A 115,343-nucleotide genomic window follows, 5' to 3' on the forward strand; every position below is an offset into this window, starting at 1 on the left:
GCTGATCGGGCGTTACGACAGCCAGGTGGCCTTCGGGCAGCGGCGCGTGCTGTTGGTGTGGACGCGGCTGATCCTGCCGGACACCTCGTCGGTGGCGTTGGACCGGTTGCCGGGGATCGATCCGGCCGGCTATGCGGGGCTGGAGGACGGCGTCGACTGGCACTGGGACCGCATCCTGGCCGGCGCGGCGCTGTCGACGCTGCTTGGCGTGGGGGCCGAACTGGCGGCACCGCGGAATCAGACGGATCAGGACGGCAATCGCGTCGTGATCGCCGTGCGCGAAGGGGCGCAGGATACAGTGAACCAGGTCGGGCAGGAGATCACCAAGCGCAATGCGAGCATCCAGCCGACGCTGACGATCCGGCCGGGGTTTCCGATGCGGGTGATGGTCAGCAAGGACCTCATTCTGCGGCCGTACCAGCCGCTGTTCTTGGTGCGAGGTGGAAACCGATGAGTACGACGCGCAAGCTACGGTTGGGCCCGTTGCCCAGGACAGAGAGTGTCAAGCTGACCTTCACTTGTCCGGCCAGCCTCAGGACGGAACTGGATCGCTATGCGGCGCTGCATGCACAGACCTATGGGGAACCGGTGGATGCACTGACGCTGATCCCGTACATGCTAGAGGCATTTATGGGAAGGGATCGAGGATTTCGACGTGGAAGGCAGAAGAACTAGAGGCCGTGCAGATCGTTTGGCCTGAACCGCCGCGTACGACGACGTCGTGCACGAGGGCCATCCTCGTCCGCCTTCTCCTGACGACTACAAGGTTCCACTGGGCGAGCGCTGGACGGTGGAAGCGCTGAAGACCGGCGGAGGTCGTGTACGCCGTCCGGGCCGCTCGAGGTTCCGCTCTTATCTAGCTGATGCAAAAATCCTTTAAATTCAATAGTTATCGCGCGACAAGTCAGTTTCCAGGCCCTGACCATAAGGCCGCCCTAGGCGGCTTTTGTTTTTGTGGAGCCAGTACGTGCCGTTGGGCCTGCAGTGCCTGATTCCGAGCCGAAAGAGGCCGAGTTGGATCTCGACGCGTCCGCGGACTTCGCGCAGACTCGCGCCCCCTGCACGCTCGAGCTGCCGGGGTCCCGCGCACAGCCCGCGCGCACAAGTTCTTTCTCCGACGCAATCCTTCTTTAGCGCATCCCATGACCGATTTGAACGACAGCGTTTTCGAGTTTGAGCCTAGCAAGACCCCGGTCGATTTCTCTGGGCAAAAGCTCTTTGTCCAGGGTTGCGTATTCCGATGGTCCCTGAGCACCCATTCCGGTTTGACCTGAGCACCCATTCCGGTTTGACCTGAGCACCCATTTCGGTTTGACCTGAGCACCCATTTCGGTTTGACCTGAGCACCCATTCCGGTTTGACCTGAGCACCCGTTCCGGTTTGACCTGAGCACCCGTTCCGGTTTGACCCGAGCACTCGTTCTGGTTTGACCTGAGCACCCATTCCGGTTTGACCTGAGCACCCGTTCCGGTTTGACCCGAGCACCCGTTCTGGTTTGACCTGAGCACTCATTCCAGTTCAACCCAAGAACCCGTTCCGATGGACATCGGCACCCGTCGATGTGCGGCGCGGCGGAGCCCTCACCCTCGCGGCGTTAGCTTTCAGGCCTCCTCAAGCCGCTTACGGCCTTGCAACTTCCGCATCGACTCGCCCTTCAGCTGAATGCGATGTGCCTGATGGACGACACGATCAAGCACGGCGTCGGCAATGGTTGGGTCTGGAAAAAAGGAATGCCATTTCTCAGTTGGATACTGCGAGGTAATGAGCAGCGATCCCGTCCGCATACGGCGATCAACAACGTCCAGCAGGACCTGCGCGGCGGACGCCGACATCTCGCCGATCCCAAAATCGTCAAGGATGAGAAGGCTCGGCTTGCTGAGCGCGAGCTTCAGCTTCGGCAGCGAGCCGTCATGCACGGCCTCTCCGATGTCACCGTAGAGATCACTGGTCCGATAGAACGTGACTGGGATCTTCAGGCGACATGCTTGGTGCCCGAAGGCACAGGCGAGCCATGTTTTTCCGACTCCTGTGGGACCGACAACGATGAGATTTTGCTGTCGTCTGATCCACCCGCATGTGGACAAAGTAGATAGCAGTGATTTATCCAATCCCCTGGATGGCCGATTGTCGATTTCTTCGAATGCGGCCTTGTCCGGAAGTGCTGCGACCTGTACAAGTCGGGACAGCTTGCGATTTTCTCTGCCGGATACTTCCGCTTCGACCAGCAGCGCCAGCCGTTCGTCGAAGGAGTGTTCTTGGAGCTTTGGTTGTTCGGTCTGTAGTTCATACGCCTGTGCCATGGTCGTCAATCTGAGTTCGCGCAAACGGGCGCAAGTCTGTTCGATCGTGCTCATGATTCATCTCCGTAGTATTCGGGCCCGCGCACGTTGTCATGCGTAGGACGAGGCTTTGCTTCGGGTTCCTGCTGGGCACGCAGATCTGCCTCCTTCGTCAAGATGGAGGAAATGCTGCGCAATGATGTGATGTTGAGAGGAAGCGCATAGGCGCAGACCGCCTCGAACCGCGCTTCCCCATGTTCCGACGCAAGAGTACGCATACGCCGCGCGGCCTTGATGCCGTTGGCCAGATCGCTGCGCTCTTGGACATGATGAATGATCATGTGCATGGCATGAGGACCGACGCCTTCCGCCCACTTCATCAGCGCGCGAGGCTCACCGTCAAGAACGCGCTGGTGGGCAATGGGCCGATGTTCCTGAACGGTGCTCGCATCGCCCGCATTCTTGAGAAGCGCGTGCAGTGCAACGCGGCGTGCTTTGAAGAAGATCTCGATCATCGAAGTCGTGATGCGCAAATCAACACGTTCGCGGGTGAGCGCGAACGGCACCGAATAAAAGCACTTCCGGTGCTCGACATGGTAGTCATCGCCCACCCGTACTTCATAGCGCCACTCGCAGAGTTCATACGGTCGGATTGGTAAGGGCTGTAGTGCGGCCTTGTCCGCCGCCTCAAAGCGCTCTCGCCGACAGCCTGCTATCTTCTTGAAGGGGTGCTCGTTCAACGCAACCGTCAACCGACGAAGCTCCGCATTGAGCTCCTCGAGGCCGAAGAACACACGATTGCGAAGCTTGAAGAGCATCCAGCGCTGCGCAATCTGAACGCCCACCTCCGCCTTTGCCTTTTGCTTTGGCCTTAGCGGCTGGGCAGGGACAGCGGCTGTGTTGTAGTGACGAAGCATCTCGTCGTAGTCGGGGTTGATCAAGACTTGATCTCGCCCATGGCGCAAAACCCCCGCCTTGAGGTTGTCGCTGACAACCCATTTTGGGGTGCCGCCCAGCGCCTCAAAGCAATTGCAATGGCAGATCAACCAATCGGCAACAGTTTGACTGGCGACGGCCTGAACATAGGTGAAATTGGAGTGCCCCATGACAGCAATGAAGATCTGTGCGAACGTCGACTCACCACCTTTGGCGTCCCGGATTTCTACAGTCTGTCCCGCGAAGTCGACGAAGAGCTTCTCGCCAGGCACATGCGTGCGCCGCATCACCACGTGCTGTTCTTTTAGCCAATGCCGGTAAAGTGCGGTGAACTGTGAGTACGCGATTCCGTTTGGAGTTACTTCACGCCACTCTTGCCAGAGCTGCTCGAGGGTGGCGCTCGGACGCTGCATCTCGGCATGAATCCATTGCCAATCGGGCGCGGGCCTATGCGGCAGCTTGGATTTATCCTCCGTTCCAAGGGTCCTGCACCATTGATCGTCGTCCAACTCCTTCAGCATCTGCCAGTCGGGGGATCGCGCGATCAGGAGGCCTCTGAGGGTCTTGACGGTTTCTGCAGAGACCCCAGTGCTCCTGGCGATGAAACGGTTTGATTTTGAGGGTGAGTGAAAGTGCAGGCGCACAATCTCTCGCTGCTTGCGGACAGGGAGCTTCATAGGCTACCTCCGGGCCATGTGGCCACCGGAGGTAAGTGGCCAGGATGAGTTCTGCCCCAGCATCCACCGTACTTGACGCGCGGAATTCGCCGACCGATACTCCCGCCATACATATTCAAACTTGTCTGGCGCGGCCGGACGCTTGAGCCCGTGGTTGCAGCCTCGGGCTTTTGCGTTTTTAGGGCACTGTTTCCTAGTGAGTCTCTATAGGCTGGCCTTTCTTGGATTCGGCGGCGCCCGAGAGGCGAGCTCTCGCGAGCCATGCAGCTACATCGCTCGTCAGAGCGAAATACCCCCTTCGATGGGGTAAGTTGAACAAGGAAACAGGCACCTGCCCGCGTTTCTGGGCCTGTCGCAGGCTTGCCGATGTGTTGTGCCCCAAGGCCGCCACCAATGTCCGCCCTCCCAGCAGAGGACCATGTTTGGCCTCGAGCGCTTCCCGTAGCTCCGCGTGAAGCTGCTCGAATGAAGACGGGACCAACTCGGGCAGTGGCATGAAACCCTTTTCCGGTACAGCGATGTCTCGTAGTGTTCGCTGGAGTTCGCTTCGGGTCCACCTCGCACGAAACTCGGAATTTCTGTACGCTTTCGAGATGGCCTTCCCTCTCAAACGGTCACGCGTTGGGCGTCCTTGCCGCGATCCGGTGGATCAACTACGAACGCAGATGTGGTTCTGGGCAACCCTCTTCAGGAGCGGCCTGCCTTCCGCCGACGCCCTTGAACGCCTGTTGCAGCCAGAACTCGTCCGTCCGTGCGCGGACGGAGTACTGCGTTCCGGCAAATATTTCCGATACAAGGATGGCTCGAGAGTCCCCAGCAGAATTGCCGGCAGGAAGTACCCCGTCGACCTTGCAGAGAAAGCCTTTCCTGGGACCGGGATCTATTTCAACTCCGTCATGTGGGATCTAGTCAGAGGTCGGCGCCTCACAGTCGAGGAGGCCGACGATCTGCTTTGGGCCATGTCTGACGAAGTGCGTTACGTGATCTTCGATTCGAGGCGCGCATTGATCGAACCGCGAAGAAGGCTGAAGAAGCAGCTCTATTACCTCAACGACGAGGTATCGCAAGCGCTCGCCCAACTCGGAACGTTCGAGGCTTTAACGGCGGTGGTGGTGCTCATGGCCAAAGCTGAAGCGATCCCTCCGTCGATGGGGCTTAGGCAAGCGGCGCAACTCTGCTATCTGCGTATGCAGAAAAATTTGCTGAAAAACCCTGAGATTGCTCCCGCGATTGAGGCCGTGTTTGTACGGATCGACGAGTGTTTTCTCGAGTGGGTCGGCATTCACGATCAGATGCAACTGGCATTGCCCATGCAATCCAAACTTCAGCGCGAGCGGAAGCTCCAGTAGCTTGCGACTTCCAGAAGTTGAGCGCTTCAAGCCCAGCTCGTCGCAGAGCGAACGATCTTTCCCTTCGACTTTCTGAGCTGAGCCGACAGCGCTACACTCCGCGCACATATGCTCCGCCGCCACTTGTTCCATCGCTGCATGACCGCGCTTTTCGTGGTCCTGTCGCTGCTGTTCTCTCAGCTGGCGCTGGCAAGCTATGTCTGCCCGGGAGTGCCCGACACGAATTCGATGGCTGAGATGATGGCGACAGGTGCCCCATGCGAAGGCATGGACATGGCCCAACCAGTGCTCTGCTTCCAGCACGCCGCCGACCTGTCGCTGTCCTTCGAACCGGTGAAGCTGACCACGCCCTCGCTGCCCGCCATCGTGCAGGTCGTGGTCATGCCCCTGGTGCTGGTGTCCGAAGGCCACGCCTTTCCGCAGCAGGCCTTACCGGAGCGGCAGCATCCGCCGCCCGATCCCGTTTTTCTCGCTACACGCAGACTTCGCGTCTGAAATCTCCGTCGACTGACCGGTGCTGGTGCGGCTCGTCCGCTCGCCAGCGATTGCCTCGTTCGTCTGCGGAGTTTTCATGTTCATCCTTTTCCCACGCGCGGCCGTATTGGCCGTCGCGTTGCTGCCGTACCTTGCGACGGCCGCCCCCTTGTCTCTCGAGGCGGCGCTTCAGCTTGCAGTTCAGCGCTCCGAAACTACCCGCGCCGCCCGTGCCGGCGCATCGAGTGCCACGGAGGCGGCGCATGCCGCCGCCCAGCTTCCCGATCCCACGCTGCGCATTGGCGTCGACAACCTGCCCGCGACGGGCCCGGACCGTTTTCACACGACCCGCGATTCGATGACGATGAAGCGCATCGGCATCAGCCAGGAATGGCTGTCCGCCGACAAGCGCGCCGCGCGGCAGGCCGCTGCCGATGCGTCGGTCGGGCGGGAGACGGTGCAGGTGCAGGCCGCAGCCGCCGACACCCGCCGACAGACCGCGCTCGCGTACGTGGATGCGTTCTACGTCGGCGAGAGCCTGAAGCTCGCGAGGCTCATGGCGCACCATGCGCACGAAGAACTGGAGGCCTCGCGCGCACGCCTGTCTTCGGCCGCGGGGAACAGCCAGGACGTGCTGGCACTGGCTGGCGCAAAAGGCATCTCGGAAGACGAGACGGCAGACATCCTGCAGCAGAAAGATGCCGCAGGCGTCGCCTTCCAGCGATGGACCGGCGTGCCGCCCGACGAGCTGCTGCCCCCTGGCTCCATCGCCGTGCCGCTCGAAGCCGCCTACGTGGCCGCGCACCCCACGGTCGCGGCCATGCGGCGTGATGTCGACGTGGCAAGGCAGACGGCAGCCGTGACCGCGTCCAACCGCAAGCCCAACTGGACCTGGGAGCTCGCCTATGGCCAGCGCACCGGCTATTCGGACATGGTGTCGGTGGGCGTGAGCATTCCTCTGCCCGTCGCCCCCGGCGAAAGGCAGGACCGGGACATCGCTGCCAAGCTGGCGCTCGTCGAGAAGGCCGAAGCCGACCTCGCGGAAGCGATCCGGGTCGCGACCGCCGAGTACCGATCGCTGCGCAGCGATGCGCAACGCCTGGCACAGCGCATCGATCGCTACCGCAGCGGCGTGGTCGCTCCGGCCAGCCAAAGAACGGCTGCCGCGATCGCGGCCTATCGCTCCAACCAGGGCAGCCTCGTCACCCTGTTCGAGGCGCGGCACGCCGAAGTCGAAGCGCAGCGCAAGCTGTTGACGCTGCAGCGCGACCTGGCCAAAACCCAATTCCAATTGGCCTTCCGGCCGCTCACTGCCGAGGTGGCGCAATGAACCGCACACGCATGATCGGCGCCTCGCTGCTGGCCGCCCTGTTGCTCGCAGCGAGCGCCTTCTACCTGGGCCGCAAGACAGCACAACCCGCGGACACGTCGATGGCCGCGCCGGCCAACGCACCCACTGCCGACGGCCGCAAGGTTCTCTACTGGCACGACCCCATGGTTCCGGGCCCGCGCTTCGACAAGCCCGGCAAGTCTCCCTTCATGGACATGCAACTGGTGCCCATGTATGCAGACAGCGCAACGGGCACGGCCAATGAGGGCGGCGTACAGGTGAGCCCCACGGTCCAGCAGAACCTCGGCATCCGGTATGCCAACGTGCGGCGCGCAGAAACCTCCGCGTCCTTCGACGCGGTCGGCGCCGTGCAATTCGACGAGCGGCTCAATGTCGTCGTGCAGACGCGTGTCGCAGGCTACATCGAACGCCTGTCGGTTCGTGCGCCCATGGAGCGCGTGCGCAAGGGCCAGGCGCTGGCGACAGTCTTCGCGCCGGAGTGGCTCGGACCGCAGAACGAGCTGCTCGCCCTGAAGCGAGCTGGCGTTGCCCCCGATCTCGTCGCAGCTGCGCGCGAGCGCATGCGGGCCATGTCCATCCCCGCCGAGCTCATCCGACGCAGCGAAGAAACCGGCACGGCACAGGCGCGCTACGTGCTCACCGCACCGTCCGACGGCGTGGTGGCTGAGTTGGGCGTGCGCGAAGGCGTCGCGGTCACGCCCGGCATGACGCTGTTTCGCATCGCAGGCCTGGAGAAGGTCTGGGCGGTGGCCGAGATTCCGGAAGTGCAGGCAGTGCGTCTAGCGCGCGGCCAGAAGGTCAAGGCGATCCTTCAGGCCGATGCGGCCCAGTCTTTCGATGGAACGCTCGACGAGATACTTCCAGAGATCAACACCTCGACCCGCACCCTGAAGGCCCGCTTCGAGGTCGACAACAGGAACGGCAAGCTCACGCCCGGCATGCTGCTGCGCCTGCAGGTGGCCGGCCCCGCCAGCACCCGGTTGGTCGTGCCGTCCGAAGCCGTCATCCGCACCGGCAAGCGCGCCGTCGTCATCGTGCGCAAGACCGACAGCGCCTTCGAGCCGCGCGACGTGTCGCTGGGCGCGGACCAGGGCGACGACACCGAAGTCGTCTCGGGCTTGAACGAAGGCGATCAGGTGGTCGCCAGCGGTCAGTTCCTGATCGACTCGGAGGCCCGGCTGCGTTCCGTGCTGGGCAACATGGCCGCACCTGCAGCCGCACCGACCGCAGGAGCCTCCGCGCCGGGCGTGGCGACGATTCACAAGGCCGAGGGCAAGGTCGAAAGCGTGGCGCCCGACGGCATCACCATCTCGCACGGCCCTGTCGCCACGCTCAAGTGGCCATCCATGACGATGGGCTTCGCCAAGACGTCGCCAGACGCCTTCGCCGAGATCAAGCCCGGTGACCAGATCCGCTTCGAGTTCAAGGAAGGCGGCCCCACGGGCTACGAACTGGTCTCCGTGCAGCGCATGCCACAGGGTGCGAAGCAATGATCGCCGCCCTCATCCGCTGGTCGGTCGGCAACCGCTTCCTGGTGCTGATCGCGACCCTGTTCCTGGTGGCTGCCGGCTGGTGGTCGGCCGCCCGCACGCCGCTCGATGCGCTGCCCGACCTGTCGGACACGCAGGTCATCATCCGCACGCCTTTCCCTGGCAAGGCGCCCCAGGTGGTCGAAGACCTCGTCACCTACCCGCTGACCACCACGATGCTCAGCGTGCCCGGCGCCAAGACCGTGCGCGGCTACTCGTTCTTCGGCGACTCGTTCGTCTACGTGCTGTTCGACGACAAGACCGACCCGTACTGGGCGCGCTCGCGCGTGGTCGAGTACCTGAACCAGGTGCAGGGCAGGTTGCCGGCCGGCGCCAACGCCTCGCTGGGCCCCGATGCCACGGGCGTGGGCTGGGTCTACGAGTACGCGCTGGTCGACCGCACGGGCACACGCGACATCGGGCAACTGCGCGCGCTGAACGACTGGTTCCTCAAGTTCGAACTCAAGACCGTGCCCGACGTGGCCGAGGTCGCCAGCATCGGCGGCATGGTGCGCCAGTACCAGGTGGTGCTCGACCCCGACCGCATGCGCGCGCTCGGCATCACGCAGTCGACGGTCGTGGCGGCCTTGCAAAAGGCCAACCAGGCCTCGGGCGGCTCGGTCGTCGAATTCGCCGAGGCCGAGTACATGGTGCGTTCGCGCGGCTACCTGCGTTCGCTGGACGACTTTCGCAGCATTCCGCTTTCGGTGACGGGCGCCACACCCGTGCTGCTGCGTGACGTGGCGACCGTTCAGATCGGCCCCGAGATGCGCCGCGGCATCGCCGAGCTGGACGGCGAAGGCGAAGTGGCCGGCGGCGTGATCGTCATGCGCTCGGGCAAGAACGCGCGCTCGACCATCGAGGCTGTCAAGGCGAAGTTGGAGACGCTCAAGCCCGGCCTGCCGCCGGGCGTCGAGATCGTGCCCACCTACGACCGCTCGCTGCTGATCGACCGCGCGGTGGACAACTTGCGCGGCAAGCTGATCGAAGAGTTCATCGTGGTGGCGCTGGTCTGCGCGGTCTTCCTGTTCCACCTGCGCTCGGCGCTGGTAGCGGTGGTCGCGTTGCCGATCGGCGTGCTGGCGGCGTTCATCGTCATGCACTGGCAGGGCGTCAACGCCAACATCATGTCGCTGGGCGGCATCGCGATCGCCATCGGTGCGATGGTGGACGGCGCGATCGTGATGGTCGAGAACGCGCACAAGCACATCGAGGCTTTCGAGACACAACACGACCGACAGCCCACGGTGGGGGAACGGTGGCAGCTCGTCGCCGATGCGTCCGTGGAGGTTGGGCCAGCGCTGTTCTTCTCGCTGCTGGTGATCACGCTGTCTTTCGTGCCCGTGTTCTCGCTCGAGGCGCAGGAGGGGCGGCTGTTCTCGCCGCTGGCTTTCACCAAGACCTACGCGATGGCGGCTGCAGCGGGCCTGTCGGTGACGCTGATCCCGGTGCTCATGGGTTACCTGGTGCGCGGACGCATTCCGCACGAAGCGTCCAACCCCGTGAATCGCTTCCTGATGGCGGTGTACCGGCCCGCGCTGGAGCTGGTGCTGCGCTTTCCCAAGGGAACGCTCGCCGTTGCCGCGGTGCTGCTGGCGCTCACCGCCGTTCCGCTGATGCGGCTGGGCGGTGAGTTCATGCCGCCGCTGGACGAAGGCGACCTGCTCTACATGCCTTCCGCGCTGCCGGGGCTGTCTGTGTCGAAGGCCGCCGAGCTGCTGCAGCAGACCGACCGCCTGATCAAGACCGTGCCCGAGGTCGCGCGCGTGTTCGGCAAGGCCGGCCGCGCAGACACCGCGACCGACCCCGCGCCGCTCGAGATGTTCGAGACCACCATCCAGTTCAAGCCGAAGGACCAATGGCGCGCCGGCATGACGCCCGACAGGCTGGTCGAGGAGCTGGACCGCGCCGTCAAGGTGCCGGGTCTGACCAACGTGTGGGTGCCGCCCATCCGCAACCGCATCGACATGCTGGCCACGGGCATCAAGAGCCCGGTCGGCATCAAGGTGGCGGGGTCGGACCTGGCCACCATCGATTCGCTCACCACGCAGATCGAGGTGGCGGTCAAGAACGTTCCCGGTGTGTCGTCGGCGCTGGCCGAGCGGCTCACCGGCGGGCGCTACATCGACGTCGATGTCGACCGGCTCGCCGCGGCGCGCTACGGGCTCTCGGTGGCGGACGTGCAGGCCGTGGTGTCCACGGCCATTGGCGGCGAGAACGTCGGCGAAGTCATCCAGGGCCGCGAGCGCTATCCCATCAACGTGCGCTACCCGCGCGAGATCCGCGATTCGCTGGAGCGGCTGCGGCAGTTGCCCTTCGTGACCGACAAGGGCGCGCAGCTGCTGTTGGGTGACGTCGCGCGCATCGCCATCGAAGACGGCCCGCCGATGCTGCGCAGCGAGAACGCGCGGCTCTCGGGCTGGGTCTACGTCGATGTGCGCGGGCGCGACCTGCGCTCCGCCGTCAACGACATGCAGGCCGCCGTCGACAAGGCCGTGAAGATGCCCGCCGGCTATGCGGTGTCGTGGTCCGGCCAGTTTGAATACCTGGAGCGCGCGACCGAGCGGCTGAAGCTGGTCGTCCCGGCCACGCTGGCGGTCATCTTCGTGCTGCTGTATCTGCTGTTCAGGTCGTTCGGCGATGCGGCCCTTGTGATGGCGGCCGTGCCGTTCTCGCTCGTCGGCGGCTTCTGGCTCATCTGGGCGCTGGGCCACTCGATCTCGGTTGCGACGGCGGTGGGCTTCATCGCGCTGGCGGGCGTGGCGGCCGAGTTCGGCGTGGTGATGCTGATCTACCTGAAGAACGCGCTGGCACGGCGCCTCGAGGCCGGAGAGCCGATGAACGACGACACCCTGCTCGCCGCGATCCGCGAAGGCGCGGTGCTGCGCGTGCGGCCCAAGGCGATGACCGTGGCCGTTGTGATGGCTGGACTGCTGCCCATCCTGTGGGGCAGCGGCACCGGCTCGGAGGTGATGACCCGCATTGCCGCGCCCATGGTGGGCGGCATGGTCACCGCGCCGCTGCTGAGCATGCTCGTCGTGCCCGCGGCCTGGTATCTGCTGCGCCGGCGTGGCCAGGTTGCGCACGCCCCTTTGTCTGCTGTCTCCACTCAACCCACCGAAGGAGTTACTCCATGAAAGTTTTGCACACCCTCGCATTCGCACTGCTCGTCGCATCGGCCGCCGCGGCTCAGGCCCAGATGTCGAAAGACGACATGTCGTCCATGAAGATGTCGGCGCCCGGCCAGCAATCGGCCGGCATGCTGACCGACGCTGTCGTCCAGAAGATCGATCAGGCCGGCGGCGTGATCGTGCTGAAGCACGGCGATATTCCCAACCTCGCCATGCCGGCCATGACCATGGGCTTCGATGTGGCCGACAGGAAGATGCTCACCCAGGTCAAGCCGGGCGACAAGGTGAGATTTCATGTGGAGGTCGTGAAAGGCAAGCCGACCGTGACGCACCTTGAGGCTGCGCGCTGACCCTCGCCCTTGGGCCGGCCGTCTTCGGCAGTCAATGCTTGATGGTCCACCTTTGAACAGGTGCGGGATCAAGCAAAGCTGCAGAAGCCTGTCCAACCGTCGGTGCCGGCCGGCCGGCGCTGCCGTTGCACCTATGTCGAAAGCATTTCGAGGCGAATGGATTGGCCTCAAGCAAAAGCGCAGACCAATGAACGAAAATGCTTGTCGTTCTTATTTCGGATTGAAGAATGAAGCGCTTGCTGTTGATTCTGTGGGTTGGACTGTGTTTCATGGGCTCTGCCACCGCGCAGACCCCTGCTGCTGGAGCCGACGAAGGGCCGCGTCAGCTATGGCAGTTGCTGGACTATGTCGCCGTGGACTACGGTGGTGCAGTCGACAAAGGCGCCATCGTCAGCGAGTCGGAATATGCGGAAATGCGCGATTTCACCGCCAATGCGGTGACCCAGGCGCGCAGCCTTCCTGCGCATGCCTCCAAGGACGCGGTAGTCACTGCTGCCACCAAACTGCAGGCGGCCGTTTCCGGCAAGGCAGATAGCGCAGAGGTCGCGCGCCTGGCGCATGAGGCGGAAGCGCTGCTGGTGGCCGCCTATCCCATTCCCGTGGCACCGAAGGCCCTGCCTGACCTCAAGCGAGGCGCGGCTCTGTTCCAGGCGCAATGCGCCTCTTGTCACGGCGCTACAGGCGGTGGCGACGGACCACTTGCAGCCAAAATGGACCCTCCACCCATCGCCTTCACTGACCGGGAGCGTGCTCGATCCCGAAGCATCATGGCGCTGTATCAAGTCGTCTCTCAAGGCGTCGCGGGCACGGCGATGCCGAGTTTTGCGGGGCTGTCCGATGAGGACCGGTGGGCGCTGGCGTTCTTTGCGGGCACGCTTTCTCACGACGTCGGCATGCGCGAACGAGGCGAGCAGTTGTGGAAACGAGATGCCGCAACTCGCAAGGAGTTCGCCGACTTGGCCGCGGTGACCACGGTCACCGAAGTTGCAGCCGCCGCCCGGATCGGGCCTGAGGCAGCCCGAGATGTGACCGCCTTCCTGCGAAGCCAGCCGGCGGCGGCGTCTGCGGCGGGGAATGCCAGCGGGCTGACCCTTTCCCGAACGCGCCTTGACGAGAGCTTGGCTGCAATTCGCAAGGGCGACAAGCCAGCGGCCACGCGGCTGGCGCTCTCCGCCTACCTTGACGGCTTCGAGCCGCTGGAGCCGTCCCTAGGCGCGCGCAACAAGGCGCTTCTGACGGAGGTGGAAAACGGCATGCTGGCCTATCGCTCGGCCATTGCCAATGGCACGCTGGCTCAAGCCGAGGCTGCAGCTCAAAAGCTGGACTACCTCTTTGCCGAGGTGGAAAAGGAACTGGGTGGCGAATCGGCGGCACCGCTCACCACCTTCCTGGGCTCGCTGACGATCTTGCTCAGAGAAGGGCTTGAGGCCCTGCTGATCGTGGTCGGCATGGTGGCCTTCCTGAAGAAGGCCAATCGTCCGGACGTCCTGCGCTACGTGCACGGCGGCTGGATCGTGGCGTTGGCCGCCGGCGGTCTGACTTGGGCGGTGGCAACCTACTTCGTGAACATCAGCGGGGCAAGCCGAGAGGTGACCGAAGGGCTCTCGTCGCTTTTTGCCGCGCTCGTGTTGCTGAGCGTGGGCTTGTGGATGCACCAGAAGAGCGCTGCGGGCCGTTGGCAGGCCTACCTCAAGGAAAAACTGTCCTCGGCCATGTCGAAGCGCTCTGCGTGGGCCTTGTTCGGTCTTTCGTTCATCGCGGTCTACCGCGAGGTCTTCGAAACCGTGCTTTTCTACTCGGCCCTGTCGGCCGATGGGAACCGCGATGCGCTGTTGGGTGGCCTTGGTTTGGGCGTCGCCCTGTTGGCCGTCCTGGCCTGGGTGATGCTCAGGACCAGCGCGCGGATGCCGATCGGGAAGTTTTTCAGCATCAGCTCGATCTTGGTCGCCGTGCTCGCCGTTGTCCTGGCCGGCAAGGGCGTCGCGGGGCTACAGGAAGCTGGCTGGCTGGGTGCCACTCCGATCATGGCGCCCCGGATCGACTTGCTGGGCATGTACCCCTCGGCCGAAACCGTGGTGGCTCAGGTCATCGTTCTGCTGATTGCGGTCTCGGGCTTTGCGATGAACGCATACCGGGGCCGTCGGTTGCAGGCTGCATGACCTTGGGGGCTGGGCGACGGCTGATCTCATGTGCTGGCTTCGCGTCGAGCCGTTTCCGACGCTTCGCGCAAGATTTCACGGCCACCGTTTGCCGCGATGCCAGCCACGAGGACGCCTAGCACCAGGTCCGGGACATTCGATCCGAGCCACATCACCAGCGCTCCGGACAACACGATCGCGCCGTTGACGATGGAGTCGTTGCTCGTGAAGATCGCCGACGCCTTGAAGTTCACGTCTTCCCCGCGATGGCGGCGCAGTAGTCTGAGGCACACCAGGTTCAGCGCTGCGTTGACCGCGGCCATGGCCATCATGGCTGGGCCGACGGGCGCTTCCCCTCCGACGAAGCGGCGCAGGACTTCCAACAGCAGCAGCGCGGCAAGGCCAATGAGCAGGAAGCCCGACAGCCGCGCCGCGCGCACCTTGACCATGGCCGCCCGGCCGACGGCGTACAGGCTGACCGCATAGACCGACGCGTCGGCGAGGTTGTCCAGCCCGGCGCCCATCAGCGCGGTCGAGGCTGCCCACAGGCCAAGGCCGACGCCCGCGGCGGACTGGCCCAGATTGATCAGCAACACGGTCCGCAGAATCTTGCGGTCCACCTCGTTGCGTGCGTCCAAGCCGCCCAGATCATCGTCTTCGTCGCTGCTAGCCATGAGTTATTCCTTCCATGCCACGGGATGCTGAAGCCTATAGCGGCTGGAGAGTCAAGCACCGAGCGGCGAATTTGCGCGGCGCGATCGTTGGGAGTGACCTCTCCAAAGACGTCCAGGATGCATCCGTGCGCGGATTGTCGGCAGGCTTGTGCGACCGAAGTGTTTGACCCACTTGACTCTATTGCTACTAGAGGGTTTTCAATCGCTGTCAAACCCCTTGTAAGGACAATGATGAGCACAAGAGAACTCTCCTTCGTCGAGAATTTCATTCGTTATGGCAGCTATCCACTGATCGTTGGCGCAACGGCTGCGTTGCTCTTCGGCGGGCTTACTGCCGGTTGGCCGTACTTCCCTACGGTGCCGTTCACCGTGGCCGCCGCACTCACTTCCGTGGCCTTGTTGGAGCGGCGGCTGCCCTTTCATGCGGACTGGGGGCAGGATCATCGTGACAGCACGTGCGACGCGATCCATGCGGGTGTCAACCTCGCCGTGCTCCTGGCGGTGCATGGCGTTGTAGCGGCGTTGGCGCCGCTTTGGTCGGCCGGGACATGGTGGCCCGATCAGTGGCCACTCTGGGCACAAGCCGTTGCCGTCGGTGCGGTGCTCGATTTCAGTCTCTACAGCGTCCATTGGCTGAGTCACCGTGCGGCTTGGCTCTGGCGGTTCCACGCGATCCACCACAGCTCGGAACGCCTCTATTGGCTCAACGGGGAGCGCCGGCATCCCTTGCATGCAGCGATGATGGCCGCGCCTGGCTTGATCGCCGTCGTGCTCATGGGCGCGCCGGCATTGGCCACCGGCGCGTGGCTTGGCCTGCTCGCCGTGCACCTGGCCTTCCAGCATTCCAACCTGGATTACCGCGTGGGACCGCTACGGTTCATCGTTGGAGCGGCTGAAGTCCATCGATGGCACCACAAGCGTGAGTACGAAGACGCCCAAGTCAACTACGGTGAGTTCTGGATGGTCTGGGACCACCTGTTCGGCACTTTCCGATTGCCAAAGCACCAACTGGGCGCCAACGAAGTGGGACTCAGGGAGACGGACTTTCCGATGGACTACGGGCAGCAGCTGGTCTATCCCTTCGGTCGCCGCGCAGGGACGGCAGACGCTTCGGCCGGGGACTACGGGCTTGCGCGCGCCGCCTTCCTGCGCGAGACGCGCCTTGCTGCTTCTTGCGAGGCCGCCAACGATCTGAGCGCCGCATGGCGTGCTCACGAGTTGGGCCATATCGTGGCACAGTCCTACCTTGGCCTGCACCTGCGCAGCCACGCCGCGATGCTCGGGCTGGCCTGGAGGACGCGCAACGTTGCGGAGGTCGCGGCACAGGTCGTGCGTCTCGCGCTGGCTCCTGTGGGCCACGCCCTTGGGAGTACCCCGCCTCAGAACGTCGGCACCGGACGCTTTGGCGTGATGGAACACGGCGCATGGCCGCCGGAACTGGACCCGATCACTTTTCAGCGCCGATGACGCCCTCGGGCTTCAGGCAGGCTCGGCCAGGCTGTTGAGAATGCCGCACTCGCGCGAGGTTCGGGCACTGTCGCAGGAGCGCCGCAAATCCATCAGCTCGCGCTCGAGCTCGCGCAACTCCTTCATCTTGGCCCGGACCTGGGCGATGTGGGAATCGACCAGCGCATTCACCTCACCGCAGTCCAGCTCCGGCCGATCCCGGAAGTTCAGCAGCTGACGGATTTCCTCCAGCGTCATGTCCTTGGCCCGGCAACGGCGGATGAACAGCAGGCGTTCAAGGTGCGAGTCGTCGTACAGCCTGAAGTTGCCCTCGCTGCGCGCAGGCTCGGGAAGCAAGCCTTCGGACTCGTAGAAGCGCACGGTCTGTACCAAACAGTCCGCCTTCTTGCCCAATTCACCGATCCGCATCATGGTTGCTCCTCCGGAAAAGCTTGACTCTATACCTACTAGAGGTTGTCCAATGATGGCATTCGGGAAAAAGCCCTGTCAATGAAGCGCGATCTATGAACAAAGAACTTTCCAACTCATGCGGCTGCTCCGGCGGCAATGGTCAACAGACGAGCTGCGCCAGTGAGCAGGTCAGTATCGAAACCACCGTTTTCCACGTGAGCAATATGGATTGCCGCAATGAGGAAGCACTGGTGCGGCGAACGCTGGAGGGCATGCCCGGTGTCGAGCGGCTCCTATTCGATCTTCCGCAGCGTTTGTTGACCATTTCGCACCGCGAGGTCTCAGCCGGTGCCTTGGAGCAAGCGCTGAACTCAGTGGGCATGAAAGCTCAGGCTTTCCGTGATGCCGCCGTGTTGACGACCTACCGCATCGAGAACATGGACTGCCCGAGCGAGGAAAAACTGATTCGCTCGCACCTCGGGGCGGTCGAGGGAATCCAGGACCTGGACTTCGACCTCGCCGAACGCACCCTGTCAGTGAAGCACCTCGCGCAGGCACGCGCGCAGATGGAGCAGGTCCTGGCCTCGATCGGCATGCGCGCCAAGGAGCAGGCCGCCAGCCGCACGGCGCCGACCGAAGCTGCGGTCGCGATCCCATCCCCGGCCTTGCAGCGCCAGCCCTCCGTTCAGACTTCCGCGCCGCCGATGGGCGAGCGCGTGACGTACCGCATCGAGAACATGGATTGCCCGACGGAAGAAGCGCTGATCCGCGACCGGCTGGGCAAGGTGTCGGGCGTGACCGCGCTCGACTTCAACCTGATGCATCGTGTGCTGGGAGTCCAGCACACCCTGACTACCACGGCGCCGATCGAGAAGGCCCTTGCTTCCATCGGCATGCAGGCTGCGCGGCAAGACATGCAGACAGCCACCACGGTACTTCGCATCGCGAAGATGGACTGTCCCACCGAGGAAAGCCTGATCCGCGGCAAGTTAGAAGGCATGTCGGGCGTGCAGGGACTGGAGTTCAACCTGATGCAGCGCACGCTCACGGTTCGGCACACGCCTGACGCGATCAAGCCGGCGGTCCAAGCCATCGAATCGCTGGGCATGGACGCCGAGGTCCAGACGACGGACGAGCCGCGCGATGTCCCAGCGGCCGCGCACAAGACCAATTGGTGGCCGATGGCGGTCTCCGGCGTCACTGCGGTGCTCGCCGAAGGCGTGTACTGGGTCAACGATGGCAACCATTGGGCCGTGATCGCATTGGCACTGGTCTCGATCTTCACTGGCGGCCTCAGCACCTACAAGAAGGGCTGGATCGCGCTGAAGAACCTCAACCTGAACATGAACGCCCTGATGGCCATTGCGGTCACGGGCGGCATGGCCATCGGCCATTGGCCGGAGGCCGCCATGGTCATGTTCCTGTTCGCATTGGCGGAGGTGATCGAGGCGAAGTCGCTGGACCGCGCCCGCAACGCCATCCGTGGGCTGATGGATCTGGCGCCCGAAACCGCGACGGTGCGGCAGGACGATGGTTCATGGACAGAGCTGCCGGCCAAGGAGGTCGCGAAGGGCGCGGTGGTCCGCGTGCGTCCTGGCGAGCGCATCGCACTGGACGGCCTGATCACCTCGGGTCGATCCGCCATCAACCAGGCGCCCATCACCGGCGAGAGCCTGCCGGTCGAGAAGGCCGAAGGTGACCAGGTCTTCGCCGGAACCATCAATGAGACCGGCTCTTTCGAGTACAGAGTGACCGCGGGCGCCAGCGACTCGACGCTCGCGCGCATCATCCATGCCGTGGAGTCCGCGCAAGGCAGTCGCGCGCCCACGCAGCGCTTCGTCGACCAGTTTGCCCGCGTCTACACGCCGGCCGTGTTCGCGGTGTCCGTGCTGGTCGCCGTCGTTCCGCCGCTCGCCTTCGGCGGTGCCTGGTTCGACTGGGTCTACAAGGCGCTGGTACTGCTGGTGATCGCCTGCCCCTGCGCTCTGGTCATCTCCACGCCAGTCACCATCGTCAGCGGCTTGGCCGCTGCCGCCAGGCGCGGCATCCTGATCAAGGGCGGCGTCTACCTGGAGGGCGGGCGCAAGCTCAAGGCACTTGCATTGGACAAGACCGGGACGCTCACCCACGGCAAGCCCGAGCAGACGGATTTCGTGCCGCTGATCGGCGACGCGCAGGAAGTTGCCGCATGGGCGGCAAGCCTCGCGGCGCGCTCGGACCATCCCGTATCTCAGGCCGTTGCCCGCAAGGCGAGCCGGGACGGCATCACGCTGCACGAGGTCGACGACTTCGCGGCGTTGCCAGGGCGCGGCGTGCGCGGCCGTGTCGCCGGGCGTATGTTGCACATGGGCAACCACAGGCTCGCCCAGGAACTGGGCCTGAGCGAAGCGGCGCTCCAAGCTCGGCTGGAGACCCTGGAGCGCCAAGGCAAGACAGCGATCCTGCTGATGGACGATACGACCGTGCTCGGCATTTTCGCAGTGGCCGACACCGTGAAGGAAACCAGCCGTGAGGCGGTGGCCGACCTGCAGGCGCTGGGCGTGCGCACGCTGATGCTGACGGGGGACAACCAGCACACGGCCGCGGCCATCGCCGCCCAGGTCGGAATCTCTGAAGCCCGGGGTGACCAGTTGCCCGAGGACAAGCTCAAGACCATCGAGAGCTTGGCCGGCGGTCAAGGCCAAGTCGGCATGGTGGGAGACGGCATCAATGATTCGCCGGCACTCGCCCGCGCAGACATCGGCTTCGCCATGGGCGCGGCCGGCACCGACACGGCCATCGAAACAGCTGACGTTGCCCTGATGGACGATGATCTGCGCAAGATCCCTGCCTTCATCCGACTGTCGCGCAGCACCGCGGCGATCCTCACACAGAACATCGTTCTGGCGCTGGGCATCAAGGCGGTGTTCGTTGCGTTGACGTTCACAGGGCATGCCACCATGTGGATGGCTGTGTTCGCCGACATGGGGGCGAGTCTTTTGGTTGTCTTCAATGGCTTGCGCCTCCTGAAGCTCAAGGCGTCATGAGCAATGGATGAACCATCTCTTCGCAAGACACAGTGGTACTCACTCGCGATCGTTGTACTTGCCGGCGATCAGGCAGCCAAGAGCTACATTGACGCGACAACTTCCTTGGGCTGGTCGCACGAGGTGGCGTCCTTCTTCAACCTGGTTCATGTTCTCAATCCCGGCGCGGCGTTCAGCTTCCTTGCTGGCGCGGGTGGCTGGCAGCGATGGTTTTTCCTGGCGATCGCGTTTGCAATATCGGCGTGGCTTGCATGGCTGCTCTCCCGGCCGCTGCGCAAATCGGAAGGCCTTTCGTACAGCCTCATCCTGGGCGGCGCCTTGGGCAACGCGTTCGACCGCGCCGTGCGCGGGCACGTTATCGACTACATCGACTTCCACCTGCGCGGCTGGCACTGGCCCGCCTTCAACCTCGCTGACGTGGCCATCATGGGCGGAGTGATCGTGCTGGTGGCACGGTCGCTCATGAGCGTCGAGAATCGCGCCACCGCAAAAGAGTCCCGGTGAACGGTGGCGTACGCAATGGACAAGGTCCGGGACATTGGTCTGAAGAGAGGGCCACGGCATCCGCGCTGTCGCAGCGGGGGCCTCGATGCCTTTGGGCCGCCTGCTTCCCCGCCACCTGCGCATCAGGACTGATCTCGTGCATCGATGTGCCTGCCCGAGTTCAACCCGGGCACCGGCCGCGTCGGCGCTCTCGCGCCCTCGGAATAGCCCGCAGAGCTGGACCGGGTGTTGCTCGCGAGCCGCGAAGCTTGACCGGCAAGCTTTCGATCACGCACGAGACGGCCGTGCTCAAGCGGCTGAAGTTCGCCGCCAAGTCCGAAGCCTTCAGCGCCGAACAGAAGAGCCTGGTGCACTCGGCGCATCTGAACGGCCACGAGCCGCAGGCATATCTGAAGGACGTGCTCGAGCGACTACCGACTCAGCCGGCAAGCCGCATCAGGAGCTGCTGCCGCACCGCTGGCAGGCATCAGACCCCGCAGCTTGAGCAGCCCCGCTGCATCTGCACCGGCGGGCACTTGACCGAGCCATACGAACAGAACACGCAGCAGTCCCCGGCCTTCGGGCGCAGCATCGTCTTGCACTGCTCGCACTCGTAGAAGAACTGGCAGGCATCGGTGGGCATGTGCTCACGCTTGGCGTGCCCGCACTGGGGGCAGGTCAGGACGGAGTCCAGCACAGGAGCGATCGCGTCTGTCACTTGCGCACCGTCGAGGGGAAGCCCGCATCGGTCGTAGCCTTGACCAGTGCCGCGGCGGTGGTCTTGTCGGCGTCGAACGTGACCGTGGCCGTCTTCTTCTCGAAGTCGATCCGCGCATGGCTCACACCGGACACGTGCTCCAGCGACTTCTTGACGGTGACGGGGCACAGGTTGCAGGTCATGTTCTGCACGTCAAGCACAGTGGTCTGCGGCGCGGCCGCCAGCGCGGCGAACGGCATCAAGGCGACCAACAGGGTGGCAAACGAGTTGCGCATGGGGGGTCCTTCAGAGAAAGTACGGCGCCAGCCAGGGCACCGACAACAAGGCCAGAAGCGCGAGCGCCACGATCCAGAAAGTCCATCGCTGACGCCTGAGCACGATCGGCTTGGCACACGTCGCGCCCGGCTCACAGACCTGCGGCTGCAAGTACAGGCGACGGAACGCCAAGCTGAGGAACAGCAGCGTCGCGCCGATGAGCCAGGGCCGCAGAGGCTCCAGCGCCGTGAGATTGGCGACCCAGGCGCCGCCGATGCCGAGCATCAGCAGCACGAGCGGACCGACGCAGCAGACCGAAGCGCCGATGGCAGCCAGCACACCGGCGAAGAGGGAGCCCTTGACGTTGAACGTTGCCATCAGTGGGTGAACTTGTTTATTGGCAGGTAGTCTAGAGTCCGTACCATGGTACGGAGTCAAGAGGAATTGCGATGGCTGAATTGACCATAGGGCGTCTGGCTGCCGAGGCTGGAGTGAACGTCGAGACGATCCGCTACTACCAGCGACGCGGATTGATGACGGAGCCGGACAAGCCGACCAACGGGCAGCGGCGTTACGCTGGCGACGCGGTCAGGCGTGTGCGCTTCATCAAGCGGGCGCAGGTGCTGGGCTTCACGCTGGAAGAGATCGGCGGCCTGCTGGAACTCGATGAAGCGCACGCCTGTGCCGAGACTCGCGAACTCGCCGCGCACAAGTTGGAGGTCATCGAAAGCAAGCTGGCCGACCTGAAGGCGATGCGCAAGGCATTGGCTGCTCTGCTGCGTGAGTGCGATACGGGCGCAGCAACGGGCGCCTGCCCGATCATCCACGCGTTGGCAGCGGATTGACGCCACATCAAGGCGTGATCACCGGACATGTATGTCCAACAGGTACAAATCGGCACTAGGCGCGATGTGTCTGCCTTTTTAAGTCCCCGCAGTGGAGCCGTTGCTGACCTCCGAGGAGGTGGTCGGTTCTTCTACTGTGGCCTCCGTAAGAACTGCCATCAGGTCAGTCTGCTCCAACACGTGTGCGCGGAGTGCACCGCGCTTTGAAGCGGGTCGGTCGTAGCTGCAAATATCGACGACCAGCAGGTAGAGCGTCTTGCCTCCGAAATTGACGAACGGAACCATCACATCACTGCTTGCAAAGGGAAACTGCAGATCCTCAGGACAGGTGCGATAGATCACAAGATATCCGACCAACTGGTTGAAGTCTCGCGCATACGTCATGAGTTGATTGACGCCATGCTTGATGTACCGAGTGCCCCGCGAGGATGCGTCACCATCGAATATCTTCGCGTCAAGAACCAGATCGGGGGAAACAAGATCGGCCTCGCCGGAGGCCGACTGGGGTTCGATGTGGAAGTCCAGACCTTGATCGAACAGGTAGGCGTAGAGGTGCTTGGCCAGTGCGCGTTCGCCTTCGGCAGCGAGCGCGCAGGCAGTCTCCCGCTCAAACCATTCCACCTTGCGTTTGTATTTGATCAGCAAGGAAAGAACGGCAGCTTGCTGATCGAGCGATTCATCCAGATGTTCGTAGAACGGCTCAAGGAAGTACTCGCGGAAACCGTCCAACATCTCATCCGTCTTCCCGGAGCGTGCTAGAACGCGCCCAATCATGATCTCCGGTCCAATGCCTCCCCCAAGGGGCTGCTGAGTGCAATGCTCGATCACGCGATAGACAAAAGCCGATGCCTCGCCTTCGTGAGAAAAGATCGGAATGCTTCCGTGCGTCAAAGCTTCCAAGTCCTCAACGTGGGCTGGAGCTTCGGCCTTTTGCCGCGCGAGAACCCCCGCAAGGAGCGGTTGCGCATGAAGGTAGTTCCAGAACTGGACGAGCGAGCTGTGAAAAACTTTCGCGTCGCAAGAGTTCAGCCGACGGATTCGCTTCTGGAGTTGGAACCGTTGCTGCTGAAGGTACTGGGAATCCATAGTCAGAGTGTGATCCTGATGGTTTTATTGAGCGTTGCGACCGTCCGTTCCAGATCGGCGATCGCTGATGCCACCTGCTTGCGCACTTTCCGGCACTCGTTCATATGATTGTCTAGCTGAATGTTCGCCTTACAGCCGCGGCAAATCAAGACATCTCGAAGCCGGGCATCGCGGTAGAAGATCTTGGCCGCGAAACTGCATCGAGGACATTCGACGTCGAATGACGCGCGGTCAATATCGATCATGGCTACTCCGGTGCATAGGTAGATATCTTCAGTCTTCGACGTTTGCTGTCATTCTCGAACTCTGCAATCTGCCTAGCTGCTCCCCCGGGTCTGGACAGCAAGGCAACGCGACTTGGGCTAAATATTTAGCCGAGGGTGCCGTGCTTGACTTCAGACAAGCATAGTAGCGTTCACTGCAAACTGCGTTTCAGCGCAGGCCAGTGGTACGTTTGACCAACTCCTGGGAGAAAGCTTGTTGATTGCCGCCGAAAATTGACCCTGCTAACGCAGTAATTTCCGTCTAAGACTGACCCACGTAAAACCCTACCCTGCTCATTTTTAAAGCAGGGGATCCTAGGAGTGATAGACGTGGCGACATTGAGTGTCATCAGACGCTGGGCCCTGCGCGAGCAGATGTCCATTCGCGAGATAGCTAGGCGTACGGGCCTGTCTCGCAACACCGTAAAGAAGTACCTGCGAGCCGGCGATGAAGAGCCGCGCTACGCCAAGCGGACGAGTTCAAGCAAGCTCGATCCCTATGCCGAGAAGCTCGCGACCTGGCTCGCGATCGAGGCAACCAAATCGCGCAAACAGCGGCGCAATCTGCGGCAGATCCACACACCCAACCTAAAAAGGAGAACACCAAGCACTTATCCACACCGTGAAGCCTTCAGGCTCACAAAGCGGGTGGGTCAGTATTCAGTGGAAATCCGGGGTCAGAGGTCGGCGGAATTCAACAGAGCACCACTTGGCCGTCCACCCGGATTTCGGGAACTTCGCCAATGTCGATGAACCTTCCGCCAAGCCAGATGTGGGTGGGCGGGAAGAACGAGAGCTGGCGGGTATGTTTGTAGGCCTCCTCAAGGGAGGTGGGAGCGACTGTGCCCAAGTAGCGGAAGAGCCTGTAGTTCTGCAGGTCATCCAGCGCCGTGCTGGCCAAGTCCTCGGGTGACTGTGTCTCGAAGAGCGTGGTGCCCGTCTCGTCGTCACGGTAGTGGACCAACCCCCGCCATAGGTCTCTGGCAGCGAGATACCAGCCATCGTCGCATTCAGCGTACTCGGAGGTCAGGGAAAGCTCTTCCGCGTCCTTGACGTCCATTGCGAACACAAAGCCTTGGGCGAAGGCCTTCTGTGATTCGGCCGATGCGGGCTTGCGCATGGCGGCCCGATCCAGAAGATCCTTCAGCGAGTCGGGAAGCGGTCTGCTGCGACTGACGTTGGCTGTCTGCTCGATGCACACGGTCACATGCTTCCAGTGCTCGTAGCCGTGCTGCCTGGCGATAGCATCCAGCGCGACGGCAAGCGATGTGCCCGTGGCTTTACGAAGCGTCTTGGCCAGACGCTTGAGTTTTTCGGCGGCAGTCGCCGTGGTGGAGATGAATTCCATCGTGCGTTCCTTCATGTTGCCGCGGATGTACCCGGTGCTCACTGCCGCGCTCCGCGAAACATGGGAAGCTCAGAAGAAGGTCTTCACGTCGTCCCGGCGAACCGGGTGGGCCATGGTGAGCAGCTGGCGTCGACGAACGCACGGAGAAATTCTATCGCACTGGGCGCGGCCAAATGCGGAAAGTGGTTGCGATCAAGCAGGGTCGGGCGAGGAAATCGGCTCGGACTTGCCATCGACCCACCCCGATGGGTGCGCCTCGGGTAGAACGTGTTCGCCAGAAAGCGGGGGATTCATCAATACATCGATCAATGTGAACCAGCTGAACTAGCCGGACTAAGACGGCGACCGCGTCTTGATCGCCGTGCGAGGGGCCCCGCGGGATTTCGGCGCAAAGCGTGGTGGGGGTACAAAAGGGGGTACAAAAGTTTTTTTGAATTGGCAGAAACCAGTATTCATGCGGGGCACAGCCCATCTTTCGATCGGTTTCACACGACCATAGATAGTTCCGGCAACGGCCAGCGTTGTCCAAGAAGCCCTAAGTGAATCAATCACTTAGGGCTTTTTTGTTTCCGCTTGCGTCCAGGGTTGTATGCTTAAAGCCAGCGGGTTTTGCTGGTATGAGCGCTGGTATCGGCCGATCGAGCTGATGGTATCTACCGTGCGGGCCCGTCATGAAGGCGCTCAATGGCACTCTCCGACACCGCCGTTCGCAAGGCGAAGCCCGAGGCAAAACCCTACAACCTCGCCGACGCGGCTGGCCTCTATCTCCAGGTCACTCCCGCCGGCGGCAAGCTCTGGCGCTGGAACTACCGGCATGAGGGCAAGCAGAAGACCATGGCATTCGGCAGCTACCCCGACGTGCCACTCGCTGACGCACGAGAAGCACACCAGACGGCCCGCAAGCTGAAGGCGACAGGTGTTGACCCGATGGCGCAGCGAAAGACTGAGAAGGTGGCCAGTCGCATTGCCGCGGAGAACTCGTTCAAGTCGGTTGCCGAGCAGTGGCAGGCCCAGTGGAAGCCCACAAAGAGCGAGCGGCATGCGCTCAGCGTCTGGCGCCGGCTGGAGATCGACGTGTTCCCGGCCATCGGCAGCCGGCCTGTGTCTGAGGTCAAGCCGGCCGAACTGGTTGCGATGCTCAAGAAGATCGCCGAGCGCGGCGCGCTCGACATCGCAAAGCGCTGCCTCCAGATGTCCGGCCAGGTATTCCGCTACGCCGTGGCGCACGGGCTCGCGGAACGTAACCCCGTCGCTGACATCAAGCCCAGCGACGTGCTGCCGTCGCGAAAGACGAAGAACTTCGCGCGCGTGGGCGCCGACGAACTGCCCGACCTGCTGCGCAAGATCGAGGGCTACGGCGGAGCCGCCATCACACGCCTGGCCGTGAAGCTGCTGGCGTATACCTTCGTGCGCACCGGTGAGCTGATCGGCGCGAGCTGGGATGAGTTCGATCTCGACGGCGCCGTGTGGCGCATTCCGAAAGAGCGGATGAAGATGGAGACGCCCCACATCGTGCCGCTGTCGAAGCAAGCGGTGGAGGTGCTGCGCACCTTGCACCTCATCACTGGCCACGGCGTTCTGCTGTTCCCAGGTGAGCGCGATCACGAGAAGCCGATGAGCAACAACACGATCCTGGGTGCGTTGAAGCGCATGGGCTACGCCGGGCAGATGACCGGGCACGGGTTCCGCGGCGTGGCGTCGACCGAGTTGCACGAGATGGGTTTCGAGGATGCGCACATCGAGGTGCAGCTCTCGCATCTGAAGCGTAATCGCGTTGCTGGCGCCTACGACCACTCGAAGTACCTCAAGCCGCGCGCCGCGATGATGCAGGCGTGGGCCGATCACCTCGACCAGCTTCGTCAAGGGGCAAAGATTCTGGCGTTCAAGGCCGCGTAGTTGGCGTCATGGTGTGCCCGCAGACATAGAGGGATGCGGATCGCACTGCGCCGGAAGTGTGAACAAAACGTCACATGTCGGTCATGCGCGGCGGCTAGTCTCGCCAGCACGCTCACCGTGGCCGCGCGGCGGACGGCCGCTTCCCAAACTCTTCCTGTTGTTGATCCTCCGTCACATGACACGTACTCCCGCATCGGGCGGTGCCCTGACACTGTCCTGGTGCCTTGTCATGGCGCTGGTGATGTGCGCCGCCCACGCGGCAGCAGCCGACGACATGGCGACCGACGCGGTGCCTTTGCATTTCGATCTGCCGGCGCAGCCGCTGGCGCGCTCCCTTGCCGTCTTCGGCCACCTCACAGGCCACTCGGTGCTCGTCACCAGCCGCCTCACCGATGGGCGCGAGGCGTCGCCTGTGCAAGGCGACTTCGCGCCGCATGAAGCACTGCAGCGCATGCTTGTCGGCACCGGGCTGGTGGCCCGCTACACCGGCGCCAGCGCGTTCACGCTCATGCCGGTACAGGCGACAACCGCGGTTCAGGACGAACGCGCGCCGGCGGGCGCCCCCACGGCAGGCAGTGCCGGTGCCTTGCAGGCCTACGCGGCCGTCCTGCAGGGTGCAGTCACCCGTGTGCTGTGCGTTGCGCAACCCGACGCCTTCGGCCGCTACCGGCTCGCGATCCAGTTGTGGATCGACGCGGCGGGTGTCGTCACCGAGGTCCGCCTGCTCGAGGGCAGTGGCGTGCCGGCGCGCGACGCCGCGGTGCTCGCCAGCCTGCGCACGCTCGGCCTGGACACGCCGCTGCCGGCCGCGCTGACGCAGCCCGTCACCCTCCTGCTGACCCCGCGTCCCGACCCGGCGCGCGACTGCCGCCCGTACCTGCGTGCGCGCGCGGCCGGTGCCGTGGGCTGAGGCGCATGTCCGAATCAATCAAGGCGTCGCTGCGCGCGTTGTTTCTCGCGCGCTATGCGCAGTTCCGCAAGCACCTGCACCACCGCCTCGGCTCGGAAGACCTCGCCAACGATGCGCTGCAGGAGGCTTACCTGCGCGTGGAGAGCTCGACCGTGCGCAGCGCCGTGCGCTATCCCTCGGCCTACCTGTTCCGCATTGCGCTGAACGTGGCGGAAGACCAGCGCAAGAGCAACGCGCGGCTGCTGAGCGTGGGTGAGATCGAAGCGCTGTACGACATGGCTGACGAGGCCGCCGACCCCGCGCGCGGCGCCGAGGCGCGCAACGAACTCGAGGCGCTCGAGCGCGCGCTGGCTGAGCTGCCGCGCCGCCGCCGCGCCATCGTGCTGGCCGCGCGAATCGACGAGATGCCGCACAAGGACATCGCGGCGCGTTACGGCGTGTCGGCGCGCACCGTCGAAAAAGAACTGCGCGCCGGTCTCGAGCATTGCTGCGAGCGGCTCGGCAGGGATTTCATCCAGCGCTTCGGTCCCGGCGCCGGAAAACAGTCTTCCCATGATGACCGCTGAAGAACCCGAAGCGACCGAGGCCATGAAGACCCTGCAACGCGAAGCGCAAGCCTGGGTGGTGCGGCTCGGCTCGCAACAGGCGACGGAGGCCGACGGTCAGGCCTTCCGGCGCTGGTGCGCGCGCAGCCGCGACCATGCGCAGGCCTTCGTGCAGGCGCGCGAGGTGTGGCAGGCCATGGCGCCGGCCGCGCAGCGCGTGCGCCAGCAGGAGGGGCGCGAGGCGGCCCGCCGCCTTCCGGTGCCCGGCCGCCGCGCCTTCCTGGGCGGTGCGGTCGCGGCATCGGTCGCCTACCTCACTGTGTCGCCGCCGCTGGCGCTGTGGCCCTCGCTCGCCGAGTGGGGCGACGACTACCGCACTGTCACCGGTGAACAGCGCGAGGTCGCCATGGGCGACGGCGTGGTGCTGCAGATGAACACGCAAACGCGTATCAACCTGCGGCGCGGCGCGGCGCCAGAGCCCGCAGGCGAGGCCATCGAGCTGGTGTCCGGCGAGGCCGAGGTGCTGGCCGGCGGTTCGACCTCGGCGCGCATCACGGTCGCGGCGGGCGCAGGCACGGTGTCGGCGACGCGCGCGCGCTTCAACATCCGCCATTTCGACGGCGAGGTCTGCGTGACCTGCCTTGCGGGACAGGTCGACGTGGCGCAAGGCACGCAGCAGGTGCGGCTCGACGAGGGCCGGCAGCTGCGCTACGGCGCTGCCGGGCTCGGCGTTGCCACGGCCGTGGACACCGCCGCTGTCATCGCATGGCGCCGCCGCCAGCTCGTGTTCGACCAGGTGCCGCTGTCACAGGTGGTGGCTGAGGTCAACCGCTACCGCCATGGCCGGCTCATCCTCACGAGCGAGGCGCTGGGCCGCAGCCGCGTGCAGGCCAGCTTTTCCATCGACCGGCTGGACGACGTGGCCCTCCTCGTGCGCGATGTGTATGGCGCCGAACTCACGCAGTTGCCCGGCGGCATCGTGCTGCTGGGCGCCGCGAACGCCTGAGGCGTGCCGAACCGCGCGTTCGTGAAGATTTCGTGACATGGTGCAGTCGCACCCGACCTTCGCTGTCATAGCTCGGTAGTCCACGAGCCGTTTCGGTTCGTGGCCCCAATCGAGCAACGAAACACGAACTCATGGAAGTCCGCATGCAACGCAGCAGCAGCCGCACGGTGTCCCGGCGTAGTCAGCCGAACGCGTCCTCTTCCTCGTCCACGGCAGTCGTGCAGGCACGGCTCACGCCACTGGTGCGCGCCATCGCGCTGCTGCTAGCCGGCGGTGCAGCGTTCGACGGCGTGCAGGCGCAGCAGGCTTTCAGCGGCGCCTGGATGGCGCAGAAGAACATGGCGCAGAGCACCGCGCTGGCCACCGGCCGCCTGCCCAACGGCATGCCCGCCGCGATGCTCGCGGGACCGCAGGCACAGCAGCAACGCGCGAACGAACAGCTGCAGCAGTCCATCGGCAATTTGAATTTGGCGGCGCGTGCCATCGCGGCGCAACAATCGGCCCAGGCCGCAGCGCGCGCGGCTGCACAGAACGATCCGTCGGTGCCCGACGGCCTTGCCGAAGGCGGCCTGAAGGTCGACACGAATGCGCTCACCGCCGGCTGGCACAACGCGCGCCCGCTCACGGCCGATTCGCAGCGGCAGGCCGCGGGCCGCACGGTGGTCATGGTCGAGCAGACGGCAGACAAGGCGATCCTCAACTGGGAGACCTTCAACGTCGGCAGGAACACCACGGTGAAGTTCGACCAGAAGGTCAACTGGGCGGTGCTCAACCGGGTGAACGATCCGAAGGCTCGGCCAAGCCAGATACAAGGCCAGATCAAGGCCGATGGCACGGTGATGGTGGTCAACCGGAACGGCATCATCTTCAGCGGCAGCAGCCAGATCGACACGCGCAACTTGGCGGCATCGGCGTTGAACATCAGCGACGCACAGTTTGGCAAGGGGCTGTTCAGCGAGGCGCAGGGGTCGGCCCATATTCCCACCTTCGCCAACGACCTCGCCATCGGTGCCAGCAGCTTCGCTCACGGCGCGGCGACTGCCGGCGTCACCGTCGAAACCGGCGCGCGCATCGCCACGCGCGCGCCGCAGTCGGTGACGGAGGGCGGCGGATATGTGCTGCTGCTGGGCCGCGAAGTGCGCAATGCCGGCGAGATTGCCACGCCCTCCGGCCAGACCGTGCTCGGCGCTGGCGATGCCTTCGTGATCCGCAAGGGCCTGGCCACCGATTCGAATCAGGCCTCCACCACGCGCGGCAACGTCGTGAGCTCGTTGCGCAACAGCGGCAGCGGGGCCGGAGATGTCCTCAACAGCGGCTTGGTGCAGGCGACGACCGGCGACATCACCCTGGTCGGGAAGAACCTGCGCCAGGAAGGCGCGCTGGTCGCCACCACCTCGGTACACACGCGTGGCACGGTCCACCTGCTGGCGGACCGGGCCGATGCCGCGAGCCAGGTGACGATGGGCGAGGGCAGCCTGACGGCGGTGGTGCTCGATGCGTCCGCGACCACCGCGCTCGACGTGCAGCGCGAGACGCTGGTCCAGGCTTCCGAGAGACCCGGAGACGGCGTGTCTCACCGGCGCGACCAGTCGCTGGTCCGGATCGACAGCGGGAGCAGCGTCGACTTCAACGCCGGCTCGTTGACGCTTGCCACGGGCGGCCAGGTGCTGGTGGATGCCCCCCGCCGCAGCACCGTGCACGCGGGCGCCGCCATCGACGTTGCGGGCGCGGTCGGCGTCGTCGTCGCGATGGAGGCCAACAACGTGCAGGTCAATGTGCAGGGCAACGAGCAGCGCGATGCGCCCGGCAACCGCGACTCGAAGCGGCTGAACAACAGCAACCTCTGGCTAGACCGGCGCGACCTGGTCCGAGTGGCCGCCGGCACGAACGGCTACGAGACCGACCGCTGGTACACGGCGGGCGGCCTGCTCGAGGTGGGCGGCTACCTCGGCGTGACCGGACACGGCATCGCCGAATGGTCGGCGCTGGGGGGCACCGTGCAGTTCGGCGGCAGCGAGCTCGTCACACGGCCGGGCTCGTCCATCAATGTGTCCGGCGGAACGCTCGACGTGCAGACCGGTTATATCCACCAGTCGTGGCTCGTGGGAACCGACGGCCGGCTCTACAACGCCTCGCGTGCACCGGGCGACCTGCTCTACAGCGGCGTCTACAAGGGCTTCCGGACCGAGCATGTGCGCTGGGGCAACGCAGCTGAAGAATCGTTCTACAGCCCACTGATCGGGCCGATGCGGCGGCTGGAGAACGGCTACACCGTCGGCCGCGACGCGGGCAGGCTCGTGGTCGCCACGCAGGCGGCGGTGCTCGAGGGCGACGTCGAAGGCACGACCTTCCAGGGCGAGCGCCAGACGCGCGGCCGCGATGCGGACATGGACGGCTACCAGCAGGCGCAGACGGCGGTCGCCCGCGGCGCGCGGCTTGTGCTCGGCAGCCTCACGCCGATCTACGACAAGCAGACAGGCCGCCTGCGCGACAGCCCCGCTGCGATCGTGAACGAGGTCCTGATCGGCGACATGCCCGACGGCGCCATGCCCGACAGTGGGCGCATCGTGCTCGACGCCGGCTGGCTCAACGGGCTCGGGCTGGGTGCATTGGAGGTTTATGCGCGCGGTGCCGTGATGGTGCAAAAGGGCGTCGAGGTGGCCACGGGCGGCGACATCGCTCTGCATGCGACGCAGGTCCGCGTCGATGCCGATCTCACCGCACGCAGCGGCTCCATCGCCCTGGGCAACCTGTTCGTCCGCCGCTCCGAAGCGGCCGGCGGCGCGTGGCTCGAAGAGCCCGTCAGCCTCACGGTGCCGACCGGGCGAGCCCTGGAGACGGTGGTGGCTGACGGCGTGAGGCTGGACGTGCGGGGCGTGTGGAGCAACCTGCAGCAGGACCCCGCCGGCTCCGGCGGGCTGCCCTTCATCGACGGCGGCAAGGTGGCGATCCGCGGCAGCGGCAACGTGGCCATCGGAAAGGACAGCCTGATCGATGTGTCTTCCGGCGCGGCCTTGATGGCGGACGGCTCGCTGCGGGGCGGCCGCGGCGGGGACGTCGACCTGGCCGCCGGGCAACACAGCGGCACCGGCGTGCTTTCGCTGGACGGTGCGTTGCGCGGACATGGCGTCGAGGGTGGCGGTCAGCTCCATATCGCCCATGGCACGCTGGTCAGCATCGGCGGCAGGCTGCCGCAGGCCGTCGAGCAGTTGCAGGCCGGCCAGGCCACCACGCTGCCGCTGCGGCTGGCCAACGACTACGTCGTCGGCGCGGGCCAGGTCATCCCGATGAACTTCTCGGTCACGGTGTCGCGCCTGTTGCCGGGCCAGCCCTTGCTGACCGGCACGCAGCCCCTGGTCCAGTCCGGCAACCCCGTGACCCTGCAGGCGCCGTGGCTGGTGCCGGTGACCGTGGTCACTGCGGGCGGCCAGCAGGTCCACGCCGGCGCGACCCTTCCCGCCGGCACGGTGCTGACCACCATCGGCAGGCTCGATGCGGGCTACGTGCTGCCGGCCAGCGTCTTCCCCGACGGCCTCCCGATCACGCCCTCCACGCGCAGCTACCAGGCTGGCAGCATCGCGGCCGCGCCGGTGGTCGTGCCGGCGGGCATGCGCATTCCGGTCGGCACCTTCTGGCCCGAAGCGGTGGCGGTGCAGCCTTCGCTGGCGCTGGGCACTGGCCTGTTCCAGAGTGGCTTCCGCCACTACGCGGTCGAGGGCCAGGACGGACTGGTTGTCGTCGACGGCGCGCAGCTCTCGGTCGCCATGCCGGTGCTGCGCGCGGACCCTGCGCTGGCGCGCGGGCTTGCCAGCGGCGAAGACCCGTCGCTCGCGCTGCAGGCGTGGTTGCCGCCGCTGCTGCAGAACGATCCGGCAAAGGCGCGGATGCGCCTGCGCGAAGGCGCCAGCCTCTCGCTGGTGGCGGGCTCGCGGCTGTCCGAGGGCGACGCGCACGTCGGCGCGGGCGCGCGCATCACCGTTGATCCGGGCGAGGCCATCACGCTGACCGGCAATGCGCAGATCACCATCGAGGGCGAACTGCGGGCGCACGGCGGACGCATCTCCGTATTGCCGGGCACCTTCGGCACGGGCTCGTCGCAGGGCGCCCCCAGCGCGCGCTCGCTCTGGATCGGCGAGCAGGCGGTGCTCGACGTTTCCGGCCAGGCATACGTCGGTGTGGACGCGAAGGGTCGGCGCCATGGGCAGGTGCTCGATGGCGGCGTCATCGAAATCGGCGGCAGGCACGACCTGGCGGCGCAGATCTTCGATGCGATCGACAGCTTTGTCGTGGTGCGCAAGGGCGCGCGGCTGGATGCCTCCGGTGCGTCCGCCACGCTCGACCTGCCGGGCCTGGGCGAGGTCTTCCTGCCCAGCGACGGCGGCGCGATCTCGCTGAGTTCGGGCAACGGACTCTACATCGACGGCGCGCTGCGCGCCGCAGCGGGCGGGGCAGGCGCATCCGGCGGCAGCCTGGCGCTCAACTTGGAGACGCCGGTCTATCTCGGCGTCGAACGCAACAGCCTTCTGGGCGATGCCGTCAGCGACGAGGTGCGCGTGCCGCGCGAGCTGGTGCTGGGGCAGACCCATGCGGGCAGCGGCCTGCGCGCCGACCTGAAAGCGGGTGCTGCCGATGCGGGCCTGGCCTACGGCAAGGCGCGCTACGGCGTGGATGCGGTGCATGCCGGCGGCTTCGACACGCTGTCGCTGTTCGCCAACGGACTGCTTGGCTTCGATGGCAACGTCGAGCTGCAGATGGGCAACGCGCTGTACCTCACCGCGAGTGCGCTCGGGCTGAGCCAGTCGGCGCCCCGCGACAGCCGGGTGCACCTGTCGGCACCGTACCTGCGGCTGGCTGGCAGCACGGCCCGCCAAGGGGACGGCACCCTGATGCCCAATCCGGTGTTCGGCTCAAGGAACGTCAGCGCGGGCAGCGGCACGCTGGGGGTGCCGCTGGTCGCCGAGGGCGCGGGGCTGCTGCTCGAGGGCGGCCTGATCGATGTGGTGGGCGAGTTCGGCATGGGTGCGCGCGGCGAGATCGTGCACAACAGCGGCACGCCCCTGAAGGTCGAGCGCGATGCCTTCGGCGACGTGCAACTGCGCAGCCGCGGCGACCTGCGCCTGCGCGGCGCGGCCCTGTTCTCGCCGGGCGACATGGTGTTGGCGGCGCGCCAGATCCACGGCAGCGGCACGGTGGTGGTGGGCCAGCGAACCGCCTTCGACACCTGGGGCAACGCCAGCATCGCGCTCGACCCGGCACGCAGCCTGGACATCGAACGCGTCGGCGAGGTGCTGCCGCCGATGCCGTACAGCGTGTTCGGCGAGATGGCTTTCTTCGCCGCCACAGTCAACCAGGGCGGCGTGCTGCGCGCGCCCCTGGGCAGCATCACGCTGGGGCGGGCCGACGGCAGCGGCTACACCGGGCAGGTCAACCTGCTGCCGGGCAGTGTCACGTCGGTCAGTGCCAATGGCCTGACCATGCCCTACGGCGGCACAGTCGACGGGCTGAGCTACTACTACGACGGCGCGGATGTGGACTACCGCGGCGTCGGCCTCGAGCCGAAGGTCCTGTTCAACGCGCACGCCGTCGATGTGCGCGGCGGCGCGGTGATCGACCTGTCCGGCGGCGGCGAGCTGACCGGCGCGGCCTTCCTGAGCGGGCGCGGCGGCTCCACCGATGCACGCCTGCATCCGCTGATGCAGCGGTCGGGCGACGGCCGCGGCTTCGTGCTGCCGGGCCTGGCCACCAACCCGGTGTACGCCATCGTGCCCGGCGCGCAGGCGGGGCAGGCGCCCGTCGCCCCCGAGAAGGGCGCGGGCGATCCGGCGATCGGCCGGCAGATCACCATCGGCGCGGGTGTACCGGGCCTGCCCGCAGGCACCTACACGCTGCTGCCCTCGACCTATGCGCTGTTGCCGGGCGCCTTCCGCGTCGAGCTCAACGGCTTGGCCGCGAGTGTCAGCGCCTTCGGCACCGGCAGTGCAATGCGCAACGGCTCATGGAGCACGTCGGCGCGCCTGGGCATGGCCCAGTCGGGCGTGCAGGACGTGCTGCCCACGCAGGTGGTGCTCACGCCGGCCGGCACTCTGCGCAGCTACTCGCAGTACAACGAGACCAGCTACGCCGGCTTCGCGACCGCCGTGGCCGCGCGCGACGGGGTGCCGCGCCCGGTGCTGGAACGCGATGCAAAGGCCGTTCACTTCAATTTCCTGTCGCCCGACCAGGCTGGCGCGCTCGGCGCGGCGCCTGCGCTGCGCTTCGATGGCGCGCTGCGCGGCAACGCCGCAGGCGGCGGCCATGGGGCGACCGCGGTGGTCCGCAACGCATCGCGCTACGAGCTGCTCGCCGACGGGGCCGCGCCCACGAGCGGCTTCGATGGCGTGTCGGTGCATGCGAGCAGCCTGAATGCGCTCGGCGCTTCGCGGCTGGTCATCGGCGGTGAGCTCAGGTCCGTCTACACCGACTCGCAGACCGGATCGCACCAGTCGGCGAACATCATCAGCGTGGCTGGCGCGAACACCGGCGGCATCGTGCTGCGCGCGGGCGCAGAGCTGAAGGCGGCCGAGGTGTTCCTGCTGACCGGCCGCGTCGATGGCGGCATCGTGCTGGAGCAGGGCGCCGCCATCAACACGCTGGGCCGGGGTGCCGCGTCGTACGACGCCGGCCAGGGCTATGCCTACGACCCGGGGCGCAGTTCGATGCTCGCCGTCTCCAACGGCGTGCTCCACATGCTGGCGCCGTCGGCCGCAGATGCGCAGGGCAACGGCGCGGGTTCGATCGAGATCGGCAACTGCGCCGTGGCGGCGGGCTGCAGCGGCGTCACGCGGCTGTATTCCGAAGGCACGATCACGGCGGCAACGGACAACCGCTTCGTGCTCGGCGATGCGGTGCGCTACGGCACGCGCAACCTCGTGCTCGCCGTGGGCAGCATCAACGCTGGCACCGCGCCAGCGCTGAGCGACGCCGCCGCGCGCGGCGTGCTGAAGGCGGGCCTGACGCTCAACCAGGACGTGCTCGGCCGACTGCTGCTCGGTGACACCAGCGTGGGCGCGCCGGCCCTGGAGAACCTGGTGCTGACCGCGCGCGATTCGGTCAACTTCTTCGGCAACGTGACGCTGTCCACCATCGACCCCGCCACCGGCCGCTCCGCGCTGGAGCGCCTGGTGCTCGGCACGCCGGCCATCTACGGCAGCGGCAGCGCGGGCGACACCGCGCGCATCCACACCGACACGCTGGTCTGGACCGGCACGATCAATCCGGCGGGCGCCGTCGTGGCGGGCGGCGCGGGCACCGGCAGCGGGCAGCTCACGGTCGATGCGCGCGAAATCGAGTTCGGCTTCGGCCCCGGCATCCGCGTGGATTCGGTGCGCTCGCACGACCGGCTGGCGTTGGGTTTCGCGTCGGTGAACTTGAACGCGGCCGAGCGCATCACGGCCAACCACAAGGGCACGCTGTCGGTCCATGCGGCGCAAGGTGCGTGGAACGACGCCACCAAGGCCTTCGACCGCAGCGGCGGCAACCTGAACATCAGCACGCCGCTGTTGACCGGCCGGGCAGGCTCCGTCAACAGGCTCTCGGCCGGCGGCGACATCCGCGTGGGCAGGCCTGCCGGTGCTGCGGCGCCGACCGAAAGCGCCACGCCGGCTGGCGCGCTGGGCGCCGAACTGGCGCTGGACAGCCTGGCCGGCCGCCTGGTGCTCGACACCGCCGTGCTGCTGCCCAGCGGCAAGCTGGGCCTCGGCGCGCAGGGCAACGTGCAGCTTGGCGACGGCGCGCAAATCGACCTGGCCGGCCGTCGCATCGGCTTCTTCGACACCGCCCGCTACAGCTGGGGCGGCGACGTCGCGATCGAGAGCCGGGGCGGCGACATCGCGCAGTCCGCGGGCTCCCGCATCGACCTGTCGGCACGGAACAACCGGGCCGGCAAGCTCACGGCCATCGCGCTCGGCCAGGGCGCGGGCACCGTGGCGCTGGCCGGCACGCTCGAAGGCGCGAGCAGCGGCCACTACGACGCCGGCGGCACCGAGGTGCCTTTCGCTGCCGGTGCCATCGAGGTGCGCGCGCAGCACATCGCCGATTTCTCCGGGCTCAACCGGCGCCTCACCGACGGCGGTGTCGTCGGGCGCCGCAGCTTCCAGCTGAAGCAAGGCGATTTGGCCATCGGAAGCGAGATCAAGGCGCGCGAAGTCAACGTATCGGTCGACAGGGGCCATCTCACGGTCCACGGCACCATCGACGCCAGCGGCGAACAGGTCGGCAGCATCCGCCTGGCGGGCCGGCAGGGTGTGACGTTCACGGGTTCGGCCGTGCTAGACGCCCATGCCAGCGTGCAGCGTGTCGACAGCTATGGCCAGACCATCGACGCACCGAACCGGGCGGTCATCGAGGTCGACTCGGGCGACGGGCGCCTCACGCTCGCAAGCGGTGTGCGCATGGACCTGCGCGTGGCCGGTGCCAGTCGCCACCAGGGAACGGTCGTGCTCAACGCACCGCGCCTGGGCGGCGCGCGCGGCAACGACGTCGACATCGACGCGGCCGGAACCATCGCCATCGACGGCGCCAAGGCCATCGTCGTCAATGCCTTCATCACTGACGACAGTGCCCCGGCCGGCACTGACGCCACGGCCGACGGCCGCACCTACCAGCGGATCGACCAGGCTTGGCTGGACGCTCGTCATGCCGACAGCGTGGCGTTCATCGGCAATGCGCTGGACAACGCCAGCCTGATGAACGGCAAGCTCGCGGGCCTGCGCGGCTACACGTCGCAGTTCCGCCTGCGTCCGGGGCTCGAGGTTGCCAGCCATGCGGCCAACACCGATGGCGATCTGCACATCGACGGCGACATCGACCTGTCGAGATACCGCTACGCCAGCGTGAACCCCGCCACGCAGATGACGGATGCGTACGGATCGGGCGAGGCCGGCGCGCTGGTGGTGCGCGCGGCGGGCAACCTCGAGGTGTTCGGCAGCATCAGCGACGGTTTCGACGGTTCGCGCCTGCACGCCACCGCCGACGACAACGGCTGGGTCCTGCTCAAGGGCCGACAGCCCTGGGGCGCCGATGTAGTCGTGCCGCACGGCGGGCTGGTCACGCTCGCGCGGGACACCTTCTTCCCGTCTGGCAAGGTCCTGAACTACGACCTGCCGATGCAGGCGATGAGCCTGGCCGCGAACACGCTGCTGCCGGTCGCCGCCACCTTGAGCGAGCCGCTGAGCCTGGCGGCTGGCACGGTGTTGTCGGGCCCGGTGTCCGATGCCGCGGGCAACCTGCTGCATGCGGCGGGCACGGTGCTGGCGCAAGGGACCACGCTGCCCGAGGGCGCCCGGCTGGGTGCGGGCGTGCGCCTGCCGGTGGGCGCGAAGGTCGCCGCCATGACCTGGCCGCGCGGCGTGGCGCTGCCGTTCCCGATCGGCGCGGTCAACGACACGACCGATGCATGGAGCACACCCAATGGCGTGCAGCTTGCGCAGGACCTGACGCTGCGCAAAGGCTCGCTCGTCCCCAGCGAGACGGTGGTCAGGCTGCCCGGCGGCGCCGAGATGGTGGACCTGCGCCCGCGCGAAGCCGACGGCATGCAGGGCCGCAACTGGGCGGTGGCCCCGATGCTGCCTTCGGGCTCGCAGTCGTGGGACATCACGCTGGTCGGCGGCGCCGAAACGGGGGCTGCCGACCGGTTGGCGACGGCCCGCGGTACGAAGGGCGGCGTGCGGGTGTCCGACCTGCACTACGGCATGGGCCAGGACGAGGTGCCCGTGCCGGGGACCGGCACGCCAGCCACGTACCGGTGGGCGGCCGATGCGGATGTTGCGATGTGGGAGACGTGGGGGCTGCCGCCGGGGACCCTGGTGCCGGGCGGCACGATTACGCCAGAGGCCCTGCAGACACTGTTCGATTTCGGCTTCATATCCGCGTCACCGCTGGAGCTGAACGACTGGGGTCTGGGCAACACGGTGGCCGTGGAGAGCCCCGGCACGCCGCCCGACACCACCCGGGTTTCGCGTCCCGTGCGCGAGGAGCTCTTCAGCGTGCTGCGCACCGGAACGGGCGACCTGCGTGTCGTCTCGGGCGCCGACATCCTCACCACCTCGCTCTACGGCGTCTACACCGCGGGCACGCCGTCGGCGTCCCTGGCGCCAGCGGGCCAGCCCGATCGCCATGACCTGGGCCGCAGCGTCGGCCACGACGGCACGCTGCTGGGTCCGAAGGGCAGGTCTTTCGCACCGCTGGTGGACGGCGGCGGTCAGAGCCTCTATGCGGCCTGGTACCCCGAAGCCGGGGGCAACCTGCTGCTGCGCGCGCAGGGCGAGGTGATGGGCGACAGCATCGGCCGGCGCGGGGAACGACAGCGCGAGGAAGGCTTCGGCTACCCGGTGGCGCCGCTCACCGGCAGCGCGTCGGTCGGCACCTGGCTGTGGCGCCAGGGCACCGGCCGCGTGGAGACCGGCCCCGAGGCCGTGCCCACCGCGTGGTGGATCAATTTCGGCACTTACGTGCCGTCGTTCGTGGAAGACGGCAACGCCTACAGTCCGATGCCGCGCCTCGTCGGCTTCACCGGCTTCGGAACGCTGGGCGGCGGCAACCTGGTGCTGGAAGCCGGCGGCGATGCGGGCATGCTCACCGGCCGCGGCGATTGGGGTGCGGTCTTCGTCAACCGCAGCCAGGGCCTGAACCTGGCGGTGGCCGGCACCGGGCGCATGGCGTCGGATGGCAGCTTGGTGCTCACGGGCGGCGGTGACCTCGACGTTCGCATCGGCGGTGGGCTCAATGCCGATCCAGCGCTGCGCAGTTTCAGCGGACGCAGTTCCGGCGAGAGTGCCAACACCGCCTATCTGCGCGACACGCACCGAGTCGACCTCAACGGCATGCTCGTCAACCTGCGCGGTGCGCTGCGGCTGGAGGCAGGCAGCGTCGGCGGCGTCGAGCTGCTCTATGGTCGGCAGGACAGCAAGGAGTCGCGCGCCTATGGCCTGGCCACGGCCAGCTCCGCCACCGCCAGCGGTGGGCCGGTGCTGGTGCCCGGCGATGCCGGGGTGCGGATCGATGCGCGCGGCGACCTGGTGATCGCCAACGTGGTCGATCCCGGCCGCGTGCCCCAGTTCAGCGGCGGCACGCCCTTCCATGCGGACGGTGCGCAGCACGACGGCGGCGGCTTCAGCTGGTTCTCGCTGTGGACGCCGTCCACGGCCGTGGACCTGCTGTCTGCGGGCGGCCATCTGGCGCCCACCCTGGCATGGCTGAGCAATGGGCAGGGCGATGCCACGGCGACCGACGGCGCGAACCTGTACCCGTCGATCTTCCGTGCGGCGGCCGCCAGCGGCAGCCTCTACTACGGCTACAAGCCCGCCAACGAGGACACCACCATCACGCGGCAGCACGTGGTGCTGGCGCCATCCCCGGTGGATCCGCACTTCAAGGCGACCGGCACCGGCCAGCTCGAGCTGCTGGCCGCCGGTTCCATCTATGCAGGCGGCTTCGGCTTCTCGATGTCGGGCGCGGACCCGACCGCGTTGCCCAGCCCGTTCAACCCCGGTTTCGTGGGGGACGCGGAAACCATCTGGTACGGCCCGCGCAAGGTGCACAACGTGAGCAGCGCCGCCCTCGCGCCGGCGGTGCTGCTGAACACGGGTCCCATGGGCGGCGGCGGCGGAGCGGGCACGTATCCGCTGTTCTCGTTCACACCGCCGACGGCTTCCGGCCATGTGCACGTGGGGCAGCCGCCGGCGCGCTACTACGCGGCGCAAGGCGACATCATCGGTCTTCGTACCGGATCGATCATCCACCGGGGCAACAACACCGGCCAGCTCGGCAGCTACGCGAGCTGGTACGACGGCGGCGGGCCGGTGGCGATCCGTGCGGGGCGCGACATCGTCAATGCCGGCACCACGCTGGGGAGCTACGACAACCTGGGCAGCGTCTATCGCTTCGAGCCGGGCGCGCTGGGCTGGCTCACGATGGAGAACCTAGGTGATCTCGGTGCCCCGCAGAAACCTGTAGCCGTGCCGGGCGGAACGGGCCGCGGCAACCTGATCGTGCACAACAGCCTGGACGACGTGTCGGTCGTCGAAGCGGGTCGCGACATTCTCACCAGTACCTTCTACGTCGCGGGCCCGGGCCTGCTGGACCTCAGTGCCGGGCGTAATGTCTACATGGCCGACAAGGCCGAGCTGCGCAGCATCGGCCCGGTGGCCAGCGCGGTGCCCGGCGACCGAGGCAGTGGCGCCGGCATCGCGGTCATGGCGGGCGTCGGATCGCACGGACCCGCTTGGCGCGCATTCGCCGAGCGCTACCTGGATCCGGCCAACCAGGCCGATCCGGCGGTGGCCTTCGCCGACCAGCCGGGCAAGGCGCTCGAGATCTACAGCGGCAGCCTGCACCTGGTCAAGTGGCTGAGCGAGCGCTTCGGCGGCGCCAACGGCTTGGGGCTGCATTTCGATGCCGCGACCATGGACGCGCGCGCCTTCTTCACCGCGCTGCCACCGGCGCAGCAGAACGTGTTCCTGCGCGACATCTACTACGCCGAACTCAAGGCCGCCGGCCGCGAGTACAACGACGCGGACGGCAAGCGCTCGGGCAGCTACCTGCGCGGGCGCGAAGCCATCGCCACGCTGTTCCCGGCGCAGGATGCCGAAGGCAGCGCCTTGCGCTACGAGGGCGACCTCACGATGTTCAGCAGCGCGCTGTACTACAGGCAGTACGTCGACAGCCCCGCCACCCGCCGGCCCGAGCGCGGCCTGACATACATCCGCGAGGACGAGTGGGTGGCGCGCGGCAGCCCGGGCTACGACGTGCCGTTCTACAAGGTGCTCGACGCCGGCATGCACACCGACTTCGGCGGCGACATCAGCCTGATGGTGCCGGGCGGCCGCGCGCTGGTTGGGGTGGACGGCGGCTTCACTCCGGGCGAAGGCTCGGGCCTGCTCACGCAGGGCGCGGGCGACATCCGGATCTACACGCAAGGTAGCCTGCTGCTGGGCCAGAGCCGCATCTTCACCACCTTCGGCGGGCACATCCTGGCGTGGTCGGCCGAAGGCGACATCAACGCCGGGCGGGGCAGCAAGACCACCGTCGTCTACACGCCGCAGCGGCGTGCCTACGACAGCATCGGCAACGTGTCCCTGTCGCCGACCACGCCGAACACCGGCGCCGGCATCGCCACGCTCAACCCGATCCCGGAAGTGCCGCCCGGTGACATCGACCTGATCGCGCCGTTGGGCACCATCGATGCAGGCGAGGCGGGCATCCGCGTCTCGGGCAATGTCAACTTGGCGGCGCTCCAGGTGGTCAACGCCGAGAACATCCAGGTGCAGGGCGAGTCGGTGGGCATCCCGGTGGTCGCCGCCGTCAATGTGGGAGCGTTGACCAATGCCAGCGCGGCGGCCTCGCAGGCTGCCACAGCGGCGCAGGACGCCGTGCAGCGCGACCGCGCGGCCCAGCGCCAAGCGCTGCCGTCGGTGTTCACCGTGCGCGTGCTCGGCTTCGGCAACGAACCCGCGGGCGGCGAGGCCGGTGGCGGCGGTGCCGGACCCGAGCGCAGCGGCGCGGCCTACGACCCCAAGGGTGTGGTGCAGGTGCTCGGCGCGGGCACGCTCACGACCGCGCAGATGCAGTCGCTCACGCCGGGCGAGCAGCGGGGGCTGAAACGCTGAGCCGCTGACTGTCGTGTGCATCGTGTGCATGCTCGCTGCGAAGGGGCCTTCGAATGCCGAGAGCCAAGGGCAACGAAATCGAGCTGTTCGCCGCAGCTCTGCTGCGCTCCGTTGAGGAGATGAAGCGTGGCGAGCATGCGGTGGTGCGTACGCCCGAGCAGATCGCACGTGGGAGGGCAGAAGCTCTCGAGACGAGTGAAACAGGCTACCGCTGGGTCAAGCGGAAGCAGCACTGCGAAACCACCGGCGATACGCCGGCATGCTGTGCATGCTAGGCGCCGGAAGCGCACGGCGATCTCCATCGGGATCAGATTCGGCGGAAATTACTGGGAATTAGGGGGGGCAATTTTCGGCGGCAACCAACAACCGGACGCCCTTTTTCATTGGGAAGCCTCACAGCCAGCGATGGCGGACCCTTATTTGTTGAGAAGTATTCGCATTTATAATGAGTGCGAAAGTTTTTCATCCGAAAAGAGGCATCGATGGCTGTCGGCGAGTCGACCCCGCACCAGCAGGCGCACGCCCTCTACCGCGCGCACCATGGCTGGCTTTTCAGCTGGCTGCGCGGCCGTCTGGGCAACAGCTTCGATGCGGCGGACATCGCCCACGACACCTTCCTGCGCATGTGGTCCGGCCTGCGGGCCGGCGCCATTCCCACGCTGCACGAACCGCGCGCCTACCTGACCACGGTGGCCAAGCGCCTCGTGATCAACCACCGCGAACGCCAGTCGCTGGAGCGCGCTTACCAAGCCTCGCTCGCGCAGTTGCCCGACGCGCTGGTGCCCTCGGTCGAGGAGCGCGCGATCCTGCTCGAGACCCTGCACGAACTCGACGCGCTGCTCGACGAACTGCCCGCCCGCGCGCGCACCGCGTTCCTGCTGTCGCAGCTCGAAGGCCTGGCCTATGAAGAGATCGCCGCGCGGCTCGGCGTCAGCGTGCGCACCGTGACGCGCTACATGGCGCGAGGCTTCGCGCAGTGCCTGCGGCTCATGCTGGCGACGCCGCTGTGAGCGCGACGCAGGCACACGGCGCTGTCGATCCGCGCCTGGTGGACGAGGCCGCGCAGTGGCTCGCGCGCATGCATGCGGGCCGGCTGTCCGAGGCCGACGCGCAGCGCTGGACGCAGTGGCGCGACCAGAGTCCCGCGCATCAACGGGTGTGGCACAGCGCCGAGCAACTGAGCCGCAAGTTCGGCGCGGTGCCGCCGGGCGTGGGCATGCCGGTGCTCGACCGGCGCCGCGGCGCGGCCAACCGGCGCGCGCTGCTGCGCACCGTGGCCGTGCTGCTGGCCGCACCGACCGCCGCCTGGGTCGGCTACCGCGCCGTGCCCTGGCCGTCGCTGGGCGCCGAATACCGCACCGCGACCGGCGAGCGCCGCACTGTCGAGTTGCCCGACCGCAGCCTCACCCTGCTCAACACCGCGACGGCCATCGACGTGGTGTTCGACGCCACGCAGCGGCTGGTGCGGCAGCGAAGCGGCGAAATCCTCGTCGAGACCGCACCCGATGCGAACCCGGGCTTCCAGCGCCCGTTCCTGGTCGAGACGCCGCAAGGCCGGTTGCGCGCGCTGGGCACGCGCTTCATCGTGCGCATCGACGAAGAAGGGCACAGCCGCCTCACCGTGCTGGCCGGTGCAGTGGAGGTGAGCCCGGCCCGCGCGGCCAGCACGCCGGTGATCGTTCCGGCTGGCCGGCAGATGCGCTTCACCGCCGATGCGACGGGCCCCGTGGCGCCGGCTGCGACGGGCGCCGAGGCCTGGACGCAGGGCGTGCTCTACGCCGAGGACATGCGCCTGGCCGATGTGCTGGCCGACATCGGCCGCTACCGCAGCGGCGTGCTGCGCTGCGACCCGGCCGTGGCTGACCTGCGCGTGTCGGGCGCGTTCCAGCTCGAAGACACCGACCGCGTGCTCGCCGTGCTCGCACAGACCTTGCCCGTGCGCGTCGACGCACGCACGCGCTACTGGGTGACGGTCACGTCCCGGTGATCGGCCGGCGCAGCGCGCGCCGCCCCCAAAAAAATCTTGCCGGTGCGTGTCCGGTTTTCGCGTCTCGCCTGTCATGTCGATTGAAAGCACACCGCCATCCACATCCCGACATGCGACATGCGACAAGGACACCCTTCATGACCGACCGGCCTTCCGTTCTCCCCACCTCCCGTGACGCCACGCACCGCCAGCGCCTCGCCGTGCAAGCCGTGCGGGGTGCGCTGTGCGCCCTCGGCCTGGCCACCGTCGGGCTGGCCATGGTGCCGGCCCATGCGGCCGACGCCGTGGCGGCCCCGGTGCGCAAGGCCTACCGCGTGCCGGCCGGTCCGCTCGGGCCGGCGTTGCTGAGCTTCGCGGGGCAGGGCGGCTTCAACCTCAGCTTCGACCTGGCCCGCACGCGCGGGCTGACCACGCCCGGCCTTGCCGGCGAGTTCTCGGCCGAAGAAGGACTCGGCCGGCTGCTGGAAGGCAGCGGCTTGCGCGCGCGTCGGCTGGCCGGCGGCGACTTCACGCTGGATGCGGCGCCGGCGCCCGCCGCCGCCGCGCCGGCGGTTGAATCCGCACCGGCGGACGACGCGCTGCCCGCCGTCACCGTCACCGGGCGCACGCAGAGCAACCTCATGGCGCCGACCCGGCAGGTCACCGTGCTCGAGCGTGAAGAGCTCGACACCCTGCGCCAGGGCTCCGACAGCGTCGCGACGCTGCTCAGCAAGGTCGTGCCCGGCATGGCCGATTCGAGCCACACCATCACCGACTTCGGCCAGACCCTGCGCGGGCGCAACATGCTCGTGCTGGTCGACGGCATTCCGCTCAACACCAACCGCGATTCGTCGCGCAACCTCGCCAACATCAACCCCGCCGACGTCGAACAGATTGAGGTGCTGCGCGGCAGCAGCGCCATCTACGGCAGCGGCGCGGCCGGCGGCATCGTGTCGATCCGCACGCGCCAGCCCAGCGGCGAGCCGCGCGCAGAGACCACCGTCACCGGCGTGCTGCCGCTGTCGCGTCCGGGCGGCGCCGGCCTCGGCGGCGAGGTGCAGCACTACATCTCGGGCGGCGGCGAGGTCTTCGACTACTCGGTGAGCCTGGGCGCGCGGCGCGTGGGCGGCTCGTACGACGCGCGCGGCGACCGCATTGCGCCCGAGCCCAGCCAGGGCGACCTGTTCGACTCGAACATCTACAACGCCTCCGCCAAGATCGGCTACCGCATCGACGCCAACCAGCGGCTGCAGCTGTCGGCCAGCCACTACGACGCGAAGCAGGACACCGACGACGCCTCCGACCCGTCCGTTGCCAAACTGCCCGCGGGCAGCGTCGCAGCGCGCCCGCTCAAGGGCCTGCAGCTCGACCAGCAGAACCGCGTGACCAACAGCCTGCTCGGCCTGGACTACACGAACCGCGACATCGCCGGCAGCACGCTGGCCGCGCAGCTGTACTACCGCGACTTCTTCACCCGCTTCGCGCCCTTCGACGCGCGCGGCGTCGTGGCGCGTGGCTCGAGCGTCGACCAGGTGATGCAGAACTCGCGCGTGTACGGCGGGCGGCTCACGGTCAAGACGCCGTTCGGCGCCGACAAGAAGACGCAGCTCACCTGGGGCGCCGACTTCAACCAGGAGCGCACCGACATGCCGCTGGACGTGTTCGACGCCAGGCTGTACGACAGCAGCCGCGGGCTGAGCTTCCAGCGCATGGGCACGCTGATCTTCATGCCGCCGATCACCACGCGCAGCCTGGGCGTCTTCGGCCAGCTGCAGCACCGCTTCAACGAACAGTGGTCGGTGGAGGGCGGCGCGCGCTACGACAAGGCCAGCGCGCGCTTCGACAGCTTCACGCCGCTGTCGCAGTTGCGCGCACGCCATCCCGCCCAGGTGGCGGGCGGTACCGTGGACTACAGCGGCTGGACCTACAACGCCGGCGTGGTGTTCAACCCGAGCAAGCGCCACGATATCTACGCCTCGTACAGCCAGGGCTTCGAGCTGCCCGACATCGGCCTGCAGGTGCGCAACGCAACGCCCAGCTTCAACATCCGCAGCTCCAACCTGCAGCCGGTGAAGACCGACACGGTGGAGCTGGGCTGGCGCGGCCGCTTCGACAACGCGGCGGCCAGCCTCAGCGTGTTTCATTCGCAATCGGCGCTGGGCGCAGTGCAGAGCTCGTTCAACGGCCTGGTCATGACGCGCACCCGGGAGCGCATCCACGGCATCGAAGGCGCCATCGACTACGCGGGCAGCAGCGACCGCTGGGCCGCGGGCGGTTCCTTCACCTGGATGAAGGGCCGCGAGCTGCCGCAGGGCGGCACGCGCTACCAGGACATGTGGGGCTACCGCATCCCGCCGCTCAAGCTGACCGCCTACGTCGAGTACAAACCTAGCGCCCGCTGGAGCCACCGGCTGCAGGCCGTGTCATACGGCTCGAAGGACTACCGGCTCGACGGCGTGAACAGCTTCGGGCGCCGCGAGGCCAGCGGCTACACCACGGTCGACCTCATCAGCCGCTTCAAGATCGACGAGAAGAACAACGTCGTCATCGGCGTGGAGAACCTGTTCAACCGCCGGTACTTCCCGCTGTACAGCCAGCTCCTGCGCAACAGCAACAACACGAGCCGGTTGCCGGCAGCGGGTGCGGTGTTGAAGGTGAGCTACTCGCATCGCTGGTAGGTCGCGCGGCCCTGCCGCGACGACGGTTCATGGCGCAGCCAGATGCGCTGAAGAAGCGGAACCAGCGGCGGCTCGACCGGCTGCTCAACAGCGAGAAGACGTGCGGCCCCGTGGCTTGGTCCTGGCACCGGGCGTCGCTCTTTCGGCCAAGGCCGCTTCGGCCTCGCGGTCGGCCATGCTGCGGATCACGTCCATGAACGCCAGCACGGGCGTGCTGGGGGGCTCGCCTTGCAGCGTGATCAGGCCGAAGTCGGGGATGCGGTTGGGGAGCTCGGCCGCGATGCGTGTCAGCAGGCCGCGCCGTACATATTTGTCCACCAGCGCGGCGGGCTGCAGCGACAGCATGGTCGTGCTTTGCATCAGTTCCAGCGCGAACAGAAACGACGGCGTCTCGACGATGCCCGAGGTGAGCGACAGGCCTGTGCTGCGGAAGATGTCATCCGACACCTTGCGCAGCGCCGTGGATGTCGGATAAAGAATCCACGGCCAGTTCGACAGTTCCCTCAGTCCAGGAGTCTTCGATCCGCGCAGCGGATGGTGCACGCCTGCAGTGATCTGCAACCCTTCACTGGTCAGGTTTTCGTAGTGGAACTGGTCGCGCTGAGACTCGTCGGTGAAGCGGCCGATCATCACGTCGATCTTGCGTTCGGCCAGCCACACGATCAGCTGATCGCTGCTCTGTTCCAGCACCTTCACCACCAGCAGCGGCCGCAGGCGCTGCAGCTCGGCCACCGCGGCAATCAGCAGATGCGCCGCCGCACCCGAGATGGCACCGATCGACAGATGGCCGTGCCCTCCGAGTTTCAGGTTGCTGAACTCGTCCACGAACTTGCGGTGGCCGTCCAGTGCCGAGTACGCATAGCGCAAGGTGAAGAGTCCCAGCTCGTTCGGTTGCATGTCGCGCGGCAGGCGATCGAACAGGCGCGCTTCCAGCATCTCCTCGATGTCCATCAGCACCTTGGTGGCCGCCGACTGCGTCATGTACATCTGCTCGGCCGTCAGGCGCAAATTGCGCGTCTTGCCCAGGATGTCGAGGAACTGCAGATGCCGGAAACGCAGACGCGAGACTTGCGCCAGCATCAGGGGTTTGTCAGAGGTCTTGCCTGAACTCATCAGCATTTGGAATGGATGCTAGCGAAAAAGTCAGTGGACCGGCAGAGGGCCGTCACCTAGCCTTCGGGTCCATCAAGCACGGCTTCGCAGAGAGCCGGCGACGCGCGGCAAGGCCGTTGCACCCCGCACATTCCATTCCGGAGACATCATGAAAATCACATCGTTGGGTCTGGCGACTGCACTGCCGGCCGCATGGGCCGGCCCCGCTTCGCGCAGCAGGCGGCGGGCTGCGCTGGCTGCACGCCGGTGACGTGATCCGCGTCGGTCGCAAGGCCGGTCGTCGCGACTTGCCCGCGCTGCAGATGCCGCCCAGCCCATCCCCTTGCGAGGCCATGTGCCGCCGCATCGCCGAACGCACGCCGCACCACAACCATTGATCAAGCCCCAAGGAAATCTGAATGACTGCAACAACGACGGCCATGCCGGTGCGCACCGATGGCCTGCACCAGGCGCTGCCGCAGGACGGCCTGGCCGGAACGCTCGTCGGTCGCGTCTGGCGTGCCGGCACGCCCGCGGGCCCGGCCGTGGTGGTGCTGCGCCCCGACGGCGTGTTCGATCTGAGCCGGCACTTCGCCACCATGAGTACGCTGCTGGAAACCGACCAGCCGGCGCAAGCCGTGCGTGCGGTGGCCGGCGAGTACCTGTGCAGCGTCGATGCGCTGCTCGACAACAGCAAGGCGGAAAGCCAGGACCCCGCCGTTCCCTGGCTGCTGGCGCCCTGCGACCTGCAGGTGGTCAAGGCCGCTGGCGTGACCTTTGCCGGCAGCATGATCGAACGCGTGATCGAGGAGCAGGCCGGCGGCGACGCCAGTCGTGCGCTCGCGCTGCGCAGCCAGATCACGGCGCTGATCGGCACCAGCCTGTCCGACATCCGTCCCGGCTCGGCCGAAGCGCTGGCGCTGAAGAGCCTGCTGCAGCAGCAGAAGCTGTGGTCGCAATACCTGGAGGTCGGCATCGGGCCCGATGCCGAGGTCTTCACCAAGGCGCCGGTGCTGGCATCGGTGGGGCATGGCCAGGACATCGGCATCCGCTCCGAATCGACCTGGAACAACCCCGAGCCCGAGGTGGTGCTGGCCGTCAGCAGCCGCGGTGACATCGTCGGCGCCGCGCTGGGCAACGACGTCAACCTGCGCGACATCGAAGGCCGCAGCGCGCTGCTGCTCGGCAAGGCCAAGGACAACAACGCGTCCTGCGCCATCGGCCCCTTCATCCGCCTGTTCGATGGCCACTTCGGCCTCGACCAGCTGCGCCGCGAGACCGTGCACCTGCACGTGACCGGCGACGACGGCTACACGCTGCGAGGCATCAACACCATGGCCAGCATCAGCCGCGACCCGCTCGACCTGATCGCGCAAACCCTGGCCTGCCACCAGTATCCCGACGGCTTCATGCTGTTCCTGGGCACGCTGTTCGCGCCCACCGAAGACCGCGACGAGCCCGGCGGCGGCTTCACCCACAAGCTGGGCGATGTGGTCAGCATCCACAGCCCCTGGCTGGGCTGCCTGAGAAACCGGGTCACGCATTGCGAGGCCGCACCGCCCTGGCGCTTCGGCCTGCGTGCCTTCATCGGCAACCTGGCCGAGCGCGGCCTGCTGCAGGGGGCGCGGCTGTGACAGCCGGGCGCCTCATGGGGACCCCGCACTCGCCGTGAGGGAGGTGCCGGTGTTCGGCGACGTCATTGAAGACCTGAGCGCGTTCCCGCCCGGGAGTGATTCCTTTCAACCCAAGGAGACAAGCATGCATCTGACCATCGAACGTCGATCTGCGATATGCGCAAAGGCGTCTGCCGCAGAGCCACCCAACGAGAACGCTCCGGTCGTCGGAATCATGAGGAGGATCGGGACCAGGTTCAGCAGACTCGACTTCCAGCGTCTTTTGATGGCGCTGCCCACCGGACTTGTGATCGCGAACGCCGCCCTGGCGGCCGAGCGGCCTGCGAACCCTGCCGACTGGCCGGCGCTGAAGGAGGTGTACAAGAACCACTTCCTGATCGGCAGCACCAATCTCGACGCGCGCAACTTCGGCTCCGACGTGGTGCCGGGTGAAGACTCGGTCGCCGCCATGACCCTGAAACACTTCAACGCGGTGACGCCCAGCAACGCGATGAAGCCCGATTTCTGGAACGGGGGGATGAGCAATCCAACCCCCAATTTCCTGACCAACCTGACCTCGGGCATCAACGCCGACATCAGCGCGGCCAATGCGCGCGGCGTCAAGGTCACCGGGCACGTGCTGCTCTGGCACAACCAGTCGGCCCAATGGCCCGCCCCCAACGTCCTGACGCCGAGTGGTGGATGGGAAACGCCGTGGGACTACGCAACGGCGAAGACGAGTCTGGAACATTACGTCCGGACCGTGGCCGGCCATTTCGATCGGGAACCCTTCAAGGCCTATGCCTGGGACGTCGTCAACGAAGCGTTCAAGGACAACCCCGACAACCCCGCCGACTGGAGGAACGCCCTGCGAACCGGCTACAGCCCCGAAGAGAGGCCGGCCCGATGGGCCCAGGCCTATGCCAAGGGAGGGAAAAGCTGGGACTACATGTACGACGCGTTCTATTACGCGCGCCAGAACACGACGGCCATCCTGAACTACAACGACTTCAACGACAACGAGCGCGCCTCGAAGGCCACGGCGATCGCCGCGATGGTCAAGGAATTCAATGAACGGTACGTGGCCGAATCGGCTGCGGGCAAAGGGCGGGTACTTCGGGACGCCAAGGGGAATCCCAGGCCGCTGGTCGACGTCATCGGCACGCAGGGTCACTGGGACATGAGGCTCAACCTGGACGCCTTCGAGAGGACCCTCAAGACCTATCTCGAAACCGGAGCGAATGTCGATCTGACCGAGCTGGATCTCGCGCCGACCTTGGGTCTGGACAAGGGCCAGCGGATCCAGAATGGCCCTGAAATGGAAGCCCTGTTCATGGAGCAGGGCATCCAGTACGCGAAACTCTTCAGCCTGCTCAAGGAGTACGCCGCCGGCCCGGGAGGTCGTCACCCCGAGTACAAGGGGGGCGTGCACCGGGTCACCTGGTGGGGGATGACGGACCCGGGTTATCACACTAATGGGTATCCATGGTCTGGCGTCGGCCGACCGAAGGAGGCGTACTGGGCCACGACGAACCCGGAGCAGTACCTCATCGATGCAGGCTTGCCGCCGAACGGCGTCACCGCGACTTTCAGCTATGGCGGCGAATCCTTCAAAGCCCGCACCTGGGGCGGCAAGAACGCCCAGGCAATGCTCGACATCAACGTGCCGGCCGACACGAAGAACGTCGTCTTCACCGCTGCCAACGTGTCCCTGCCTTCGGGGTTTGCCGTCGAGACCATGAAGTTCAATCCGCCCGACTGCGCGGTGGTTCCCGGCAAGCCCTGCCATGTCACGGTGACCGCCAGGGGGCCCGCACCGGCCACTGCGTCCGCGGAGAACACGGCGACGTTCGTCCTGTCCTTTGGAAAGATGACCGTCGGGTGGATGGATGCCGCCAACGCCCTGGAGGCACCCTTGTCCTATGCGGACGTTCGCTTCAGCGACGGCGTGACCCCCTTCAAACAGTACAAGACCACCTACGGGAGCGACGGCATGGCGAGAGCGTCCGGCGTCGTGGAAACGAAGGCAGTGCCGAAACATGGTCGCAACACGCTCGTCCTGTCACCGCAGGACCCGGTCGCCAACCCGTTCGGACTGCGGTTGCACAGGCATGCGGCGACGGAAAAAGCCTGGCGACTCGTCACGAGAATCGAACCCGGCAGGACCTACATGGTCGTGTCCGGCGAGTCGGAATTCAACGGACAGACACAGGCCGCTGCGTTGACCAACCGGACCAAGCCAGCGACGACGGCCTCGCCGGAATCGCTGTCGCGCACGCCCGTCATCGTCCGGGGCGACACCCTGCTGCCATTGCCCAATGTGAATGCGCCCGCGGGCGAGCCCGCCCTGGCGCAGGACAACCTCAAGTTCGTCTTCGAAGAAGCGAAGAGTCCTGCCGCAGGACCTTACGCCGCCCAGGAAGGGCACACGATGCAGAGCTTCATCCATGGCACCAATGCCTACCCGCATGTCATGTTCAGAGGCAACGGCGCGAGTGGCACCGTCGTGGCGGGTCGGCATTCGCTGATCACGCGACAGACGAACGGCCAGGAGGGTTCGCAGATCGCGGAGAGAGCGCTGGACCAGGCGGTCTGGTTCAACACGCCCATCGACCCGAAGACCGGCGAGATGAAGATGTTCCTGTACACCGAGAAGGACGGTGTCAAGCAACACCATGTGCTGAAGGAAGTGGTCGACGGCGAGACGCCGAACAGGGACGCCGGGAACGCCATCAGCCAGCGGCAGGGGTCCGTCGGCGGGTTCGTCGCCATGCAGGCGGAGAGTCCCAAGGAGGGGACGAGTGTCAAGCTCTATGCCTACGACATCGAGCCCTACGGGTCGAACAACGAGCCGCCGCCGACAACGCCGCCGACGACGGAGCCCCCGCCGCCGGTGATGCCGATCGCCTTCCCGTTCAGCAGACGCGGCGGATCGCTCGGCGCGGGCGACCTCGCCCTGGTGCTGGCCGGCCTCGCGGCGCTTGCGCTCGCCCGCCGCCGCCGGTCCTGACGCGGTGACGCCGGCGCCGAGGTCAGGCCTCGGTGCCGGCTCGGGCCCGCCGCAAGCGCGGCCACGCAGCCTGCCAGAGGCACAGCGCCAGTGCACACAGCGCGCCGTACAGGTGCGCCTCGACCATCACCTCGCCGCCGATCAGCGCACGCTGCGCATCCGAAGGCGGATGGAACATCTGCCAGCTGATGCGTGCGATGACGGCCACCAGGACGATCCAGGCCACGCGATCGCCGCGCCACGCACGTGGCGCCAGCACCCAGATGAACAGCCCGTAGAGCACGCCCGAGAGGCCCGCGTAGTTCGTGGCCTCGGGCGATGCCGCCACCAGCAGCATCCCCACGCCGAGGGCCAGCACGACGATCGCGGCGGCCCAGGCACGCCCGCTACGGCTGCCTGCCGCGAACGCGGCGCACAGCACCAGCCCGCCGGTGTTCATCAGGCAGTGCGCCCAGCCCAGATGCACCGCATGCGCCGAAAGCAGGCGCCAGTACTGTCCGCCGAGCACGGCCGCGCGTTCGTAGCGCAGCGCTTCGTACACCGGCTCACCGCCCGCCTGCAAGGCCAGCACGAGGCAGGCGAGCGCGACGGGAACGAGCCAGTTGGCGAAGGAGCGCAGTGGGAGAGGTTGCACGGGGCGCGGCCTATTCAGAGATAGGGGCAATTTGCCGCGAGGCAGGATGGAAGGTACTCGGTGAATGCCTTGTGATGGCGGAATTGTGCCGTTGGCTTGCGTCGGCTGCCAGCGCGCCAGTCGAGCGCTCGACAGGCGAGTTTTTCCTTGGCGCGACAACGGCGGCGAGCTGCGCTGCAACACGCCGGCCGAGTTCACAACGTGGATGCGTGCGTGAGGGTTGTCCCGCAATCCGAATCCAGTCCCGCAAAGTCCCCGTATTGACTCAAGCCGGTGCGCGTCGGGTCGGCAGCAACCCATTGGAATCTCACCCATGAACAGACGCCATTCACGCGGTCGACAAGCTTCTCCTTCCCAGGCAAGACCCAAGGCACAGCGCCCCGGCCGCCATCCCGTGGCGTCCCGGCCCGCCGCGGCTTCGTGAGTCGCGAGTTCCGGCCGGCAGTTTCTTCCTCATCTTCAGGAGCGGCAATGCCGAAGTTTTCGACGGGATTTCATCGCGTCTGGTTCGGCGTTTTCTTCGGCAGCGCCGCCGTCTGTGCGCAGCAAAGCCATCTTCCCGAGATCGAGGTGCGCGGTCCGCGGGATGCAGGCGTGGGTTCGGCTGACAGCGCGAGCGAAGGCGCGGCGCAGCGCGAGTCGTTTCAGACGCGGCCCAAGCTGCGGCCCGGCGACATCGTCGAGGCCGTACCCGGCGTGGTCGCCACGCAGCACTCGGGCGACGGCAAGGCCAACCAGTACTTCCTGCGCGGCTTCAACCTCGACCATGGCACCGATTTCTCGGTGACGGTCGATGGCATGCCCGTGAACATGCCCACGCATGGACACGGCCAGGGCTATGCCGACCTGAACTTCCTGATTCCCGAGCTCGTGTCGGGGGTGCGCTACCGCAAGGGGCCGTACTTCGCCGAGAGCGGCGACTTCTCTCTGGCGGGAAGTGCATCGCTCGACTACCTCAGCGTGCTGGACGCGCCCTTTGCCGAAGTCACGCTCGGCGCCAACAACTTCAAGCGCCTGCTGGCCGCGGGCTCGCGCAGCCGCGAGGACCAGACCTGGCTGGGCGCCATCGAGCTCGAGGGAAACGACGGGCCGTGGGACGTGCCGGAGAACCTGCGCAAGGTGAGCGCCGCGGTGCGCTACTCGCAAGGCTCGCCCACGCGCGGTGTCAGCCTGACCGGCATGGCCTACAAGAGCCGCTGGACCTCGACCGACCAGGTTCCGCAACGCCTGGTCGACAGCGGCCAGCTGTCGCGCTTCGGGTCACTCAATGCCACCGACGGCGGCAACACGCAGCGGGTGAGCCTGTCAGGCAAGTGGTTCGACAAGGGCGCGGCGGGTGACACGACGACGGTCAGCGCCTATGCGATCGACTACCGCTTCGACCTGTTTTCCGATTTCACCTATTTCCTGAACAACCCGGTCAACGGCGACCAGTTCGAGCAGACCGACCGCCGGCGCATCTTCGGCGCGCAGGCGGCGCGCACGATGCCGACCCGGTTCGGCGGGCTGGATGGCATCCTGAGCTTTGGCGCAAGCTGGCGCGGCGACAGGATCTCGGAAGTGGGCCTCTACGCCACGCAGGCCCGCGAGCGGCTCTCGACGGTGCGCAACGACAAGGTGTCGCAAGACCTGTTCTCCGTGTACGGCCAGCAGCTGGTTTATTTCACCGACCGACTGCGCGGCTACGCGGGCGTGCGCGGCGACATGCTGCGCTACCGGGTCGACGGGCGCGAGCCCGTGCATGGCGCGGCCAATAGCGGCAGCGGTCGCGATTCGATCGCCAGCCCCAAGGCCGGCCTCGCCTTCGCGCTGACGCCGCAGCACGAGATCTACCTGAACGCCGGCGTCGGCTTTCACAGCAACGACGTGCGCGGCGCAACCATCGCCATCGATCCCGCGAGCGGCAACGCCGCCGACCGCGTGCCGGCGCTGGCCAAGGGCCGGGGCGCGGAGGTGGGTTGGCGCTTCCAGCCCGACGAGAACTTCACGGCGACGGTGGCGCTGTGGCAGCTCAAGCTCGACTCCGAGCTGGTCTACGTCGGCGATGCCGGGTCGACCGAGCCGGGGCGCGCGAGCAGCCGCCGCGGTATCGAGGCGACGATGCGCTGGAAGCTCGACCGCGCCTGGCGCGTGGAGCTCGACGGCGCGGTGTCGCGTGCGCGCTTCAGGGGGCTCGCGCCCGAAGGCGAAGGCAACCACGTCGACAACGCCGTCGAGCGCGTCTTTGCCGCGGGCCTCACGTACATCGACGGCCCGCTGACGGCATCGCTGCGGCTGCGCTACCTGGGGCCGCGCGCGCTGGATACGACCAACAGCACGCGTTCGCGCTCGGCCACGCTGCTGAATTTCGGTGCGCGCTATGCCGTCCACAGGCATCTGACGCTGGGGCTCGACGTGTTCAACCTGGCCGGCAAGAAGGGCAACGACATCGAGTACGCCTATGCATCGTGCGCGGCGGGTGAAGTGGTGTCCGGCGCGTGCAACGGCGGCGTGAACGACCGGCATGTGCATCCGATGGAGCCGCGCAGCGCTCGTGTCAGCGCGCGCTGGACGTTCTGAGCAATGCCATCCGGCATCAGTTCAACGGCGTGAGGTGCGAATGCGGGGGGGCCGATGAATGCGTGTGGACGTGCGGTGCCGCATCGTCCGCCAGCGCCACCACGTTCGCCTGGCCATGGCGAACGCCGCGCAGCGACATCAGCTGATCCGCCACGTCGTGCACGGCGGCAATCGGGCCGCGCAGCACCACGCACTCCAGGCAGCTGCCATGGTCAAGCGGCGTCTGGTTGCAGGCGGTCACCATGCCGTGGTTCTCATGGCGCAGCGCCTGCAGCCGTGCCGCGAGGGCGACCTCGCGCGTGTCGTACACGTAGCTGACGCTGGCGATGCACGCCGACACCACGGCATCGAACTGCATGCCCCGGAGCCCGGCGCGACCCAGCCCGTAGCGAATCAGGTCGCGCACGGCCTCGGAGCGGCTCGTGTAGCGTTTCTGCGCGATGAGCATCTCGAACTGGCGCGCGAGCTGCTCGTCGAGTGAAATGGTGAAGCGGTTCATCGGGGTATGCAGCGGGTACGCGATCCGCCGCCGGTCGGATTCAGCGCGTGTGCCTTCCCTTGGCACCGTCTCCCATGTGCTCAGGAGAACGGCAGCACCTTGACGTCGAGCACGCGCTCGCACAGCCACACCGTGGCGACGACCACTGCCGCCATCGAGCCGCCGTGCAGCACCAGTGGCGGATAGCGCCGCCAGTTGCGCAGCGCCAGCAGCACCATGAGCGCGACGGCCACCACCGCCAGTTGTCCGGCCTCCACCCCCAGGTTGAATTGCAGCAGCGCAAGCACGAACTGGCGCGTCGGCAGCTCGATTTCACCGAGGGCGCCGGCGAAGCCGAAGCCGTGGATCAGCCCGAACAGGAAGCTGAAGAGCCTGCGGCGTCCGCGCAGCACGGGCCGGATGTTGTCCAGCGCCGCGACGATGATGGTGATGGCGATCGCCGGCTCGATGAGGTGCGGCGAGATCGTCACGATCTTCAGCCCCGCCAGCGCCAGCGTGATCGAGTGCGCGATGGTGAACATCGTCACGATGCCCAGCATCGGCCAGGCGGCGTCCTTCCAGGCGAGCACCGGTGTCCACACGCCGTGCTTGCGCTGGAGCACGGCAGGCAGCAGCAGGCAGATCAGAAAGAGGATGTGGTCGTAGCCGATCAGGATGTGGTGGATGCCGTCGGCGAAGAAGCGGGCAGGCGGCGATGCCTCCCGGGTGTCCGCCCATTCGATGGAGACGGGGCCGGCCGAGGGGTCCAGCGAGCGCAGCATCGGTGCGGCGGCGCTTTGGGTTTGCGCGCGCAGCAGGCCGCGGTGGGTCGGGTCCACGTCCTGGAAGAGCCGGTAGTCGATGGACAGCGCGGCCGCTGCACTGCAGGGCGCCTGCATCTGCAGCACGAGGTAGGCGCCATCGATGCGGTTGTCGATCGCAGGCGGTCGGGTGTCGGCAGGCACGCATTGGCCTCCCTGAAGCCGCAGCCGTCCCAGCGCATAGGCCTGGATGTCGCCCAGGCGTGTGCGCACCTCGCCCCAGGAGAGTTTCTGGTCGGCGTTGGCGTCGAGGTCGAGCACCGCATCGAGGTCGCGCAGCGCAATGTCCCAGCGCAGGTCGATGCGGTCGCCATCGCGCGAAAGCTGCAGGTAGGCGTCGCTGGCCTTGTGGGCATGCGCCGGAAGCACGGCGAAGGCGAGCATCCAGAAGAACAGCGCGGCCAGCAGCGAACGACAGGTGCGTGGGGTCATGGCATGGCGTTCAAAGCAGCGCATCGACGCGCGCATCTCGCAGGCCGATCTGCCGCACCAGCGCCCTGACTTCGGCACGCGCCGGCTCGTCCTTCGCCGCGACGGCCGCGCGTGCGAACAGCAGCAGGTCGATGGGCTCGCGCTGCAGTTGCACGTTGAGCCTGGCGAGGTCGAGTGCGCGCCTTGCGTCGCCCTCGACGTCGAGCGCGAACATCGCTTCTTCGCGCGCATGGACCGCGCCGGTGCCGGGCCGCTCGGCCGCCGCGTCGAAGCGGGCCTTGAGTTCGGCCGCGGCCGTGGCCGTGCGTGCACCCTCGAGGCCGCGCGCGGCGATGGCCATGCGCAGCAGCACCGCATCGCTGCGCGCCTCGGTGTCGAGCAGGGCGGGAATCTCCCGGGACCGGCCGGCGCGCTGCAGGTAGTCGCTGTAGGCAAGCAGCAGATAGCCCGAGCGCTCGGCTCGCAGGGCGAGGCGATACGCGACGCCGGCCTCGGCGGGGCGCCCGGCGAGCTCCTCGATTTCGGCCAGGCTGGTGAGCAGCCACTGGCGCGTGCCCGCCTGTTCGCGAGCCTGGAGGCTGGGCGCTTCCAGCAGCGTCTTCAATGCGTCGCGCGCTTCGCCGTGGTTGCCGCGCAGCCCCGCGTTCTCCGCCATGCAGGCCAGGCCGTAGAGCGCCGGGCCGACGCGACCGAGCGCGCGGCACGCCGCGTCCGAGTCGTCGTAGCGGCCGCGCACGCGGTAGATGGTGGCCAGCGTGATCAGCGCCTGGGCATTGGACGGCTGCCGCGCGAGCGCGGCCTTCAGCAGCATTTCCGCGCCGTCGAAGTCATGCAGGAACTGCGCGATGGTGGCGCGCATCACCAGCACGGCCGGCGGTGTCGCGGAGGGCGGGAGGGCAGCCCAGTGGGCGAGGGCGCCCATGGCATGGCCGGCGTAGCGTGCATCGCCCTGCGAGCGCGCCAGCTCGAGATAGCGGGCGGCCGCGGCAATGGCCACGGCCGCGTCCGTGGGCCGCTGCTGCAGTTCGCGGCGCATCGCGCGCGCCTCGCGCGACCATCCGGCGACCGTCGGCAGCGATTCGACCACCTCGTTGTCGTCGGCGGGCACGCGCGGGGCCGCGCCGGCAGACGCCATCGCGGCAGCCATGGCGAGGACGGCGGCACCTGCCCGCCATGCGGACGCGGGCAGCAGGTGTCGTCGCACGGTCATCACTCGGTGGAAACCGGGTCCTTCGTTTCGGAGGTCGGCGGCGGGTCGAACACCGCCACGTCGGCGGCTTCGGCCGTGTCGAGCCCGCCGCCGTTCACCAACGCCTTCACGTAGGCAATGAAGGTGTCGTACGCATCCGCCTGCGGCGGGGGCGTCGTGGGCGGCGGCTGTTGTCCCTGTGCGCCGGGCGGGAACGGATAGAAGCTGAAACCTCCGCCGCCCCACCGCCGCCGCCGCAGCCCGCGAGCGTGGCGACGACCAGGAGCGGGCCGGCGATGCGATAGAACGTGTGGTTCATGGCGTTGTCCTTACTGCGCGCCCGGCAGCGGCGTATTCAGGTAGGGGAAGGTCTCCGGGAACTGCGCCGCGCTCTGCATCGCGCCGTCGGTGATCGCCGCGGCACCTGCGGGCGCGTCGGACGGCTTGCAGCCGACCTTGAGCGTGTCGGTGGCGCCGGTGGCCACGCACAGCACGCCCATCGCGACACGCAACTCGGCATCGACCACGTCGTCGCCCGGACGGCGGCCGTTCGGAAACCCGGCCGTGTCGCCCCCGAGCACGCCCAGGTTGTTCTGGCCTGCCTTGGGTGTCGGCGCAATGCCGGTGTTCAGGCGCAGCATTTCCGAGGCGGTCACGTTGGCGGGCTTGTTGACGCCCTCGACGCCCGTCAGGAAGGCCGCCACGAGGTCGGTGCGCGGAAAGTTCGTCGGCGCCGGTGCCGAGGGGAACAGCGTCTGCACCAGCGCAGGCAGCGTCGGGTTGGTCACGTAGTCGGCGAACTGGCCGTCGTCCTTCGGCCTGGAGCTGTTGAAGCGGTCCTTGTCCTTCAGGCCGATGACGACCTCGTTGACCAGCGGCATGCCCAGGCGCGAGACCTGTGCCCAGGCGCCGCCGGCCAGCGTGGTGGTCCCGTGGCCGCGCTTGGGCGGGCTGGCGACGAGCTGCCCCTGGCGCACGCTCGCGGTGGTCCAGCCGCCGATGATCGGCTTGCCGGCGGTGGTGACGCAGGCAATGGGCACTTCGAGCGCCATGGTGGTGACGTTCTTGCCGGCCAGCGCGTCGGGGTTGCCGTTCGGCGCACCCAGCGGGTTCAGGTTGATCAGGTCGAAGACCTGGCCCAGTGCGACGCTGAACGGGTCCTTGCGCTGCCCGACGAACACGCGGCCTGGCGCCGCGCAGCCCGGGATGTTGACGTTGTACAGATGCTGCGCCGCATAGGCGGCATAACCCGAGGGGCCGCCGAAGGTCTTGTCGCCGATGTTGTCGGTGGGCTTGTCGAATTCCCGGGTGCCGCCGGCCGCGGTGACGGCCTCGCTGGCGCCGGTGCGGCGGTCGCCGCGCACGATGTTCAGCGTGAAGGTCTCGCGCAGGTTGCTGGTGGCCTGGTTCGGGCCCGTGATGCCGCCGGCCTGCACGAGCGGAATGGAGACCTGCTTGCCCGCGATCGGCAGCTGGATGTCGCGCAGCGTGTTCTTGAAGCGGAACTGGAAGGTGATGTTCTCGACCGCATCGCCGTCGGTGTCCAGGTGAATCTCGTACAGCGCGTTGGGGTCCATCGTGAAGTAGTTCGGGCCGCCGTACGGGCTCTGGTCGGGCTGGTAGTTGGCGATGAGCGTCACGTAGTCCTGGCGGCCCGTTTCGTAGCTGCGGAACATGTAGAAATCGGTGGCGTCCACCTTCGGCATGCCGGCAATCGAGGGCGCCTCGCGGTGGCTGGAGGCAAAAGCGCCGGATGCCGTCATCGCGCATGCCGCGAGAACGCAGGCATGCAGAGGAATTCGAACGAAGTTCATTGCTGTCACCCTCGGTAGGAGCTGGTTGTGGAAGAGGCCCAACTTGGATACGGAGGCTGCGGGCGACCGGTTTGTCGGACAGCGACCCGGGAATTTCATACGAAAGCGCCATCGATTCATACGCGGCGGCTGCTCTTCGGCCCGGCGCCCTGGACCCGCGGGCTCCTCGAGGCCGCATCCCGTGCGCGCGAAACGCGCTTATAAAAGGGCTTGCCCCATCACTGATTCTTGAGCGAGTTCGTATGAAGTCTGCAGGCTTGAAGGGAACCGTGTCCATTGAACTGGTGCACGAGGCGATCCATGCCGCGGCGCTGCGGAACATGGACATCCGCAGCGTCCTCGAAAGCGCCAAGATCGATCGCGAACTGTTGAACGCGCCGCGTGCGCGCGTCTCGGCGGCGGCGTACTCGCAGATGTGGGTGGCGCTGGCCGACCTGATGGACGACGAGTTCTTCGGCCTCGACAGCCACGGTCTTCGCCGCGGCGGCTATGCGCTCATGACGCGCGCGGCGGTCAACGCCGACAACCTGGCCCATGCCCTGCGCCGCATCCTGAGGTTTCTTCACGCCACGTTGGACGACTTTCGCGGCGAGCTGGTCTGCGAGGGCGACGAGGCGCGCGTCGTGCTGCATGACGGCGGCGTGCTGCGCCGGCTGTTCGGCTACGGCACCTGGTTCATCCTGGTCCACGGCCTGGCGTGCTGGCTCGTGCACCGGCGCATTCCCCTGCGCGAAATGCAGTTCCGGTGCCCGCCGCCCGCCGACGACAGCCACTACCGCACGCGCTTCTGCGAGAACGTGAAGTTCAACGGCCAGACCACGCACATCAGCTTCGCCAGCGACCTGCTGGACCTGAAGATCGCGGAGTCGCCGGCCACCGTCGACAACTTTCTGCGGAAAGCGCCGGCCAACCTGCTGGTCAAGTACCGCAACGACGCCAGCACCAGCGCCCAGGTGCGCCACCGGCTGCGCAGTCAGATGCCCGAGGCGTGGCCCGAACTCGAAAAGCTCGCGCAGGAACTCTGCGTTTCCGGCACCACGCTGCAACGCCGCCTGCAGCAGGAGGGCGTGAGCTACCAGCGCGTGAAAGACGACCTGCGGCGCGACATCGCCATCGACCTGCTGTCGAGCGCCTCGCTGACGGTGGCCGAAGTCGCGGCCCGCACCGGCTTCCAGGAAACCAGCGCCTTCCATCGCGCCTTCAAGAAATGGACGGGCGTGAGCCCCGGCGCCTATCGCTCGTCTGCGCCCACCTCGGGATAAGCCAAAGCTCCCGGCGTTTGCCGGGGGGCGGGCATGTCCGAACGCCCCATCCAGATCGGGACGCGCGGGCATGGAAGCGCGGCGCGTGCAGAACTAACCTTCCTTCGACACCGCATCTCGCGACAGTCAGAACGAAAGGAAACCGGAATGAACCGAACGATGGCATCGCCGCTGGAGGCACAGGCGCTGCGGGGCGCGGTCGACTGGGCCATTGCCACCCGGCGCAGCGTCAGGGCGTTCCTGCCCCGGGCGGTGCCCAGGGACGAGGTCGAGGCGATCCTTTCGACCGCGCGCTACAGCGCTTCCGGCATGAACATGCAGCCCTGGCATGTGCATGTGCTGACCGGGCCCGCCAAGGCCCGCCTGTCGGCTGCGATTGCCGCGCTCGACGACGATCCCGGCCGGTCGGGCGAGCTGCTCGAACCCTACGACTACTACCCGCGCGAATGGTTTTCGCCGTACCTGGAGCGGCGTCGCAAGGTCGGCTGGGACCTCTACGGATTGCTCGGCATCGCCAAGGGCGACAAGCAGCGCATGCACCTGCAGCACGGGCGCAACTACCGCTTCTTCGATGCGCCCGTGGGCCTGTTCTTCACGGTCGACCGCGAACTCCAGGAAGGCAGCCTGCTGGACTACGGCATGTTCCTGCAGAGCGTGATGGTGGCCGCGCGCGGCCGCAACCTCCACACCTGCCCGCAAGCCGCGTTCCTGAAATTCCATCGCCAGATCGCGGACCTGCTGGACATTCCCGGCGGCCAGATGCTGGTCTGCGGCATGAGCCTGGGCTATGCCGACCCAGCGTCGGTCGAGAACTCGCTCGTCACCGAGCGCGAGCCCGTGTCCGCCTTCACGACCTTCCACGACACCACCAAGGAGACCACCGCATGAGCGCGCCATCCTATGCACGGGGCCTCGAACGCTGCGCGGCGAATCATGTGCCGCTCACGCCGCTGGGCTTTCTCGACCGCGCGGCGCTCGCGCATCCGAACCGCGCGGCGGTGGTGCACGGCGATCTGACGCGAACCTGGGCGCAGACGCGCGAGCGCTGCCACCGCCTGGCGTCCGCGCTGGCGATGCGGGGCATCGCGCCGGGCGACACGGTGTCGGTGCTCGCGCCCAACACGCCGGCCATGCTCGAGGCCCACTTCGGCGTTCCGCTGGCCGGCGCGGTGCTCAACGCGATCAACCATCGCCTGGACGCCGAAGGCATCGCGTTCATCCTGCGCCACGGCGAGTGCAAGTTGCTGCTGGTCGATCGCGAGTTCGCCGCCACGGTGGCCGCTGCATTGAAGCTGCTCGACCGTGCGCCCGCGGTCATCGACATCAACGATCACCTCGCACCGCCCGGCGAACGTATCGGCGAGACCGACTACGAATCGCTGCTGGCGAGCGGAGACCCGGACTTTGCCGGCCGGTGGCCCGGCGACGAGTGGCAACCCATTGCGCTGAACTACACCTCCGGCACCACCGGAGACCCCAAGGGCGTGGTAGCAAGCCACCGCGGCACCTACCTCATGAGCCTGCTGCAGATCACGAACTGGGCGATGCCGCGCGCGCCGACGTATCTGTGGACCCTGCCCATGTTCCACGCGAACGGCTGGTGCTTCACCTGGGCCGTGACGGCCGCCGCAGGCACCCATGTCTGCCTGCGCCGGGTGTCCGCCGACGCGGTGCTGGAGGCCATCGAACGGCACCCGATCGATCACCTCTGCGCAGCGCCCGTCGTGATGGCGATGCTCGCGGACGCGGCGAAAGACATCCGGCTGCCGCGCCCCGTGCGCGTGCTCACGGCCGGCTCGCCGCCGCCCCTCGCCGTGCTGAATGCAGTGCTGGCGATGGGCTTCGACGTGGAGCACGTCTTCGGCATCACGGAAGTGTCGGGCACGCCGGTGAGTTGCGTGTGGCAGGACGGCTGGGACGATCTGGCGCCCGCCGAGCAGGGCGCGCTGCGCGTGCGCCAGGGCGTGCGCGCCGCCATGTTCGAAGGCCTCATGGTCGGCGACGCCGACACGCTCGCGCCCGTCGTGCCCGACGGCAAATCGACGGGCGAGCTCATGCTGCGCGGCAACACCGTGATGATGGGCTACTTCAAGAACGAGGCGGCCACGCGCAAGGCGCTCGCCGATGGCTGGTTCCGCACCGGCGACGTCGCCGTCCTGCATGCCAACGGGTATGCGCAGATCACCGACCGGTCGAAGGACGTGATCATCTCGGGCGGCGAGAACATCTCGTCGGTCGAAATCGAGGACGTGGTCCATGGACACCCGGCGGTGCTGCATGCCGCCGTGGTGGCGCAGCCCGACCCCAAGTGGGGCGAGGTGCCGTGCGTGTTCATCGAGCTCAAAACCGGTGTCGCCGCGCCCACCGAACAAGAGATCATTTCGTTCTGCCGCGAGCGGCTGGCGCACTTCAAGTGTCCGCGCCGCGTGATCTTCACGCCCTTGCCGAAGACGGCCACGGGAAAGATCCAGAAGTTCCGCCTGCGCCAGCAGGCCGGAAGCCAGGACGCCATCACGCGGCTCGCAAGCCATGGCTGAGTGCGAAGCCGCCGCAGCCCTGGCGCCGGTCGCGCCCGGCTACCGCTTCTCGCGACCCCACACCTTCGACGAAGCGCAGGTGCGTGCCTTCGCGCTGGCGGCGGGAGACGAGAACCCGCTGCACCACGATGCGGCGTTTGCACAGGGCACGCGCTTCGGCGGCCTGATCGCCAGCGCGACCCACACCACCTCGCTGCTCATGGGGCTGACCGCCAGCCACTTCGCCACGAAAGGGAAGGTGCTGGGCATGAACTTCTCGGTCGACCTGCTGCGTCCCGTGCGGGCGAGCGAGACCGTGCTCATCGAGTGGTGCGTGACGTCGATGGCCGCGCATGCGAAGGGCGGCTGCGTCCTCGAATTGCAAGGTGCGATCAAGAGCGCGGACGACCGGACCAGCGTGCTCGCGCAAGGGACGGTGCTTTTCACGCCCGCCGCCTGAGCGCGTTGCGCGCCAGCGCCTCGTGCGGCGGCAGCCCGGCCTCTGCGAAATGCGGCCGGGCCTCGCGCTGCTTCAGATCAACCCCAGCGCTCGCAGCTTCGCATCGGCCGCGGAGTAGGGCCGCTCGCACACGATCTTGTCGCTGCCCGGTGCGAACTCGAAGGTCGCGGCCATGCGGATGCGGAATTTCCGGCCGGTCGCGTCGAACACCTTGCCGTTGGCATGCAGCGGGCCGAGGTGCGTTCCGCTGAGCCAGAACTCGACCAGCACGGTGTGCTGGTCGGCGGCGATGGCGATGATCTCGTTGGCCAGGTCGGGAAACGGCGTGCGCGAGCTGCTGAAATAGCCGCGCACTTCCTCCTCGCCGTCGAACACCACGCCGCTTCCGTGCATCTCGTAGCGCGGATGCTGGAACGTGTCGATCACCGCATCCCACTCCTGCGTGCATTCGAGCGCCATGTGGTCGCGCACGGTCTGGATGCGTGCCGCCTGAAGCGTTGCTGTGTCCACGGGGTCTCCTGCTGTTTGTCGAATGGGTTGAACCGCGACCGTCATGGCGTGGGCGCGGCGGCGTTTGCGCCCATGCGGCGGATCGGGTCCTTGCCGTCCCATCCCTGGGCTGCGCGCCGGATCTCGCGGAAGTACTCACCCTTGCCGCCGGCCATCTCGGAGATTTCGAACATGCCGCCGGGCAGGTCGGGATGGACGAAGTAGGCGAAGCGCCCGCGCATCCCCATGCGGCCGCTGTGGCCCTCGACGTAGCCCATCGACAGCAGGTGCTGCACGGCCGGGTCGAAGCCGTCGTCGGTCCAGTAGGCCAGGTGCTGGGCGCCTTCGCCGCCGCGGCGCAGTGAATCGAGGTAGAGCGACGGCGCGTCGTCGCGCTGCTGGATCAGTTCGATCTGCAGGTCGCCGGAATTGGCCAGCGCAATGGACAGCCGTGGCAGGCGCGAGGGCTTGCCGTAGTAATTGAACTCGGTGGTGCCGACTTCTTCCTTGTAGAACCACGGCCCCACGCCCAGCGTGCGGGACCAGTGGGCCATGGCCTTCTCGATGTCGTGGACGACATAGCCGACCTGGCGTGCGCCGCCGAACAGCATGCTCATTGAATGGACTCCTTGGTGCCTTGGTGCCTTGGTGGTGCGCTCAGCGCATGTACGCGCCGCCGTTGACGTCGAGCGTGGCGCCCGTCATGAAGGACGACAGGTCGGACGCCAGGTAAAGGCATGCGCCCGCAATGTCTTCGGGCTGGCCGACCCGGGCCAGCGGGAATGTCTTGCCCAGCGCGTGCTTGTTGTCGTCGGAGTTCGCGCCGCGCGAGAAGTCCGTCATGATCAAGCCGGGCGTGACGGCGTTGGCGCGCACGCCCTGCGGGCCCAGCTCCTTGGCGATGGCGCGCATGAAGCCCAGCACGCCGGCCTTGGCGGCGCAGTAGTGGCTGCCGCCGAACACGCCGCCGCCTTGCTGCGCGGACATCGACGAGATGCAGATGATCGAGCCGCTGCGCTGCGCGACCATGGTGGGGATCACGCACTGCGCCATCTGCAGCGTGCCGCGCAGGGCGATCGACACGACCTGTTCGAAGTCCTCGGCGCTCACTTCGAGCACGCTGCGCTTTTGCGTGATGGCGGCGTTGTTCACCAGCACATCGATGCGGCCGGCCCATTGCAGGACGCGCGCCACCGCGGACGCGCAGGCGCCGGCATCGCGCACGTCGCAGCCGATCCCGATGTGTTCCGGCCCGATCGACCGGGCCGCTGCCTGTGCCTCTTCTTCGTCCAGGTCGAGCAGCGCCACCCGGGCACCGTGCCGGGCGAACAGCCGCGCCGTCGCCAGGCCGATGCCGCGCGGGCGCGAGGCGCCGGTGATCAGGGCGACGCGACCCTGCAGCAGCGTGAGGAGGGCGGCGTCACTCATTGCTGATGTTCGCGGCCTTGGCGATCTGCTTCCAGCCCTCGATGTCCGCGGCGGTCATGGTGCGCAGCTCGTCGCCGCCGACGAAGGCGGCGGTGATGCCCAGGTCGAGCAGGCGGGTCTTCACGTCGGGCATCTCGAGCACCTGCTTGAGCGCGGCGGACAGCTTGCTCACGATGGGCTTGGGCGTGCCCGCCGGTGCGTACAGCGCCCAGCGCAGTGCGCCCATGCGCTTGCCCGCGAAATCGATGCCCTCGTCGTCGTAGCTCGACACGTCGGGCAGGCTGGGCGAGCGCGAGGTGCAGGCGGTGATCGCCTTCACCTTGCCGGACTTCACCATCGGCGAGCCCGACGCCATGTCCACGTAGGCCAGCTTGACGTGGCCGCCCAGCATGTCGGTCTGGATCTGCACCACCGACTTGTAGGGGATGTGGCTCATCTGCGCCTGCGTGCGCAGGTTGAACAGCTCCCCACAGAAATGGCCGGTCGAGGCGATGCCCCAGCTGGCGTACTGCACGCTGCCCGGCGACTTTTTGGCCAGCGCGATGAGCTCCTTGGCGTTGTTCGCCGGAAAGTCGTTGGTCGCGATGAGCAGGATCGAGGCGGTGCCGACCTGTCCGATGGGCGCGAAGTCCTTGACCGAGTCGTACGAGAGCTTGGGGTTGCTCGCGGGCAGCAGCACGTGCGTGGTCGCGCCGCCGATGCCGATCGTGTAGCCGTCGGCAGGTGCCTTGGCGACGAAGTCGGTGGCGATGGCGCCGCTGGCGCCCGGCTTGTTGTCCATCACGAAGACGCCCTTGACGAGCGGCGCCATCTTGTCGGCCAGCAGCCGCCCGAGCGCGTCGCCGCCGCTGCCCGCCGCCGAGATCAGGACGAAGCGGATCGGCCGCGTCGGATAGTCCGCGGGCGTTTCGGCACGGGCGGCGAACGCGAGGCCCGCGAGCGCTGCAATCCACAGTTTGCGCATGGTGTTGTCTCCTTCTTTGGGATGGTTCGGATACCGACCTACAGGGACAGGCCGCCGTCGACCACCAGCTCCAGGCCCGTCACGTAGCTGGATTCATCGGAGGCGAGGAACAGCGCCGCATTCGCCACGTCCCACGCCGTGCCCTGGCGGCCCATGGGGCAGCGCGCGTTGCGCATCTCGCGGCCCGCCTGCGCCTCCTTCTCGTCCTTGAAGAGGGCGGCGGCATGCGGGGTGTCGATCAGGCCCGGCACGATCACGTTGCAGCGCACCTGGTGCTGCGCGTACTGGCGGGCCACGACGCGCGTCATGTGGTTCAGCGCCGCCTTGGAGGTGCTGTACGACAGGAACTGCATCGGGCTCCACTTGCGGCTGGCGATGGAGGAGATGTTGATGATGGAGCCGCCGCCCTGGCGGATCATGTGCGGCACCACCTCGCGCGCCGTGAGCATGGGGCCCTTGAGGTTGATGGCGTGCACGCGGTCCCAGGACTCTTCCGTGACCTCGATCAACTCGCCGAACTCCTCGATGCCGACGTTGTGGTGCAGCACGTCGATGCGGCCGAAGCGCGCGATGCAGTGCGCCACCATCTGCCGGATCTGCTCGCTGCTGCGCACATCGGCCTCGAAGGCTTCGGCGATGCCGCCGATGGCCTCGATGCGGCGCACTGACGCCGCCGCCGCTTCCGGCGAACGGTCCGCGCAGACCACCGTCGCGCCGTGGCGTGCGAACGTGACGGCGCAGGCGGCGCCGTTGCTGATGTCGCCGCCGATGGAGCCGGCGCCGACCACGAGGACCACCTTGTCCTTCAGGCGCTGCGTCATGGGGCGGTTCTCGTTGTCTTGCGGGCAGTGACGGCACCGGTGGCTGCCTTGGCGACCGGGCCGCAGGATTCGCGCAGCACCATCTGCGTGGTCAGAAGAATGCGTTCCTGCTCGAGCGGTGCCGTGCTGTCCAGTCGCCGCAGCAGCAGTTCGGCCACCGCGGTGCCGACCGCTTCCAGGTCCCAGGTCAGCGAGGTGATCGCCGGACTGAAAAGCTGCGACAGGTCGGTGTCGCCGATGCTGACGACGCTGACGTCATCGGGCGCCAGGCGGCCCGAGTGGCGCAGCGCCTGCAGCACGCCCGACAGGATGCGGGTGCCCAGGCAGAGGAAGGCCGTGGGCGCCGCGGGCGAACCCAGCAGCGAGAGGGCCTCGCTGAAGGCGAAGTCCATCGCCGATTTCTCCGCGCGGATCAGCTTCGGGTCTGGCTGCAGGCCGCGCTCCGCGAAGGCGTCCCGGTAGCCCACGATGCGCTCGCGGCCCGGGCGCAGCACGCTGCCGGGCGTGAGCAGCGCGATGCGCGTGTGGCCCAGGTTCAGCAGGTAGCGCGTGGCTTGAAGGGCGCCGTGGTAATGGTCGACGTGCACGCCCGCGTTGTCCCCCTGGAAGTCGCGGTCCAGCGCGATCACCGGGCCGTCCGCCGCCAACTGGTCGAGGTACGCCGGGGCTTCCTCTTGGCAGGGGCCGAGGATGAGTCCGTCGACGCGCCGGCGCCGGAACAGGTCGACCAGCGTCTTCTCCCGCTGGCCGTCGTTGTGGGTGCTGGCCACCAGCAGTGCATAGCCGGCCGTCAGCAGCCGCGATTCGACCGCCGTGATGATCCGCGCATACAGGGGGTTGGCCAGGTCCGACACCAGCAGCCCGACCACGCCTGTGGAGCGGGTTCGCATGCTCTGCGCCACCGCGTCGGGGGTGTAGCCGAGGTCGCGTGCCGCCTTGGTGACCGCGGCGATGGCCTGTTCGCTGACACGCCCCGTGCGGTTCAGCGCGCGCGACGCGGTGCCGATGGCCACGCCGGCGGCCTTGGCCACTTCGCGGATGGTCACCTTGGCCTTCATGCCGCCACCTTCGCTTGCGCAAGCGGGGCAGAAAAGCGCTCCGCGCCTGGCTCCAGCGGCACGGCGGCGCTGTTCAGAAAAAAGGCAGCCATGTGATAGAAGCTCGACGCGAAGATGAGCTCGATCACCTGCGCCTGCGGCCAGCCCGCGCAAAGGGACTGCCAGGTCTGATCGGACACCGTGGAATGGCGGTGCAGCTCGTCCACCATCCGGACGATCAGGCGTTCCTTGTCGGTCCATCGCGTCGGCGACAGCGCGTGCCAGTCGTCGCTTTCGGTGAGCTCGCGGACCTGCACGGCATCGAGCCCGCATTTCTCTGCGTAGATGCTGACATGCATCCCCCACTCGTACTCGGACCGCGTGAGCGCGCCGGTGCGGATGATCGCGATCTCGCGGTCGCGCTCGGGCAGCGCGCACTGGAACAGCACCACATGCGCCATGGCCTGGAAAGCCGGACCGAGCTTGCTGTGATTCGCGAGCGCCAGCCGGAGGTTCAACGGCGACAGGCCTTTGAACGCGGTGCTTTGTATCGCCGCCGCGACCTCGGGTTCGTAGGGCGGTGGCCGCAACGGCAGCCGTGCGGAAGGTGCAGGAGAGAGGAATGCGGCGCCGGTCATGGCCCAAGTTTGAAGCGGGCGTGGAAACGTTTCTACAGTGATAACCCTGAAGAGTTGCGGATACAGAGCGCGCTCAGGAATCGAATCAAAAACGAAAAAGAGAAAACGGTTCCACACCGGGCGATGGGCCGATGGCGTGACATTTGGGAACGTTCTTCACCGTGGCGATGTACGCGGCGCCGTGCAGCCGGGCGTTGGTGACGCATCGGGGCTATTTCTTGCCCCCAAGGAGTTGAAATGACTTTTCCCAGAGCCGCTCTCAAGTCGGCTGCCGCAGGTCTCGTGGCTGTCGGCGCCTTGTTGACCGTTGCATCCGCCAACGCGGGCACCAGCTGGTCCATCGGCGTGAACCTGCCCGGCGTGGTCGTGGGTGAGCCCGCACCGGTCTATTACGAGCCGGCGCCTGTCTACTCGCGGCCGGCCCCGACCTACTACCAGCCCGCACAGCCGGTCTACTCCGCCCCGGCACCGGTCTACTACGAGCCCAACGCTCGTTGGGAGGAGCGCCGCGCGCAACGGTGGGAAGAGCGCCGCGCGCAACGTTGGGAAGAGCGCCGTGAATGGCGTCGCCGGCAATGGGAGCGCGAGCAGCACCGCCGTTACGACGAGGATCGCGATTGACGTTGCTGACAGCGTCGGTCCGCGCGAGTCTGCCGCGAAGCCGCTGCAGCAAGCGCGGCTCGGGCTTCAGGACGTGAGGGTTTCCTTCGCCGCGGCGCGAATCCGGTCTGCCGATTGCCGCGCGCGCCCCATGATGCCGCGCGTGTCGTAGGCGAGCAGCCGCCCGTTGCGCTTCACGATGCGGCCGTCGACCATCACGGTGTCGACGTTGGCGGCGCTGCCGCTTTGCACGATCGCCGTCTCGACGTTGCCGACCGGGCCCATGTTCAGGTCCTGCGTGCGCACCAGGATGATGTCGGCGCGCTTGCCTTCGGTGATCGAGCCGGTGACGTCGCCCAGCCCCATGGCGATGGCGCCGTTGAGGGTCGCCATCTCGATCGCCTCGGGCACGCCGACCGCCTTCGCCTGCGCGCTCGGCGTGCCGGCCCATGGCACGCCCAGGTTCCAGGTGAAGCGCATGGCCTCGAACATGTCGGGTGGCGCGATGGAGGTTGCATCGCTCGACAGCGAGATGGTCAGGCCCGCGTTGCGCATCGCGAAGAGGGCGGCACGCGCGTCGCCGGTGCTGCTGAGCCGCAGCTCGGAATGCGTGGCAAAGGACAGCGGCGTTTTCGTGCGTGCCATGGCCGCGAGGTCGGCGGTGCTGGCGGGCACGTAGTGCGCGAGCATGAAATCCGGGCCGAGGTAGCCGCGCCGTTCGTAGTCGACCGCATCGACGTTGTTCGGTGCCTCCTGCGGCGCGTGGATCGCAACGGGCAATCCGCTGGCCTTGGCGGCCTTCATCTCTTCGTGGAACACGGCGTCGGTGCTCTGCTGGGGGCCGCGCAGGTTCAGCCCCAGGTGCACCAGCCCGTCGAAAGGCGAGCGCTCGCCGAACCATTCGCGCCGCACGCGCGCCAGGTCGTCGTAGCGGTTGATCTCGTCGGCGGGCATCTTGTCGACGTGGCCGTAGGCATAGCGGGCGCGCAGCAGCGAGTGCCGGTGCGCCCGCAGTTCGGCATCGGCATGGGCCGGCGAGCGCGTGTTGTGCGACCAGTTGTGCACGGTGGTCGTGCCGCCGTTCGCCAGCTCGGCGAAGCCCAGCATCACGCTGTTGTAGAAGTCGTCGGGCGTGTACAGGGTCGAGGTCGCGTTCTTGGCGGGGTAGTACGAGAACCCGCCGTCGCGCGCGGTGAAGCTGCGGCCGATGGCGCTCCACATGTGATAGTGCGAATTGACGAAGCCCGGCATGACGATCATGTCGGTCGCATCGATGACCTCCGTGCCGGCCGGTGCACTCAGGCCCCGCCCGATCTTCTCGATCACGCCGTTGCGGACCCACACGTCGGCACGCGGCAGCACACCCTTGGCGCGGTCGACCGTGATGACCGCGCCGTTGCGGATCAGGTAATTGCCGCGTCGAAGGCCGGGCGATGCGGGCGCGCGCGCCGTGCGGGCCGACACCGACGCCGAGCCGACGAGCGCCGGCGCACCGGTGGCGGCGACCATCAGCGCCCCTGCAAAACGGGTGAAGTCTCTTTTGGTTGTTTGCATGTCCAGACCCAGTGGTTGCCAGTGATTGAAGTGATGGAAAGAAGAGGAAGCGAAAGCCCGCTCAATACGCCTTGAGAAGAAACGCCGCGGTCATCGCCAGCCCCGTCAACACGACGAAGCCGCGCACCACCTCGGGCTTCAGTCGCCGTGCGAGCATGCCGCCGGCATAGCCACCCACCGTGGCGCCAAGGGCCATCCACAGCGCGTAGGTCCAGACGATCGCGCCGCTGGCCGCGTAGATCGCGACGGCGATCAGCGTCAGGATCGCGGAGACGAAGTTCTTGATGCCGTTCATGCGCCCCATGTCGGTGTGCCCCAGCGCGCCGAGCACGGCGAGCAGCAGAATGCCGAGGCCACCGTTGAAGTAGCCGCCATAGACCGCGACCGCGACGATGCCCAGGTCGGCGATCCAATGGCCTCGTGGCTTGTGGTTGTTGTCGGCGGTAGCGAGCCTGCGGCGCACCAGACCGGGTCCGATCGCGAAGAGCAGCGTCGCGGCCAGCAGCAGCCACGGCACGATGCGGGCAAAGGCATGGTTCGAGGTCGACAGCAGCAGCGCCGCACCGGCCGCGCCGCCGAGCACCGACAGCACGCCCAGCCGCAGGAGCGAAGGCGACATCGGGCCCGACAGTTCCTTGCGCAATGCCCAGGCACCGGCCAGGTAGCCCGGCAGCAGCGCGGCGGTTCCGGTGGCGTTGGCCGACACCAGCGGCACGCCGACCATCGCCAGTGCCGGCAGCGTCAGGAAGCTGCCGCCGCCCGCCACGGCATTGAGCGCACCGGCCAGGGCCGCGGCGCCGCCGAGCAGCGCCCCGTCGAGCAGCATCACGGCTTGCGCGCCGGCAGCGACATGCGGTCGGTGTGCAGCAGCAGCGTGAGCCCCACACCGACGGCAGCCAGCAGCGTGATCTGCACCAGCCCGGCCGTGCTCCAGCCAAAGCGCGAAGCGATGCCGCCGATGACGAAGCCCGCGACCGCACCCGCGCCGTACAGCGTGGTGACGAACACGCCCGTGGCGCGGCTCGTGAGCGAGGCATGCACCGCCTTGATGTGATACCCCGCCAGGTTCACGTACAGCACGCCGCTCACCACGAAGCCCCACGCGAAGGACAGCGCCGACTGCACCACCATGTCGGTCGGTCCCGAGAACATCAGGAAGCCCAGCAGGCCGGTGCCCACGAAGCTTGCCGAGAGCACGAGCTTGGGATGGAAGCGGTCGCCGAGCCAGCCGCCGAAGATCGATGCGAACACACCGAAACCGAAGGTGCTCATCACGCGGCCGGTGTCCGCCGGCGTGTAGTGCAGGTGCTCGCGCAGGAAGGTCGGGTACATGCCGAGGTAGCCGTAGATGCAGAGCCCGCCGATGACGCTCATGCCGGTCAGCAGGGCCGTGTTGCGGTTCCACAGCGTGGTGGCACCGCGCTGGTCGGTGCGCCCGCCGGTGGCCGCCACGTTCTCGGTCATGCGCTTGCTCACGGTGAGCGCGATGATCGCCATGGCCGCGAAGCCCGCCACGCCGAACACGATGAGCGGCAGGCGCCAGTCGCGCTCGACGCCGATCAGATGGCCGCCGAGCAGCGGTCCCAGGATCGCGCCAATGCCGAAAGAGAAGTTGATGGCGCCCACAGCGGTGGCCCGGTAGCGCGCGAAGTAGCTCGCCGCGATGGCGATCACCACCGTCAGTTGCATCGCCTCGCCAATGCCGGTGACGGCCCGGTAGACGATCATGTCGGCGAAGCCGTGCGAGTAAGCGGCCAGCAGCGTGCCCAGCGAGAAGATCGCAATGCCGATCTGCAATACCGTCTTGCGCGACAGCCGCGCCAGCAGGTAGCCCGTGGGAACGCCGGCCACGGCCATGCCCAGCGTGAAGATGGTCGACAGCAGGCCGGTGTCTGCCAGGCTGAAGCCGAACTCCTTGCGCACGTCGGCGGCGATGAGCGGAAAGATCTGCCGGTCCATCGCGTTGAGCGCGTACGAGGCGAGCAGCACCAGGAACATGCCGATCTCCAGCGCAGTGATGGGCGCCTCGCGGCGCGCGCCACCGGCGGCCGGGGAAATGACGGAGGTTGAGGAATGCACGTGTCGTCTCCTTCTCGTCGAGCGAGAAATCTGTTTGTTGTTCGTTCGTTGCACGGGGTCGCCGGCGCTGTGCCGGCGAAGGGTCACGCCGCGGTGCCTGCGGGGCTTGCGGCGCCGTACCAGTCGAGGATCTGCTCGCCGGTCATGAAGGCCACGTCGTCGTGTTGCTGGATGTGTGCCAGCGCCTCGCGGAAGTAGCGCAGGCGGTGCGGCGCGCCCATGATGTACGGATGCACCACCAGCGCCATGACGCGGGCCGAATCTTTCGCGTCTGCGTAGAGCTGTTCGAACTGGTCGATGGCGCGGTCGCGGTACTCGCTGGCCTTGTGGTGCTGGATGAGCATCATCGCCACGTCGTTGCATTCCTGCGTGTAGGGCACGTTCACGATCGAGCCGCCGTCGCGCGTCTTCAGCCGCACGGGTTGGTCGTCGAGCACCCAGTCGCACACGTACTCGTAGCCCTGCTCGGCCAGGATGTCCGGTGTGTGCCAGGTCTCGGTGAGCCCCGGGCCGAGCCAGCCGCGCGGGCGCTTGCCGGTGTAGGCGCGGATGGCTTCGGTGGTCTTGGCGATGTCCTCGACCTCGTCGGGCACCTTCTGCATGTTGCGCTGCCCGAAGCCGTGGCCGATGAACTCCCACTGGCGCTCTTTTGCCGCCTTGGCGATGGGCTCGTAGGCGCCGATGGCCGACCCGTTGATGGCGAGCGTGGCGTTGATGCCGAGCGCGTCGATCACTTCGAGCATGCGCCAGAAGCCGACGCGGTTGCCGTACTCGTGCCAGGCCCAGTTCGGAATGTCGGGCATCGGCGAGCCGCCCGCCGGTGGCGTCAGCACCGTGCGGGGCATGGTCTCGTCGATGTTCCATTCCTCGACGTTGACGATCACCCAGACGGCCAGCCGCTTGCCGCCGGGCAGCTTCAGTGCGGGGCGGTCCGCGATGGACGAGTACGAGATGCGTTCGAGTGGTTTCATGGGGTCTCCGTGTGCTGCTGTTGCGGGCTCAGACGATCTCGACCTGCAGGGGCGCGAGCCCGTCGATGCGGCCGGTGAGCTTGTCGCCGCGTTGCACCGGTCCGACCCCTTCGGGCGTGCCGGTGAAGATCAGGTCGCCGGGCAGCAGGCGGTATTGCTTCGAGAGCTCGCTGACGATTTCATGGACGTTCCAGATCATCTTTTCGAGCACCGAGTCTTGCCGCACCGCGCCGTTCACCGAGAGGTTGAGCGTTCCCGATCGGATGTGCCCGACCTTCGCCACCGGATGGATCGGGCCGCAGGGCGCCGAGTGGTCGAACGACTTGCCCTGTTCCCACGGCAGGCCGCGCTTGTTGCATTCGCGCTGGCGGTCACGCCGGGTCATGTCCAGGCCTGCGGCGTAGCCAAAGACGTGGTCCAGCGCGTCTTCGGGCGACACGTTCGATGCATCGCTGCCGATGGCCACGACGAGTTCGAACTCGAACTGGAAGTCGTCCGTCAGCGTGGGGTAGGGCACGCGCCCGTCGGTCACCACCGAGTCGGACGGCTTCTGGAAGAAGAACGGCGGATCGCGCTCGTCGCCTTCCTTCATCTCCCGGATGTGGGCCAGGTAGTTGCGGCCCACGCAGTAGACGCGGCGCACCGGAAAGCGCTGGTCGCTGCCCACGATGTCGATGGAGACGGGCTGGACTTGAAGGGCGTCGCTACGGGTATCGGTCGCGCGTTCGGCCGTCGGATGGAGGGGCATGGGTTTGTCTCTCTGGAAGGTTGGGTAAGGAGTGGCTAGAGTCTAGGAACGAGGCCTTCTCACCTCAACGCGCAGGCTTGCGCAAAGATATGCAATCCTTGCGATCCTGAGATCGACGCTTCATGCCACCCACGCCTTCCTCCGACGAATTCGTGCCGCCGCCCCGCGCCGGTGCCGCGCGTGCCGCCATCAGCAACTACACGATGGCGGCGCGGGCACAGCGCGCCTATTTCGGCATTCATGACCAGAGCAACTGCCTGCCGAATCCGGTGCCGCACCGGCACGAGTACTTCCAGATCTACGTCAACACGCGGGGCGAAACCACGCACTACATCGGCGGCAACCAGCGCGCCATCGGCGCGGGCACGGTGAGCTTCGTGCTGCCCTTCCTGGTGCACTACATCCCGAACGCGGCCGATGGCGTGTTCCACGTGATCAACATCAGCAAGGACTACCTGCTGCCGGCACTGGACCTCGATGTGTTCGAGCTGTCGGAGGTGCCGCTGTCCCGCGCGCCCGAGCTCGCGCCGTTCCGCTTCCAGCATTGCCTGGACTTTCGTTTCGACGAGAGCGAGACCCAGCAACTCCAGGACCTGTGCGAACGCATGGCGCAGGAGGCACAACGCGCACCGGGCGAAGACACCGCCAGCCACCTGCTGATTCGCAGCCATCTGCTGCACCTGATCGGCATGGTGTGGCGGCGCTACGGCGAGGCGTTTCGCAACTGCGAGGCGCAGGGGCTGGCCCTGCAGTCGTACCGGCCGGCGGTGCTGCGCTGCATCCGTTACATCAGCCGCAACCTCGCGCAGGAGCTGAACCTGGCGGATGCGGCGCATGCGAGCCATGTGTCGCCCACGCACCTGGCCCACCTGCTGAAGAGCGAAACGGGCAAGACCTTCCTGGAGCTGGTGACCGAACGCCGGATCGAGCGCGCCAAGACGCTGCTGGTGTTCACCGGCGCCTCCGCGGCGGAGATCGGCGAGAGCACCGGCTTCGGCGAGCCCACGCAGTTCGCGCGCCGTTTCGGACAGATCGTGGGGGCGACGCCTTCCGCGTACCGGCGGCAATTTCAGCGGGGCGGGAATCGGACGTGGGACTGACGGGCGTGGTGCTTTGGGGCATGCCCGATGACAGGCGGCCGCATCGCATCTCCGTTCGACAAGTCGACTTCGACGCATGAAATTCCTGCCGCATAGGACTTTGGTCCCATGCGCGCGGCAAGCAGCCCTTCTAGAGTCGCGCGGCCGATCCGGCTTCAAGGCGCTCTATGTCCACTGCTTTCATGCGAACGAAATTCCTGCCCGGCCTGCTGGCCGCATGTCTCCTGAGCGCCTGCGGCGGCTCCGACGGTGTCGGTGCGGCCGCACCGCTGTTTGTTTCGCCGGCCCCGAGCGATCCGGTCGTGCCTGTTGCGCCGCCCGTTGCGCCGCCCGTTGCACCGCCTGTGAAGCCCACCTTCGGCGCGCAGGTCTCGTTCGGCGACAGCCTGTCCGACGTCGGCACTTACGCGGTCGGCGCGGTCAAGACGCTGGGCGGCGGGACCTTCACCGTCAACGGCGACCACACCGCGATCGATGCGTCGCTGACCGGCAAGACCTGGACCGCGGTGCTGGCCGCGCGCCTGGGCCTGGCGGTGCCCTGTGCGGCGCAGACCGGACTGGACGGCGACGCCGCCTCAGGCTTTGCGGTGCCGGTGGAAAACCACGCGGGTTGCCTGGGGTACGCCCAGGGCGGTGCGCGCGTCACCCATCCAGTGGGGCCGGGCAACAAGCTCACCGGCAGCGCGCTGGGCGCGTTGACCGTGCCGGTCGTCACGCAGATCGCCAACCACCTGGCCCTCTCCGGCGGCCGATTCAAGGCAGACGACATGGTGCTGGTGATGGCGGGCGGCAACGACGTGCTGCTCGAACTGGCCGCGTTGAATGCTGCCGTTCAGGGCGCGGGAACGAGCGTTGGCAGCACGGTGTATGTCAGCACGCTGGTGGAGTTGTTGGCGGCCGGTGCCACCCATCCGACGGCGGCTGCGCAGGCGATCAGCGCGGCCGTCGCCACCGCGCAAGCCACGCCGGGCAGCACTGCCGCCAGCGTGCTCCAGGCCGCCGTTGGCGCGGCTGTCGTGCAACCTGGCAATTCGGCCGTGAGCGCGCCTGCCGTGTATGGGCCGATGGTGGAGAAGGCGCAGGACGATGCCGCGATTGCAGGCGTTGCCGCGGGCAACGCCTACTTCAATGCCCACGCGCCGGACCTCGTGGACCGCATGACCACGGCCGGCGCCGAACTGGCTGCGCTGGTAAAAGACCAGATCCTCGGAAAGGGCGCGCAGTTCGTCGTCGTCAACAACCTGCCGGATGTCGCCGGGACACCGGCCGGCCGCGAAGAATCGGCCGGAGGCCAGCGCTTGATCGCGGCGATGGTCCAGGCTTTCAATGCGCAGCTGGACACCGCCTTGTCGGGCGACGCCCGCGTGCTGCTCGTGGACGCCCATGCGCTGAGCCGGGAAACTGCTGCCAACCCGGCCGGCTACGGGCTCACCAACGTCACCGACACCGCCTGCGACCTGAACGCCGCGAGGAATCCGCTGCAGAGTTCGCTGGCCTGCAACGGATCCAACCTGAAGCCCGGCGACGTGAGCCACTACGCCTATGCCGACGAGATCCACCCGACGCCGTACTACCACGCGCTGCTGGCTGGGTACGTGGCGCAGAAGATGGCGCAGCGCGGGTGGTTGTAGTAAGACAGAGGGCCGGCGCCAGGAGGCCGGCTCGCGGCGGTGGACCGCCGCAGCGGGATCAGGGCGTGCCAGTCCTTGCGCGTGTCATGTGCGCCAGGGTCGCACTGGTCAGGGCTCTCACCCCGATGCGCATCGCGGATTCATCGATGGTGAACAACGGCGAATGATTGGTCGGGCCCGCCCGATCGGGGTATGGCGAGGCGTTCAGGATCCAGAACACCACCGGCACGCCCGTGCCGCCGAAGGCGCCAAAGTCTTCCGATCCCATCGACGGCAAGATCTCCGCGACCTTGTCTTTTCCTGCTGCAGCCTTCAATGCATCGACGAGCGCCATCGTGCTGGGCGCATCGTTGACAAGCACGCCGTAGCCCCCGCCGGTGTCGATGCGCACGTTGGCCTTGACGCCGTAGCTGGCCGCGATGTGCTCGGCCTTCATGCGAATCTGCTCGTGGGCGACCTTCTGGTTCTGCGTCGACAGCGCGCGTACCGTGCCCGAGAGTTCAGCGGTCTCGGGCAGGATGTTGAAACGGTTGCCGCTTTGCAGCATGCCCACCGTCACCACGGTGGCGCCGCCATCGATCGTCGGGTTGGTGCGGTGGCTGACGATGTTCTGCAAGCCCAGGGCAATTTCCGCCGCCGCCAACATGGGAGAGTTGGCCGCCCATGGCGCGGCGCCATGCCCGCCAGCGCCGTTGAGCTTGATGTTGAACACGTCGATGCTGGCCAGCATGGCGCCCGGTCGATACGAGATGGAGCCCTTGGGCGCCTGTGCGCCGATGTGCTGGCCCAAGACGACATCGACCTTCGGATTGTCCAGAACGCCCGCCTTGACCATCGCCAGCGCACCGCTGGGGTCTTCGGCGCCAGGGCCGATCTCTTCGGCCGGCTGGAACAGGAAGACCACCGTGCCGGGCAGATCCTCTCGCAGGGCCGACAGGGCTTGGGCCGCGCCCAGCAACATGGCCACATGGGTGTCGTGGCCGCAGGCATGCGACACCGGAACTTCCTGGCCGCGCCAGAGGGCCTTGGCCGTCGAACGGAACGGCAGGTTGTTGCGCTCCTCGACAGGCAGGGCGTCCATGTCGGCGCGCAACGCAACCACCGGGCCGGGCTTGCCGCCCCGCAAGACGGCCTTGATGCCGGTCCTGGCGATGCCGGTCTGGACTTCGATGCCTGGGATCTTGCCCAATGCGGCCGCAATGTACTTGGCCGTTTCGACTTCTGCATACGCAAGTTCGGGATGCTGATGGAGATGGCGACGCCACGCGATGACGTCGGACTCGGCCGCATCGGACAAGGCGAGCGCGCGCTCGAGCAAGGGCTGCGGTGTCGCCGCGGAAGCGGTGGCCATTTGCATGGCGATGGCCGCTGCACACAGGAGTGGTTTCAGGACGTTCACGGTGTCGCTTTTCCTTCTGATGGATGTGAGGGTGTGAAATCTTGCGAAGATGAAGCTGCGTTGCGTCCCCGTGCAGCGCCGGTGGCCAGCTGACATCCAGCTTCCGAGGGCGGTTCACTGTAGGTGGACACCTCCCGGACGTTCCTCCCGAAACTACAAAGCACCTTTTCATCCCTTGATGCATGCCGCCGAGCCCGCGCTCCTAAACTGGGGAAAGCCATCTCGGCACCCCATTCAGGAGACATCGCCATGCAATCCCGGAAGCGCCTCGGCGGCTTTCTGCTCGGCCTCGTCCTCGCCGTCGGCACGGCGCAGGCCCAGCAACCCCTTCGCATCGTCGTGCCCTTTGCGGCCGGCGGCGGCACCGACCAGTACGCGCGCCTCCTGGCCGCGGAGCTGACCAAGCGCGGTACCCAGACCATCGTCGACAACAAGCCCGGCGCCAGCGGCATCCTGGCCGCCGACAACGTCGCGCGTTCCAAGCCGGACGGCACCACGGTGCTCATGAGTTCGCTGAGCATCCTGGCCAGCAACACCGTGATGTATGACAAGCTGCCCTACGACCCGGTGAAGAGCTTCGCGCCGGTCACGCAGATCGCCTACCAGCCGACCATCGTCGTGGGGCGCTCGGACCTGCCCTACAAGAACATCAAGGAGATGGTGGCCTACGCCAAGGCCCATCCGGACAAGATCAACCGCGGCTCGCCGGGCGCCTCCATCCTGACCAACCTGGCGCCGCTGGCCTTCGAGGGCATGGCCGGCATCCGCACGACGCACATTCCGTTCAATGGCGATTCGCCCGGCCTGCAGGCGATGCTGGGCAGCCAGATCGACATCCAGGGGACCTCCATCACCGGCCCGCTGCAGCACGTCAAGGCGGGCAAGATGCGCGTGCTGGGCGTCATGGACACCAAGCGCCTGCCCCAGGTGCCCGATGCACCCACGTTCAAGGAGCAGGGCTACGACATCGAGGCGCTGCTGTGGTACGCGCTGTCCGCGCCGGCCGCCACGCCCAAGGACACCATCGACAAGCTCAATCGCGCGGTCAACCAGGTGCTGGTCGATCCCGACTTCATTGCACGTTCGCAGGCGATCGGCATGGAGCCGCGCGGCGGCACGCCGCAGGCGCTGGCGGCCTATGTGAAGGCCGAGACCGAGCGCTGGGTGCCGTTGCTCCAGCGCCTGGACCTGCCCAAGCAGGGGCATTGAATGCATCGGTTGTTCCATGACACGGTGGCTCTGGTCAGCGGGGCGAGCCAGGGCATCGGCTTCGCCATTGCGATCCGCCTGCTGGAGGCCGGCTGTCGCGTGGCATTGACGGACGTTGATGCCGACAAAACGCGCGAGGCCGCCGCGCGCACGGGCCATGCCGCCGACCGCGTGCGCCCGTACGCGCTGGACGTGCGCGACGCCGCGCAATGCGAGGCCGTGGTGGCCGACCTGCAGCAAGCCTGGGGCCCCGTGGGCGTGCTCGTGAACAACGCGGGCGTCGGTGGCCGCAGCGCGGCGTTCGAGGCGCAGTCGCTCTCGGATGACATCGACCACGTGATGGCGGTGAACGTCAAGGGCGTGCTCAACCTGACGGTGGCATGCACCGAAGGCCTGCGCAAGACGCGGGGTGCCATCGTCAATGTGGCGTCCATCACGTCGCTTGTCGCGACCTCGGCCCACATGGCCTATGGCGCGTCGAAGGGGGCGGTCGGCCAGCTCACGAAATTCCTGGCGCGTGACTTCGGACCGCATGGCGTGCGCGTCAATGCTGTTGCGCCGGGCCTGGTCATGACACCGATGACCGCCCACATCGCCGATGACGCCGAGCGTCACGAGCGGATGGTGCGCCGCACATTCCTGCGCCGCGTGGGCGATCCGCAGGACATCGCGGGCCCCGTGGTGTTCCTGGCGTCGGAGCATGCGCGCTACGTCACCGGAACCATCCTGCCGGTCGACGGCGGCTACACCGCCAACTGACGGATGTCGCGCGGCTGCGCCGTGCGCGATCGTCCGGCGATCGCCTGGGCAAATGGCGAACCGCATCGAAGACAAGACCCGAGAACCCAAATGAACCCAACTTTCATGCAACCCCTTGCCGGCGTGCGCGTGCTGGACCTGTCCCGCGTCATGGCCGGCCCTCTGTGTGGCATGGCGCTGGCCGACCTGGGCGCCGACGTGATCAAGGTCGAGCACCCCGAGCGCGGCGACGACACGCGCGACTGGGGCGTGCGCATCGGCAGCCACAACACGTCCTACTTCAACAGCTGCAACCGCAACAAGCGCTCCATCTGCGTGGACCTGCAGGACAAGGAGGGCCAGGACATCGTGCGCAAGCTCGCGGCGCAGTGCGACGTGGTCATCCAGAACTTCAAGTACGGCGGCGCGCAGAAGATGGGCCTGGGCTACGACGACCTGCGCAAGCTCAACCCGAAGCTCATCTACTGCTCGATCTCGGGCTACTCGGTGCTCAGCGAGGAAAAAGCGCGGCCAGGCTACGACCTCGTGATCCAGGGCGAAACCGGCTTGATGGCCATGAACGGCGAAGAAGGCCAGGGCCCGCTGAAGTTCGGCATTGCCGCGGTCGACATGTTCACCGGCATGTATTCGGCGCAGGCCATCCTGGCCGTGCTCTATGAGCGCACGCGCACCGGCGAGGGCCGCCACATCCAGATGTCGCTGTACGACAGCGGGATGATGATCACCTCGTACTACGGGCTCACGGCCTGGCTCAACAAAGGCGACCCCGCCAAGTTCGGCAACTCGCATCCGTCGATCGTGCCGTACGGCGTGTTCGAGGCCGCGGACGGCCCGGTGGTGATCGCGGTCGGCAACAACGGCCAGTTCAGGAAGTTCTGCGACGAAGTGATTTTTTGCCCCGAGCTGCCGGTCGATCCGAAGTTCGCCACCAACACCGAACGCTCGAAGCACCGGCACGAGTTGCTGCCGCTGCTGCTCGCGAAGATCGGGCAGTTCTCGCGCGCCGATCTCATCGCGCGCATGAACTCGGCGGGCATTCCCTGCGGCGAGGTGCTTGGCCTGTACGACGCGCTGCAGTCCGACCGCACGGCGCAGACGCAGGTCTGGCACCGCTTCGAAGACACGCAGGCGGGGCCGCAGGCCGTCCACGCGCCGCCCTACATCATCGACGGCGCACGCGCGGGCGTGCGCCACCATCCGCCGCACCTGGGGGAGCACACGGCCGAAGTGCTGCGTGAGCTGCTCGACATGGGCGACGGCCAACTTGATTCCCTGAGCCAAAGAAGCGTCATCAAATGAAATTGCATCGCATGCGCGAAACCGAACCCGCCGCCCCGCGCCGGCTCCTGCTGAAGTCGTGCCTCGCGGCCGGCGCGGCGCCCTGGTTGGCGTCGCTGTCCGGTGGCGCCAACGCGGCGAGCCGCTGGCCCGAGAAAACCGTTCGCATGGTCGTGGCCTTTCCGGCCGGCGGCCCGACCGATGCGACCGCGCGCCTGGTCGCGCAGAAGCTGACCGGCGCGCTCGGCCAGTCCGTCATCGTGGACAACCGCCCCGGCGCCTCGGGGTCCATCGGCACCGCGTCGCTGATCAAGTCGGCGCCCGACGGCTACACGGTGTCGATGTTCGGCATGCCCGCGTTGGTCGCACCGATCGTCTACAGGAACAACCAGTACGACGTGCGCAAGGACTTCACCTGCGTGGCGTCGGTCTACGACCTGCCGCTGGTCTTGATGATCAACCCGCTGGTGCTGCCGGGCGTGAACGATCTCAAGGGCTTCATTGCGGCCGCCAAGGCGCAGCCGGTCAACTACTCCACCGCGGGGTCGGGCAGCATCGGCCATCTGGCGATGGAGCAACTCAAGGACATGGGCGGCTTTCCGATGCAGCACGTGGGCTACAAGGGCAGCGCGCCGGCCATCACCGACCTGCTGGGCGGGCAGATCGGCGCCATGTTCGTCGACCTGGTCGCGGCCATGCCGCACATCCGCAGCGGTCGGCTCAAGGCACTGGCGCTCGGCTCTGCCGATGCACGGGCCTTCCTGCCCGAGGTGCCGTCCGTCGCGCAGCAAGGCTTCGCCGGTTTCAACGTGAGCAGCTGGAGCGGCCTGATCGTGCCCAACGGCACGCCGGCCGCCGTGGTGACCCGGCTCGATTCGGAACTGCGCCGCATCCTGGCCGAAGCGGACACGAAGCGCGGGCTCGAAAACATCGGCGCGCTCAGCGCCTACCAGCCGCCCGAAGTCATGAAGCGCCGGATGGCCAGCGAGTTCGAGCGCTGGAACAAGGTGGCGTCGGAGAAGGACATCTCGATCTGATTGGGGGTTGGCGCCCTCGGGTGCCGGCGCCATCGCAGTAACGCCCCGGAACCCGAAGCCCTTGGAGGCTCGGGTTGCGGGGCGTTGTGCATCGGGACCCGAGGATCAGTGCGATTGCTTGGGCAGGTTCAGGCTGCGCAGGATCGGCAGCCAGCGGTCCGCCTCGACCTTGATGAACCGGGCCAGTTCTTCGGGCGTGCCGCCGCGCGGCTCCATGCCGATGGCGCGGGCACGGGCGATGAACTCGGGGTCGGCGATCACCTGGTTCACGGCCTTGTTCAGCCGATCGATCACCGGCTTGGGCGTGCCGGTGGGAACCGAAAGCGAGTACCACAGCGTGGCTTCCATGTCGAAGCCCTGTTCCTTGAACGTGGGAGCGTCGGGCACCTGCGGCAGGCGTTGTGCGTCCATCACGCCGAGCACGCGCAACTTGCCCGACTTCACGTAGGGCAGCGACCCCGTGATCGACGTGCCGTGGATGTCGATCTGGTTGCCCAGCAGGGCCTGCAACGCGGGGGCGTCGCCGTTGAAAGGAATGTGCAAGGTGCTGATGCCTTGTTCCTTTTCGAAAGCGATGGGTGCCAGGTTGGTCAGGATGGCCGCGCCGGGCGAACCGCGGTTGATCTTGCCGGGGTGCTGCCTGGCGTAGGCCACCATTTCCTTGATGTTCTTGTAGGGCAGGTCGGTGCGACCCACGACGATGGCGGGCTGGTAGGCGATCTGCGTGACGGGCGCGAAGTCCTTCACCGGGTCGTACGGCAGCTTCTCGTAGAGCACGCTGTTGTTCGCGAGCGTGCCCAGCGACGACACGAGCACGGTTTGCCCGTCCGGCTTGGCGCGCGCCACGTAGTCGGCCGCCAGGATGCCGCTGGCGCCGGGCTTGTTCTCGATGATGACGTTCAGGCCCTGCTTGTTGAGCTCCTGGGCCAGGATGCGGCAGTACTGGTCGGTGCCGCCACCGGCCGCAAAGGGCACGACGAGACGGGTCACCTGCTGGGCAAGGGCGAGGGCCGGGGCGAGTGCGCAGGCCCCCAGCGCCAACCCCATGGCGAGTTTGCGATAGCTCATTCTTGTCTCCTGTTCTGGTTCGAATCGAACGCTGGATTCAGTCTAGAGCGCAGCCCCCGGTGGTGGTCTGCAAGGAATGAAAAGCAGCTTTGCGGGATGCGCCGGCAGGGGCGCCAGTGCGCCCGCACACTTGCCCGATGACCGTGAAGATCACCCGGGTCGGGACGACCCAAGACCAATTGGGCGAGAGCCCCTGCTGGGATGCCGATGCGCAGGCGCTGAACTGGATCGACGCGCTGGCCGGCACGCTGTGGCGGCTGAAGCCCGGGGCAGGGCTGCCCGAGCAGCACCCCTTGCCCGCGCCCGTGGGGTCGATCGCGCCGTGCCGCAGCGAGGCCGTCGTGGTGGCGCTGCGCCACAGCTTTGCGCGCTATGACTTCGCCACGCGCACGCTGGCGCACCTGGCCCGCATTCCCGTGGACCATCCGAACGTCCGCTTCAACGATGGAAAGTGCGATCCGGCGGGCAACTTCCTGGCGGGCACCATGCACGTCGATCGGCAGGCCGGCGAGGCGGTGAAGGGCGGGCTCTACAGGTTGCGCCCCGACCTGCGCGTGGAGCACCTGGCCGACGACATCGGCTTTGCCAACGGGCCTTGTTTCAGCCCCGACGGCCGCGTGCTGTACCTGGCCGACAGCCTGGAGCGAACCCTCTGGGCCTATGACTACGACCCGGACGGCCCCTTGCGCAACAAGCGCCTGTTCGCGAAGACGCACGCGTTCGACTCCGGGCCCGACGGGGCGACGGTCGATGCGCAAGGGTTCCTCTGGACGGTGCTGACGCGTGCCGCCAAGCTGGCGCGCTATGCGCCGGACGGCACGCTGGAGCGCCTCGTCGAGCTGCCGGTGAGCTACCCGACGAGCATCTGCTTCGGTGGGGCCCGCCTGGAGCACATGTACCTGACCAGCATTTCACGCAGCGCGCGGCTGGAGGGCAACCAGGCGCAGGATGGCGGGCTGTTCGTGATCACGGGCCTGCCCGCCACGGGGCGGCTGCCCGATCGCTTCGCAGACGTCTAGCGCGCTTCGCTTCTGAGTGCGTCCGCCACGTAGTCCACGAAGGCGCGCACCTTCAGCGGCAGCACGCGGCTCTGCCGGAAGACGGCGAAGACGCCGTTGGAAAACGCCCGCACGGCAAAGCGGTAGTCGGGCAGCAGCCGCACCAGCGTGCCGTCGCGCAGGTCGTCGCGCACGGTGGCCTCGGAGAGCAGCGCCACGCCCATGCCGCCGATGGCGGCCAGCCGCAGCAGCTCGCCGTTGTTGGCACTCAGCACGCCCTGGATGGCCAGTTCCTGCTGCTCACCCGCCGGGTCGATGTACTTCCAGGTGATGACCTCGCGCTCGCGCCGGTAGGTGAGGCAGCGCACCTGCGGCAGGTCGCTGGGGTGGCGGATGCGCGAGTAGGTCTTCACGAAGGCCGGGCTGGCGACCAGCACCTCGTCGCTGGACTGCAGCCGCTTGATGACGAAGCCCGAATCGTTGGACTCGCCCGTGCGGATGTCGACGTCGAAGTCGTGCTCCACCAGGTTGATCGGATGCTCGGAGAGCTCGAGCTCGACGCGGATGTCCGGATAGAGCTCCGCGAAGCGCGGCAGCAGCGGTGCGAGCACGCGCAGGCCGATGTGCGTTCGCGAATGCACGCGCAGCCGGCCTTCGGGCCGCTGGCGTGCGTTGTGCACCGCCTGCTCGGCCTCGCTCATGAGTTCCAGCATGGCCTCGGCCCGCTCCAGGAAGGCCTGGCCGGCTTCGGTCACCTTGAGGTTGCGGCTGGTGCGGTCCACCAGTTGCACGCCCAGTTCTTCTTCCAATGCGCTGATGCGCCGCGAGATGGTGGCGGGCGACAGGCTGAGGCTGCGGGCCGCGGCCGAGAGGCTGCCTTTGCGCTGGGTGGCCACAAAGATGCGCAGCGAGTCGAGGGCCTTCATTTCGAAAGACGCAAAGAAGCTGTGCGTTCGCTGGTGATCCACGCAGGCGTTGAGTTCCTACGATGGACCTCGATCAATACCAGCCAACCAGGAGCAACAGCGATGGATTTCGGAATCTTCATTTTGATGCAGCAGCGGAACAAGCATAAGACCTCCCACCAGATCCTGCGCGACGCCATCGAGCAGACGCGCCTGGCGGACGAACTGGGTTTCGGTGCCGCGTGGTACGCCGAGCACCACTTCAGCAACTACGGCATGTGCTCGTCGCCCCTGACCATGATCGCGCACTGCGCCGCGGTCACCCGCAACATCCGGCTGGGAACCGGCATTGTCGTCGCTCCGCTGTACACGCCGGCCCGCCTGATCGCGGACGTGGCGATGGTCGACCAGCTGTCGAACGGCCGCCTGAACCTGGGCATCGGCTCGGGCTACCAGCAGTTCGAGTTCGAGCGCTTCGGCGTGTCGCTCGAATCCGCCAAGGGCCGCACCTTCGAGATGCTCGACATGCTCGAGGCGGGCCTGCGGGAGCCCAAGTTCAGCTACGACGGCGCGTACTACCAGCAGCCGATGAGCGCCATCAGCCAGCGCGCGGTGCAGCGCCCCATGCCGCCGATGTGGATCACCAGCGTCGATCCGGCCTTCCTGTCGCGCGCCGTGAAGTCCGACCACCATGTGTTCGTCTCCGGCGGCGACGGCGGCCTGGAGAAGCTGGCGGGCACCCGCGCGCTCATCGACAAGGTGGCCAAGGCGGAGGGCAAGGACCCGGCCGGCGTGCAGGTCGGCCTGCTGCGCGCGGCCTATGCCAGCAACAACAAGGACGAGGTGGAGAGCTACCTCGAATGCGCCCGCTACCAGCGCCGCATCGCCGTGAGCCTGAAGCGCCGCACCGCGCAGATCGCCGACGACTACCAGGTCGAAGAGGGCATCGTCGAGGGCGAGCCCACGCTGGACGAGATGCGCGCGCTGCTGCCCGTGGGCGACATCGACACCGTGATCGAGCGCGTGGTCAACGAGATCCGCACGCTCAAGCCGGTGCACTACTGCTTCCAGACGCAGATGGGCGACTTCGACCACGCCACGATGCTGCGCCAGCTCGAGGTCTGGGGCAAGGTCATCATTCCGACGGTGCAGCAGGAGATCGCCAACGATCCGCCGCACCGGCCCGTGGCCCAGAGCGAACTCGCTGCGGCCTGAAGCCGAGCGCCAGGAGACGCCATGTCCGAAGTCGCTGAAGAAGAAAGCACCCGCGGCGCCATCGAGCCTGCCCAGTTCCGTCAGTTGCTCGGTTGCTTTCCGACCGGCGTGGCGGTCATCACCACTCGCACGCCGGACGGCCAGCCGGCCGGCCTGACCTGCAACTCCTTCAGTTCGGTCTCGCTGGACCCGCCGCTGGTGCTGTTCAGCCTGCGCAATGCGAGCCGATTGCTGGGCACGTTCCAGGCGGCGGACGGCTTCGTCATCAACATCCTCTCGGAGCAGCAGGATGCGCTGTCGGGCCGGTTCGCATCGAGCAAGATCGAAGACAAGTTCGAGAGCGTGCCGTGGCGCGCCGGCGCGCTGGGCATGCCGCTCATCGACGATTGCCTGGCGAGCTTCGAATGCCGTGTGCATGCGGCCCACGAAGCCGGCGACCACACCATCTTCATCGGCGAGGTCCGGCACCTGAGCGCCGGCGCCACCGACCAGGCGCTGGTGTTCTACAAGGGCGCCTACATGAAGCTGGCCGAGTCGCTGCGCAAGCTCGTCGTGGAAGGGCGGCTGGGCGACGCCGACATCGACGAGGCCTATCGCACGCTCTACGGCACCTTGCTGCGCCTGGCCAGCGAACGCGCCACCGAGGCCGAGCTGGACGCCGTGCACGAAGCCGCCGGTGCCATCGAGGCGCACCCCGACGACGCACCGCTCAAAGAGCGCATCGCCTCCGCCAGCGCGTTCTTCGCCTCGATTGCCGCGGCGGGCCACAACGAAGCGCTGACGCTGATGGCGCAGACCATGACCAGCGTGCTGCGCGAGCGCATGACGCATGTGCTGTCGGTGCGCCCGCGGCCCGACCTCTATCCGCTGCGCCGAAAGGTGGCGCACACCCTGCGCCGGCGCGACGCCGCCGGTGCCACCGCCGCCCTGGACGAGCTGATCGCACAGCTGCGCAAGGGTTGAGCCTTTCCGATATTCCACAGGAGACAAGATGTCCATCGACTACGCCGGCTTCCGGCGCGAACTCGAATCGTTCGTGCGCGGCGCCTGCCCGCCAGAGATCCGCGCCGTCGTCGCGGCCGGCCAGAAGATCACCAAGCGCGAGTACCAGGCCTGGCAGCAGATCCTCAACGCCCAGGGCTGGGGCGCGCCGAGCTGGCCGCGCGAAGCGGGCGGCACGGGCTGGGACATCCGCCAGCGCCTCATCTTCGAAGAGGTGATGGCCGAGAACGACTGCCCGCCCCTGTACCACCACGGGCTGGGCCACATCGGCCCGGTGATCATCCGTTTCGGCACGCCCGAGCAGAAGGCGCGTTTCCTGCCGCGCATCCTCGACGGCTCGGACTGGTGGTGCCAGGGCTATTCGGAACCCGGCTCGGGTTCCGACCTGGCCTCGCTGTCCACCAGCGCGCGCCTGGACGGCGACGCGTGGGTCGTCAACGGCCAGAAGATCTGGACTTCGCATGCCCACGAGGCCAGCATGATCTACATGCTGGTGCGCACGTCGAAGGAAGCGAAGAAGCAGGAGGGCATCTCGCTGCTGCTGGTGCCCATGGACACCCCGGGCATCACCGTGCGCCCTATCCAGACCATCGACGGCTGGCATCACCTGAACGAGGTGTTCTTCGACGAGGTGCGCGTGCGCGCCGACAACCTCGTCGGCGAGGTCGGCAAGGGCTGGACCTGCGCGAAGTTCCTGCTCGAGCGTGAACGCCTTCCGCCGGCCAACGTGGCGCGGCTGGAACTCATGCGCCGCCAGGTCACGCAATTGGTGGAAGAGGCGAGCCGTGCCGCCGCCGGGCTGCGCGACTTCAGCGGCTTGCACCACAAGCTGCTGCTGTGTGAGGCCGACGTGAAGGGTGCGCGCGTGATGATGGCGCAGGCCACCGACGACCTGATCCACCAGCGCCCGCTGGGCGTGCAGCCCTCGGTCATCAAGATGACCTGCGCCGACGTCGCGCAGCGCCTGACGACCATCGCGCTCGATGCGGTCGGTCCCGATGCCGCGCATCGTTTTCTTGCCGAGGCCGGGGACGACGTGCCCGATGCCACCTGGATCCAGAACTACATGTTCACGCGCGCCCGCACCATCGCCGGCGGCACCTCCGAGGTGCAGCGCAACGTGGTCGCCAACGAACTCCTGGGAGCCTGAGCCATGTCCACCTCTTTTCCGTCGCTCTTTCCCGGCATGCTGTTGGACGCGGCGAGCCGCTATGCCGAAGACCACATCGTCGTCGCGATCCAGGGCGACCCCGTGCGCGAACTGGGCTGGACGGCCACCCTCGTGCCCGAGGAGGCCGGCGGTGTCGGCGGCAGCCTGAGCGATCTCGCGTCGATCGTGGAGGGGCTCGCCACGCACGGCCTGCAGCTGCCCGTGGTCGAGACCTGCGCCGTGGTGCCACTGCTGTTGCAGGCCGCGGGCGCCGAAACGGCCCATCGCTGGCTGGAGGCCGTGGCCGAGGGCAGCGTGCAGATGGCACCGCTGACCGCCTTGTCCGCCACGCCCGACGTCAATGCCGTGACGGCTCGGCACCTCGACATCGGCTACGAGCTGAGCGGCACCGTGCAGGGCGTCGACGCGACGCTGCCTGCCACGCATTACCTCGTTCCTGCGCAGGTCGATGGCGAGGACGCCATCTTCCTGGTCGATGCCGAACGCATCGGCGCACCGAAGGCCCGCTACCGGACGATGGAGGGCCGCGTGGGCGCGGACTTCGTCCTGGCACAGCTGGCCGTGCCCGAGAGCGCGTGCATCGCGCGCGGTGCCGCCGCACGCGACGCGCGCGCCAAGGCCACCGATGCCGCCTTGCTGCTTACCGCCGCCGACACGGTGGCCGCGCTGGCCACGCTCATCCGCCAGACCGTCACCCACCTGAAGGAGCGGCGCCAGTTCGGCGTGGCGCTCTCGAGCTTCCAGGTGCTGCGCCATCGCGTCGCCGATATGTACGTGAAGTACCTGGGCGCCAAGGGCCTGGTGATCCATTGCTTCAACGACTACGAGCAGGACGCGCCCGATCTGCGCCGCACCTTGCGCCTGGCCAAGGTGTCGCTGGCCGAGTCGGCGCGCGCCTGTGCGGAAGCGGCCATCCAGATGCACGGCGGCATGGGCGTGAGCGAAGAGGTGCTGGCCACGCGCACGGCGCAGCGGCTCATTGCCTCCGAGTTCCGCTATGGCGACCGCCTCCTGCATGTCGCCTACCTGTTGGCGCTGGCGCCACAGGCGAGCGCACCACACGTTTCTTTTTCCAACCAAACCGGGAGTGTGCGATGAGCATCAATCTGGAAGTTTCCGAACACATCGCCGTCGTCCGGCTCGACAAGCCGCCGGTCAACGCACTGGACCGCGCCACGCGCCGCCGCCTGATCGAGATCTTCGACGAGGTCTCCGAGCGCTCCGACGTGCGCGTGGCGATCCTCACGGGAACCGGCAAGTTCTTCTGCTCCGGCGCGGACCTGAAGGACCGCCCCAATGCCGACAAGGCCGGCGACTTTCTCGACCACAACCGCTGGACGCGCGAGACGGGCAATGCCATTCGCGAATGCGCCAAGCCCGTGATCGCGGCCGTGAACGGCCCCGCACTGGGCGCGGGCTTCGGCCTCATGGCCTCGTGCGACATCTTCCTGGCGAGCGAGGACGCCACCTTCGCCATGCCCGAGATCAACGTGGGTCTCGCGGGCGGTGTCTCGATGCTGCGGACCATGGTCGGGCGTTCGTTCACGCGCCGCATGTTCTTCACCGGCATGAAGGTGCCGGCCGCCGAGCTGTACCGCCGCGGCGTGATCGACGAGGTGGTGCCTGCCGAGCAACTGATGCCGCTGGCGATGGAGATTGCGCAGGAGATCGCCTCCAAGGCGCCGCTGGCCATCGCCTATGCCAAGCAGGCCGCCAACATGATGGACCTGATGCCGCAGCGCGACGGCTACCGCTTCGAGCAGAACTTCACCATGGCGCTGGCCCGCACCGAAGACGCGCAGGAAGCCCGCACGGCCTTCCTCGAGAAGCGCAAACCTGTCTACAAGGGGCGCTGAGATGCTGGTCGTGGAAGTGGGGCGCGGCATGGACGCGCTGTTCGAGCCGCGCTCGATCGCCATCTTCGGTGCGTCGGACGACGTCACCAAGATCGGCGGCCGGCCGCTGCAGTTCCTGCAGAAGTACGGCTACGCGGGCGGCATCTATCCGATCAACCGCAAGGCGGGCCTCGTGCAGTCGCTGCCGGCCTATGCAACCCTGGACGACGTGCCCGAAGTGCCCGAGCTGGCCGTGATCGCCGTGCCGCCCGCGGGCGTGCTCGACGCGGTGAAAGACTGTGCCCGGCGCGGTGTGAAAGCCGCCGTCATCCTGTCGGCCGGGTTTTCCGAGATGGGCGAGGAGGGCAGCCGCCTGCAGGCCCAGATCGGCGACGTCGCGCGGGCCACCGGCCTGCGCGTGGTCGGCCCCAACTGCCTGGGCGCGATCGGCGTGCCCGACAAGAGCATCGCCACCTTCTCGGTGGCGCTGGAGTCGTCCTTTCCGGTGGCCGGCCCCGTGGGCATCGTCTCGCAGAGCGGCAACCTCGGCAGCTTCACCCTGCGCCTGGCCGGCGAGCGCGGCCTGGGCGTGAGTCGCATGCTGACGACGGGCAACGAATGCGACGTGGACATCGCCGATGCCATCGCTTCGCTGGCGGCCGACCCCGGCACGCGCGTGATCCTGTGCTGCATGGAAACCTGCCGCGACGGCGCCAAGCTGACGCAGGCCATGGCGATGGCCCGCGAGGCGGGCAAGCCGCTGGTGGTGTTGAAGGTCGGCGTCTCGGAGGCCGGCAGCGAGGCCGCGGCCTCGCACACCGGCGCGCTGGCCTGTTCCGACGCCGTGTTCGATGTGGTGCTGCGCAACGGCGGCGCGATCCGCGTGCCCAGCATCGAGCAACTGCTCGAAGTCGGCCATGCGCTGTCGGTCGTCGGTCCGGCGCATGTGCCCGGCGGCCACCGCGTGGCCGTGCTCACGGCTTCCGGTGGCTTCGGCGTGCTGCTGGCCGATGCGGCAAGCGCGCAAGGCCTGGCGCTGCCCAAGCTCGCCGCGCAGACGCAGGAACGCATCCTGGCGGTCGTGCCCTTCGCGTCGCCCTCCAATCCGGTGGACATGACGGCACAGGTGTCGAGCCGGCCCGAGGTGCTGGCGCGCATGCTCGATGCCGTGGCGCGCGACGACAGCTGCGATGCGCTGATCCTGCAGTCGGCCAATGCCTTCCATGTGCCCCGGCTGCGCGATGTCTTTCTTGCCGCGCTGGAACAGGTGCGCAAGGACCATCCGTCGCGCCTGATCCTGCTGTGTGCCCGCGCGCCGCAGGACGTGCGGGCCACGCTCAACGCCATGGGCTTTCCCGTGGTCGAAGGCATCGATGCGGCCTGCGCGACCCTGGCGGCACTGCTGCGCTTCGGTGCGCGCGACGCCGCACGGGCGGCAGCGCCAGTCATCGAGCGCGTGCCGCTGGCCGCGCAGGCCTTCGCCACCGAGGCGAGCGCCAAGGCCGTGCTGGCGGAAGCCGGCCTGCCCGTGCCGCGGGAAGCGATCGCCGCCAACCGCGACGAGGCGCTCGCCGCGGCGCGCGCGATGGGCTTTCCGCTGGTGCTCAAGATCGTCTCGCCCGACATCGCCCACAAGACCGAGGTCGGCGGCGTGTTCGTCGGCGTGCGCTCCGAAGCGCAGCTGCTCGAGGAGTACGACAACCTGCTCGCACGCGTGGAGCAGAAGGCGCCCGCGGCCCGCATCGCCGGCGTGCTCGTCGCGCAGATGGTGCAGGGCGGCGTCGAGCTGATCCTGGGCACCAAGAAGGACCCGATGTTCGGTCCGATGGTGATGGTCGGCCTGGGCGGCATCTTTGCCGAGATCTTCAAGGACGTGGCGCTGCAGCCCGCGCCGGTCGACGAGGCGCAGGCCACCGCCATGCTGCAGTCGCTCAAGGCCTTTGCGCTGCTCGACGGCGCGCGCGGCCGGCCCAAGGCCGATGTGACGGCGGCGGCGCAAGCCATCGTGGCGTTGTCGCGGTTTGCCGTGCGCCATGCCGACAGCGTGTCCGAGATCGATATCAATCCCTTGGTGGTGCTGGACCAGGGGCGCGGCGCGCATGCGCTGGACGCCCTGCTGGTGCCCGAGCCACCCCTCACGAAAGCCCACCCATGACGATGTCTCTTTCAGGCCGAGCGGCCTTCATCAGCGGCGCCGGCCACGGCATCGGTCGCGCCACCGCACGCGCCATGGCCCGCCTGGGCGCCACCGTCGGCATCAACGACCTGAAGCCCGAGTTCGTGGAGGAGGCCGTGGCCGAGATCCGCGCGCTGGGCGGCCAGGCCATCGGACTGCCTTGCGACGTGTCGACGCGCGAAGGCATGCGCGAGGCCGTGGCGCAGTTCACGCGCGACGCGGGACGGCTGGACATCATGGTCAACAACGCCGCCTGGGTGCGCTATCAGCCGCTTGCCGAGATCACGCCCGAGGTCATGGACCGCATGGTGGAGATCGGCTTCAAGTCGGTGATCTGGGGCATCCAGGCCGCGGCGGAGGCCATGGACCCGGAGCGCGGCGGCTCGATCATCAACGTGGCCTCCATCGCAGCCTTCAAGTCGCCCATGCGATCGGTGGTCTACAGCGGCATCAAGGCCGGCGTGCTGGGCATCACCCGCGCATCGGCGGCCGACCTGGGCGCGCGCAACATCCGCGTGAACGCGGTCGCGCCCGGTGCCGTGCCCACCGAGGGAACGGTCAAGAACCGCAACGCCGAACTCGATGCCCGGCGCATCGCACGCACACCGCTGGGCCGCCTGGGCACGGTGGAGGACATCGCCGATGCCATCTGCTTCCTGGCGGGCGACGGCTCGCGCTTCTTCAACGCGGACGTGCTGCGCCTGGACGGCGGCGCTTCGGAGACGTCGCTGTGAGCGGCGCCGTTGCATCGCCCAAGCGCGTGCAGAACGTGTTCGTCGTGGCGAAGGAGCCCGCCAGCCTGCATGCCTTCTACGAAGGTGCGCTCGGCCTGCCGATGAAGTTCCGCGACGGCGACCGCTGGATCCAGTACGGCGTGGGCCACACCAACGTCGCCCTGGCCTGCCTTGAAGAAGCGGCGCCCGCCACCAGCGGGCTGGTGATGGTGCTGGAGGTGGACGACTTCGAGGGCGCGCAGGAGCGCATCGTTGCCGCCGGCGGGCAGGTCCTGGGCCTGCGCGACATGGGCGACCACGGGGCCGTGCTGTCGCTGCGCGATCCCGAGGGCAACCTGGTGCAGCTGTTCCGGCGCGCCGCGCCCGCTGCTGCATGAGCGCGTCGGAGCCGATGCCGGCGGCCTTGCAGTCGCTGCTGGACCGCGAAGCGATCCGCGACTGCCTGTTGCGCTATTGCCGGGGCATCGACCGCTGCGACGAGGCCGCCTTGCGTTCGGCCTACTGGGAGGACGCCACGGACTGCCACGGCGCGTGGAACGGCAGCGCCGACGGCTTCATCGCGCAGGCGATGCCCAGGCTGCGGCAGGGCGGACGCCGCGTCCACCAGATCACCAATGTGCTGATCGAGCTGCATGGCGATGTGGCCGCGGTGGAAAGCAGCTTCTTCGCGCTGCAGGCCACGGCCACGCAGCCCGACCGCGAGACCTTTCTTTGCGGCCGTTATGTGGACCGTTTCGAACGTCGTAGCGGCGAGTGGCGCGTGGCCGCGCGGACCGTGGTTTACGACTGGATCGAGGAGCGCACGCGGCCCGAGCTGGCGCAGGACGACACCACGCTGTTCGGCGTGCGCCAGCCGGTCGGCACGGCAGCGCCGCACGACGCCGTGTACGCGTTGTTGCGCGACGTGCGCGGCACCTGATGCCCACCGTTCTGCTCACAGGCGCCGCTGCGGGCATCGGCCGCGCCACGGCGTTGGCCCTGGCGCGCGAAGGATGGCGCTGCGTGCTGGTCGACGCCGATGCGGACGCGTTGCAGCGCCTCGAAGCCGCCTGGCCGGCCGATGCCGAACCACCGATGCGCCTCGTGGCCGACCTGACGGATGGAGCCCGCATCGAGCGCCTGGGGCACGAGATTCCGCTGCTCGATGCATTGATCAACAACGCGGGCCTGTCGGCCGGTGGGGCCGAGGCCACGTCGGGCCACGACGACGGCTCGGCGGCTCGCCTTCTTGCGCTCAACCTGGCCGCGCCGGCGCGCATGGTGCAGGCCTGTGCGCCGCAGCTGCGACCCGGCGCGCGCATCGTCAACGTCGCTTCCGGCGCGGGCCTGCGCGCCATTCCGTGGCGCGGTCTCTACAGCCCCAGCAAGGCCGGACTGATCGCGCAGGGCCGCGCGTTGGCGCAAGCCCGGCCCGACTGGACGGTGACCACGCTGGCGCCGGGCTTCGTGCGAACCGAACTCGTGCAGCGCCTGATCGATGGCGGTCGACTGAACCCGGCGCAGGCGGTGTCGAAGATTCCCCTGGGCCGGATGGCCGAGCCCGAGGACATGGCGCACGCGTTGTGCTTCCTGGCCAGCCCCGGCGCGCGCGTGCTCACCGGACAGCTGCTGGTGCTCGACGGCGGCTCGTCCGTGTGCGGAGGAAGCCTGCCGCTGCCGGCCTGCGCGCATCCGCCCCTTCCGTTCGATGCACCCTTGCGTCCGCATGCCGAGTCCGTGCGCGAGCCGGCCTGGCATGCCGCGCTGGGCGTGTGGGTGCGTGCGCATGCAGGCCACCCCGACCGCGCGGGCTATTCGGCGGTCATCGATGCGCGCGCGCTGGATGCGCTGCCCGGCACGCGGCTCGATGCCGCGCTCGGTGCGGCGCGCTGCTTCCGTGCGGGCCACGCCGCGCGGGCCAGCCTCACGCTGCTGCTGCCCGCGCCCGAAGCGGGGCTCGATTGGCCGCTGGCCGGCGACGCCGATGCGGCGCGGATGCTGGTGGCCACGCTGGCCGCCGAATGGGGCGCGCACGGGCTGCGCATCAACGCGCTGGAGCTGTCGCACGGCTTGGCGCCGCAGGCCTGCCTGCCGCTGCTCGACTACGTGGCCGGCCCGCGCGCGCAGTTTCTGACTGGGCAGGTGCTGAGGCTCGGCGCCGGGCATTGAGTGGCTGCGGCGGCGCGTCGCCGTTCGCTGCCTGACTCGAAAGCTACTGCGGCTCGTCGTCCATGCGCGGCTGTGACTCTCTCGTGAGTGTCTTGGCCAGCAACCGCAAGGTGCTCGCAGAGGCTGCCGTGGCCTCGGACAGAACGGCCCCGCGCCGGTAGGCCAGTCCCAGGTCCATCGAGGGCACCGCGCTCGACACCACCGTCCGGCGAATGCGCCCGCCATCGTGCGACCACGGGCGAAACACCAGGTCCGACAAGATGGTCACGCCCACGTTCTGTGCAACGAGGCTGCGCACGGCCTCGATCGATTTGGTGCGGAACACGACCTTGGGCTTGAGCTTCATCGCGCTCCAGTAGCGGCTCACGGTGTCCACGTGCTCGTCCATGTCCAGCAGCACGAAGGGCATCTGCGCGATCTCGCGCAGCGACACCGACTTCTGCGTTACCAGCGGATGGTCGAACGACGTCCACAGGCGGCGCTCCGACTTCAGCAGGTTCTCGCGACGGATGTCCGGCGCGCGCGAGAGGTTCGACACCAGGACCACGGCCAGGTCGAATTCGCCGCTGCGCAGGCCGTTCTCGATCTCGAGCCGGTTGCGCTCCACGGGCTCGAACTCGACCAGCGGCAGTTGCCTGCGCATCGCACCGATGATCTTCGGCAGCATGTATTCGGACACGGTGTCGGTGATGGCGAGCTGCACCCGCCCCTCGACCGCAGACACCGAGTTGCGCGTTTCCTCCACCGCCGCCTCGAGCGTGTGCAGCATGTGCTCCGCGTGTCGAAGAAAGCCTTCGCCCTGCACCGTGAGCCGCAGCCCGTCGGAGTGCCGCGTAAAGAGCTGCACCTTCAACGTCGACTCCAGGTTCTTCAGCGACGTGGTCAGCGACGGCTGGCTCACATAGCAGCGCTGGGCCGCGCGGGACACCTGCCCCGTGTGCGCTGCAGCCACGAAGTGCTGCAGCTGCTTGATCGTTATCGACATAGATGCATCCTATATCGCTCTATTGAAAATAGAGATTATGAATTGTCGATGGCAATTCCTAACATCCGGGCAGCACGCCATGTCAGGCGTGTGACGAGGACGCCCACAGTTCCAGCAGCCGCAGTAGCAGGAGAAACCCATGCCATCGACATCACACACTTCCGCCGGCCCCGGCGCCCATCCTCCTGTACCCCACGAGGCCTCGGCTGATGCCGGGCTGTTGAGCCGGCTGGGCCTGCGCTTCACCGCCTGGGCCGAGCGCTGGTTTCCCGACGCCTTCGTGTTCGCGGCCATCGCGGTGGTGGTGGTCGCGGGCGCCGCGCTGCTGAACGGATCGAGCCCGCAGGCGGTGGCCAAGTCCTTCGGCGACGGCTTCTGGAGCCTGATTGTTTTCACGATGCAGATGGCGCTGGTGGCCATCGGCGGCTACGTGGTGGCGACCTCGCCGCCGGCCGCGCGACTCATCCGAAAGCTGGCCGCACTGCCCGTGTCGGGGCGCCAGGCCATCGCGTACGTGGCGGCGATCAGCATGATTTTGTCGCTCTTCAACTGGGGCATTTCGCTGATCTTCAGTGCGCTCTATGTGCGCGCACTGGCCGGCCGCCTCGACCTGCGCATGGACTATCGCGCCGGCGGTGCGGCGGCCTACCTGGGCATGGGCGCGACCTGGGCGTTGGGGCTCAGTTCGTCGGCGGCGCAGCTGCAGGCCAACGCCAGCAGCCTGCCCAAGAGCATCCTGGACATCACCGGCGTGATCCCGTTCAGCCAGACCATCTTCCTGTGGCAGTCGGTCGCCATGGCGCTGGTGTTGATGGTCGTGTCGGTGGCCATCGCGCTGTGGTCGGCGCCCGACGCGAAGCACGCGGTCACGGCGCAGGACCTGGGCGTGGATCTCACGGAAGCCAAGCCCGCTGCCGCCGAGTCCGCCGGGCGCCGCCCCGGCGAGTGGTTCGAGCGCAGCCCGCTGCTCACACTGCTCCTGTGCGCGCTGGGCTTCGGCTGGCTGGCGCAGGAGTTCATGGCCAAGAGCCCGCTGATCGCGATCTCGGGCCTCAACACTTACAACCTGCTGTTCCTCATGATCGGGCTGCTGCTGCACTGGCGCCCGCGCAGCTTTCTCGACGCGGTGTCGCGTGCGGTGCCGTCGACGGCGGGCGTGATCATCCAGTTCCCGCTGTACGGTGCCATCGCGGCCATGTTGACCGCGGCAAAAGGCGACGGAGGCATCACGCTGTCGGACCGCATCGCGCACCTGTTCGTGAGCATTTCCAGCGTCGACAGCTTCGCCGTGGTGATGGGCGCGTATTCCGCCGTGCTGGGCTTCTTCATTCCCTCGGGTGGGGGCAAGTGGATCATCGAGGCGCCCTACGTCATGCAGGCGGCCAACGACCTGAAGGTGCACCTGGGCTGGGCCGTGCAGGTCTACAACGCGGCCGAGGCGCTGCCCAACCTGATCAACCCGTTCTGGATGCTGCCGCTGCTGGGCGTGCTGTCGCTGAAGGCACGCGACATCGTGGGCTTCACCTTCCTGCAGTTGCTGGTGCATGCGCCGCTGGTGCTCTTCATGCTCTGGGCCTTCGGGCGCACGCTGAGCTATGTCGCGCCGGTGATGCCTTGAGCCGCCCAGATTCCGGATGCAAGTGATGACGACGACGGCGCCCACGCAAACCAGACAGGGCTACTGCACGCTCTGCCGTTCGCGCTGCGGCACGCTCAACGAGGTGCAGGGCGACATGCTGGTGTCGGTGCGGCCCGACGCCTCGCACCCCACCGGCCAGGCGATGTGCATGAAGGGGAAGGCCGCGCCCGAGCTTGTGCACAGCCCGCACCGGCTGCGCTACCCGATGCGCCGCACCCGGCCCAAGACCGACGCGGACCCGGGCTGGGTGCGCATTGGCTGGGACGAAGCACTGGCCGAGACCGCGCAGCGCCTGGGCGCCATCAAGGCCGAGAGCGGTGCCGAGTCGGTGGTGTTCGCCGTGACCACGCCCAGCGGCACGCCACTGACGGACAGCATCGACTGGATCGAGCGCTTCGTGCGCCTCTTCGGCAGCCCCAACATCTGCTACGCGACCGAGGTCTGCAACTGGCACAAGGACTTCGCGCACGCGTTCACCTTCGGCTGCGGCATGCCCGCGGCCGACTACGCGCAGGCCGACCTGATCGTGCTCTGGGGTCACAACCCCGCGAACACCTGGCTGGCACAGGCCAACGCCATCGGCCGGGGCCGCGCGAACGGCGCGAAGATGGTGGTGATCGATCCGCGCCCCACCGCGCTCGCGCGGCAGGCCGACACCTGGCTGCCCGTGCGGCCCGGCACTGATGCGGCACTGGCGCTGGGGCTGGTCCATCTGCTGATCGCGGACGCGCGCTTCGACGAAGGTTTCGTGCGCGCGTGGACCAATGCCCCGTTGCTGGTGCGCGGCGACAACGGACACTTCCTGCGCGAGCAGGACCTGTGGCCCGAAGCCCAGGGCAACCGCTTCATGGCGTGGAACGACGCGCGCGGCTGCGCGATGCCCTATGACACCGAGCAGGCGGCGCACGACCAGGATGCCGCCCACTTCCGCCTGCGCGGTGCGGTCGAGATCGACGTGGGCGCACATCGCCTGTCGTGCGCGCCAGCCTTCGAACTGCTGGCCCAGGGCTGCGCCGCCTACACGCCGCCGGATGTCGAACGCATCACCGGCGTTGCTGAAGCGTCTTTGCGCGCGGTCGCTGATCTTTTCGGCACGTGCCGCCGCGTGGCCTATCACGCCTGGACCGGCATCGGCCAGCACACCAACGCGACGCAAGCCGAGCGCGCGGTCGCCACGCTGTATGCGCTGTGCGGCAGTTTCGACCGCATCGGTGCAAACCGCGTTCGCGTCGGTCCGCGCGTCAATGCCGTCAACGCGCTCTCACTGCTGCCCGACGCGCAGCGCGCCAAGGCCCTCGGCCTGGCGCAGCGCCCGATCGGCCCTCCCGCACACGGGTGGGTGACGGCGCGCGACACCTACCGCGCGATGCTCGAAGGCGAGCCCTACAAGGTGCGCGCGATGATGGCCTTCGGCACCAACCTGCCCGTGTCGCAGGCCGACACCGCGCTCGCGCACCGGGCGCTGTCGCAGCTCGAATTCCACGTGCACTGCGATCTGTTCGAAACACCTGCCGCCCGGTATGCCGACATCCTGCTGCCGGTCAATACGCCCTGGGAGCGCGAAGGCCTGCGCGTCGGCTTCGAGATCGACGACCGCGCCGCCGGTTGGGTGCAGTTGCGCCAGCGCATGGTGACGCCGCGCGGCGAATCGCGATCCGACAACGACGTGCTGTTCGATCTGGCCGTTCGACTGGGCATGGGCGACGGCTTCTTCGGCGGCAGTCTCGACGCGGGCTGGAACCACATGCTCGAGCCGCTCGGCCTCACGGTCGACCAGTTGCGCGCCCGGCCCGAAGGCATGGCCTGCGCCATCGACGCGAGCGAGCAGAAGTACGCCCGCGCCACGCCCACCGGCGTGCGCGGCTTCGACACCCCGACGCGCCGCGTCGAGCTCTATTCCGAAACCCTGCTGCGCCACGGCCAGCCGCCGGTCGCCACCTTCGTCGAACCGGCCGACACGCCGCGCGATGCGAAGGCCACGCGGCAGGGCCGCTTTCCGTATGTGCTGAGTTCGGCCAAGAACGGCTTCTATTGCCACAGCCAGCACCGCAGTCTGCCCTCGCTGCGCAAGCGCGCGCCCGATCCGGTGGCCGAGTTGAGCCCGGCGCTGGCGGCCGCCAAGGGCATCGTGGACGGCGACTGGATGCGCATCCGCACGCGCGTGGGCGAGGCCCGCTTCGTCGCACGCGTCACGCCCCAGCTGGCGGACGACGTCATCGTGGCCGAGTTCGGCTGGTGGCAGGGCTGCCCCGAGCTCGACCGCGATGGCCTGCCGATCGAAGGCGCGTTGGGCAGCAACTTCAACGCGCTGATCTCCGCTGACAGCTGCGACCCGGTGAGCGGCTCGGTGCCGCATCGCTCGTTTCTCTGCGACATCGAACGCGACCCGGCCACAGAGATGCGGCAGCGCAAGTGGTCCGGCTACCGGCCCTTTCGCATCAGCGCACTGCGGCCCGAGGCCGACGGCGTGCTGGGCATCCACTTCGAGCCGGTCGACGGCGGCGAACTGCCCGACTACCGCCCCGGTCAGCACCTCGAGATGCAATTGCATCTGGACGACGGCACGCAGGTCACGCGCGCCTACTCGCTCACGGGCGCGGCCGAGGTGCCGGGCCGGCGCAGCTACAGCGTGGCCGTGCGCCACCAGCGCGGCCGCTCGGCCGACGGCACGCCGCACGAGGGGCGCGTGTCGAGCCATCTGCACCGCGCGTTGAAGGTCGGTGACACCCTTGCGCTGCGGGCGCCATCCGGCAGTTTCGTGCTGCCGCGCCACTCGCCGCAACCGCTGGTCTTCTTCGCGGGAGGCATCGGCATCACGCCCTTCATCAGCCTGCTCGAATCGCTGCCCGACGGCGCGCAGGGGCCGGCCATCTGGCTCTACTACGCCAACCAGAACGGCACGACCCACGCGTTTCGCGAGCGCATCGCGCAGCACCGCGCGCGGCTGCCGCAGTTGCAGGTCGTCGACCACTACAACGCACCACAGTTGCAGGAGCGGCAGGGCATCGATTACCAGTCGGACCGCTTCATCGACGCGCGCGTGGTGGACGACGCGTTGATCGCGCAGCGCGCCCGCTTCTACCTGTGCGGACCGCCGGCCATGATGGACGCGGTGACCGCCGGCCTCGTGGCGCGGGGCGTTCCGCGCTTCGACATCTTCAGCGAGGTATTCCGCTCGCCCACCACGCCGCCCACCGACGGCGGCCAGCAGTTCGCCGTCAGCTTTGCGCGCTCGGGCCGCGCTCCCGCGACGTGGACGCCCAAACAGGGCACGTTGCTGACCTTCGGCGAATCGCTCGGCGTGCAGATGGCCAGCGGCTGCCGCGTGGGCCAGTGCGAGAGCTGCGCCGTGCGCCTGCTGAGCGGCAAGGTGCGCCATCTGCACGGCAGCGAACCGGAAGACCCGGCCGTGTGCCTTGCCTGCCAGGCCGTCCCGCTCGAAGACGTGGTGCTCGAGGCTTGACGGCCGGCACCTTCATTCACCTGATTCCATCTGCGACCTCATGAAAATCATCGATACCGAAAGCACCCGCCGTGCGCTGCCCTTCGACCGCCTGATCCCGGCCCTTCGTGAGATGTTCATCGCCGGCTGCGAGGTGCCCTTGCGGCACACGCATTCGCTCCAGGCCGAAACGGACGCCTCGCCCCGCACCGTGCTGGTCATGCCGGCGTGGCAGCCCGACCGCTACCTGGGCATCAAGACGGTGACCATCTTCCCGGACAACGCGCGGCGCGGCCTGCCCGGACTGTTCTCGACCTATGTGCTGTACGACGCCAGCACGGGCGAGCCGTTGGCGCAGATCGACGGCAACGAGATCACGTCGCGCCGCACCGCTGCCGCATCGGCCCTGGCCGCGTCGTATCTCGCGCCTGCAGGGGCGAGGAGTCTGCTGGTCGTCGGCTGCGGGCGTGTCGGCAGTCTCATTCCCGAGGCCTACCGCGCCGTGCGTCCCATCGAACGCGTGGTGGTGTGGGACCGCGACGCATCTGCGGCGAAGGCACTCGCTGCGCGGCTGTGCGCGCAGAACATCGAGGCGGCCGTTGCGCCGGACCTCGCCCATGCGGTGAACGACGTCGACATCGTGAGCTGCGCCACGCTTGCCACGCAGCCGGTGGTGCAGGGCGCGTGGCTGCGGCCTCGCAGCCACCTCGACCTCATCGGCAGTTTCACGCCGCAGATGCGCGAAGCCGACGATGCCTGCTTTGCAGGCGCACGTCTGTTTGTCGATACGCAAGAAGCGTTGCAAAAGAGTGGCGAACTGCTCGGGCCCATGTCGCGCGGCGTGTTCGCTGCCGACGACGTGGCGGGGGAGTTGGCCGACCTGGCTGCGGGCCGGATCCAGGGTCGCGGCGATCGTGATGGACGAACCGTCTTCAAGGCCGTGGGCACCGCCCTGGAGGACCTGGCCGCGGCAGTGGTGGTCTACGAGGCTTTGGATTCGAACTGAGGCACTTGCCTTCGCCGGCCGCTAGGTGCCGGGCGCCTCCTGCCCCTGTGCCGCAGGCAAGCCCCGCGCATGCGCCTTCAGGCAGTCAATGAAGTCCATGAGCGTGGCTGAAACATGCTCGCGGTTCCACACCACGGTGATGGGGCCGAAGCGGATGTTCGAATCAATGGCGACCTTCTTGAACAGCCCCAGCGAGGTCATGTAGTCCGCCATGGATTCCGCGCACACGCCGACATAGTCGCCCTTGTGCAGCAGGGCCTGCATCATGGCCAGCGAGGCGGTTTCTGCCTTGGGCACCAGCCACGAGGCCTGTTGCTCGATGAGGTAGGCATCCATCTGGATGCGGGTGAGCGTGCCAAGGGGCGGCATCACCCATTGCTCGCGCAGCACGTCGGCAAAGCCCAGCGGCTGGTTGCTGTGCCAGTGCTTGCTGCCCTGGCCGATGACGATGCTCACCTGGTCGTCGAAAAGCACGTGGTGCGCCAGCTGCGGCTGGTGCGCCCGCGCATCCAGAACGCCGATGACGGCATCCATCGCACGCGTGTCCAGGCCCTTGAGGAGGTCGTCGAACAGACCGTCGTGAATGGACACGGCCACGTCGGCATGGCGCTGCTGGAACGCGGTCACGGCTTCGGGCAGGCCGCCGGCGATGCCGGCCCAGACGCTGCCTACGTTCAGACGCGGCACGCGTCCCGCGGCCACCGCATGCATCTCGCGGCCGGTGCGGGCGATGTCGCCCAGCACGGTGATGGCCAGCCGCTTGAGCAGATGCCCCGCAGGCGTCAGCTGCACCTTGCGCCCGCGCACCACCAGCGGCGTGCCCGCCACGCGCTCCAGTTCTGCCAGCCAGTGCGACATGGCCGATTGCGTCATGTGCAGCCGCGCCGCCGCCTCGGTCAGCGTGCCCGCCTCGTCCAGCACCAGGAAGGATTCCAGATGTCGGACCTTGATGCCGCGGGCCCAGGAGAGGCCTTCCGAGCGCTCGATCATGAGTAAACCTTCATGGTTCCATTTTGCATTTTCACTAGGTGGATGGCAGCGTTGTCATGAAAATTACTTCATCTTTTATGTCAGACCCTCAGAGGAATTCCTGTGCCTGAAGCAATCACGAACGTCTACAAGATCCTGATGGGTGTCGCGGTTGCGGCCGTCACGGTCACCACGGCCACCACCGTGTACGCGCAAGCCTCTTACCCCAGCCGGCCCGTGCGCCTGGTCGTATCGCAGGCGCCGGGCGGCAGCAGCGACACGATCGCGCGCCTGTGGGCCGAGCACGCAGGCAGGGCCATCGGCGCCACCATCGTGGTGGAGAACAAGCCCGGCGCGGGCGGCATCATTGCCGCACAGACCGCGCTGAATGCGCCCGCCGATGGCTACACGCTGCTGTTGGGCAGCGTGTCGCTGATGGTGCTCAACCCGTTCACCTACAAGCCGCTGCCCTACAACCCCGAGAAGGATTTTGTGGGCGTGACCATGCTGACCACGGTGCCGTTCGTGCTGTCGGCCAATCCGGCCACGGGCATCAAGACGCTCAAGGACCTGACGGAAAAAGCCAAGGCGGCGCCGGGCAAGCTGAACTTCGCGTCCGCCGGCCTGGGCAACTCCACGCATCTGGCGGTCGAACTGGTGAGCAATGCCCTGGGCATTTCGATGACCCACATTCCTTACAAGGGCGAGGCCGACGGCATCCTGGCCACCATCGGTGGGCAGACCGAAGTGATGGCGCCGGTGTATGGCACGGCGCTGCCCCACATCAAGAACCACAAGCTCAATCCACTGACCGTGTTGTCGCCGCAGCGCACCCCCGAGTTGCCCGACGTGCCCACGCTGGGCGAGCTGGGCGTGAAGGGCTTCGACAACATGGGCTGGAGTGCCGTGGTGGCACGCGCCGGCACGCCGCCCGACATCGTGGAAAAGCTCAACAAGGCGACGGCCGCCTTCCACAAGAGTCCCGACGTGCAGGCCAAGCTCAAGAGCATGGGCGTGATTGCCATGTCGGGCCCTTCCGCGCTGGTCATGGAAACGGCGGCGCGCGACACCAAGGCCTGGGGCCCCACGCTCGGGGCGCTGAACCTCAGCGCCAAGTAAGCCGGCGACCGCGCAACACAAGCCATGAAAAAAGAAGCAATGGTGGTCTGCCCACAGCCGGAGGCCGCCGAATCCGGCATCGACATCCTGCGCGCAGGCGGCAACGCGGTGGACGCCGCCGTGGCCACCGCGCTGGCGCAGACGGTGGTCGATCCGCTGATGTGCGGCATCGCAGGGTTTGGCACCGCTGCCGTGTACCTGCCCGGCGCGCAGGTGCACGAGTATTTCGACTTCCACTCGCCCGCGCCGTTGGCGGCCAGGGAAGACATGTGGGCGCACCTGCTGGAGGGCGAGACCAAGGACGGTTTCGGCTTCATCCTCAAGGGCCGCGTCAACGACATCGGCCCCCAGTCCATCGGCACGCCCGCCACGCTCAAGGGCCTGGAGGCCATGCACCAGGCGCACGGCCGACTGCCGTGGCGGCAGGTGGTGGAGCCCGCCATCCGCTGGGCCGCGGACGGCTACTTCGTGCGGCCCGGCATGCATGCCTTCTGGACCGACGAGCCCACCATGGGCCGCGTCGGCAACCTGGAGCGACTGCAGTACTGCGAAGACAGCCGCCAGCTGTATTGCCGCCCCGACGGCCGTCCCAAGCCCATCGGTGCGCCGCTGCGCAACGAAGGCATGGCCGCCGTGCTGCGCCAGATTGCCGAAGAAGGCGCGCGCCCGTTCTACGAGGGCGACCTGGCGCACAAGATGGTGACGCACCTGCAGTCGCTGGGCGCGCTGATCACGCTCGGCGACCTGGCCCGCTACCAGGTGCAGCGCAACGCGCCGCTGGTAGGCCGCTACCGCGACCGCACCATCACCACCAACCAGCCCCCGGGCGGCGGCGCCATGCTGCTGGAGATGCTCAACATCCTCGAGCACTTCGATCTGGCAGGCCTGGCGCACAACAGCCCCGCCTACCTGCAGGCGGTGTGCGAGGCCATGAAGAAGGCGACCATCGACAAGGACCAGAACATCGGCGACCCGAAGTTCTTCGACGTGCCGCTGGATCAGTTGCTGTCCAAGGACATGGCCCGCGACGTGGCCGGGCAGATTCGCACGGGCCATCGCTTCAACGTGGCGCGCGTGAACCCCGGCGCGCCCGTGCCGCGCGACACCACGCACCTGAGCGTGGTCGACGCCGACGGCAACGCCGTCTCGCTGACCCACTCGCTGGCCATGCCCTCGGGCATCATCACGCCGGGCATGGGCTTCCTTTACAACGGCTGCATGGGCGTGTTCGACCCGCGCCCCGGTCGCGCCGGCAGCATCCAGCCGGGCAAGAGCCGCTTCACCTCGTCATGCCCCACCATGACCTTCAAGGACGGCGAACTCGACGTGGTGCTCGGTGCTCCCGGCGGCACGCAGATCGCCATGGGCGTGCTGCAGGTGCTGCTCAACGTGATCGACCACGGCATGGAAATGCAGGCGGCGGTGTCGGCGCCGCGCTTTTCGTCCACGAGCAATTCCATCGACGTGTGCAACCGCATCCCGCGGTCCACCACGCGCGCGCTGGAAGCCCAGGGCTACGCGATTGGCCGCAACCCGTACAACTACACCATCGGCTGGGTGCACGGCGTGCAGGTGCAGGCCGATGGCCTGCACGGCGGCGCCGACCCCGGCCGCGATGGCGTGGCGTACCGGCTGCGGATGGACGCGGCGAACTGATCGGTCGCGAGGCCCGTCAACCCGCGGCAGGCACCGGCCAGTCGCGCAGCTTGCCCGGGTTGAGCAGACCCATCGGATCGAAGCGCTTCTTCACCTCGATCACTTCGGGTGGCAGCGGCCCGCCGGCCTTGCCGTCTTCCACGATGTTCACGTGCGGGTTGTTGATGTGCACCTGGTGGGCGCGGTGGATGTCGATGATCTCGTTGAGCCGCTCCTCGGTGCTGAAGCGCACGAGCTGCAGCCCGCTGCAGGTCAGGAGGCCGGCCACGTTGCGCAGGAACTCGACGTGCATCAGGACCTCGCCGCCCAGCAGCTTTTCCATCTCGATGATCTGCGCGACGTGCTGGCCGGGAATGAACCCGCTCTGCAGGTAGGTCAATGTCGGATCGATCTTCAGCGCGTGCAGCGTCGTGTGGTTCCAGGTGAACTCCATCAGCGTGCGGTTGCTCTTCTGCACCTCGGCCGCGGTCTTGCGGTAGCCGACGGTACCGCCGTGCGCTTCCACCAGCAGCATCATCGCGGGCTCGTTCGACTCGGCCACCAGCGACAGCACGGTGTGGCAGCCCTTGGGCAGGTGCGCGGCCAGTTGCGCGAGATGGTCGGCGACGGGCGCGGCAAAGAAGGTGACGCCACGCTTGATGATGCCGGGTGCGTTCGCGAGCTTGTCGGCGAAGTTCAGCGCGTGCTCGAAGCTGTCGAAGGTCACCAGCGTTTCGAGCCACGGGTGCGCTGGCGCCAGTGCAATCTCCAGTTCCAGCACGAGGCCGTTGGTGCCCCACAGGTGGTGCATGCGCATGGCGTCGGGGCCGCGCAGCTCGACCACCTGCGGCTCGGGCTCGATGGTCATCGCGCGGATGCCGATCACGTTGCCCGGCGCGCTCAGCGGCCCGTAGTTGATGGAGCCCACGCCGCCGAAGCCGCCGCCGAAGAGGCCCCCCAAGGTCGCGCTGCGGTAGGTGGACGGCACGCAGCGCAGCTCCTGGCCGGTGGGCTTGGTCTGCTTCTCGAGCTCGCCCAGTCGGATGCCGGCCTGGGCGCGCGCCACGCCGGGCTGCACCCACAGGCAGGCGTTGTAGCCGGTCATATCGAGCACGACGCCACCCGCGAGCGGCGTGGTCTGGCCGTAGTTGCCGGTGCCGCTGCCGCGGATGGTGATGGGCACGCTGCGGCGTGCGCAGGCGCCGACCACGGCGCGGATCTCGTCCTCGGTGCGCGGGCGAACCACGACGTCGGCGCGCTTGTCTTTCAGCTGGCGCGTGAGCACCGGGCTGAACCACGAGAAGTCTTGCGACAGGCGCGTGACGCGGCCTTCGTCGGTGATCCAGTCAAGGTCGGGGAGTTCGAGCAGCAGGTGTTCGATGGTGGAAGCGGGAGCGTTCATGGTCAAGTTCAATCCTGGGAAAGTTCGCTCGCATGCCACGAGCCCAGCGCCACCTTGGTGAGCCAGGCCATCAGCACGAAGAGCGCGACGCCGGTAAGAGAGATGAGCAGCAGGGCCGCGAACATGCGCGGAATGTTCAGCTGGAAGCCCGCCTGCAGGATCTGGTAAGCCAGCCCCGCGCCCGAACCGCCCGTGCCCGCGACAAACTCCGCCACCACCGCGCCGATCAGCGCGAGGCCGCTGGAGATGCGCAGCCCGCCGAAGAAGTAGGGCAGTGCGCTCGGAATGCGCAGGCGCACCAGCTGCTGCCAGCGCGTGGCGCGGTTCAGCTTGAAGTAGCTCTGCAGGTCGGGGTCGATGCTGCGCAGGCCCAGCGTGGTGTTGCTGATGATCGGGAACAGCGCCACCAGCGCCGCGCACACCGTCATGGCCGCCACGGGGTTCTTCACCCAGATGATGATCAGCGGCGCCACGGCCACGATCGGCGTGACCTGCAGCAGCACCGCGTACGGAAAGAGCGCGGTCTCGATGCGCTTGCTCTGCACGAAGAGAAACGAGATGAGCACGCCCGCCACCGTCGCCAGCGCGAACGACAGCACCGTGATCTTCAGCGTGACCAGCAGCGCGCTGCCCAGCGGCGCCCAGTCGGTCACCAGCGTCTGCATCATGAGATAGGGCGAGGGCACGAGGTAGGGCGGCAGCTCCATCGCCACCACCATCCATTGCCACAGCGCCACCAGCACCACGCCGATGAGCACCGGGTAGAGCACGCGCTGCACGCGCGGCTGGCTCAGCAGCGGCGTTGCGGGTTTGGTCGCTGTCTTCATGGCGCGGCCTCTTCTTCGGTGGTGCTGGCGCGCAGCAGGCTGTCCTGCAATTGCTTCGCGTAGCGCGCGAACCCGGGCGTGACCATGAAGTCGGCTTGGCGCGGATAGGGTTCGTCGATCTGGAACTGCTCGACCACGCGACCCGGCCGCGCGGCCATCATCACCACGCGGCTCGACAAAAACACCGCCTCGTGGATCGAGTGCGTCACGAAGATCACCGTGAGCTTCTTCTTGCGCCACAGCTCGAGCAGGTCGGCGTCGAGCTTGTGGCGCGTGATCTCGTCGAGCGCGCCGAAGGGCTCGTCCATGAGCAGCAGGTCGGGCTGCGTGACGAGGCCGCGCGCAATCGACACGCGCATCTGCATGCCACCCGACAGCGCACGCGGCAAGGCGTCGGCAAACTTTTCCAGCCCCACCAGCGCGAGCGACTCCGTCACGCGCGCATCGGCTTCCTTGCGCGGCACGCCGGCCAGGTCCAGCGGCAGGCGCACATTGGTCTGCACGCTGGCCCACGGCATCAGCGTGGCCGACTGGAACACGAACGACATCTTTCGCGTGCTGTCATGCAGCTGGCTCACGGGCTTGCGCCACACCAGCAAGCGGCCGTCGCTGGGCTCGAGCATCCCCGCGACCATCTTGAGCAGCGTGCTCTTGCCGCAGCCCGAGGGGCCGAGCAGCGTGACGAACTCGCCCTCGGCAATCGACAGGTCCACAGGCAGCAGCGCCTGCGTGCCGTTGGGGTAGGTCTTCTCGGCCGAGAGGATTTCCACCGCGGGCACGGCGGGCGCCACCGGCGGCGCGAGGGTGTGGGGTTCGATGCGGTTCATGGCGCGGCGAGGTTCAGGGCAAGACCTTGGCTTCTTTCACGAACTCGGTCGTGTAGGTCTTGGCCAGATCGACCTTGGCCGGGTCGAGCAGCTTGGAGGCCACCAGGAAGTCGTAGCTCGCCTTGGCGCGCGCATCGGTGATCACGCCGATGCCGAGCTTGGCCGCATCGCCGCCCGTGACCATGCCCATCTCTTTCAGCTTGGCCACGCTGTAGGCGAGCTGGTCGTCGGTCATGTTGGGGTTGTCTTTCTTGATCAGCGCGTTGGCCGGTGCCGGGTCGGCCAGGTAGCTCTTCCAGCCTTCGGCCGAGGCCTTCACGAAGGCGGCGACCTGCTTGCTGCGCTCCTTCACCGTCTTGTCCATGCACGACACGGTGACGGCGTAGGAGGGATAGCCGTGGTCGCTGAACATGAGCACGGTGCTCTTCACGCCGGCCTTCTGGATCGCGTAGGGCTCGGAGGTCAGGTAGCCCTGCTGCGCGGTGTTCGCGTCGGCCACGAAGGGCTGGATGTTGAAGGTGTAGGGGCGCGTCTGTTCGTCCTTCAGGCCGAAACGGGCCTTGAGCCAGGGCCAGTAGCCGCGGTTGGCCTGCGCGCCGATGAGCAGCGTCTTGCCCTTCAGGTCTTCGAACTTCTTGACGTCGTCGTGCGCGATGAGCACCTGCGGGTCCTTCTGGAAGAAGGCCGCGACGTTGACGACCGGCACACCGCCTTCGCGCACCTGCATCATCTGGATGTCGCTCGATCCCATGATGCAGTCGGCCTGGCCCGCGGCCATCATCTGCGTGATGTTGACCTGCGGGCCGCCCATCTTGATGGTCACGTCCAGGCCATGCTTCTTGTAGATGCCCTGCGCCACCGCCTGGTAGAAGCCGCCGTGCTCGGCTTGCGCGTACCAGTTGGTCATGTAGGTGAACTTGTCCTGGGCCTGCGCGGGCGCAGCAGCCGTGAGGAGCGACAGCGCGGCGGCGCCGGCCAGGGAAAGAGCGAAGGAACGCATGGTGGAGACCTTTCGAAGGCGGGATGAAAAAGAAGAAGAAAGCCGACGCAAGACGCGCGCCTCAGGCCGCGGCAACGAACGACTGCTGGATGAAGCCCTGCTGGTGGCCGCGCTCCCAGGTGGGCTCGTCGCGCACCACCCAGCGCAGCGCATGCAGCTCGGTCAGCGCCTGCGCCCAGCTGTCGGAGAGCGTCTCGAGAATCTCGATGCCCTGTTCGCGCGTGGCGCTGGTCGGGTCGCCGATGACGCCGCTGGGGCCGAAGTCGCGCGCGGTCCATGCACAGGCGGGGCGGCCGTCGGCCGACAGCAGCTTGATCGGGAAGGGCGGCGGAAAGTTGGCCGCCGCACGTTCCATGCGCACCGTGTCGGGCGCGAGCGCGAGCATCAGCGCGGTCTCTGAATGGCCGGCGTGCATCGACAGTCGCTTTTCCTGCTCGCTGATCTGCTTGCTCGATGCGTTCGGCAGGCGCGACACGCCATGCGGCACCACCACGAAGTCGCCATGCCGCAGCCGCAATTCGCGCGCCGCCATCTCCAGCACCTGCGGTTGTCCGCCGTGGCCGTTGGCGAACAGCAGCTTGCGAAAACCCGCGCGGTAGACCGACTCGCCGATCTCGGTCACGGTCGAGAGCAGCGTGGTGCCGGTGAGCGTCATCGTGCCGGGGAAGTGCAGGTGCTCTTCCGACTTGCCGTAGGTGATGGTCGGCAGCGCGAAGGCGCGCACCTCGGCCGGCAGTTTTTCGAGCGCCCTGCCCATCACGCCCGAGGCGATCACGCTGTCGACCGAGCACGGCAGGTGCGGACCGTGTTGCTCGATGGCGCCGCAGGGCAGCACGATGACCGTGTTCTCGCGATCGGGCAGCGCGGCGATTTCGGTCCAGCTCAGGTAGGGCAGGAAGCGGTGGGGCGGGATGTAGCCGTGGAGCATGGGCGTCCTTGTTCTTTGCTTACTTGGGGAGGAAGGGTGTGGCGTCGCCGTGCGTCGCGCGGCCGTCGCGCAGCACCACGCGGGTGGCGGTGCGCGAGGGCCAGCCGTGGCGGTCGGCCTGGGTGAAGAGCACCAGGTCGGCCTTCGCGCCGACCAGCGTGGGCGCCGCCGTGGCGGGCGCGCGCTGCAGCCAGTCGCCGCGGCACAGCGCCTGCGACCAGGTGTCAAAGGGTTCGTCCAGCTGCGCCACCAGCGCGGCCGTGCCCAGCGCCTCGACCGGGTCGAAGCTGCCGAGGCGGCAAAAAGGGTCTTGCACGTTGTCGCTCGCGAACAGCAGCGGAATGCCGCGCTCGCGCGCTTCCTTCACGAGCGTGATGCCGCGCAGCCGCGGCGTGCGGCCCGTCACCGCGTCCTGCAGCAGCAGGTTGGTGGCGGGCAGCGAGACCACGGTGATCGGTGCGCGCGCCACCGCATCGAGCGTGGCAAGGGCCTGCGATTCAGGCTGCACCGCGAGTGCGCAGATGTGACCGCAGACCACGCGGCCTTCGAAGCCGATCTCGCGGAGGATGCGCGCGGTGGTCTGCAGGCCCACCGCCGAGGCATTGAGTTCTTCGTCGACGTGCAGGTCGATGTCCAGGTCGCAAGCCTGCGCTGCATGGAGCAGATTGCGCAGCGCGTTCTCGCTCCAGTTGGTCGAATGCACGAAGCCGCCGAGCAGCGCATGCGGTCCGGTGGCCTTCACCTGTTTCGCGAGGCGCAGCGCCTGCGCCGCGTCTTCGAACAGCGGCAGCTTGATGAGCGCGACCTGCTCCAGCCGCACCCGGCCGGCCCATTCCTGCGCGAGCTCGGCCATCACCGGCCAGGCCAGCGGCACCGCATCGGGCTCCCACCAGTCGACGTGCGTGCGCACATGCGTGGTGCCGCATTCCCAGGCCCACTGCAGGCCGCGCGATGCACGCTCGCGCACATCGGCGGGCGTCCAGCGCACGCGGTCGGCCAGCATTGCGTCGATCGCGCCGAGCAGGCCGGGCCGCACCTTTTGCATGCGCGGGAGCGTGAAGGCCTTGTCCAGGTGCGTGTGGGCGTCGACGAAGCCGGGCAGGGCGAGCGTGCCGGCGAGGTCCCAACCGGACCCGGGCGTGCCGCTGTGCGTCGCGGGCTGCACCGACCGGACGCGGCCTGCCTCGATGGCGACGCGTGCGAGTTCGGGCACGCCGTCGCGCTGCGGCCAGTCGGCGGGCAGCAGCCAGCGCGGCAGTCGTGCGTTGTCGAGCAGC

The 115,343-nt window shown here is 67.4% G+C and carries 91 protein-coding genes and 2 pseudogenes (2 of these 93 cut by a window edge); 54 read left to right on the plus strand and 39 right to left on the minus strand.

The window, feature by feature from the left end; genetic code table 11:
• Positions 1 to 454: the 3' end of a TrbI/VirB10 family protein gene (locus GFK26_RS19245; RefSeq protein ID WP_153283380.1), read on the plus strand. Its footprint begins 857 nt before the window's first position; 454 of the gene's 1,311 nt are visible here — the last part of the coding sequence; the start codon falls outside the window, past its left edge; the stop codon is at positions 452 to 454.
• Positions 451 to 675 (plus strand): DUF2274 domain-containing protein, encoded by a 225-nt coding sequence (locus GFK26_RS19250; RefSeq protein WP_153283381.1) that lies wholly within the window; start codon positions 451 to 453, stop codon positions 673 to 675. The genes GFK26_RS19245 and GFK26_RS19250 overlap by 4 nt, the downstream gene beginning before the upstream one ends.
• A gap of 926 nt (positions 676 to 1,601) precedes the next feature.
• Here GFK26_RS19250 and istB read toward each other — a convergent pair.
• A complete protein-coding gene (gene istB, locus GFK26_RS19255) occupies positions 1,602 to 2,354 on the minus strand; it encodes an IS21-like element helper ATPase IstB (RefSeq protein WP_153283382.1) in 753 nt (250 codons plus the stop codon).
• Positions 2,351 to 3,892 (minus strand): IS21 family transposase, encoded by a 1,542-nt coding sequence (gene istA, locus GFK26_RS19260; protein WP_153283383.1) that lies wholly within the window; start codon positions 3,890 to 3,892, stop codon positions 2,351 to 2,353. The genes istB and istA overlap by 4 nt, the downstream gene beginning before the upstream one ends.
• Positions 3,893 to 4,485: 593 nt before the next feature.
• On the opposite strand from istA, the gene GFK26_RS19265 reads away from it, so the two are divergent.
• The 7 genes from GFK26_RS19265 to GFK26_RS19295 all read left to right on the plus strand — a co-directional run bounded on the left by GFK26_RS19265 (position 4,486) and on the right by GFK26_RS19295 (position 14,235).
• Complete coding sequence (locus tag GFK26_RS19265) at positions 4,486 to 5,241, plus strand: hypothetical protein (protein ID WP_153283384.1); 756 nt, start codon at positions 4,486 to 4,488, stop codon at positions 5,239 to 5,241.
• Between the two features lie 138 nt (positions 5,242 to 5,379).
• Positions 5,380 to 5,736, plus strand: a complete 357-nt coding sequence (locus GFK26_RS19270) for a hypothetical protein (RefSeq protein ID WP_228121698.1) — start codon at positions 5,380 to 5,382, stop codon at positions 5,734 to 5,736.
• 76 nt (positions 5,737 to 5,812) lie between these two features.
• Positions 5,813 to 7,045: a TolC family protein gene (locus GFK26_RS19275; RefSeq protein WP_153283386.1), complete on the plus strand. Its 1,233-nt coding sequence runs from the start codon at positions 5,813 to 5,815 to the stop codon at positions 7,043 to 7,045.
• Positions 7,042 to 8,559, plus strand: a complete 1,518-nt coding sequence (locus GFK26_RS19280) for an efflux RND transporter periplasmic adaptor subunit (protein ID WP_153283387.1) — start codon at positions 7,042 to 7,044, stop codon at positions 8,557 to 8,559. The genes GFK26_RS19275 and GFK26_RS19280 overlap by 4 nt, the downstream gene beginning before the upstream one ends.
• Positions 8,556 to 11,732, plus strand: a complete 3,177-nt coding sequence (locus tag GFK26_RS19285; RefSeq protein WP_153283388.1) for an efflux RND transporter permease subunit — start codon at positions 8,556 to 8,558, stop codon at positions 11,730 to 11,732. The genes GFK26_RS19280 and GFK26_RS19285 overlap by 4 nt, the downstream gene beginning before the upstream one ends.
• Positions 11,729 to 12,076 carry a copper-binding protein gene (locus tag GFK26_RS19290; protein ID WP_153283389.1) on the plus strand — a complete coding sequence of 116 codons (348 nt, stop codon included), beginning with the start codon at positions 11,729 to 11,731 and terminating at the stop codon, positions 12,074 to 12,076. Before GFK26_RS19285 ends, GFK26_RS19290 begins: the two co-directional genes overlap by 4 nt.
• Positions 12,077 to 12,303: 227 nt before the next feature.
• Positions 12,304 to 14,235: a cytochrome c/FTR1 family iron permease gene (locus tag GFK26_RS19295; protein WP_153283390.1), complete on the plus strand. Its 1,932-nt coding sequence runs from the start codon at positions 12,304 to 12,306 to the stop codon at positions 14,233 to 14,235.
• Positions 14,236 to 14,261: 26 nt separating this feature from the next.
• Here GFK26_RS19295 and GFK26_RS19300 read toward each other — a convergent pair whose 3' ends face one another.
• On the minus strand, positions 14,262 to 14,888 hold the full coding sequence (locus GFK26_RS19300; protein ID WP_153283391.1) for a cation transporter: 627 nt from the start codon (positions 14,886 to 14,888) through the stop codon (positions 14,262 to 14,264).
• 231 nt (positions 14,889 to 15,119) lie between these two features.
• Here GFK26_RS19300 and GFK26_RS19305 point away from each other — a divergent pair, with 231 nt between their 5' ends.
• Complete coding sequence (locus tag GFK26_RS19305; RefSeq protein WP_153283392.1) at positions 15,120 to 16,355, plus strand: sterol desaturase family protein; 1,236 nt, start codon at positions 15,120 to 15,122, stop codon at positions 16,353 to 16,355.
• A 12-nt stretch (positions 16,356 to 16,367) separates the two neighbouring features.
• Here GFK26_RS19305 and cadR read toward each other — a convergent pair whose 3' ends face one another.
• On the minus strand, positions 16,368 to 16,766 hold the full coding sequence (cadR, locus tag GFK26_RS19310; RefSeq protein WP_153283393.1) for a Cd(II)/Pb(II)-responsive transcriptional regulator: 399 nt from the start codon (positions 16,764 to 16,766) through the stop codon (positions 16,368 to 16,370).
• A gap of 92 nt (positions 16,767 to 16,858) precedes the next feature.
• Here cadR and GFK26_RS19315 point away from each other — a divergent pair, with 92 nt between their 5' ends.
• The 3 genes and pseudogenes from GFK26_RS19315 to GFK26_RS19325 form a co-directional block, all read left to right on the plus strand.
• Complete coding sequence (locus GFK26_RS19315; protein WP_153283394.1) at positions 16,859 to 19,771, plus strand: heavy metal translocating P-type ATPase; 2,913 nt, start codon at positions 16,859 to 16,861, stop codon at positions 19,769 to 19,771.
• Between the two features lie 3 nt (positions 19,772 to 19,774).
• Complete coding sequence (gene lspA / locus GFK26_RS19320) at positions 19,775 to 20,275, plus strand: signal peptidase II (protein WP_153283395.1); 501 nt, start codon at positions 19,775 to 19,777, stop codon at positions 20,273 to 20,275.
• 341 nt (positions 20,276 to 20,616) lie between these two features.
• A pseudogene (locus tag GFK26_RS19325) lies at positions 20,617 to 20,759 on the plus strand (transposase domain-containing protein); the annotation flags it as partial.
• Here the strand turns inward: GFK26_RS19325 and GFK26_RS34325 are convergent.
• From GFK26_RS34325 to GFK26_RS19340, 3 genes are read right to left on the minus strand one after another with little or no spacing between them, the layout of a single operon-like run.
• Complete coding sequence (locus tag GFK26_RS34325) at positions 20,742 to 20,960, minus strand: GDCCVxC domain-containing (seleno)protein (protein ID WP_153286017.1); 219 nt, start codon at positions 20,958 to 20,960, stop codon at positions 20,742 to 20,744. The pseudogene GFK26_RS19325 and the gene GFK26_RS34325 sit on opposite strands and share 18 nt — an antisense overlap.
• 8 nt (positions 20,961 to 20,968) lie before the next feature.
• Positions 20,969 to 21,247 (minus strand): mercury resistance system periplasmic binding protein MerP, encoded by a 279-nt coding sequence (merP, locus tag GFK26_RS19335; RefSeq protein WP_153283396.1) that lies wholly within the window; start codon positions 21,245 to 21,247, stop codon positions 20,969 to 20,971.
• Positions 21,248 to 21,257: 10 nt separating this feature from the next.
• Positions 21,258 to 21,605 (minus strand): mercuric transporter MerT family protein, encoded by a 348-nt coding sequence (locus GFK26_RS19340; protein WP_153283397.1) that lies wholly within the window; start codon positions 21,603 to 21,605, stop codon positions 21,258 to 21,260.
• A gap of 71 nt (positions 21,606 to 21,676) precedes the next feature.
• Between GFK26_RS19340 and merR the strand changes: the two genes are divergently transcribed.
• Positions 21,677 to 22,072: an Hg(II)-responsive transcriptional regulator gene (gene merR / locus GFK26_RS19345; RefSeq protein WP_153283398.1), complete on the plus strand. Its 396-nt coding sequence runs from the start codon at positions 21,677 to 21,679 to the stop codon at positions 22,070 to 22,072.
• A 78-nt stretch (positions 22,073 to 22,150) separates the two neighbouring features.
• Here merR and GFK26_RS19350 read toward each other — a convergent pair whose 3' ends face one another.
• Positions 22,151 to 23,158, minus strand: coding sequence for a hypothetical protein (locus GFK26_RS19350; protein ID WP_194273909.1), 1,008 nt, complete (start codon positions 23,156 to 23,158; stop codon positions 22,151 to 22,153).
• A gap of 2 nt (positions 23,159 to 23,160) precedes the next feature.
• Entirely contained in the window at positions 23,161 to 23,403 is a 243-nt protein-coding gene (locus GFK26_RS19355; protein WP_153283399.1) for a hypothetical protein, read from the minus strand.
• A 339-nt stretch (positions 23,404 to 23,742) separates the two neighbouring features.
• On the opposite strand from GFK26_RS19355, the pseudogene GFK26_RS19360 reads away from it, so the two are divergent.
• Positions 23,743 to 24,001: pseudogene (locus GFK26_RS19360) on the plus strand (helix-turn-helix domain-containing protein); the annotation flags it as partial.
• Positions 24,002 to 24,115: 114 nt separating this feature from the next.
• Here the strand turns inward: GFK26_RS19360 and GFK26_RS19365 are convergent.
• On the minus strand, positions 24,116 to 24,769 hold the full coding sequence (locus GFK26_RS19365; protein WP_153283400.1) for a hypothetical protein: 654 nt from the start codon (positions 24,767 to 24,769) through the stop codon (positions 24,116 to 24,118).
• Between the two features lie 684 nt (positions 24,770 to 25,453).
• Between GFK26_RS19365 and GFK26_RS19370 the strand changes: the two genes are divergently transcribed.
• From GFK26_RS19370 to GFK26_RS19410, 9 genes are all read left to right on the plus strand, one after another.
• Entirely contained in the window at positions 25,454 to 26,665 is a 1,212-nt protein-coding gene (locus tag GFK26_RS19370) for a tyrosine-type recombinase/integrase (protein ID WP_153283401.1), read from the plus strand.
• Positions 26,666 to 26,840: 175 nt separating this feature from the next.
• The gene (locus tag GFK26_RS19375) at positions 26,841 to 27,575 is read left to right on the plus strand and encodes a hypothetical protein (RefSeq protein WP_153283402.1); all 735 of its coding nucleotides are present in this window, start codon (positions 26,841 to 26,843) and stop codon (positions 27,573 to 27,575) included.
• A 5-nt stretch (positions 27,576 to 27,580) separates the two neighbouring features.
• Positions 27,581 to 28,141, plus strand: a complete 561-nt coding sequence (locus GFK26_RS19380; RefSeq protein ID WP_153283403.1) for an RNA polymerase sigma factor — start codon at positions 27,581 to 27,583, stop codon at positions 28,139 to 28,141.
• Entirely contained in the window at positions 28,128 to 29,126 is a 999-nt protein-coding gene (locus GFK26_RS19385; protein ID WP_153283404.1) for a FecR family protein, read from the plus strand. Before GFK26_RS19380 ends, GFK26_RS19385 begins: the two co-directional genes overlap by 14 nt.
• Before the next feature lie 143 nt (positions 29,127 to 29,269).
• The gene (locus GFK26_RS19390) at positions 29,270 to 42,769 is read left to right on the plus strand and encodes a filamentous haemagglutinin family protein (protein WP_194273910.1); all 13,500 of its coding nucleotides are present in this window, start codon (positions 29,270 to 29,272) and stop codon (positions 42,767 to 42,769) included.
• Positions 42,770 to 42,822: 53 nt separating this feature from the next.
• The gene (locus tag GFK26_RS19395) at positions 42,823 to 43,044 is read left to right on the plus strand and encodes a hypothetical protein (RefSeq protein WP_153283406.1); all 222 of its coding nucleotides are present in this window, start codon (positions 42,823 to 42,825) and stop codon (positions 43,042 to 43,044) included.
• A 207-nt stretch (positions 43,045 to 43,251) separates the two neighbouring features.
• On the plus strand, positions 43,252 to 43,779 hold the full coding sequence (locus GFK26_RS19400; RefSeq protein WP_153283407.1) for a sigma-70 family RNA polymerase sigma factor: 528 nt from the start codon (positions 43,252 to 43,254) through the stop codon (positions 43,777 to 43,779).
• Entirely contained in the window at positions 43,776 to 44,756 is a 981-nt protein-coding gene (locus GFK26_RS19405; RefSeq protein WP_228121699.1) for a FecR domain-containing protein, read from the plus strand. Before GFK26_RS19400 ends, GFK26_RS19405 begins: the two co-directional genes overlap by 4 nt.
• A 137-nt stretch (positions 44,757 to 44,893) precedes the next feature.
• Positions 44,894 to 47,413, plus strand: a complete 2,520-nt coding sequence (locus GFK26_RS19410; protein WP_416222501.1) for a TonB-dependent siderophore receptor — start codon at positions 44,894 to 44,896, stop codon at positions 47,411 to 47,413.
• An 84-nt stretch (positions 47,414 to 47,497) separates the two neighbouring features.
• Here the strand turns inward: GFK26_RS19410 and GFK26_RS19415 are convergent, their stop codons facing one another.
• Positions 47,498 to 48,493, minus strand: coding sequence for a LysR family transcriptional regulator (locus GFK26_RS19415; RefSeq protein ID WP_153283408.1), 996 nt, complete (start codon positions 48,491 to 48,493; stop codon positions 47,498 to 47,500).
• A 431-nt stretch (positions 48,494 to 48,924) separates the two neighbouring features.
• On the opposite strand from GFK26_RS19415, the gene GFK26_RS19420 reads away from it, so the two are divergent.
• Entirely contained in the window at positions 48,925 to 50,139 is a 1,215-nt protein-coding gene (locus GFK26_RS19420; protein ID WP_153283409.1) for a fumarylacetoacetate hydrolase family protein, read from the plus strand.
• 124 nt (positions 50,140 to 50,263) lie between these two features.
• Positions 50,264 to 53,128: an endo-1,4-beta-xylanase gene (locus tag GFK26_RS19425; protein WP_153283410.1), complete on the plus strand. Its 2,865-nt coding sequence runs from the start codon at positions 50,264 to 50,266 to the stop codon at positions 53,126 to 53,128.
• A gap of 22 nt (positions 53,129 to 53,150) precedes the next feature.
• Here GFK26_RS19425 and rrtA read toward each other — a convergent pair whose 3' ends face one another.
• Positions 53,151 to 53,762, minus strand: coding sequence for a rhombosortase (rrtA, locus tag GFK26_RS19430; protein WP_194273911.1), 612 nt, complete (start codon positions 53,760 to 53,762; stop codon positions 53,151 to 53,153).
• A 471-nt stretch (positions 53,763 to 54,233) separates the two neighbouring features.
• Between rrtA and GFK26_RS19435 the strand changes: the two genes are divergently transcribed.
• Positions 54,234 to 56,321 carry a TonB-dependent receptor gene (locus GFK26_RS19435; RefSeq protein ID WP_153283412.1) on the plus strand — a complete coding sequence of 696 codons (2,088 nt, stop codon included), beginning with the start codon at positions 54,234 to 54,236 and terminating at the stop codon, positions 56,319 to 56,321.
• 16 nt (positions 56,322 to 56,337) lie between these two features.
• Here GFK26_RS19435 and nikR read toward each other — a convergent pair whose 3' ends face one another.
• The 4 genes from nikR to GFK26_RS19460 all read right to left on the minus strand — a co-directional run bounded on the left by nikR (position 56,338) and on the right by GFK26_RS19460 (position 61,055).
• Positions 56,338 to 56,820, minus strand: coding sequence for a nickel-responsive transcriptional regulator NikR (gene nikR, locus GFK26_RS19440; protein WP_153283413.1), 483 nt, complete (start codon positions 56,818 to 56,820; stop codon positions 56,338 to 56,340).
• Between the two features lie 80 nt (positions 56,821 to 56,900).
• Positions 56,901 to 58,052 carry a HupE/UreJ family protein gene (locus GFK26_RS19445; protein WP_153283414.1) on the minus strand — a complete coding sequence of 384 codons (1,152 nt, stop codon included), beginning with the start codon at positions 58,050 to 58,052 and terminating at the stop codon, positions 56,901 to 56,903.
• 10 nt (positions 58,053 to 58,062) lie between these two features.
• On the minus strand, positions 58,063 to 59,262 hold the full coding sequence (locus GFK26_RS19450; RefSeq protein WP_228121700.1) for a tetratricopeptide repeat protein: 1,200 nt from the start codon (positions 59,260 to 59,262) through the stop codon (positions 58,063 to 58,065).
• Positions 59,263 to 59,570: 308 nt separating this feature from the next.
• Entirely contained in the window at positions 59,571 to 61,055 is a 1,485-nt protein-coding gene (locus GFK26_RS19460) for a DUF4331 domain-containing protein (RefSeq protein ID WP_153283415.1), read from the minus strand.
• Positions 61,056 to 61,297: 242 nt separating this feature from the next.
• Here GFK26_RS19460 and GFK26_RS19465 point away from each other — a divergent pair, with 242 nt between their 5' ends.
• From GFK26_RS19465 to GFK26_RS19480, 4 genes are all read left to right on the plus strand, one after another.
• On the plus strand, positions 61,298 to 62,317 hold the full coding sequence (locus GFK26_RS19465; RefSeq protein ID WP_153283416.1) for an AraC family transcriptional regulator: 1,020 nt from the start codon (positions 61,298 to 61,300) through the stop codon (positions 62,315 to 62,317).
• A gap of 147 nt (positions 62,318 to 62,464) precedes the next feature.
• Positions 62,465 to 63,205, plus strand: a complete 741-nt coding sequence (locus tag GFK26_RS19470; RefSeq protein WP_153283417.1) for a nitroreductase — start codon at positions 62,465 to 62,467, stop codon at positions 63,203 to 63,205.
• On the plus strand, positions 63,202 to 64,854 hold the full coding sequence (locus GFK26_RS19475) for an AMP-binding protein (protein WP_153283418.1): 1,653 nt from the start codon (positions 63,202 to 63,204) through the stop codon (positions 64,852 to 64,854). Before GFK26_RS19470 ends, GFK26_RS19475 begins: the two co-directional genes overlap by 4 nt.
• Positions 64,847 to 65,293, plus strand: a complete 447-nt coding sequence (locus GFK26_RS19480) for a MaoC family dehydratase (RefSeq protein ID WP_153283419.1) — start codon at positions 64,847 to 64,849, stop codon at positions 65,291 to 65,293. Before GFK26_RS19475 ends, GFK26_RS19480 begins: the two co-directional genes overlap by 8 nt.
• A 72-nt stretch (positions 65,294 to 65,365) precedes the next feature.
• Here GFK26_RS19480 and GFK26_RS19485 read toward each other — a convergent pair whose 3' ends face one another.
• From GFK26_RS19485 to GFK26_RS19515, 7 genes are read right to left on the minus strand one after another with little or no spacing between them, the layout of a single operon-like run.
• Positions 65,366 to 65,803 carry an ester cyclase gene (locus GFK26_RS19485; RefSeq protein WP_228121701.1) on the minus strand — a complete coding sequence of 146 codons (438 nt, stop codon included), beginning with the start codon at positions 65,801 to 65,803 and terminating at the stop codon, positions 65,366 to 65,368.
• A gap of 41 nt (positions 65,804 to 65,844) precedes the next feature.
• Positions 65,845 to 66,399: a VOC family protein gene (locus tag GFK26_RS19490; protein WP_153283421.1), complete on the minus strand. Its 555-nt coding sequence runs from the start codon at positions 66,397 to 66,399 to the stop codon at positions 65,845 to 65,847.
• 40 nt (positions 66,400 to 66,439) lie between these two features.
• Positions 66,440 to 67,210, minus strand: coding sequence for an SDR family NAD(P)-dependent oxidoreductase (locus GFK26_RS19495; protein WP_153283422.1), 771 nt, complete (start codon positions 67,208 to 67,210; stop codon positions 66,440 to 66,442).
• Positions 67,203 to 68,174, minus strand: a complete 972-nt coding sequence (locus GFK26_RS19500; RefSeq protein ID WP_153283423.1) for a Bug family tripartite tricarboxylate transporter substrate binding protein — start codon at positions 68,172 to 68,174, stop codon at positions 67,203 to 67,205. Before GFK26_RS19500 ends, GFK26_RS19495 begins: the two co-directional genes overlap by 8 nt.
• A 38-nt stretch (positions 68,175 to 68,212) precedes the next feature.
• On the minus strand, positions 68,213 to 68,995 hold the full coding sequence (locus GFK26_RS19505; protein WP_153283424.1) for an SDR family NAD(P)-dependent oxidoreductase: 783 nt from the start codon (positions 68,993 to 68,995) through the stop codon (positions 68,213 to 68,215).
• Positions 68,992 to 70,053, minus strand: a complete 1,062-nt coding sequence (locus GFK26_RS19510; RefSeq protein ID WP_153283425.1) for a substrate-binding domain-containing protein — start codon at positions 70,051 to 70,053, stop codon at positions 68,992 to 68,994. The genes GFK26_RS19505 and GFK26_RS19510 overlap by 4 nt, the downstream gene beginning before the upstream one ends.
• A complete protein-coding gene (locus GFK26_RS19515; RefSeq protein ID WP_153283426.1) occupies positions 70,050 to 70,670 on the minus strand; it encodes a carboxymuconolactone decarboxylase family protein in 621 nt (206 codons plus the stop codon). Before GFK26_RS19515 ends, GFK26_RS19510 begins: the two co-directional genes overlap by 4 nt.
• A 237-nt stretch (positions 70,671 to 70,907) precedes the next feature.
• Between GFK26_RS19515 and GFK26_RS19520 the strand changes: the two genes are divergently transcribed.
• Positions 70,908 to 71,291, plus strand: a complete 384-nt coding sequence (locus tag GFK26_RS19520) for a hypothetical protein (protein ID WP_153283427.1) — start codon at positions 70,908 to 70,910, stop codon at positions 71,289 to 71,291.
• A 66-nt stretch (positions 71,292 to 71,357) separates the two neighbouring features.
• On the opposite strand, the gene GFK26_RS19525 is transcribed toward GFK26_RS19520, so the two are convergent.
• The 5 genes from GFK26_RS19525 to GFK26_RS19545 form a co-directional block, all read right to left on the minus strand.
• Positions 71,358 to 72,824: an amidohydrolase family protein gene (locus tag GFK26_RS19525; protein ID WP_228121702.1), complete on the minus strand. Its 1,467-nt coding sequence runs from the start codon at positions 72,822 to 72,824 to the stop codon at positions 71,358 to 71,360.
• A gap of 61 nt (positions 72,825 to 72,885) precedes the next feature.
• Entirely contained in the window at positions 72,886 to 73,647 is a 762-nt protein-coding gene (locus GFK26_RS19530; protein ID WP_194274130.1) for a sulfite exporter TauE/SafE family protein, read from the minus strand.
• 2 nt (positions 73,648 to 73,649) lie between these two features.
• The gene (locus GFK26_RS19535) at positions 73,650 to 74,903 is read right to left on the minus strand and encodes an MFS transporter (protein ID WP_153283428.1); all 1,254 of its coding nucleotides are present in this window, start codon (positions 74,901 to 74,903) and stop codon (positions 73,650 to 73,652) included.
• Positions 74,904 to 74,986: 83 nt separating this feature from the next.
• The gene (locus tag GFK26_RS19540; RefSeq protein ID WP_153283429.1) at positions 74,987 to 75,874 is read right to left on the minus strand and encodes a polysaccharide deacetylase family protein; all 888 of its coding nucleotides are present in this window, start codon (positions 75,872 to 75,874) and stop codon (positions 74,987 to 74,989) included.
• Positions 75,875 to 75,902: 28 nt separating this feature from the next.
• A complete protein-coding gene (locus GFK26_RS19545) occupies positions 75,903 to 76,622 on the minus strand; it encodes a fumarylacetoacetate hydrolase family protein (protein WP_153283430.1) in 720 nt (239 codons plus the stop codon).
• A 122-nt stretch (positions 76,623 to 76,744) separates the two neighbouring features.
• Here GFK26_RS19545 and GFK26_RS19550 point away from each other — a divergent pair, with 122 nt between their 5' ends.
• Entirely contained in the window at positions 76,745 to 77,722 is a 978-nt protein-coding gene (locus GFK26_RS19550) for an AraC family transcriptional regulator (RefSeq protein ID WP_228121703.1), read from the plus strand.
• Between the two features lie 182 nt (positions 77,723 to 77,904).
• Positions 77,905 to 79,353, plus strand: coding sequence for an SGNH/GDSL hydrolase family protein (locus tag GFK26_RS19555; RefSeq protein ID WP_228121704.1), 1,449 nt, complete (start codon positions 77,905 to 77,907; stop codon positions 79,351 to 79,353).
• A 58-nt stretch (positions 79,354 to 79,411) separates the two neighbouring features.
• Here the strand turns inward: GFK26_RS19555 and GFK26_RS19560 are convergent, their stop codons facing one another.
• Positions 79,412 to 80,752 carry an amidohydrolase gene (locus tag GFK26_RS19560; RefSeq protein ID WP_322745810.1) on the minus strand — a complete coding sequence of 447 codons (1,341 nt, stop codon included), beginning with the start codon at positions 80,750 to 80,752 and terminating at the stop codon, positions 79,412 to 79,414.
• A gap of 249 nt (positions 80,753 to 81,001) precedes the next feature.
• Here GFK26_RS19560 and GFK26_RS19565 point away from each other — a divergent pair, with 249 nt between their 5' ends.
• The 4 genes from GFK26_RS19565 to GFK26_RS19580 all read left to right on the plus strand — a co-directional run bounded on the left by GFK26_RS19565 (position 81,002) and on the right by GFK26_RS19580 (position 85,035).
• Entirely contained in the window at positions 81,002 to 81,961 is a 960-nt protein-coding gene (locus GFK26_RS19565) for a Bug family tripartite tricarboxylate transporter substrate binding protein (protein WP_153283431.1), read from the plus strand.
• The gene (locus GFK26_RS19570) at positions 81,962 to 82,720 is read left to right on the plus strand and encodes an SDR family NAD(P)-dependent oxidoreductase (RefSeq protein WP_153283432.1); all 759 of its coding nucleotides are present in this window, start codon (positions 81,962 to 81,964) and stop codon (positions 82,718 to 82,720) included.
• A 105-nt stretch (positions 82,721 to 82,825) separates the two neighbouring features.
• Complete coding sequence (locus GFK26_RS19575; RefSeq protein ID WP_228121705.1) at positions 82,826 to 84,019, plus strand: CaiB/BaiF CoA transferase family protein; 1,194 nt, start codon at positions 82,826 to 82,828, stop codon at positions 84,017 to 84,019.
• Positions 84,016 to 85,035 (plus strand): Bug family tripartite tricarboxylate transporter substrate binding protein, encoded by a 1,020-nt coding sequence (locus GFK26_RS19580; RefSeq protein ID WP_228121706.1) that lies wholly within the window; start codon positions 84,016 to 84,018, stop codon positions 85,033 to 85,035. The genes GFK26_RS19575 and GFK26_RS19580 overlap by 4 nt, the downstream gene beginning before the upstream one ends.
• A gap of 105 nt (positions 85,036 to 85,140) precedes the next feature.
• Here the strand turns inward: GFK26_RS19580 and GFK26_RS19585 are convergent, their stop codons facing one another.
• Entirely contained in the window at positions 85,141 to 86,103 is a 963-nt protein-coding gene (locus GFK26_RS19585) for a Bug family tripartite tricarboxylate transporter substrate binding protein (protein WP_153283434.1), read from the minus strand.
• Positions 86,104 to 86,240: 137 nt separating this feature from the next.
• On the opposite strand from GFK26_RS19585, the gene GFK26_RS19590 reads away from it, so the two are divergent.
• Complete coding sequence (locus GFK26_RS19590) at positions 86,241 to 87,122, plus strand: SMP-30/gluconolactonase/LRE family protein (protein WP_153283435.1); 882 nt, start codon at positions 86,241 to 86,243, stop codon at positions 87,120 to 87,122.
• Here GFK26_RS19590 and GFK26_RS19595 read toward each other — a convergent pair.
• Positions 87,119 to 88,027: a LysR family transcriptional regulator gene (locus tag GFK26_RS19595; protein WP_153283436.1), complete on the minus strand. Its 909-nt coding sequence runs from the start codon at positions 88,025 to 88,027 to the stop codon at positions 87,119 to 87,121. The genes GFK26_RS19590 and GFK26_RS19595 overlap by 4 nt on opposite strands.
• A gap of 102 nt (positions 88,028 to 88,129) precedes the next feature.
• Here GFK26_RS19595 and GFK26_RS19600 point away from each other — a divergent pair, with 102 nt between their 5' ends.
• The 10 genes from GFK26_RS19600 to GFK26_RS19645 are packed head-to-tail and all read left to right on the plus strand — an operon-like array spanning position 88,130 to position 98,287.
• Positions 88,130 to 89,221 carry an LLM class flavin-dependent oxidoreductase gene (locus tag GFK26_RS19600; protein WP_153283437.1) on the plus strand — a complete coding sequence of 364 codons (1,092 nt, stop codon included), beginning with the start codon at positions 88,130 to 88,132 and terminating at the stop codon, positions 89,219 to 89,221.
• A gap of 21 nt (positions 89,222 to 89,242) precedes the next feature.
• Positions 89,243 to 90,184, plus strand: coding sequence for a flavin reductase (locus GFK26_RS19605; protein WP_153283438.1), 942 nt, complete (start codon positions 89,243 to 89,245; stop codon positions 90,182 to 90,184).
• 28 nt (positions 90,185 to 90,212) lie between these two features.
• A complete protein-coding gene (locus GFK26_RS19610) occupies positions 90,213 to 91,373 on the plus strand; it encodes an acyl-CoA dehydrogenase family protein (protein ID WP_153283439.1) in 1,161 nt (386 codons plus the stop codon).
• A gap of 3 nt (positions 91,374 to 91,376) precedes the next feature.
• Complete coding sequence (locus GFK26_RS19615) at positions 91,377 to 92,492, plus strand: acyl-CoA dehydrogenase family protein (RefSeq protein ID WP_153283440.1); 1,116 nt, start codon at positions 91,377 to 91,379, stop codon at positions 92,490 to 92,492.
• Positions 92,489 to 93,250 (plus strand): enoyl-CoA hydratase/isomerase family protein, encoded by a 762-nt coding sequence (locus GFK26_RS19620; protein ID WP_153283441.1) that lies wholly within the window; start codon positions 92,489 to 92,491, stop codon positions 93,248 to 93,250. The genes GFK26_RS19615 and GFK26_RS19620 overlap by 4 nt, the downstream gene beginning before the upstream one ends.
• 1 nt (position 93,251) lies before the next feature.
• Positions 93,252 to 95,384, plus strand: a complete 2,133-nt coding sequence (locus tag GFK26_RS19625) for an acetate--CoA ligase family protein (RefSeq protein WP_153283442.1) — start codon at positions 93,252 to 93,254, stop codon at positions 95,382 to 95,384.
• A complete protein-coding gene (locus tag GFK26_RS19630; RefSeq protein WP_153283443.1) occupies positions 95,381 to 96,139 on the plus strand; it encodes an SDR family NAD(P)-dependent oxidoreductase in 759 nt (252 codons plus the stop codon). Before GFK26_RS19625 ends, GFK26_RS19630 begins: the two co-directional genes overlap by 4 nt.
• Positions 96,136 to 96,516 (plus strand): VOC family protein, encoded by a 381-nt coding sequence (locus GFK26_RS19635; protein WP_153283444.1) that lies wholly within the window; start codon positions 96,136 to 96,138, stop codon positions 96,514 to 96,516. The genes GFK26_RS19630 and GFK26_RS19635 overlap by 4 nt, the downstream gene beginning before the upstream one ends.
• The gene (locus GFK26_RS19640) at positions 96,513 to 97,058 is read left to right on the plus strand and encodes a nuclear transport factor 2 family protein (protein WP_153283445.1); all 546 of its coding nucleotides are present in this window, start codon (positions 96,513 to 96,515) and stop codon (positions 97,056 to 97,058) included. Before GFK26_RS19635 ends, GFK26_RS19640 begins: the two co-directional genes overlap by 4 nt.
• Positions 97,058 to 98,287, plus strand: coding sequence for an SDR family NAD(P)-dependent oxidoreductase (locus GFK26_RS19645; protein ID WP_153283446.1), 1,230 nt, complete (start codon positions 97,058 to 97,060; stop codon positions 98,285 to 98,287). The genes GFK26_RS19640 and GFK26_RS19645 overlap by 1 nt, the downstream gene beginning before the upstream one ends.
• Before the next feature lie 43 nt (positions 98,288 to 98,330).
• Here the strand turns inward: GFK26_RS19645 and GFK26_RS19650 are convergent, their stop codons facing one another.
• Positions 98,331 to 99,272: a LysR family transcriptional regulator gene (locus GFK26_RS19650; protein WP_153283447.1), complete on the minus strand. Its 942-nt coding sequence runs from the start codon at positions 99,270 to 99,272 to the stop codon at positions 98,331 to 98,333.
• A gap of 139 nt (positions 99,273 to 99,411) precedes the next feature.
• Between GFK26_RS19650 and GFK26_RS19655 the strand changes: the two genes are divergently transcribed.
• From GFK26_RS19655 to GFK26_RS19665, 3 genes are read left to right on the plus strand one after another with little or no spacing between them, the layout of a single operon-like run.
• Positions 99,412 to 100,890 carry a short-chain fatty acid transporter gene (locus tag GFK26_RS19655; protein WP_228121707.1) on the plus strand — a complete coding sequence of 493 codons (1,479 nt, stop codon included), beginning with the start codon at positions 99,412 to 99,414 and terminating at the stop codon, positions 100,888 to 100,890.
• 16 nt (positions 100,891 to 100,906) lie between these two features.
• On the plus strand, positions 100,907 to 104,374 hold the full coding sequence (locus tag GFK26_RS19660) for a molybdopterin-dependent oxidoreductase (protein ID WP_153283448.1): 3,468 nt from the start codon (positions 100,907 to 100,909) through the stop codon (positions 104,372 to 104,374).
• A 40-nt stretch (positions 104,375 to 104,414) separates the two neighbouring features.
• Complete coding sequence (locus GFK26_RS19665) at positions 104,415 to 105,359, plus strand: ornithine cyclodeaminase family protein (RefSeq protein WP_153283449.1); 945 nt, start codon at positions 104,415 to 104,417, stop codon at positions 105,357 to 105,359.
• Positions 105,360 to 105,380: 21 nt separating this feature from the next.
• Here GFK26_RS19665 and GFK26_RS19670 read toward each other — a convergent pair whose 3' ends face one another.
• Positions 105,381 to 106,349, minus strand: a complete 969-nt coding sequence (locus GFK26_RS19670) for a LysR family transcriptional regulator (RefSeq protein WP_153283450.1) — start codon at positions 106,347 to 106,349, stop codon at positions 105,381 to 105,383.
• 102 nt (positions 106,350 to 106,451) lie between these two features.
• On the opposite strand from GFK26_RS19670, the gene GFK26_RS19675 reads away from it, so the two are divergent.
• A complete protein-coding gene (locus GFK26_RS19675; protein WP_153283451.1) occupies positions 106,452 to 107,447 on the plus strand; it encodes a Bug family tripartite tricarboxylate transporter substrate binding protein in 996 nt (331 codons plus the stop codon).
• A 24-nt stretch (positions 107,448 to 107,471) separates the two neighbouring features.
• Complete coding sequence (gene ggt / locus GFK26_RS19680; RefSeq protein WP_153283452.1) at positions 107,472 to 109,103, plus strand: gamma-glutamyltransferase; 1,632 nt, start codon at positions 107,472 to 107,474, stop codon at positions 109,101 to 109,103.
• Between the two features lie 16 nt (positions 109,104 to 109,119).
• On the opposite strand, the gene GFK26_RS19685 is transcribed toward ggt, so the two are convergent.
• The 6 genes from GFK26_RS19685 to GFK26_RS19710 form a co-directional block, all read right to left on the minus strand.
• Positions 109,120 to 110,484, minus strand: a complete 1,365-nt coding sequence (locus GFK26_RS19685) for an FAD-binding oxidoreductase (RefSeq protein ID WP_153283453.1) — start codon at positions 110,482 to 110,484, stop codon at positions 109,120 to 109,122.
• A gap of 8 nt (positions 110,485 to 110,492) precedes the next feature.
• On the minus strand, positions 110,493 to 111,311 hold the full coding sequence (locus GFK26_RS19690; RefSeq protein WP_101489803.1) for an ABC transporter permease: 819 nt from the start codon (positions 111,309 to 111,311) through the stop codon (positions 110,493 to 110,495).
• Positions 111,308 to 112,138, minus strand: coding sequence for an ABC transporter ATP-binding protein (locus tag GFK26_RS19695; protein WP_153283454.1), 831 nt, complete (start codon positions 112,136 to 112,138; stop codon positions 111,308 to 111,310). Before GFK26_RS19695 ends, GFK26_RS19690 begins: the two co-directional genes overlap by 4 nt.
• Positions 112,139 to 112,151: 13 nt before the next feature.
• A complete protein-coding gene (locus tag GFK26_RS19700) occupies positions 112,152 to 113,138 on the minus strand; it encodes an ABC transporter substrate-binding protein (RefSeq protein WP_153283455.1) in 987 nt (328 codons plus the stop codon).
• A 61-nt stretch (positions 113,139 to 113,199) separates the two neighbouring features.
• Positions 113,200 to 114,066 carry a creatininase family protein gene (locus tag GFK26_RS19705; protein ID WP_153283456.1) on the minus strand — a complete coding sequence of 289 codons (867 nt, stop codon included), beginning with the start codon at positions 114,064 to 114,066 and terminating at the stop codon, positions 113,200 to 113,202.
• Positions 114,067 to 114,085: 19 nt separating this feature from the next.
• Positions 114,086 to 115,343: the 3' portion of an amidohydrolase family protein gene (locus GFK26_RS19710; protein ID WP_153286028.1), read on the minus strand. Its footprint extends 14 nt past the window's final position; 1,258 of the gene's 1,272 nt are visible here — the last part of the coding sequence; the start codon falls outside the window, past its right edge; the stop codon is at positions 114,086 to 114,088.

This window comes from Variovorax paradoxus (genome assembly GCF_009498455.1).
GTDB classification, from domain to species: domain Bacteria; phylum Pseudomonadota; class Gammaproteobacteria; order Burkholderiales; family Burkholderiaceae_C; genus Variovorax; species Variovorax paradoxus_H.

What these genes read in the sequence shown, in the direction of transcription:
- GFK26_RS19445 (WP_153283414.1), bottom strand. Translation starts at nt 58,052, where the DNA reads ATGACCCCACGCACCTGTCGTTCGCTGCTGGCCGCGCTGTTCTTCTGG.
- GFK26_RS19265 (WP_153283384.1), top strand. Translation starts at nt 4,486, where the DNA reads ATGGCCTTCCCTCTCAAACGGTCACGCGTTGGGCGTCCTTGCCGCGAT.
- GFK26_RS19250 (WP_153283381.1), top strand. Translation starts at nt 451, where the DNA reads ATGAGTACGACGCGCAAGCTACGGTTGGGCCCGTTGCCCAGGACAGAG.
- GFK26_RS19290 (WP_153283389.1), top strand. Translation starts at nt 11,729, where the DNA reads ATGAAAGTTTTGCACACCCTCGCATTCGCACTGCTCGTCGCATCGGCC.
- GFK26_RS19605 (WP_153283438.1), top strand. Translation starts at nt 89,243, where the DNA reads ATGTCCGAAGTCGCTGAAGAAGAAAGCACCCGCGGCGCCATCGAGCCT.
- GFK26_RS19650 (WP_153283447.1), bottom strand. Translation starts at nt 99,272, where the DNA reads ATGTCGATAACGATCAAGCAGCTGCAGCACTTCGTGGCTGCAGCGCAC.
- GFK26_RS19395 (WP_153283406.1), top strand. Translation starts at nt 42,823, where the DNA reads ATGCCGAGAGCCAAGGGCAACGAAATCGAGCTGTTCGCCGCAGCTCTG.
- GFK26_RS19695 (WP_153283454.1), bottom strand. Translation starts at nt 112,138, where the DNA reads ATGAACCGCATCGAACCCCACACCCTCGCGCCGCCGGTGGCGCCCGCC.
- GFK26_RS19595 (WP_153283436.1), bottom strand. Translation starts at nt 88,027, where the DNA reads ATGAAGGCCCTCGACTCGCTGCGCATCTTTGTGGCCACCCAGCGCAAA.
- GFK26_RS19705 (WP_153283456.1), bottom strand. Translation starts at nt 114,066, where the DNA reads ATGCTCCACGGCTACATCCCGCCCCACCGCTTCCTGCCCTACCTGAGC.
- GFK26_RS19300 (WP_153283391.1), bottom strand. Translation starts at nt 14,888, where the DNA reads ATGGCTAGCAGCGACGAAGACGATGATCTGGGCGGCTTGGACGCACGC.
- merR (WP_153283398.1), top strand. Translation starts at nt 21,677, where the DNA reads ATGGCTGAATTGACCATAGGGCGTCTGGCTGCCGAGGCTGGAGTGAAC.
- GFK26_RS19545 (WP_153283430.1), bottom strand. Translation starts at nt 76,622, where the DNA reads ATGCCCCTCCATCCGACGGCCGAACGCGCGACCGATACCCGTAGCGAC.
- GFK26_RS19590 (WP_153283435.1), top strand. Translation starts at nt 86,241, where the DNA reads ATGACCGTGAAGATCACCCGGGTCGGGACGACCCAAGACCAATTGGGC.
- GFK26_RS19365 (WP_153283400.1), bottom strand. Translation starts at nt 24,769, where the DNA reads ATGGAATTCATCTCCACCACGGCGACTGCCGCCGAAAAACTCAAGCGT.
- GFK26_RS19665 (WP_153283449.1), top strand. Translation starts at nt 104,415, where the DNA reads ATGAAAATCATCGATACCGAAAGCACCCGCCGTGCGCTGCCCTTCGAC.
- GFK26_RS19625 (WP_153283442.1), top strand. Translation starts at nt 93,252, where the DNA reads ATGCTGGTCGTGGAAGTGGGGCGCGGCATGGACGCGCTGTTCGAGCCG.
- GFK26_RS19660 (WP_153283448.1), top strand. Translation starts at nt 100,907, where the DNA reads ATGCAAGTGATGACGACGACGGCGCCCACGCAAACCAGACAGGGCTAC.
- GFK26_RS19580 (WP_228121706.1), top strand. Translation starts at nt 84,016, where the DNA reads ATGAAATTGCATCGCATGCGCGAAACCGAACCCGCCGCCCCGCGCCGG.
- GFK26_RS19575 (WP_228121705.1), top strand. Translation starts at nt 82,826, where the DNA reads ATGCAACCCCTTGCCGGCGTGCGCGTGCTGGACCTGTCCCGCGTCATG.
- GFK26_RS19630 (WP_153283443.1), top strand. Translation starts at nt 95,381, where the DNA reads ATGACGATGTCTCTTTCAGGCCGAGCGGCCTTCATCAGCGGCGCCGGC.
- GFK26_RS19435 (WP_153283412.1), top strand. Translation starts at nt 54,234, where the DNA reads ATGCCGAAGTTTTCGACGGGATTTCATCGCGTCTGGTTCGGCGTTTTC.
- GFK26_RS19460 (WP_153283415.1), bottom strand. Translation starts at nt 61,055, where the DNA reads ATGAACTTCGTTCGAATTCCTCTGCATGCCTGCGTTCTCGCGGCATGC.
- GFK26_RS19420 (WP_153283409.1), top strand. Translation starts at nt 48,925, where the DNA reads ATGACTGCAACAACGACGGCCATGCCGGTGCGCACCGATGGCCTGCAC.
- GFK26_RS19505 (WP_153283424.1), bottom strand. Translation starts at nt 68,995, where the DNA reads ATGACGCAGCGCCTGAAGGACAAGGTGGTCCTCGTGGTCGGCGCCGGC.
- GFK26_RS19525 (WP_228121702.1), bottom strand. Translation starts at nt 72,824, where the DNA reads ATGCAAACAACCAAAAGAGACTTCACCCGTTTTGCAGGGGCGCTGATG.
- GFK26_RS19305 (WP_153283392.1), top strand. Translation starts at nt 15,120, where the DNA reads ATGAGCACAAGAGAACTCTCCTTCGTCGAGAATTTCATTCGTTATGGC.
- GFK26_RS19465 (WP_153283416.1), top strand. Translation starts at nt 61,298, where the DNA reads ATGAAGTCTGCAGGCTTGAAGGGAACCGTGTCCATTGAACTGGTGCAC.
- GFK26_RS19620 (WP_153283441.1), top strand. Translation starts at nt 92,489, where the DNA reads ATGAGCATCAATCTGGAAGTTTCCGAACACATCGCCGTCGTCCGGCTC.
- GFK26_RS19565 (WP_153283431.1), top strand. Translation starts at nt 81,002, where the DNA reads ATGCAATCCCGGAAGCGCCTCGGCGGCTTTCTGCTCGGCCTCGTCCTC.
- nikR (WP_153283413.1), bottom strand. Translation starts at nt 56,820, where the DNA reads ATGAACCGCTTCACCATTTCACTCGACGAGCAGCTCGCGCGCCAGTTC.
- GFK26_RS19275 (WP_153283386.1), top strand. Translation starts at nt 5,813, where the DNA reads ATGTTCATCCTTTTCCCACGCGCGGCCGTATTGGCCGTCGCGTTGCTG.
- GFK26_RS19585 (WP_153283434.1), bottom strand. Translation starts at nt 86,103, where the DNA reads ATGAGCTATCGCAAACTCGCCATGGGGTTGGCGCTGGGGGCCTGCGCA.
- GFK26_RS19475 (WP_153283418.1), top strand. Translation starts at nt 63,202, where the DNA reads ATGAGCGCGCCATCCTATGCACGGGGCCTCGAACGCTGCGCGGCGAAT.
- GFK26_RS19400 (WP_153283407.1), top strand. Translation starts at nt 43,252, where the DNA reads ATGGCTGTCGGCGAGTCGACCCCGCACCAGCAGGCGCACGCCCTCTAC.
- GFK26_RS19520 (WP_153283427.1), top strand. Translation starts at nt 70,908, where the DNA reads ATGACTTTTCCCAGAGCCGCTCTCAAGTCGGCTGCCGCAGGTCTCGTG.
- GFK26_RS19550 (WP_228121703.1), top strand. Translation starts at nt 76,745, where the DNA reads ATGCCACCCACGCCTTCCTCCGACGAATTCGTGCCGCCGCCCCGCGCC.
- GFK26_RS19340 (WP_153283397.1), bottom strand. Translation starts at nt 21,605, where the DNA reads ATGGCAACGTTCAACGTCAAGGGCTCCCTCTTCGCCGGTGTGCTGGCT.
- GFK26_RS19700 (WP_153283455.1), bottom strand. Translation starts at nt 113,138, where the DNA reads ATGCGTTCCTTCGCTCTTTCCCTGGCCGGCGCCGCCGCGCTGTCGCTC.
- GFK26_RS19425 (WP_153283410.1), top strand. Translation starts at nt 50,264, where the DNA reads ATGCATCTGACCATCGAACGTCGATCTGCGATATGCGCAAAGGCGTCT.
- GFK26_RS19450 (WP_228121700.1), bottom strand. Translation starts at nt 59,262, where the DNA reads ATGACCGTGCGACGACACCTGCTGCCCGCGTCCGCATGGCGGGCAGGT.
- GFK26_RS19555 (WP_228121704.1), top strand. Translation starts at nt 77,905, where the DNA reads ATGCGAACGAAATTCCTGCCCGGCCTGCTGGCCGCATGTCTCCTGAGC.
- GFK26_RS19315 (WP_153283394.1), top strand. Translation starts at nt 16,859, where the DNA reads ATGAACAAAGAACTTTCCAACTCATGCGGCTGCTCCGGCGGCAATGGT.
- GFK26_RS19355 (WP_153283399.1), bottom strand. Translation starts at nt 23,403, where the DNA reads ATGATCGATATTGACCGCGCGTCATTCGACGTCGAATGTCCTCGATGC.
- GFK26_RS19480 (WP_153283419.1), top strand. Translation starts at nt 64,847, where the DNA reads ATGGCTGAGTGCGAAGCCGCCGCAGCCCTGGCGCCGGTCGCGCCCGGC.
- GFK26_RS19540 (WP_153283429.1), bottom strand. Translation starts at nt 75,874, where the DNA reads ATGAAACCACTCGAACGCATCTCGTACTCGTCCATCGCGGACCGCCCC.
- GFK26_RS19415 (WP_153283408.1), bottom strand. Translation starts at nt 48,493, where the DNA reads ATGCTGGCGCAAGTCTCGCGTCTGCGTTTCCGGCATCTGCAGTTCCTC.
- GFK26_RS19500 (WP_153283423.1), bottom strand. Translation starts at nt 68,174, where the DNA reads ATGCGCAAACTGTGGATTGCAGCGCTCGCGGGCCTCGCGTTCGCCGCC.
- GFK26_RS19570 (WP_153283432.1), top strand. Translation starts at nt 81,962, where the DNA reads ATGCATCGGTTGTTCCATGACACGGTGGCTCTGGTCAGCGGGGCGAGC.
- GFK26_RS19470 (WP_153283417.1), top strand. Translation starts at nt 62,465, where the DNA reads ATGAACCGAACGATGGCATCGCCGCTGGAGGCACAGGCGCTGCGGGGC.
- GFK26_RS19610 (WP_153283439.1), top strand. Translation starts at nt 90,213, where the DNA reads ATGTCCATCGACTACGCCGGCTTCCGGCGCGAACTCGAATCGTTCGTG.
- lspA (WP_153283395.1), top strand. Translation starts at nt 19,775, where the DNA reads ATGGATGAACCATCTCTTCGCAAGACACAGTGGTACTCACTCGCGATC.
- GFK26_RS19515 (WP_153283426.1), bottom strand. Translation starts at nt 70,670, where the DNA reads ATGACCGGCGCCGCATTCCTCTCTCCTGCACCTTCCGCACGGCTGCCG.
- GFK26_RS19285 (WP_153283388.1), top strand. Translation starts at nt 8,556, where the DNA reads ATGATCGCCGCCCTCATCCGCTGGTCGGTCGGCAACCGCTTCCTGGTG.
- GFK26_RS19495 (WP_153283422.1), bottom strand. Translation starts at nt 67,210, where the DNA reads ATGAGTGACGCCGCCCTCCTCACGCTGCTGCAGGGTCGCGTCGCCCTG.
- GFK26_RS19375 (WP_153283402.1), top strand. Translation starts at nt 26,841, where the DNA reads ATGACACGTACTCCCGCATCGGGCGGTGCCCTGACACTGTCCTGGTGC.
- GFK26_RS19510 (WP_153283425.1), bottom strand. Translation starts at nt 70,053, where the DNA reads ATGAAGGCCAAGGTGACCATCCGCGAAGTGGCCAAGGCCGCCGGCGTG.
- GFK26_RS19615 (WP_153283440.1), top strand. Translation starts at nt 91,377, where the DNA reads ATGTCCACCTCTTTTCCGTCGCTCTTTCCCGGCATGCTGTTGGACGCG.
- GFK26_RS19490 (WP_153283421.1), bottom strand. Translation starts at nt 66,399, where the DNA reads ATGAGCATGCTGTTCGGCGGCGCACGCCAGGTCGGCTATGTCGTCCAC.
- GFK26_RS19380 (WP_153283403.1), top strand. Translation starts at nt 27,581, where the DNA reads ATGTCCGAATCAATCAAGGCGTCGCTGCGCGCGTTGTTTCTCGCGCGC.
- GFK26_RS19645 (WP_153283446.1), top strand. Translation starts at nt 97,058, where the DNA reads ATGCCCACCGTTCTGCTCACAGGCGCCGCTGCGGGCATCGGCCGCGCC.
- GFK26_RS19280 (WP_153283387.1), top strand. Translation starts at nt 7,042, where the DNA reads ATGAACCGCACACGCATGATCGGCGCCTCGCTGCTGGCCGCCCTGTTG.
- GFK26_RS19655 (WP_228121707.1), top strand. Translation starts at nt 99,412, where the DNA reads ATGCCATCGACATCACACACTTCCGCCGGCCCCGGCGCCCATCCTCCT.
- GFK26_RS19350 (WP_194273909.1), bottom strand. Translation starts at nt 23,158, where the DNA reads ATGGATTCCCAGTACCTTCAGCAGCAACGGTTCCAACTCCAGAAGCGA.
- GFK26_RS19410 (WP_416222501.1), top strand. Translation starts at nt 44,894, where the DNA reads ATGACCGACCGGCCTTCCGTTCTCCCCACCTCCCGTGACGCCACGCAC.
- GFK26_RS19670 (WP_153283450.1), bottom strand. Translation starts at nt 106,349, where the DNA reads ATGATCGAGCGCTCGGAAGGCCTCTCCTGGGCCCGCGGCATCAAGGTC.
- merP (WP_153283396.1), bottom strand. Translation starts at nt 21,247, where the DNA reads ATGCGCAACTCGTTTGCCACCCTGTTGGTCGCCTTGATGCCGTTCGCC.
- GFK26_RS19270 (WP_228121698.1), top strand. Translation starts at nt 5,380, where the DNA reads ATGACCGCGCTTTTCGTGGTCCTGTCGCTGCTGTTCTCTCAGCTGGCG.
- istA (WP_153283383.1), bottom strand. Translation starts at nt 3,892, where the DNA reads ATGAAGCTCCCTGTCCGCAAGCAGCGAGAGATTGTGCGCCTGCACTTT.
- ggt (WP_153283452.1), top strand. Translation starts at nt 107,472, where the DNA reads ATGAAAAAAGAAGCAATGGTGGTCTGCCCACAGCCGGAGGCCGCCGAA.
- istB (WP_153283382.1), bottom strand. Translation starts at nt 2,354, where the DNA reads ATGAGCACGATCGAACAGACTTGCGCCCGTTTGCGCGAACTCAGATTG.
- GFK26_RS19685 (WP_153283453.1), bottom strand. Translation starts at nt 110,484, where the DNA reads ATGAACGCTCCCGCTTCCACCATCGAACACCTGCTGCTCGAACTCCCC.
- cadR (WP_153283393.1), bottom strand. Translation starts at nt 16,766, where the DNA reads ATGATGCGGATCGGTGAATTGGGCAAGAAGGCGGACTGTTTGGTACAG.
- GFK26_RS19600 (WP_153283437.1), top strand. Translation starts at nt 88,130, where the DNA reads ATGGATTTCGGAATCTTCATTTTGATGCAGCAGCGGAACAAGCATAAG.
- GFK26_RS19390 (WP_194273910.1), top strand. Translation starts at nt 29,270, where the DNA reads ATGCAACGCAGCAGCAGCCGCACGGTGTCCCGGCGTAGTCAGCCGAAC.
- GFK26_RS19295 (WP_153283390.1), top strand. Translation starts at nt 12,304, where the DNA reads ATGAAGCGCTTGCTGTTGATTCTGTGGGTTGGACTGTGTTTCATGGGC.
- GFK26_RS19385 (WP_153283404.1), top strand. Translation starts at nt 28,128, where the DNA reads ATGATGACCGCTGAAGAACCCGAAGCGACCGAGGCCATGAAGACCCTG.
- GFK26_RS19690 (WP_101489803.1), bottom strand. Translation starts at nt 111,311, where the DNA reads ATGAAGACAGCGACCAAACCCGCAACGCCGCTGCTGAGCCAGCCGCGC.
- GFK26_RS19370 (WP_153283401.1), top strand. Translation starts at nt 25,454, where the DNA reads ATGGCACTCTCCGACACCGCCGTTCGCAAGGCGAAGCCCGAGGCAAAA.
- GFK26_RS19640 (WP_153283445.1), top strand. Translation starts at nt 96,513, where the DNA reads ATGAGCGCGTCGGAGCCGATGCCGGCGGCCTTGCAGTCGCTGCTGGAC.